The following is a 115,343-nucleotide window of genomic DNA, read 5'->3' as shown; positions in this document are numbered from 1 at the left end:
CTTAACTATATCCGTATGATATTAAATGAATCGCTGCGGTTGTGGCCGACGGCTCCAGGATTTGACGTTTATGCCAGAGAGGACACGATCCTTGGCGGGAAGTATCCCATCCCCAAGGGACAGAGTCTCAGTGTGCTATTGCCTCAGCTTCACCGCGATTCGGCTGCATGGGGAGAGGATGCAGAGCTTTTCCGGCCTGAGCGGTTTGAGGATATGGCCAAGGTTCCCCATCATGCTTACAAGCCTTTTGGGAATGGTGAACGCGCCTGCATCGGCATGCAGTTTGCCCTCTATGAAGCCACATTAGTACTGGGTATGGTACTAAAGCATTTCGACTTGATCGATTATGACAACTATACATTGGACGTTAAGCAGACTCTGACGTTGAAGCCCGGTGATTTCCGAATTCGAGTGGGGCACCGTCAGCACGTATCCACCATGGGAACCGCAGGGATAACAGGCGTGGTGGGAACAAAACCTGAGGCTTCTCCATCTAGTGCTGCGGATAAGGTTGTACCAAGCATAGTCGGAACGCCGAGCGGCAATGGATCGCTGCTTGTATTATATGGCTCAAATCTGGGTGCAGCGGAAAGCATTGCCCGTCAGATCAAGAGTACGGCCCTTGGTTACGGCATCCAAAGTGAAGCGGCACCACTTAATGAATGGAGTGGACGACTGCAGGGGCAAGGCATCGTCATTATTGTTACGGCTTCATACAATGGCAAGGCTCCTTACAATGCGTCGGCATTTGTAGAATGGCTGAAGGGGGCCGGAAATGATGAGGGGCAAGCTGCTCGGTATGCGGTATTAGGCTGCGGAGACCGGTCCTGGTCGGGAACGTACCAGAGCATTCCACGCTTTATAGATGAAAAGCTGGATGCCATCGGTGCCAAAAGACTTGTAGCCCGGGGTGAAGTTGATGCAGGGGGCGATATGGAACAGCAGGTCAAGGAGTGGATGGAAGAGATGTGGCCAGCGGTTACGGACGCGCTGGGAATACAGATAAATCATATTGAAACGGCAAATCCAAGTACGCTTCAGCTGCAATTTGTTGAGGGGCCGTCTCAAGTACCTTACGAGAAAACCTATCAAGCCGCCTATGCGACTGTCCAAAATAACCGGGAGCTGCAAGCCTCTGAAAGTGGACGAAGCACTCGCCATATCGAGCTTCTCCTTCCCGAAGGCATCAGCTATCACGAGGGTGATCACATCGGCGTGCTGCCTCTTAACCGGGATATAAATGTAGACCGCATTCTGAAGCGGTTTGGCATGGACGGCAGCGAAATGATTTGCTTAAGCACCGAAGGTTCACATCTGGCCCATCTGCCTCTTGATCGATCCGTTAATGTGCGTGAGTTGATTCAATCCTGTGTGGAAATTCAGGTGCCAGTTACTCGTGCTCAGCTGCAGGAGTTGGCTGTCCACACTGTCTGCCCGCCACATCGTCGTGAACTGGAGGCCATGATGGAGGATGAGCGCTACACCCCGTATATCTTAGGCAATCGAGTAACGATGCTGGAGTTGCTTGAACAATATGAAGCCTGCGAGCTTCCTTTTGTCAGGCTGCTGGAATTGCTGCCTCCGCTGAAGCCGAGGTATTACTCTATATCCAGTTCTCCGCTGCTCCATCCGAGAGAGGTTAGTATTACGGTAGGCGTCGTTAAGGATCAGGCATGGAACGGCAAAGGAGAGTATGCGGGGGTCGCCTCTACTTATTTGGCGGAACGTGCACCAGGCGACCGTGTTCTAATATTTGTACAGACGCCGGAATCTGGATTTAGACTGCCAGAAGAGGCAGCTGTTCCAATCATCATGATCGGGCCTGGAACGGGAGTTGCTCCGTTCAGAGGGTTTTTGCAGGCTAGATCTGTCCTAAAAAAGCAAGGGGTGGCGCTTGGAGAAGCCCATCTGTTCTATGGGTGCAGGAACGAAATGGATTTCTTGTATCGAGACGAGCTGATTCAGTACGAGCAGGAGGGTATTGTTAAGCTGCATACCGCTTTCTCGCGCGTGGCTAGCGAACCCAAAACCTATGTACAGGATTTACTGAAACAGGTGTCTTCATCACTGATGGAGCTTATGGATCAGGGCGGCAAAATCTATGTATGTGGTGATGGCAGCCAAATGGCTCCTGCTGTGGAAGAGACATTAAAGGCAGCTTATCAGGAAAGGCATGGAGCACAAGCAGGTGACCGTTGGCTCGAACAGCTAGAGAAGGACAGTCGGTATGTAAAGGATGTATGGGCTGGAAATTCCAAACCTACAGTAACTTAACATACGGCAGCATGATGTAAAGACAAATGAAAGCTAATGCCGAAACGTCATCCCTGGAGATCATACTATAGCATGTCATATCTCCGGGGATACATTTTAGCTGTGAAGAGGCGGTCATTAATAGGGGGATTCAATGGTGAAACAATCAATTGTAATCGCGGTTATGCTATAATTTCATGGTAATACCCTACTATTTGATTGGAATGGGAATCAATTATAGAATAATACTCTCCAAGGAGTGTAATAAGATGAGAACAGAAATGTCATCAATCAAGCAAACGAGGCTTAACTCCATTCTGGATGAAGCGACCAAGCTGCTTATTGAGAAGCCAAATGCGTCGATGAATGAAATTGCAGATTCGGCAGGAATCGGAATCGCTACGCTGCATCGATATGTGGAGAGCAGAGAGCAATTGATGATTTATTTGGGCCTGCGTGCAATCGAGGTTGTTAGTGAAACCATGCGCGGTATTCCACTGGATGAGGATAATTGTGAAAGCTACATCCCAATGCTCATTGAAGCGCTCATTCCGTTAGGGGACAAGCTGCACTTCATTGCCCACGATACAACCATTAATTATAACGAGGAAATTATTGGAGCAGATCAGAAGCTGAGGGAACCCGTGCTGCATGCCATCGGTTTGTTGCAGCAAAAAGGTTATTTTCGCCATGATGTAGACAAAAACTGGATTGTGAATGTCCTGTATTCACTCCTATTTCTGACGTGGCAGCAAGTCGTTAGCGGGGATATTGCCAGAAAATCCGCAGCGGCATTGGTCGTGGATACATTCTACCATGGTTTTAAAACCCCATGATGGTCACTAGAACAGCCAAGCACAGCAAAACGGCCCTCTGCGCCGTATTAGGGGGGGCGAGAGAGCCGCTTGCTCGTTCTATAATAAAGGTTATTGAACGTTTGCGTAGTAGTTCGAATAATTAAGCTGGCCGCTGCCATTTGTAATTTCGGTGCCGTATTCTATGCTGCTGACGTAGCGGGTTGTTGGGAAATAGCCTTTGCCAACGAGATAATCGGTAAAGTTTTTCACATTAATTGTGAAATGATCCGTCTGCGTTCGTTTGAGGAAGGAATAGACCCACCATTGATGCACCCCGTTGTTGGTAATTTCCCCGCGGTAAACGTCGTAGCCCTGTCCGCCTATGGAAACGTTGGAGGCAACAAGCCCGCCAATAGGGCCAACCCCGCTTGTCCAGCGGTTCCAAATCATAATTTCCTCCGTTGGCGTGCTGCTCCATGTCGCCGTTCCTGTGCTGTGCAGCCAAATAGCTATCGATTTTGTGAAGCGCTTTCATTTAGTATTTTAGCAATATATGGAGATAGGGAACACCCTGATAATTAGTGATTTAATCATACTATTTTTAGGGTAACTGTTAATATGAGGTATCCTTGAAAAAAGAAAATTTGAAGTTTCCTGGGCATTTTGCCCTAAAAACTAAAGTTTTCTCGCACGAAATCCGAAGTTAATTATAGGGTGGAATTCCTTGTTATTGGAAGGATGCGTGTGAAGATGAATAACAAGAACATTGTGCAATATTTTTATGAGCATCAATTTCTCCCGGCGCTGGACCAGAAAATGACTGCGATAGAAGAGGAGCTTCAGCGTCATCAGGAGCAGTGGATCGATCAGTTTCTGGAAACCTTCAAGCGTATATGCTTACGAATTAGGGAAATGCAGGACTCGGATCAAAAAGGCCCGATTTCGCTCATCCATTTTTGCTTGCTGCGCAGGTCGATGATGGATCATTCCTGTTATTTCATTGAAGCGTATTCGGAAAGATGGTATGAAAATTCGGCACCGCTGTTTGAGGAATATGATGCTGCTTGGCTATATCATTCGCTGCCGGCATTTATTCAGGAAATGACCGAATCGTACGAAGGATTTGGGGAATCCGCCAAGTCTACGGAATTTGAAGCGATGATGCAGAAAGCAGTGGGCTGTTATCATTTATTTGCGGTTGCCTTGCTGCGGGCAGCTATGCCGGAAGCTATTATGCTGGAGGAATATAAGTCCATTAAGCGAGAGCTCGCTTTGCGTATCAGCATTGGCGAATATACAGATCTGAGCGAGGATGTGCTGGTCGATTATCAAGGCTTGCAGGATGTAAAGGAAATTCGCAGGCGGCTGGAGGAGAGCAAGGCAAGCAGCATTGCTTATGGGTGCTACCGTAATCTGATGCTGCCCCAGGTGCGAGCGGAATCAAATGATTTGCGATATGCGGATTTCAGCGGAAGCCATTTGCAGGGAAGTCGTTTTCAGCGCTGTGATTTAATGGGTACAAGATGGAACGGCTGCCTGGCACCCGAGTCGGATTTTCGCTATTCGTCGCTGCCGGAAGCGGATTTTCGCCATGCCGATTTGCGCGGAGCCGTGTTTGATTATGTGAGCGGCCATGAACCGAGAGACCGCCTTAGAACGGGACTGATGGGTGTGCGCTTCGATCATGCCGATCTGGAAGGGGCGAGCTTCATCGGGGCGACCTTTGGCAGGACCAGCTTTGAAGGAGCAAACCTGCAGCATGCGTTATTTTCCCGTCAAATAAAAGACAGCTACAGCTTTTCAGCGGAACAGATTCATAGCATACGGTGGGTTGACTAAAGCGAGCACTGGAGGGAATTCATAAGCTAACAGAAATAACCAAAGTCTTGAGGCGCAGTGTTTGCGCTTCAAGGCTTTTTTTATGGATGGTCGAAAAGGCTCATTGGTCAGAGCTGCTGCTCTTGCCAGCTGGAATCAGCTTTGCTGCATAAGGCATAAAAAACTGTAGGATTACACCGCCCAGGCAGACGGTTAATAACGTTCCAATCCCTATGGGGCCATGAAATAGAAAGGCCATCAATAAGAAAAAGAGCTGGATCAACGTCCGGGAAAGCAGAATGCTCATGCCGCTCCTATCCCGAATGATGAGCATTAAGCGATCCATAGGAATCGGTGCAACCTTCGTTTGCAAATAACAGGCGATGCCTGCTCCAATGATAAGTAAGCCGAGTATCAGAAACAATAGCCTGCTTAGCCACATTTCAGGCTGAGTGAAGGCTTGCAGCACATAAAGCCACAGATCGATGCCGAGACCGGCAATAAAAGCGGTGAGCAAGCCTTTAAATTCGGGCCTTGTTTTGGAAAATATCGCATTGCTGCCGACCATGATAAGCGCAATAAGGATTTCCCAGCTGCCCACCGTAAGCCCGACCTGACCAGCCAGGCCAACGAGAAGCGCATCAAACGGCGATGCTCCAAAGCCCGATTCAATCGTAAGGGCGATGCCGAGAGACATCATTAAAATGCCAGTCGTATAAAAGAAATATTTCACAGTACCCCGTCTTTTCCAGAGCCCTCGGAAGCTAATGCTTTTACCATTAAAACATGCGGAATCCCGTCCTCCATGAATAGGTCCGAGACGGTTTGATAGCCCAGCTTATGATAAAAGCCCTCTGCTTGCTGCTGCCCATGCAATTTAAACCGTGTATAACCGAGCCCCTTCGCTATTTCCTCTAACGTATGAACGATTACTTTTCCCAGCCCAAATTTCCGATAAGCTGGCAAAAGACAGATGCGCTCAAGCTTAGCGAAACTGTCTACTGTTCTTAAACGTCCAGTTCCGACCGGTTTTTCGTTATAATAAACTAAAATATGCTGCACGCGATCCTTCAGCTCTTCATAATCGTCGAATTCATCATATTCATCCTGCAAGGGTGTGCCTTGCTCTTCGACGAAAACGAGCTGCCGGATATGCAAAGCAATGGTTAAATCAGCTTGCGTTTGTATCATGCTTGAATACAACTGCCTCAGTCCTTTTCTATATAGGTATAAGTGCTAGCTTTAAAGCTTTTTAATAGTATAAATGAATTCAATTTTGTTGTAAATGCAACAAAAAGAAAATGAGGGGCAGTGAGAACAATGAAAGACATTCTTCGTGAAATCGGCATGATTGCTCGGGCTTTGGATTCGATTAGCAATATTGAATTTAAACAATTTGATCTGACAAAAGGGCAGTATTTATATGTGGTGCGCATTTGTGAAAATCCGGGCATTATTCAGGAAAAGCTGGCTGAAATGATCAAGGTAGATCGAACGACTGCTGCCCGAGCTATCCAGAAGCTGGAGGAGCAAGGCTTGATCGAGAAAAAAGACGATGACAGCAATAAAAAAATCAAAAAACTGTTCCCGACGAAAAAAGGGGAAGCCGTTTATCCATTTCTAAAGCGAGAAGGCGAGCATTCCAATGCGGTTGCATTGTCCGGACTTTCGCCGGAGGAAGCGGATAATATGCATCAGCTTCTGCAGCGGGTGAGAAAAAATATTGAAGTGGATTGGGAGTTTGTGAAAAAGGGAAATAAACGCAAATATTAATGTGGCCTGTGGTCACCTTTCTTGGGCGTCAGGTGTTATAGAGAGTATACAAACCAAGAAGGAGGTGCTCACATCGCATCATAATCAATTGGAGGCATCGGAGCTGGAACGGCTGATCACCGCTGTTCAGGCAGGGGAGACGGAGCATTATGCTGCGGTCGTACAAGCTTTTCAGCAGCCGCTTTACCATTATTGCTGGCGGATGCTGGGGAGTCGGCAGGACGCAGAGGATGCGGTACAGGATATTTTTGTAAAAGCGTATGAGGCGATAGAGGGTTATGCACCCAAGGTGCATTTTTCGGCCTGGCTGTACCGCATTGCCTATCATCACTGTCTTAATTTGCTGCGAAGGCAGCGTCTGCAAAAGCAGTGGCTGCGTTTGTTTCGGCCAAGCGAAATGACAGCCGCAAGCGCGGAAGAGGAAATGGACAATCGGCTGTATACGCCAGCGCTTGCGGCGGCTCTTGCTAAATTGTCACTGGAGGAGCGTAATTTGCTTGTTTTACGAGTGTTTGAGGAGAAATCGTATGCGGAGCTTGGGGTGATTATGGGGAAAAATCCGGATGCGCTGAAAAAAAGAATGAGCCGCATTAAGCAAAGGATCAAACAGCAGCTGCTAGAGAAGGGGGAAGAGGCATGGAGCGAATCCGCTTCGATCATGAATACGACGATATAACGAACAGAGCCGCAGCAAATGGAAGGCTCCCAGCTATCAATGTGACTGAAGCTGTGATGGAGCGAATTTCACGGGGAGCTGCAGTGGACAGGAAGGGACGAGGGGCCTTCATGCGTCCTGTAATGAAGCGCACGACTGCTTTCAGCGGAGCGCTCATGCTGCTGCTCTTGCTATCGGTAAGTGCCTATGCGGCAAGCCAGTATATTGAAATTCGCAATGCGGCTGGCGAAATTAAGGTGCAGACAATCGATGCCATAACGCCGCAACAAGGCAGCGCAGAAAGGGCAGAGAACGAGGCGTACCATAACTATTTGTACAAGGCCCAAAACTTTGCCAAGCCTGGCGAGATGGTTGCTTTTTATGTAAAAGGGAAAGAAGATCGAGTACTGTACACCTATAAAGAAAAGCCGTTAGAAGCTTATACGGCCTTTGCGCAGGAGGCAAATCGGACGGGTGCGCAGCTGCTGCCCCAGAAGCTGAATGGCTACAGCTTTGTTTCCGGCAAAGTAGCTCCTTATCTGCCTTCTACCGATGCGGACAAGCAGACGGCGGCATATAAGCAAGTGCTGTCTGAGCTGAAGGAGCAGGCCGCTGCCGGAACAAACGGCCAGAAGCTGTTCATGAAGGCTGTGCCTTGGAGCAAGCCGGGTTCAGTCAGTGGCCTATATACGAAGGGGAAATATAAATCAGAGCTATCTAAATATTCACTGGCGGGCGGACAATTAAGCATAGCTCTCCCTTCCTATCACAATGCGGAGAAAATCAAAGTAGAAGGAACAGAAGTGATTTACAGCAAAGCAAGCATCAGTGAAAAATTCAGCTTTCATTATGTCCAGTGGTATGATGAGCGCGAGGACTCCATGTATATGCTTACAGATCGCGGGAATAAGACTTTAACGAAAGATGAGATGCTGGCGCTCGCTGGCGAATGGATTAAAGTGCTTAAATAGGCTCAGGTTTAGAAGCCGAACGTTTGCTTTAAATCAGCGGCCTCTGCTGGCAGGACGAGGACAATTTTAGACGGATCGGACGGAGCGTAGGTGACTTTAATGATTGTGCCTGGCTGCAGACGGGCTAGCATAGAATCCCTTATCTCCTTCGTCGTTGTTACTTGAAACGTATCCCCATCCGCCTTCGTTATCGCCAGATCCATCCGCAGCTTAAGCTTGTCGTTCGGCGTGCTGCCGAGCGGAGTGGCATCCAGCACTTTGGCATAGGCGTGTTCGCCGCTGCGCGATACTTCGAGCAGCTCGGCGGATACGTCTTGCTTGATTAGCTGCTCATTCATTTAGGCTTGAATATCCGAGGTGGCGACCTGACCTTCCCAGGCAAAAGCGACTTTGTTTCTGTCTTGCTGGGAGACAAGCAGGGGCACGACAGCCTCTGCTTTAAAATTGTCCAGCGACAACAAAGAAATGACTGCTTTCAGCTCGGTAGTATATTGCGCACCACCTTTTCTCGTTACTAGCAGCTTAAAGTGCAGCTGCGGCTGCTCATTTATATAAACGCCCGTTTGCATAGCGCTTGTTATAAGTCCTACGGCAGGTTCGCCGTCCTTTATTTTTTGCTGCTCCATTTTAAAATTGAATAATCTTGATAAAATAATTGGTTTTTCCGTTGACCATGACATGGTCTGCAATCCGGTGCCTGGTGGCTTATGGTGTCAGGAGCCCCATGTAAATCAGCTCGGAAGGATTGGCGGGGTTTTGGCCGAGCCCAATTTGATCGCCGGGGCGCGGAATTTGCAGCTTGGAGACGAGGGTTTCCATCGTTTTCTGATAGCTGCGTCCGTCTGATTCGGTGACATTAAGCGCAAGAATGACAATCGGATCGAAGTTAACGAGCTTGCCCGTATCTGTTATCGAAAGCACGGTCGCAGTTGCGGCAATAGGAATAGCGCCAGTAGACGCCATATGCGCCTGCTTTGCTTGATTCAAGCTTTGATTCATCATATCGCGATGCTCCTTAGGGACAAAACCTTTCATCATCATGCCGGTGAATCCCTTGTTAAGCTTCTTATCCGCATACTCCAAAGCCTCTTCTTTGCTTTTCTTCTTTCCGAATAAGTTAAACATAACAACACCTCGTTCTCATCGTATTTTGTAGCTTAATTTAAGTATGAGGCAGGCTGGAAATCCGTTCAATACAATCCGGCACATGTAAACAAATCTTAAAAAACGAAGCTTGAGCAGCGAAAATAGGTCGTTATTTTGTGCCGGAAGGGGCTTTATGCAAAAAAACAGCCGATTTCGGCGATTCAATGAGCCGCAGTACCGATTGTTTTGCGGCATTCGCTGTGGCTGCCGCCCTGTTTCGCCTATTTATTTCGCAATAAATAGACCAATTTGCGGTAATACAGCGCTGATTCCTTGTAGCGGCGACCGTCTTCGGAGGCCACAGCGAGCGTCTCATAAAGCGGCTCCAAACGCAACGTCTGCTGGGTCTGCTCGAAATAGGGCAGGCAGGATAAGGCCGCATCCATAAAAGCTTCCTTTTTATCGCTCGACAAGGCAAGCTGGCTTTCATAAAATACGGTAGTCATTTGCTGATCCTCCGTCAGCGAGTAGCTGGCAAGCAAGCTAAGTCCTTGCGAAAGCAGGCCCCAGTTTTTGGAGGTGAAGGCCACCTCGCAGCGATAGATCAGTAGAAGCGGAAGAAGCAGCTGCTTGGTCTCGTCCGTTTCCTGCTGCGCGAGCTCCTCAAAGCGGGATATTTCATCGGATGCTTTGTCCAGCTCCCCCTGAAGTGTCAGCATAATGATGCGATTATTCATAATGGACGGAAACAGGTCACCAGGGCTCGGCGTATAGACGAGATGGGCTTCAGCCATCGACAAAGCGAGCAGAGCCTCCTGATAAAGACCCATCGCAAAGCAATAGCCGCTGTAGGCAAGATGCTGGCTGGACAATCGATGATACAGCCGTTCGCTGTACACATGCTGCATCGTTTGCTCATAAATCGCTTTAGCCGATTCATATTGCTTGCTGTAAACAGAGGCTTCCATTAGAAAGTTTTGTACCGTTAACCAGAGTTCCGAGCCTTCTTCCACAAGTGCACTTAACCGCTTGCTATTGCTTAACGCTTCGAAATATTGATTTTTGGAGCGGTAATGCTGGATTTTATACAAAAATAGTGCCTTCTTGAGCGGAATAGGCAAGTTCGGGTCGTCGGCGCGTCCAAACTTCTCTAAATAATAATGAAGATAAGTGCGATGAATATAGTCATAAGCATCGCCGTCATTCATTTGCTGATAATAGATGGCTTTCATTAGTGCGGTAGTCAGCTCAATCGTTAATGCGTCATTTTTGTCATCGAGTTCATTGACATCCGTCTCAGTCAGCGTTGAAACCGGCTGCGACAGCCGGGCGAAAATCTCCTCAGCCCTTTCAAGCGTGGCTTCATCCTGCAAGGCGGCATGGATTAAATACTCAGAAGAGACGGCAAGGCGGCTGGCAATCAGCTCAGCTAAATCATCGGCAAACGGATACCGTTCCGCTAAAATATTTGCAAAATGCGCTTGCGTCACCAGCCCCTCGACCAATTCCTTGCGTGCTAAGCCGCGTTTTTTACATAGAAACTCAACCCGTTCTTTTAGCAAATTCATCCTCCTCAGGTTAATAATCTTTCATCTAGCCCTTCTGGTTGCATCATTTATCTTATAATAGTAACTTACCCCAAGCTCCAAGGGGAATAACCCGATGCTAACGACTAGAAGGAGGACAAAAATGCAGTTCAAAAAACGAATATTGGCTTCATGGATGGTGATGTCGCTTTTTATAGGCGCGGCCATTCCCTTCTCCAATGCTGTTATAGCGGACAAGGTTCCACAGATTGTACTCCGCAGCGATTTTGAAGACGGCAGCCTGCAGGGCTGGAAAGCCAGAATCGGACACGAGAAGCTTAGCCTCAGCAAGCAGGAGGCGAACACCGGCAGCGGGAGCATGCTGGTAGAGGGGCGAAAGCGTACCTATAATGGTCCCATGCTCGATATTAGGAAGCAGATGCTCCCTAATAAAGAATATGAAATATCGGCTTATATTAAGCTGAAGGAAAAGCCGGCCAAGGACATAACGATGCAATTAACCGTTTATAAAAATTCGGGAGCGGCAAGCTGGAGCCCGCTTAAGCACATGACAATCAAGAAGGAGGAGTGGCAGCAGTGGCATGAGCTCAAGGGAACGTTTCTTCATGGAGACACCCCATCCGAGCTGAAACTGTACCTGGAAACGCCTTACATAACGGATGATACGATCGATACGACAGCTTTTTATGTGGATGATGTATCGATAGCGGTTATCTCCGATATGGCGATAGAGGACAATATTCCGGCAATAAAGGAGGTTTATAAAGACGATTTTACAATTGGAGCGGCGGTATATCCGTGGCAAATGGAAGGCATCTACGGGGATTTGCTCAAAAAGCATTTTAACAGCTTAACCGCAACCTACGAGATGAAGCCAAAGTTTCTGGCGCCCAAGCAGGGGCAATATGCGTTTGCGGCAGCGGATCGTTACGTCCGCTTTGCCGAGGCGAATGATATGGTGGTGCGCGGCCATGCGCTCATCTGGCATACCGATGCGGCGGAATGGATGTATTGGGACAATAATGGCAAGCCGGCCAGCCGAACGCTAGCACTGCAGCGGATGAAGCAGTATATCGAGAAGGTCATGAAGCGCTACAAGGGCAAGGTATATGCGTGGGATGTCGTTAATGAGGCGATTGCGGATACAGGCGGCGATAAAAACGGGCTTCGCCAAACGTCGTGGTATAAAACGATCGGACCGGATTACATTGACAAAGCGTTTGAATTTGCGCGTGCTGCTGATCCATCGGCCAAGCTTTATTACAATGACTATGGGACGGAAACACCGCAAAAGCGGCAGCAAATTTATCAGCTGCTCAAGCGTCTTAAGAGCAAGGGACTTATTGATGGCGTAGGGCTGCAATCGCATTATAAGCTGGAGTCGCCATCGACGCAGGAAATCGAGAAAACGATCAAGCTGTATGCCGGACTCGGCTTGGACATTCAAATTACGGAGCTGGACATCGACACCCGGATCAGCTTCGGAACCGCAATGCCGGAGGCGATTGCCGTACAGCAGGCATACCGTTACAAGGAGCTGCTGGGGCTTTATAAAAAATACAGCAAATCGATCTCTTCTGTGACCTTCTGGGGGGTGCAGGATGAGAAGACGTACAACAATCAGGCGCTGCTATTCGATACGGAGCTGCAGGCTAAGCCAGCTTATTGGGGAGTCGCGGATTCGTCGCTTCTGCCGTCAGACCCGCAAAGCCGCACAGTTGCTTTAAGAGCTTCACCAAGAGTGCAGCAGTCAGTTGATCAAATATGGGATCAAGCGGTGTCCTCCCAGCTTACGCAGACAGGAAGCGAGAAGTCGAGCTTCAAAACGCTATGGGATGGGACAAATTTGTATGTACAGGTCATTGTAGCCGATAAAACAAGCGATGATGCTGATCAGGTGGAGCTGTATGTACAGGAGAATGGGCAGGAGGGCAGCGATAATGGAGCAGAAGTAAGACGGCTGAGCTTTCCTCGTCTGAATCATCAGAAGGGCAGTTATTCTTATGTAACCAGAGCGCTCTCCACCGGCTATATAGTAGAAACGGTCATTCCTTGGAAAGCGATCAAGGGGGCAAACGGACGGGAAATTGGGTTTGAAGTCAAAATCATAGATGGATCGTCCGGCGCAAGCGAGCCAATCTATTGGAACGACAGCGCTTGGCCGAGCGATTCGGTGAGCAAGCTGGGAGCGGTCTGGCTGGCTGATATGCCGAAATAAGGTTTGTTTGGCAATAGTGTGAGCTGCAGAGGGCGCTATTAACCGGCAGATAGACTGCCTCGAACACCCTTGCCTTGGCTTTTGAGCTTGGTGACGAGAGTTGGTCTGTAGCGTCTCAGGATAAAGCGGATGACAAAATAGCCAAGTAAAGAAAACACAATGCTGTTCACGATGGAGCCAATCAGAAAATTCATGCCCAGATGGCCGAAGGAAGCAAAATGCCCCGCCTTATGTGTAATCGGTGGCGCAACGGCATTGGCCGCATGGGCGGGATGATCGGCGGCTGGAGCCCCTACGAGGCGGTTCAGCCAAAATCCGACTTTGTAATTCAAATAAAACAGTCCCGGCCAAGTAAAAGAGCCAATCGTTGAAAAAATAACGCAGGCGGCCAGATTGCCGCGAAGCAGCCGAGTCAGCAGCAGGGAGATCGGCAGTCCGACGATAAAAGTCGGAAACCAGCAGTGCAGAAAGCCCAGTACGCTGCCAAGCGCAACGACATGGTCGCTTTTTTTTATACGGAGCAGGCGCAAGCAATAATATTTGAATTTCCGCAACATTTTTGTTCTCACGATGAACGGCTCCCAGCTTATATGATGAATGTATCATATCATATTCGCAGGGTGGAACAAAGGCTGCTACAGCTTGTGCCCACTGTGTTTTCGTCAAAAAGAGACAAAAAAGCACAGCAACGAAAAACAAGCCTCTGAATGCGCTGCAGCAGCGAGAACAGAGGCTTGTTTATACTATAAGAGTTTATAAGCTACACCCTTATAATCAGCTTTTATTTGTAATAGGACGTTGTAAGCGGAACGAATACAGCTCCGTCCTCTTTGGCATCGGCATAAACGTACAGCTGGTTGGCTCCGCCGATGTCTACTTCAACCGTGACGAGCCCATCGGCAACGTTAATTTCCGCCGTTTTCAAAATCGTATCGGTATCCGTGTCTTTCACCGTCAGCTTGCCGAGGTCCTGACCAACGGCTGCGATTTGAAGGTACAGCTTTTGGTACTTTTTCTTAGGCTCCAAAATGAATGAGCTTGAACGAGAGCTTTCTGCATTATCGAATAGGGCTTCCTTATAATCTTTGCCGTTATAGGTTGTTTGCGCAGCATCCTTCGTGCGGTACGTATTGGTGGTCAGGGAGCTTGAAATAGAAACGCCCTCTACTTTTTCGCCAAGCTGAATCAATTGCGATTTGCTGTCATAGTCAACCGCAACGCCAAGCGCGTCGGAAATCGATCTTACCGGAAGGTAGGTTGTGCCTTTATAGCTAATTGGAACAACAGTATTATTGCTGCCGTCCCGGAGCTGCACCGGCTTGCCATCTACCTTGAAAGAAATGTCTTTATTCAAATAAGCTTTAATTTCTTGAAGTTTTGTAGCTCCGTAAGCACCAGTTGCCATGCTTGCAACAATCGTTGTGCCAAGAATTACAGCTATCGTAAGCTTTTTCAAAATAGGCCACTCTCCTGTTCTGGTTTGGAAAATGATAGTTCGCATAACTGAAGCTTGGAAATGCTTACCCTATTATAGGTGCGCTGCAACAGAGGGACAAGCTTAATGGGACTATTTTCCTTTAAAAATAAGTCTCTAGAAATGGATTTGTTTTTGAAACGCGTTGCGTACATGCCACGTACAAGGAAGGAGAAATGTGGTTAATAGGAATAGAAACGGAACATGATAAGGAGGAGACAAATGTCAGGTGTTTGGATTCAGCATTCGGTTATTTTTAGTTTGAAGCATGCAGAGGGCTCGGATGAAGAGCAGCGTTTTCTGGAGGATGGACGTACGATTTTGAGTGCTATCCCGGTCGTTCGCGATTTTCAGGTGTATTTGCAGGTTAGCCCTAAAAACGATTATCGTTTTGGCTTCTCCATGGTATTCGAGAGCAACGAAGATTACGAAGCCTATAATGCGCATCCGCTGCATGTGAAGTTTGTCGAGGAGCGCTGGGTTACGGAAGTAGAGAAATTCCTGGAAATTGATTATCAGAAACACGTTACGGTCGTTTAGAAGGAGGAGACAACGTTGGAATTGCTGTTGGAATATGGCTGGGTATTAGTGGTCTTGGTTGTTCTGGAGGGTTTGCTGGCAGCAGATAATGCGCTTGTGCTAGCTGTAATGGTTAAACATCTTGATGAGAAAAGCCGGAAGAAGGCGCTGTTTTACGGGTTGTTCGGCGCATTTATTTTCCGTCTAGCCTCCTTGTTCGTTATCTCGCTGCTTGTGAATGTATGGCAAATTCAGGCACTCGGAGCGCTGTATCTCTTATTTATTTCAATAAGCAATATAATTAAGTTTTTACGAAGGTCTAAAGAGAGCGAAGAGGAAGAGGAGACTGAGGAGCAGAAGGAGAAGAAAAACTCCAAGGCTGGCTTCTGGTGGACTGTTCTGAAGGTCGAAATCGCCGACATCGCCTTTGCGATCGATTCCATTTTAGCAGCGGTAGCTTTGGCTGTCGCCCTGCCTCCAAGTGGTCTGAAGCCAATCGGCGGCATGGACGGCGGACAGTTTATCGTTATTTTCCTCGGCGGCTTTATCGGGCTTGTCATTATGCGTTTCGCGGCAAACTATTTCGTGAAGCTGTTGCATTCCCGTCCAGCGCTTGAGCTGACAGCATTCGTTATCGTGGGCTGGGTCGGCGTCAAGCTGGCTGTTCACACGATGGCGCATCCATCGATTCACTGGCTGTCGCATGATTTTGTAGAAGGCTCTTTATGGAAAGCGACCTTCTACATCGTACTCGTCCTGATCGCTGTAGTTGGTTGGTTCTTGTCGGGCCGCAGTAAAGTGGAAGGCGAGCATGGAGATGGTGCGGGCAAAGCCCCAAACCTGGATAAACATACGGGTTAAGCAAATAGAATGACCAAATAAAAGAACAAAGGGAGCCATCTACACAGCTAGTGCTGCGTGGGTGGCTCCTTTTTACTGACATAGATAGGGCATTAGGAGAAGGAAAAGCTAACGATTTCCTCCACCATCACGTATAAGGTGGTTGACGGAGCAGTCGTAATAACGAGATAGGAGGCAGTGTAATCGGTAAACTGTCCACTTACGCTGCTGCCAGCCGTCGTATTAACCGTTATGGGATTGCCTTTGTTCTCGCTGAGTACGGTGGAGAGAGGGCTTCCGGGAATAATATGCTTGGCCGTGGATTCGATAGCCATCAAGGGCCCCTCCTTTTTAAGGATATAAAAGAATATAGAAATTAAAAATGTGCGGCTTATAACTAGGCCTTTATTCCTCCGTGAAACGCGCCGTGCCTCAAAAAGGATAGCAAAGTCGTCTGTGCTCGTTAAACTGGATTTTCATGCACGTAAATAATGTTGACGAAGAAAATGCGCAGTTCATACAAAAAATTATCCTGCTCAAACGAAACGAGAATATAATCATTTCCAACCCGATTCAGCGTTCCGACGACTGCAAGCTGAAAATAGCCATTGGTCATCACGGACACCTCTTTGCCAATCAAGGGAATTAAATCACCCGAAAGCGTAGTAGCCATGAGCTCCTTTCCTCCTTTTCGGCTTTGCCGGGACGGGCCAAAACCGCTTCTGAAGCCATGGCCTCAGCTCAGGGCTTCTATATTCGTAATGTGGGCCAGCGGGATGATCATAACCGACTGGGCAGAAGTGGTGAAGCTTGCAAGCGTCTGCTCCAGACTAAGCACGGTTCCAGCAAAGCCTGTCGGCTGTCCGGCAGTCATGACGGTAATGAGTGTCCCGGCATCGAGGAAGCCGGTAAGTACAGCAAGCAGCTCGGTGAAATCGACATTTCCCGAGGTGCCGGGAGGGCCCTGGGGGCCGGCTGGCCCTGGCGCGCCGGCGGCTCCCGGCGCTCCTGCCGGGCCGGGGATGCCGGCTGGCCCGGCTTCGCCCTGCACGCCCGGCGGCCCTGGCTCGCCGGGCAGGCCCTGCGCGCCGGGAGCGCCAGCTGGCCCGGCGGCTCCGGCAGGGCCGGCAGGCCCCGCGATGCCGGCGGAGCCTGCAAGGCCGATTGTGCCCGGCGCGCCTTGCTCGCCGGGCACTCCAGGCTCGCCGCGTGCGCCCGGCGAGCCAGCTGCGCCTTGCGGTCCGGCTGGCCCGGACGCGCCGGCGATGCCTTGGGCCCCGGGTTCCCCCGGAGGCCCGGCAGGCCCGCGAAAGCCGCGCGAGCCGATGCAGCCGTAGGAAATACGCGGCTTAGGGGCTCCTTGAGACTGCGCTGGCGTAAAGCGATAAACCTTGCAATGCTTATGAAAACGTCGGCGGGCAGAGCAGCCGAAAGAAGGTCGAGCCAGCTTATGAAGCTTTTTACGCTTGCGTTTGCATATGGATGACTTGAGACGCAGTCTTTTTCTGATTTTACGACGCTTGCGGCGTTTAAGTGTAGGCGACGTCAGCTTGCTCCTGCGCGGAGGAGGCTTAAGAAAGGCAATCATGGCGTATCCTCCCATTTTTTATTTAAAATATAGGAAAGCATAATGTTATCCTTTTTCTATATTTCTCGGGCTGAAACGCGCCACGCCGCTAAAGGATTGCGACAGTCGTTTCACCTTACTATATATGTATCCGGTAACCAAGCAGATGGGACTAGGTAGCTCCCTATTTTTGCGCACAATTTGACAATTGCCTGTCATGGATTGCCGAGCGGGCGAGAAAGGCATATAATTAAAACGGCAAACATCGTACTTTTTCGTACAAATATGAACATTAGGGGAGGCTGTACCTGTGAAGAAAATCAAGGTGCTTCAACAAATTGTAGATGCTGGCGTTGTCGCTGTACTTCGCGCTGATTCGGCGGAGGAAGTTGTAGAAATGTCCCGCCATGCGATAAAAGGAGGTATTAAAGCGATTGAAATTACGCTGACCGTGCCGTTTGCGCTTCGGGCAATCGAGCAGCTCAGCAAGGAATATTCGGTGGATGCGGACCCGCAATCGGATCAATTTGCTATTATCGGAGTGGGAACGGTGCTTGATCCGGAATCGGCGCGCGCGGCGATTTTGAGCGGCGCGGAATTTGTCGTTTCCCCGGCACTTAACCCTGATACTATAAAGCTATGCCATCGTTATGCAATTCCGGTTATGCCAGGAACGATGACCGTCAATGAAATTCAGCATGCGCTGGAGCTAGGTGTTGATGTCGTGAAGCTGTTCCCTGGCAATCTGTACTCGCCAAGCGTTATTCCTTCGATTAAAGGACCTTTGCCGCAGGCAAATGTGATGCCGACCGGCGGCGTATCGTTGGATAACCTCGGCGAATGGGTAAAGGCGGGCGCGGTTGCTGTTGGCATTGGCTCCGATTTGACGAAGGAAGCTGTGAAAACAGGTGATTACTCCTTAATTGAAGCGAAGGCACGCGCTTATATCGAAGCTTACCGCAGCGCGAAGCGCTAAATTTCACCTCTCGCCACTGCTTTTTATGAAAGCGCATTAGCGAAAACCGGCGGAAAGCAGCCTCTGCAAGGCGAATGGGCAGCCATATGCAAGCAATTGAGGTGCTTTTGACGCATATGGATGGCGAAAGCTGTTTGCGTTTGATAAAGTAGGAGTAGGTTGTTCAAGATTTTGAAGGAGGCTACTTAAAAGATGGAATATCGGATTGAGAAGGACACAATGGGTGAAATTCAGGTTCCTGCGGACAAGCTGTGGGGCGCTCAAACGCAGCGCAGCTTGCAAAACTTCAAAATCAGCGGAGAGCGGATGCCGATTGAGGTCGTTCATGCCATGGCTATTATCAAAAAAGCTGCAGCAATCGCCAATGAAAAGCTCGGTGTGCTGGATGCGGAGAAATCTGCTGCTATCGGTGAAGCGGTAGATGAAATTTTGACAGGCCGCTGGGATGAGCATTTCCCGCTTGTCGTTTGGCAGACGGGCAGCGGTACACAAACGAATATGAACGTCAATGAGGTTGTAGCGTTTCGCGCCAACCAACTGCTTGAGGAGCGCGGCAGCGCCGTTCGCATTCATCCGAATGATGATGTCAACCGCTCCCAAAGCTCGAACGATACATTCCCGGCAGCGCTGCATATTGCTGGCGTAGTAGCGGTGGAGCAGCGCCTGATTCCGGCTATTGATGTGCTGGCAAGAACGCTCCAGGACAAGGCGGAGCGTTTCAACGATATTGTGAAAATCGGCCGTACGCATTTACAGGACGCAACTCCGATTACACTTGGCCAAGAGATTAGCGGCTGGTACGCAATGCTGACTAAAACGCGCAAAATGATCGTGCAAAGCGTTGACGAAATGCGCGAGCTGGCGCTTGGCGGCACAGCGGTAGGTACGGGCCTTAACGCGCATCCGGATTTCGCGGTGCAGGTAGCGGTGGAAGTAACGACACTTACAGGCAAAACGTTTATTACAGCGGAAAATAAATTCCACTCGCTGACAAGCCACGACCAAATCGTCTACACACACGGTGCGGTTAAAGCGCTGGCGGCTGATTTGATGAAGATCGCCAATGATGTTAGATGGCTGGCTAGCGGCCCGCGCTGCGGTATTGGTGAAATCTCGATTCCTGAAAATGAACCGGGCAGCTCCATTATGCCAGGTAAAGTAAATCCGACGCAAAGCGAAGCCATTACGATGGCGGTTTGCCAAGTAATCGGCAACGATGCGACGATTGCATTTGCGGCGAGCCAAGGCAATTTTGAGCTGAACGTGTTCAAACCGGTTATTATCTACAACTTCCTGCAATCCGTTGCTTTGATGGCGGACGGCATGATTTCCTTCAATGACAACTGTGCGGTTGGCATTGAGCCGAACGAAGCTGTAATCAAGCGTAATCTCGATCAATCGCTCATGCTCGTAACTGCGCTTAATCCGCATATTGGCTATGAGAATGCAGCGGCCATTGCGAAAAACGCGCATAAAAAAGGGCTGACGCTGAAAGAATCGGCGATTGCCAGCGGCCTCCTGACGTCCGAGCAGTTCGACGAGTTTGTGAAGCCGGAAGCGATGATCGGCAAACGCTAAGCGGAGTATTAGCGGTACTAGCTCTAGCTCCACTAACTTAGTTTGTTCTACAAGGAAATTCGAATAAGTATAGAAAAGAGCCTTTGGTGTCCTAAGAAATTCGGGATATCAGAGGTTCTTTTCTATTTTTATTATTGAACATATGTTTAATTTTGTGCCGAGCATATGATCAAATGAGTGGATCATTAGTGGAATGTTAAGATATTATATTCATTTTCACGGCTGAATGTTAAGACAATGTAAATTTAGATGACAATTAAAGATAGCTTAACAATATTTTTTTGTCAAAATGTTTACAATAGGTCTACTCTACTTTATATTAAATATTAAATAGAGATAAAAAGGTTTCTTTTTTTCATTGATTTATGTTTATATGAAATTTTGATAAGGAGTTGATCGATGAAAAATGCACAAAAAGTAAATTTGTTGTGGATTTTTCGCATGTTTACCCGGTTTATTGCACGAAATGACAACAAGATTCGACAAAATGATATTAATGTCATATATATGTGAGAGAAAAGAACTATGTATGGGATTATCCTAGGAAAAAAGGGGAGATTGTCTATGAGACGAAAGTTTCAGGCGTTCAAGCGGCCAGTCAGCCTATTTTTGGCTGCTATTTTGCTTGTAGGAACGATATTAGGTGGTTTTGGTGCACCTGTGCAAGCGGCCGTGAGCAATGACAACATTGTCATTTCACAAGTGTATGGGGGCGGCGGCAATGGTGGCGCGCCAATCAAACAGGACTTTATTGAATTATATAATCCAACGGATTCACCAATTTCCCTTGCGGGCTGGAGTGTGCAGTATGCTTCGGCTACAGGGGCCTTTACACCGAATACAAATGTACACAATTTTAGCGGTACGATTGCCGCTAAAGGCTATTTCCTTATTCAAGAGGCGGCGGGAACGAGCGCGACGGCTGCTAATCTGGAATCGCCAGATGCCATTGGTTCGCTGAATATGGGCGGTACCGCTGGTAAAGTTAGACTGCTTGATGCAAGCAGCGCAGTAGTGGATCTAGTTGCCTATGGTTCGACGGCGACTGGTGGAGAGGGTACGCCAACTGGAGACCTGGGTGCTACGTTAGCGGCTATCCGCAAGGCGCTGAATCCGGGTGATCGGGCGCTGGATACGGATAACAATAACGCTGACTTTACGGTAGCTGCACCAAGCCCTAGAAACTCTTCTTACGGCGCGGTTGCAAGCGTTTCGGCTAGTCCGGCGGGAGGCGAGGTTCCAGCAGGAACGTATGTAACCTTGTCTACAGCGACGGTTGGTTACAGCGTTTATTACAGCGTCTACAGCCCGGATGCACCGGTTGCTCCGGAAAATTTTGCGGCTTATGCTTCGCCTATCGAAGTTACAGCCCCAATGACGCTTCATGCGTATGTGAAAAATACAGAAGGCACAATGGCTGGCCTGACTGAATTCTCTTATACAATAGCAAACCTTACGCCCGTTGCGATTTCGGATGTACGCAGCGCAGCGGTAGGCTCGAAGGTTGTAACGCAAGGGACAGTTTCCCATCGCACAGAATCTGGCGGCAAAGTGAATTTGTTTGTTCAGGATGCCAATTCTGCAGTCGTTGTTAGAGGAACGGATTCAGGTGCACAGCCAGGGGATGACGTTGAAGTTTATGGTCAAACTTCGCTGTACAATGGCTTACTGCAGCTGGACACTGATCTGGTAACAGGCGGTTATGTCACGATTAATGGCCAAAGCGGGGTTCCTGGGCCGACCGTCATTACTTCGACGTCTTTCGGTACGAGTGACGCAGTGCGGAATCAATCCGAAGGCCGTTTGGTGCAAATCAATAATGTAACCATTAAGCGCGCGGCAAGCGGTGTATTCTTTGCAACGGATGCGGCCAGCAGCCAAGAGATCGCGATTTATTCCTCCGATACGGCATTCGCGCTGAACAAAACGTTTGAGCAAGTGACAGGTGTAATGACTTATTACACAGGTGTGGGCCTTGAGCTTGTTCCAAGAGGCTCATCCGACATTGTGGAGCGCAAGCTTTCCGTTACGTCAAGCCTACCTTCTGGCGGCATTGCGGCTGGTGGAACGGTAGAGCTTAGTACGCTAATGAATGGCGGAGTTATTCATTTTACGACGGATGGATCAACGCCGACATCTGCAAGCCCGGTATACAGCGCTCCAATAACAATTAATGCTGATACAACGATCAAAGCAATCGTAGTAGCGGGTGCTGAGACGAGCTCTGTATACACCTTCGAGTATACGGTGCTGCAAAATACAGACGGCATCAAAATTCATACGATTCAAGGCAAAACCCATCGTTCCATTTATGAAAATGTAGCGGTGACCAATGTGTCCGGTATCGTCACATCGATAAGCACTAACAGCTTCTACATGCAGGAGCCAGACAGCAGCATCGATAACGATCCTGCTACCTCAGAGGCGATTCAAGTGTATAAAGCGGCGCACGGCGCTCAAGTGGGAGATGTGGTAACGGTTGATGGTACGGTTGTAGAGTTTGGGACTAGCCCTGCTCTGACAGTCACGCAAATTACAGCGACAACCATTACGAAGGGCTTGCCTTCGCAGCCATTACCTTCGCCGATTGTACTCGGTACAAATGGACGTATCGTCCCGAACGTCATTGATACCGATAGCTTCGGAGCATTTAATCCCGATGGCGATGCGATTGATTTCTTCGAAAGCCTGGAAGGCATGCGCATCCAGTTGAATGATGCCCGCATTACTGGCCCTTATGCTAACTCGGTTACGCCAGTGACTTTCGATAATGGCGCTAACAATCCGATTAAAACCGATGCAGGCGGCATTGTGCTTACAGGTGATGGCACGCAGCCATTCGACAGCAGCCTGAATCCACAAAAATTGTATATCGCGGCAAAGCCGGCCGGTCAGGATATTAAAACAGGCGACCAATTTAATGCTCCGATTACTGGTGTTTTGAATTATACGAGCAATTTGTTCAAGCTCATTCCTGATGGCACGTTGCCAGCTATTACGTATTCATCGCGTGCACAAGGTGTTGCGACTACGGTTGCAGCAGCTGATAAGCTGACGATTGCTACGTTCAACGTAGAAAATTTCAGCAGCAGCCAGACGGCTAAAGCTGCAAAAATCGGCGGCATTATCGTGAACAACCTCAAGACTCCTGACATTATTGGTCTTATGGAGGTTCAAGATAATAATGGCGAAACAAACAACGGTGTAACGGATGCGAGCCAAAGCTTCCAAGCATTAATCGACGCTGTTGTTACTAAAGGCGGGCCAACCTATGCCTACACGGACATTGCTCCAGTAGACGGGCTGGATGGCGGAGCTCCGGGCGGAAATATCCGTGTAGGGTACTTGTATAACACAGCGCGGGTAACACTTGCGACTGGAACGAAAGGCGACTCAACAACTGCTGTACAGGTGAAAGGTGATGGCAGCCTGTCTGTGAATCCGGGCCGAATCAGCCCGACGGACGTTGCCTTTAATGCTTCGCGTAAGCCGCTTGCCGCAGAATTTAACTTCCAAGGCAAACGTGTTGTAGTTATCGCGAACCACTTTAATTCCAAAGGTGGAGACGGTCTTCCTTGGGGAACGATCCAGCCGGTTATCCGCAGCAGTGAAACACAGCGTGCTCTGCAAGCTGGAATTGTAAATTCCTTCGTATCGCAGCTTGTAGCTAGTGATCCGAATGTTAATGTAACGGTGTTAGGCGATCTGAATGACTTCCAGTTTTCGAAGACGCTTGATATTTTGAAGAAGGATGTTTTGACTAATCTTGTAGACGAAATGCCAGAAAAGGATCGTTACTCTTATATTTATGATGGCAACTCCCAGACGCTTGACCATATTTTGGTCAATGATGCTCTGACAGACTATTCGGCAATTGAAGTGGTACACGTCAATGCTGACTTTACGGATTCAATGGGACGCGTCAGCGACCATGATCCATTGCTTGCCCAGCTTGATCTTGGCAGCAAGCCCGTTGTCGGCAATGACAATTTCTCACTGCGTGTATTGCACACGAATGATACACATGCGCATCTGGATAACATGGCGCGCCGTGTAACGGCCATTAATAGCCTGCGCGACAACAACACGCTGCTGCTTGATGCAGGCGATGTGTTCTCGGGTACGCTCTATTTCAATCAATTCCATGGTCTTGCTGATCTGTGGTTCATGAACGATCTGAAATATGATGCGATGACATTCGGCAATCACGAGTTTGATAAGGATGCAGCGACGCTGGCAGCGTTCATTAGTGGGGCGAAATTCCCATTCGTTGCTGCGAATGTGAATTTTAGCGGTGAAGCAGAGCTTGGCAGTAAATTCGTTAATAGCATTCCACAAGTGGATGGCGCAGCGAATGATGCTAAAATCTACCCGGCTATCATCAAAGAGGTTGATGGCGAGCGGGTTGGTATTTTCGGCTTGACGACACCGGATACAGCATTGCTTGCATCCCCAGGCAACGTTGTATTTAACGAAGTGAAAGCAAGCGCAGAAGCGACAGTTGCACAGCTGGAGTCGCTCGGGATTAATAAAATTATCGCATTGTCCCACATCGGTTATACCGAGGATCAGAAGCTTGCGGCTGAGGTAGACGGCATTGACATTATTGTCGGGGGCCACTCACATACGCAATTAAATGAACCTTTTGTATACCGTAAAAATCTAAGTGCAGATCCAACGCTTATCGTTCAAACAGGCGAGTACGGTGTGAATTTGGGTCAACTGGATGTTAAATTCAATGCGGCAGGCAAGCTGACCTCATGGGATGGCAAGCTGGTGAATGTAGATCAGCAGGTTAACTCGCAATATGTTTTTGCGGCTGATCCAACTGCTGCAGCGAAAGTGGCAGAGTACAATGCTCCTTTGGCTGAGCTGAAGAAAACGGTAGTAGGCAAAACTGACGTAGCGTTAGACGGACTTCGCAAAAACGTGCGCAGACAGGAAACGAATCTTGGTAACCTGATTGCAGATGGCATGCTGGACAAGGTGAAAAATAGCCCATTGATCGATAAAGCAGGCATTGCCGGTTATGTGACGATTCAAAATGCAGGCGGAATTCGCGATTCGATTCCTGCGGGCGACATTACGCTGGGTCATTTGCTGACGGTTATGCCTTTCGGCAACAATCTGACAGCGCTGAAAATGACGGGACGTGAAATCATTGCGGCACTTGAAAATGGTGTCAGCGGCTCCACGCCAACGAGCGAGGAAGGCAGATTCCCGCAAGTGGCAGGCATGAAATTCTACTATGACATGACGAAGCAACCGGAGATTTACAACTCCGTACTAGGCCAAATTACTTCGCCGGGTGAGCGTATTCTCAAGGTTCAAGTGCTGAATGACAAAGGTAAATACGTTGACATCGATGAAGATGCTTATTATATCGTAGCAACCAACTCTTTCATGGCAAATGGCGGCGACTTCTACCTGTCCATGAAGGCGGCGAAGGATGCTGGACGCTTCTACGAGCTGAACTTTGTAGATTATGAAGTGTTCAACGAATACTTGAGCAAGGTAGGTACGGTAAACATTGGAGTAGAGGGCCGTATTACCGATGTGCAGAACGCATTCGATTTGCGTGTCCTTCATACGAACGATACCCATGCACACCTGGACAATGCGCCGCGTCGTATTAACGCAGCGACGAGTCTGAAGAGTGAGAAGGAAAATGCATTGCTGCTTGATGCTGGCGATGTATTCTCGGGTACGCTGTATTTCAATCAATTTAAAGGACTTGCCGATCTTTGGTTTATGAATGAAATGAAATATGATGCCATGACGTTCGGTAATCATGAGTTCGACAAGGATGCAGCGACGCTTGCGGCATTCATCAGAGGGGCAAACTTCCCATTTGTCAGCTCGAACGTTAATTTCAGCGGCGAAGCAGAGCTTGATGCTTTGTTCAATGATGATATTGTGTACTCCTCGTCTTCTGATGATAATAAGGCGGAAATTCACAAGGCAATTATTAAGCAATTTGGCGGTGAAGAGGTAGGTATCGTTGGATTAACAACACCAGATACTGCGCTGCTCGCTTCTCCGGGACAGGTAAGATTTGAGGATTATGTAGATAGCGCACGGGCAACAGTTGCGGCGCTTGAGCAGAAAGGCGTCAACAAAATCATCGTGCTGTCCCACTTGGGCTACGGCGAAGATCTTAAGCTGGCAGCAGCAGTTGATGGCATTGACATTATTGTCGGCGGTCACTCGCATACGCAGCTGAATGAGCCGACTGTTTATCAGAAGACGGCTGACGCAGCTTCTACCCTGATTGTACAAACGGGAGAATATGGCGTATATCTAGGCAAGCTGGATGCGATTTTTGACGCTCAAGGCGAGCTTGTAGTGTGGAATGGCGAGCTGGTTAACGTAGACGAGAAGATTGGCTCGAATTATAAGTTCAACGCTTATCCTGGACATACTGCGAAATTGGAAGAATTCAAAGCGCCAATCGCAGAGCTTCAGAAGACGGTTGTTGGCAAAACGGATGTTGCACTCGATGGTCTTCGTAAAAACGTGCGCAGACAGGAAACGAATCTTGGAAACCTGATCGCGGATGGCATGCTGGACAAGGTGAAAAATAGCCCATTAATCGACAAAGCGGGCATCGCCGGCTATGTGACGATTCAAAATGCAGGCGGAATCCGTGATTCCATCCCTGCTGGCGACATTACACTAGGCCATTTGCTGACGGTTATGCCATTTGGCAACAATCTGACGGCACTGAAAATGACAGGTGCAGAAATCACTGCTGCTCTTGAAAATGGCGTCAGCGGATCTACGCCGACGACGGAAGAAGGCAGATTCCCGCAAGTGGCGGGCATGCGTTATACTTTCGATTCCACGAAGAAGCCTGAAATCTACAACTCGGTTACGGGTGTTGTAACACAGCAGGGCGAGCGAATCGTAAAAGTAGAAGTGCTGAATGAGCAAGGCGAATATGTAGCGCTTGATCCAAATGCGTATTACATTGTAGCGACGAATTCCTTCATGGCAAATGGCGGCGACTTCTATCTGTCGATGAAAGCAGCGAAAGACGCTGGCCGCTTCTATGAACTGAATTTTGTAGACTATGAAGTGTTCAATGAATATTTGGCGAAAATCGGTACAGTAGATATCGGCATTCAAGGCAGAATTACCGATTTGCTAGGTTCCGGAAATCCGGGCACAGGAACTCCTGGGACGAGCAATCCAGGAACGAGTACTCCTAGCCCGAGCCCGACACCAACACCTTCAGTATCTCCGAGTCCAGATCCAAGCCCGACGCCAACTCCAGCTCAGCTGAAGGATGTAACGGGACACTGGGCAGAGCAGTCGATTAAGCAAGCGGTAGAGCAAGGGATTGTAAAAGGCTTCACAGACGGTACATTCCGCCCTGAAGCGAATGCGACTCGTGCAGAGTTTGTAACGATGGTTAGCCGTGCATTTAAGCTTGGAGATGCAACGTCAGTACCGAATTTCCGCGATGTGGATGAGATTCCGGTATGGGCACGCTCCTTCGTAGCGCAGCTGTCGGAAGCGGGACTCATTAGCGGTTATGCGGATAATACGTTCCGTCCAAGCAATCCATTGACCCGTATTGAAATGACGGCGATTATGGTACGTGCACTAGATATTCCAGTTGATCCGGCCGCAACGGTAGATTTTGCCGATGCGAGTGAAATTCCAGCTTGGGCAGTTCCTTATGTAGCTGCGGCAGCCAAAGCGGGCATTGTACAAGGGGCGAACAATAAGTTCAATCCAAATGCTAAGGCCACGAGGGCTGAGGTTGTCACCTTGCTGCTGAATGCAACGAAATACGCAGAAGCAAGCAAATAAGCAAAAGGCATTTAATGAAATAAGCGAGGCCGTCCCAAGGCAGTATTTACACTGCTTTGGGATGGCCTTTGTTTTGTTTTTGTTTTGTTTAAACAGCAGCTCCCGCAGCAATGAGTGCAATTTGTTCATTTAACCGGCCGCTGCATAAGCCGCCATGATAGCAAATTACATGCTGGATGGGGTAATCTGCAAGTGCTTTGAGAGAATGCAGCGCCATTTCATAATCGAGCGTGGCAGCAGGAATAGGAGGTGCTAGCTTGCTATTTTCTGCGATAAGCGCATCTCCGGCTATTAATGTTTGGCTCGCGTGATGGTACAAGCTGACATGTCCGGGTGTATGTCCCGGCGTATTAATAACGCTGATCCCGCCGCATATATCAAGCTTGTCGCCGCCCAGCAGCTGCGCTGTTACATTTGCGTGGGGCGGATGCTCCAGCATTTTTCGAAAAGCGGCGCGGAACGCAGCGGGTGTTTCCGGTGGAAACATTAGGTCTAGGCTCGCGAGCGCCTCATCGGTTATTTTAATCAGGCGTTTGCGTCCTTCAATGTAGGGCTTCTCGATGTCGCTGCTCCACACGCGTGGTGCTTGATTAGCTTGTTCGATAACGGCGGGCAGACTACCAATATGATCGATATCTTGATGGGTAAGTACGATGTCGGTTATGTGTTCGAGAAGAACGCCTTCTTGTGCCGCGGCCTCCTGAAGCAAAGGAAGCTGCCCGGGATGGGCAGTGTCTATAAGGATTTGGTGATTATGATCCCAAATAAGGGTAGGGTGAATCGTTGTGGATTTTCCCATAATGACGGCTGTAATCTCAAGCATGACAATGCCTTTTGCAAGCAGCATACGATCCCTCCGATGAACATCAGCTCAAATTGTGCTTGGCCAAGCATGTCTATCATAAGGGATAAATAAATTAGTGTAAACAATAAAATATTTTATTATAACACAAATAATTATTTTTGTCAATATACAAATGAGGTGGCTGCTAAGCGGGGTGGAGGGGCGTGGATTATGATATGATAGTTGGAAAGGGCGGCTTTTCCAAGCGATCTATTGCAGGAAAAGCTAGCTTGGCACAACTATCTCTGATGTAAAGTAGGTTATTGCGATGCATTTATTATCAGTCGAACATATTACGAAAAGCTACGGGGAAAAAATGCTGTTCGAGGACGTTACCTTCGGTCTCGAGGATGGCGACAAAATTGGTATTATCGGCGTCAATGGGACGGGCAAATCGACGTTCCTTAAAGTGATTGCCGGGCTTGAGCCAGCGGATGCAGGCAACATTTCCATTGGGAACCGTGTGAGTATTCGCATGCTGTCGCAGGACCCGGTGTTTACGCCGGGAGAAACGGCGCTTGAGCATGTGCTGGGTGGCGATTCGCCGCAGCAGCGTGCTGTGCGCGAGCATGTGGAGGCGCTTGAGGCACTTGAGCTTCATCCAAATGATGAGGCGCTCCAGCAAAGGCTGATCAAAGCGAACCAGCGGATGGATGAATTCGATGCTTGGACGCTGGAGAGTGAAGCGAAAATTGCGCTCGCAAAGCTTGGCATTCTTCATTTTGACGAGAAGGTCGAGACGTTTTCCGGTGGGCAGCGCAAGCGGGTAGCGATGGCGGCGGCACTGCTCCAGCCTTCGGATATTTTGATTTTGGATGAGCCGACGAACCATATTGACAATGATTCGGTCGCTTGGCTGGAAGGCATGCTGCAAAAGCGCAAAGGCGCGCTGCTTATGATTACCCATGACCGGTATTTCCTCGATCGGGTCAGCAATAGGGTTATTGAGCTGGACGGCGGACGTGCTTATTTCTATGAAGCGAACTATAGCCGTTTTCTAGAGCTTAAGCTGGAACGGGAAGAGCGTGAGGCTTCTACAGAGAACAAACGCAAAAACCTGCTGCGCAGCGAGCTGGCCTGGATCAGGCGCGGAGCCAAGGCGAGAACGACGAAGCAGAAGGCAAGAATTGATCGCTTCGAGGATTTGAAGGCGCAGGCACCTAAGCAAAGCGCGGGAAAAATGGATGTTTCGGTTGCTTCCACTCGCCTTGGACGTAAAATCGTCGAGCTGGAAAAGGTGACGAAGCGCTTTGGCGAGCGGACGCTCATTCGTGATTTCAGCTATATCGCCGTACCGGAGGATCGGGTGGGCATTATCGGACGCAATGGCAGCGGCAAGTCTACGCTGCTGAAGCTGATTGAGGGTAGGCTGGTGCCAGATGAAGGAACAGTTGAGCTGGGCCTCACCGTTAATCTCGGCTGGTTCTCGCAGGAGCATGAAGAGATGGACGAGTCGCTGCGCGTCATTGAATTTATCCGTGAAGGTGCGGAGCAGGTGAAAACGGCGGATGGCTCGCTCATTTCAGCAGGACAAATGCTGGAGCGGTTTTTGTTCCCTCCTGCGATGCAATGGAGCCCAATCGGCAAGCTGTCAGGCGGCGAGAAGCGCCGTCTCCAATTGCTTCGCGTGCTGATGAAGGCGCCGAACGTGCTGCTGCTCGATGAGCCGACGAATGATTTGGACATCTCGACCTTGGCCGTATTGGAAGATTATTTGGATGATTTTCCGGGCGTCGTATTTGTTGTATCTCATGACCGCTACTTTCTTGACCGGACGGTCGATAAAATTTTGTCCTTTGAGGATGGCGCCATTACGCAGCATACAGGCAACTATAGCGAATATCAGGAGTTTGTAGAAAAGCATGGCTCGGCGGCTGGTTCATCGTCAATGCCGGGAGGAGCGTCGGCGGGCGGAAATGCGAAGAATGCTGGGGCAGGCACGGCGGCAGCTGCTGGAAGCGGGAGTGCAGCGGGCGAATCGAATGCAAAAGCCGGAACGGGCGGCAGTAAAGAACGCGCGCTCAAAATGTCCTACAAGGATCAAAAGGATTTTGAGCAAATTGACGGCTGGATTGAGCAGGCTGAAAATGATATTGCGCACATTGTGCAGCGCATGGAGGAATCCGGCAGTGATTCGGTGCTGATTCAGCAGCTATCGGAGGAGCAGCAGCAGCTAGAAGAAAAGCTGGAGCAGCTTATGGAGCGCTGGACAGAGCTGAATGAGCTCGCTGAGCAAATTGCCGCTCAGAAGAAGGGTTAATGATAATGGGGCCTAGAAAACAGGAGAGGGAGATGGGGATGTTTTCAGAAGTACGCAACATTTATTGCATTGGACGGAATTATCGTTTGCATGCATTGGAGCTGGGCAATGAGGTGCCTGAATCGCCGATGGTATTTACGAAGCCAACTCATGCGCTTGTGCCGATGGATGGCAGTGTTGTGGAGCTGCCGGGTAATCAAGGCGAGGTTCATTTCGAGCTGGAGCTGGTGCTGCGGGTTGGTAGGACGCTTGAGCCGGGCATGGACCCTGACGCATGTATCGATGGCCTGGCGCTGGGACTTGATATGACGCTACGCGATGTGCAAAGCAAAATCAAAGCGAAAGGCCAGCCATGGCTTCCGGCTAAAGGCTTCAAAGGCTCCGCTCCCCTTGGCGCATGGCTGCCGTACCCTGGTTCAGAAGAGCTCAAGGTCCATGATTTTGGGCTGCTTCGCAATAATGAAGAAGTACAGCATGGCAATTCTGCCGATATGCTGTTTGATATTGGAACGCTGCTTCGGCACATTAACGACAACTACGGGCTTGGGCCAGGCGATCTCATTTTTACTGGAACGCCAGCAGGTGTTGCGGCTTTGCAGGATGGCGACAAGCTCTCGGCATTGTGGCAAGGCAAAGAAGTAGCTAGCTGTTCAATTAAGCTCGTATAATCGGATTCAAACAACCAAAAAGCCCTCAAACCCGCGCAGTTCGCAGAGTTTGAAGGCTTTTTTTGCGTCGCAGCCTTCCCTTGCGGGAGAGGCTGTGACAGCTGAATATGAGGTGCACCTATACGAGCGTGTGGCATGATTTTTTGCAAATTAAGCGTTAAAAGCTTTCAGCATCCATACATGCTTCTCAAGCGAGGTGTGGATCGCAAGCAGCATATCGGCTGTCGTCTCATCATTCGCTTCTTGGGCAATCGACATGCCAGCTTTCAGTTCTTCGATAATGGTCGAGAAGTCGGTGATGAGAGACTCAACCATAGCAGTAGCTGTTTCTTTGCCTGTAGCATCTTTGATGGAAGCTGTCTCCATATATTCTTTCAACGTTGCGACAGGCTTGCCTTCCAGTGCGAGCAGGCGCTCGGCCAGCTCATCGACATTCAAAGCGGCCTCTTCATAAAATTCTTGAAACTTCACGTGCAGGGTGAAAAATTGCGAGCCCTTCACGTACCAGTGGAAGTTATGCAATTTAATATAGAGGACACTCCAGTTAGCGATTTGTTTATTTAATACCTCATGTGTTTTTTTCATTATCGTTCATCCTTTCGTTTCCTGATTTTATGTTTCTTAAAGGGGAGTTTGCTAGACGTAAACTCAAAGGCTAACAAGCTAATTGATTAATTTATAATAATTACTTATTTATAATTATTACAAATAACAAGCATTTTGTCAAGCTCGCCTCGCTGCATTCATCCGATAACATACTATAAACGTCCGAGCTTTATTTTAAACAAGCTGTTAAACAGACAGTGTTATTTTATGCGTTTCATTGTCTTTTTAACCACAGGCGGTAACCGCCATAAGATATGGCGAAAAAAGCGGCGTATACGCCTGCGAATAATGCGAAGCTCGCCCAATCTTTAAACATATTTTGTCCCATATAAGCGAATAGCAGCATAAAAGGGATTTTGCCAAGAGCCGATGCGATGGCATACGGAATCAGCCGTACAGAAGTGACCGCAGGATAAATATTGACGACCATATGGGGAATGATCGGAATTAAACGCGCTGTCAAAATCGTTAGAAACGGCCGTTTTTCCATCGTCGCCTGAAGCTTATCCAGTTGGTTGAATTTATGGAGGAAGGCTTTTCCTTGCTCTAGGAAGAGATAGCGCGCCAGCAGAAATACGATGATGGCAGCAAGTGAAGCGGCCAGCCAGCTAATTAATGCCCCAAGCAGTGGACCGTACATAAAACCGAGCAGAGCAATCATGATCTTGAATGGAACGACGGGAACGAGCACGAGGAACAGAGCGACGAGAAAGACGATAAATACAGATGGGGTGTCATTTTGCAGCCAATCGAGCAGATTGTTTTTGTATATAAAAACGGTGACGAGCAATAAAGCATAAATAATGGCGGAAACCCATTTCAGCATAACTATCTCCTTTAGCATGTCCTTGGCGGTACTTCTTTAATCTTAGCTGTTGCATGCTGGTGGGTGCAACCAAGGATAGTGTGCAAACGCCAGTACTACGTAAACTTGGTACTAGCTGGATGCTGACCATTCGCTAAAATAGGAAAAAAAGCCCATGGGGCGAAAAAGGGGAAACAGTCGTTGAAAGAGAGAGAGTGGAGTACCATTATTTTAGCTGCGATACTTATTAGCTTTCCGATTATGTTCTTTACTTGGATCATCTATGCTATTGTGATGCTGTCAACAGGCTCGAAATTATATGGAGCATTAGTCATTGCGGCTTCTGCGCTTATAAGTATCTTTTATTTGCTAGCTTATATTGATGTCATAAAAGAAAAGGTTTTCTGGTCATTGTGCGGTTCAGCAATCTTAGTCATTGCAATATTCTTTGTGCTCGGATGGAGATATGAACAATACGTAGAGAAGTTGAAAATCGTCGATGATCAAGCGATAAATATGAGGGATTATGAACCCTTCCGAGAAGGAACGAAGGCGGTATCCCTACCAGAGCCGCCAACGCTCAAGATCCGCAGTAAGCTTCCACATCTGGATGGCTCAACCGCCCTATATCCGATGTATGCGGCATTCGTTCAGGCGGTATACAAGCAAAAAGAATATCCCTACTATGGGCAGGACAGCGAGGTTCAGGTGAACGGTACAGAGGATGCCTATAATCGCTTAATTAAAGGCGAGGCTGATATTATTTTTGCGCCTGCACCGTCCAAGGATCAGGAAACTCAGGCAAAAGCAGCGGGTGTGGAGCTTACGCTGACGCCGATTGGCTATGAGGCTTTTATCTTTTTCGTGAACAGCCGCAATGAGGTGCAGAACTTGACGCTGGAGCAGATTCAGGGCATTTATGCAGGAGAGCTCACGAACTGGAAGCAGTTTGGGGGCGAGGCTGAGAAAATTCGGCCGTTCCAGCGCCGAGAGAACAGCGGCAGCCAGACGATGCTGCAAAAAATCATGAAGGATAAGCAACTGATGGAGCCTGCGAAAGAAGATGTTAATTCCGGGATGGGCGATATCATTAAACAAACCGCAAACTACCGCAATTATAAAAATGCAATCGGCTTTTCGTTTCTTTTCTACGCCACCGAAATGGTGCACGAGCAGCAAATCCATTTGCTGAAAATAAACGGCGTGGAGGCGAACCGCGAGAACATTAGAAACGGGACCTATCCGCTTACGGCGCCGTTTTATGCGATTACCGCAGGCAGCGACAATCCCAAAGTACAGCCGTTTATTGACTGGATTTTATCGCCGCAGGGTCAATATTTGATTGAGAAAACAGGGTATACTCCGCTTCAATCTTAAGTTACAGAATATGCTCATTATATATTTAATCAATAGGAGAAATTGAAATCAGATGAGGCTTCCTGTATACATTGTATTCAAAAACTACAAAATATTCTTTTTTTTCTTGGATTAGCTCATGAACTATGCTAGGAATCGAAACAGTTGTTAATTTCCCGTTTTGATTTAATACAGTTATGGAATTCTCTGTGACTTCCGTAACTGTACTTGATTCTCCAACGGTAGTTCCAGAGATGTAATAAGAACATAGGAAGGATATAATTAATACAGAAATAACCAGTAGTAATATCTTTTTCATAGTTTTGAGTCTCCTTCAGAATTATGGTATGAAATAATTTCAACACTAAATGATTTTATAATGCATTGAAATCATATGTTTAACTTCTCTGCTTGTCTAATTAATGGATCATCTCGTTTAATTAGTGACACGCAAGTTGCTATGTGATTTGAGTACATTTTTTTTATGGTCATACCTACAATGGTATCTGCTTCTACTATAACTAAATTTGAATTTAAGCAATCTAAATAACCAGCTGCTGATGAATTTTCAGCGACTGGTTATTTTATTTTAGCAATGTTTTGGTCCTTATCTCACCTAGGTGCTGTAGTTATTCAGCCCTTCTTAACAGGAACATGCATCGAGGATTCGCGGACGATCAACCGATGCGGAATAATGGTGCTCGATTGGTGAATCGGCTCGTCTTGGATGAGACGGACAAGCTTCTGCGAGGCGGTGTAGCCAAGCTGATAAGTACCGATATCGGTGGAGCTGATCGGAGGCGTGGCAAGCTCTGAGAGAGCGATATTGTTAAAGCTGACAATGCAAATATCGTCTGGAACGGAATAGCCCAGTTCGGTAAGTCCGCGCAGTACGCCGAAGGCGACCACATCATCAATGACGATGAGCGCGGTAGGACGGTCAGGCATTTCCATGAGAAAAGACATTGCCCGAAACCCGCTTTCCTGCAAAAATTCGCCCTCAACAACCCATTCCGTATTCAGCTTCAGCCCAGCGTTAGCTAAAGCTTGGTGATACCCCTCCATTCGGTCGAAGGAAACGGTCAAATTGCGCGGTCCGCTAACAAAGCCAATTCGCTCATGGCCTTGCAAAATCAAATGCTGGGCCGCATCATAAGCCGCCTGCACATTATTGTTGTTGACCGTTAAAATATGCGGATTCGAATCGTCTGTACGTCCAATCAGCACGCTCGGAAATTGCTGCTCATTCAAATAATGAATGAGCGGATCTTTGACGCGTGCGGATAGAAGAATGACGCCATCAACCCGGCGTCCAAGGACGAGCCTTGATATCGTTTCGATTTCATCATGCTCGCCAGTAGCGGTTGTCAGCAGCATGTCATAACCGGCTCTAGTGGAATGTGTCAGTATGCCCCGCAGCAGCTCCCCAAAGAAAAAGTCCTGGAACAGCTCCTCCGCAGGCCTTGGCAGCATAATAGCAAGTGTATTCGTTGTTTTGGAGACAAGGCTTTTAGCCATCGCATTGGGATGGTAGCCCATTTCCGCCATAATGCGTTTTACTTTATCTGCGGTTTCTTTACTAATGCGGGGGTGTTTAGAGACGACCCTTGATACGGTCGAAGGAGATACCCCTGCCGCTTTTGCAATATCTTTTATCGTTACCATAGTCTAATCGGGCTCCTGTCACTTTAACTGTGCAATCGTTTGAACATTATAGTTACATGTTAATGCAAGCGCTACCGAAAAGTAAATACGCCTGAGATTTAAAAATGGAAAAATGATGAAATCATAAGAAAATGGAAGTAAAATGCAGTGATCAAGCGAAACAAACGGATAATTTCAGCATTTTGAGCTGTGCAAACGTTTTAACAAACCTTTGTCCATGTTGTATGATAAATCCAATAATCAAACGCTTACATCGCAATTAATGAACAGATTCAAGCTGATTATATCGATTGAAAGCGGCTTGAATGATTTTTGCACGATCATTTGTACAAACGTTTGCACAAACAGAGGGAAGCGTTTGGAGCATCTGTATCAGTAGGCGTGCAGCAAAGGCATCACATTATGGAGGGGGATTTTTAATGATGAAGAAATGGTTGGGAGTATTTATCGTCTGTGTACTCGTGTTTACTTTGGCAGCATGCGGCAATGCGGGTAATGGCAGCAATAACGTGAGTGCGCCGGAAGCTTCCTCTACACCTGCAGAGCCTGGGGGGAGCAACGCTGTCAATGAGGAGGAGGGCGAGCTGCTGCCGGAGGATGGAGCAAGTCTCATCATCTGGGAAGGCAAATCCCAGCGTGCGTTTGTAGAAGCTTTAGCGCAGGAGTTTACGGAGCAATACGGCGTTCCCGTCAAGCTGGAGGAGGTTGAAAATCCGGATCAGGTGACGAAGCTGACGACGGATGGGCCAGCGGGGCTGGGAGCGGACATTGTTGTATTCCCGCATGATCAGATCGGGCGGGCCGCTTCTGCCGGTCTCGTGCTGCCGAATGATTGGTTTGGGGAAGAAACGGCAGGCGAAAATGATCCCAATGCAGTAAGCGCGGTAACCTTTGAGGAGATCCTTTATGGCTATCCGCGTTCCGTCGAAACGTATGCGCTGCTTTACAACAAAAAACTCGTTCCAACAGCTCCAAAAACGTTCGACGAGGTCATCACATTTAGCAAAACGTTTAATGATCCGAAAAAAAATAAATATACGATTATGTGGGAGCTTCAGCAATTTTATTATGATTATGCCTTCCTTGCCACAACCGGCGGATATATGTTCGGCAGCAATAATACAGATAAAGAAGACATTGGCCTAAACAATGAAGGCGCTGTGGAGGGAGCCGAGTTCCTTGCTTCGCTGAAGGAAAGCCTGCTGCCGCTCAATACAGGCGATATTACATTTGATATTAAAAAGGGTCTGTTCATCGAAGGCTCCTTGGCGATGGATATTAACGGGCCATGGGCGCTTGCTGATTACAAAGCTGCCGGAATCGAGCTTGGCGTAGCGCCGCTGCCATCGATCAATGGAAATCCAACAACCTCGTTCTCGGGCGTCCAAGGCTATTATGTAAACGCATTTACGAAATATCCGAATGCATCGAAGCTGTTTGCGCGATTCCTGTCTACGAAAGAGTCCCAGCTTCGCAACTTTGAAATGAACGGTACGATTCCGGCAAATTTAGAAGCGGTCCAAGATCCTAAAATTCAAAATGATGAAATTACGAAAGCTTTTTATGAACAGTTTTCCCATTCTACGCCAATGCCAGCTATTCCGCAAATGGCTAGTGTATGGGGGCCGATAACAGCCGGCATCGCTGATATTTGGGACGGGGGAAAAGATGTGAAAGCTACTCTCGACAACTCGGTAGCACAAATTCAAGATGCCATTGCCAGCCAATAACACGTTAGCGACAGCTTATTTTCACCCGCTGGAGGAGCTGCAGCGGGTGAATTTTAGTCGGGAGGGAGCCGGAGCGCAATGAAGCAGCATCGCACAATTGCTGTACTATTATCGATCGTGCTGCAAGGTTTGGGACAAATTTATAACCGGCAGTGGTTAAAGGGCATTCTTTTTATGCTGCTTGAAGTGGTGGGGTTCATCTATATTGCACCACGTCTCGGTGGGGCGATCTGGGGCCTTGTTACTTTAGGCGAGAAGACGCAAAAATTTGTGAAGGTTGGCAAAGTGGCGCAAATGGTCAAGGGCGACCATTCGATTTTTTTAATATTGGACGGGTTAATTCTATTATTTCTCGTATTTGTGCTGCTGGGCGTGTATGTGTGGAATATCATGGATGCTTATCGCAATGGCAAGCTGCGGGATGAGAAGAAGCCTGTCAGAACGTTCAGGCAATCGTATGAGCATGCAGCGACCTTTTATTTTCCTTATTTTATGCTCGCGCTTCCGGCGCTGGGCGTGCTTTTTTTCACGATTATGCCTATCGTGTTTACGGTCATGCTCGCTTTTACAAACTATTCGGCTCCTGATCATATTCCGCCAGCGAAGCTTGTCGATTGGGTAGGGTTCAAGACGTTTACTGATCTTGTGAAAATGAAGTCATGGAGCCACACGTTTGTAGGCGTGCTGATCTGGACGATTATTTGGGCCGTCCTGGCGACGGTGACAACTTATTTTGGCGGAATTCTCGTTGCCCTGCTGATTGAGCAGAAGGGTATTCGCTTCAAGAAGCTGTGGCGCACGATTTTTATCATTCCGTATGCGATTCCGCAGCTCATTTCATTACTGGTCATGAAAAATTTATTTAATGGCCAATTCGGGCCGATTAATCAATATTTAGGCTACTTTGGACTCGGCGGCCTGCCGTGGCTCACCGATCCTTTCTGGGCCAAGGTGACGGTCATTACCGTCAATATGTGGATTGGCATACCAGTTAGCATGGTGCTTATACTTGGCATTTTGACCTCGATTCCCCGTGATTTATATGAGGCTGCTGATGTGGATGGAGCGTCGACGCTGCAAAAATTCCGCATTATTACGATGCCGTTTATTTTGTTTTCGACGATGCCGATCTTGATTATGCAGTTTGCAGGCAATATTAATAACTTTAATGTGATTTTCCTCCTGACGGGCGGCAATCCGGCGAAGGGCGATTACCAGTTTGCTGGTGCGACCGACCTGCTGATTACTTGGCTCTATAAACTGACGCTCGATAACAATAAATATAATGTGGCTTCGGCCGTTGGCATCATTATCTTTATGATTGTGGCTATTTTCTCGATCTGGAATTTCCGGCGCTCGAAATCGTTTAAAGAGGAGGATATGATCCAATGAGAAAATGGAAAAGCAATGCCCGTCTGACCCTGAGCTACGCGCTGCTGCTGTTGATTTCGGTGGTCGCGATCTATCCGGCACTGTGGGTCGTTCTGTCTTCGCTGCGCCCGGGAGGCTCGCTGTACAGTGAACATTTTTGGCCTAGGCAATTTACGCTCGTTCATTATGCGGAGCTATTTACCAGCAAGGCCTATCTATATGGCACGTGGTATTTGAATACGCTGAAAATTGCCGTCGTCACGATGATTTTATCGACGATACTCGTAACGCTCAGCATGTACGCCCTATCGCGGTTTCGCTTTCGCGGGCGCAAGACAGCCTTGACGGTTATGCTGGTGCTCGGGATGTTTCCGAGTTTTATGAGCCTGATTGCGATCTATATCATATTGCTGCAATTAAATTTGCTTGATACGCATATGGCGCTTATTCTGGTTTATTCGGCGGGGGCCGCGCTGGGCGGATTTATTGTAAAGGGCTTCTTTGACACGATTCCCCGCAGCTTGGATGAGGCGGCCAGAATAGACGGGGCCTCGCATTTGCAGGTGTTTGCGAAAATCATGCTGCCGTTGTCGAAGCCAATGCTCACCTACGTGGCGCTGACCTCGTTTACTGGCGTATGGGGCGATTTTATTTTCGCAAGGCTGGTGCTGCGTACGAAGGAAAACTGGACAGTGGCGGTGGGAATGTGGGATTTGGTCAATTCGCTGCAAAATAGCAATTTCACGATGTTCGCTGCTGGCTCTGTACTCATTGCGATACCGATTACGCTGCTATTCATCTTTCTCCAGCGTTTTCTCGTACAGGGGCTCACCTCTGGCGCATCGAAGGGGTGAGGCGATGTGGATAAGCGTTCATGGGTTAATGGGCGACAGCGTGCGCAAGGCTGGTTTAGCTGTTTTTGTTCTGCTGCTGCTGCTCGTTGCCGCTTGCAGCACCGATTCCAACTCCAACTCCAATTCCAGCTCCAGTTTCAGCTCTAGCGCGAGCGCCAGTCCCGATTCCGGTCCCAGTCTCAGCCCCAGCGCCAGTCCAGAAGTTGATAGCTATGAAGTGGATGAACAGCCCTCCACTGTCTATTATGAAATATTTGTGCGGTCGTTCTATGATACGAATGGCGATGGCATCGGCGATTTGAACGGCGTAACCGTAAAGCTGGATTATTTGCAGCAGCTTGGTATAGGCGGCATTTGGCTTATGCCCATTCAACCCTCCCCAAGCTATCATGGCTATGATGTGACGGACTATTATGCGATAAATCCCGATTATGGGACGCTGGAGGATTTGCATAGACTTCTGGCAGAGGCGCATAAGCGGGATATCAAAGTTATTATGGATTTGGTCGTAAACCATACAAGCACGGAGCATACGTGGTTTAAGCAGGCCACGGAGGATGCTGCAAGCCCTTATCGAAGCTGGTATCATTTTGCTGATAAGGATGAGAAGGTGCAGGAGGATGGGGCAGTTGGGGGCAAGTCTTGGCATGCTGCCGGTAGCAGTCGTTATTTGGGTGTTTTTTGGGAAGGGATGCCGGATTTGAATTTTGATGAGCCTGGCGTTAGAGAAGAGATGATCCAGATTGGGCGGTTTTGGCTGGAGCAGGGCCTAGATGGCTTTAGGCTCGATGCTGCCAAGCATATATATGGCGATTTTGCTTCTACAGTGAACAGTGATGCTGTGAAAAAGAACAACCAGCGCTGGTGGCAGCAATTTCGCAGCGGGCTTTCGGAGGTGAATCCGGGCGCTTTTCTCATTGGCGAGGTATGGGATTCAGTGACGGTTGTTGCGCCTTATCTGGAGGGGGCATTTGATTCGGCTTTCAACTTTGACTTGGCCGGGAAGCTGCTCCGTGCAGCAAGCTCCGAGAGCGACCCTGATGCTGCTTTTTCGCTGCAACGGGCCTATAAGCTGTACGGAGATGCTTCAGGAGGTGCGTTCACCGATGCTTCGTTTCTGAGCAACCATGATCAAAATCGTGTGATGTCGGTGTTGAATGGAAATGTGGCACATGCGAAGACAGCGGCTTCCTTGCTTCTGACACTGCCGGGCAATCCCTTCATCTATTATGGGGAAGAGATCGGAATGAAGGGCATGAAGCCGGATGAGCGTATTCGCGAGCCGATGCTTTGGCACTCCTCCATAGATGGCGGTAAAGGACAAACGACTTGGGAGGATGCCAGCTCCAATGCCGACCCGAGCTTGGTGTCTGTGGAAGCGCAGCTCAATGATGAGCAATCGCTGCTGGCCCATTATCAAATGCTGATCGGCTGGCGTAATGAGCTGCCCGCCCTGCGTGATGGCGGCATAGAGGAATATCGTCTTGATTCGCCGATAAGTCAGGTTAGCTCGTATGTAAGGGCAACTGCAAAGGAACGGGTGCTGGTGCTAATTAACTTGTCGAAGGAACAGCAGCTGGTTAAACTGCATGAGCAGGAGCCTTTCGGCTCTTTCAACAAGGTAATACGCGACAGCCATAAGGGTGTGGAGATGCAAGATGGGCTCATAAGTCTGCCGCCATATAGTGTGTTTATTGTAAAATGAGGCGACTGAACGGGCTGAGTTAAAGGTAGCCTCGCTTGAAACGTAACAGCGCTTGAAACGAAATGGTGAACAAGGAAAAGACAGGCGAGCATGCTGCCTGTCTTTTTCCTTGTTTAAAATATAATAACGGAGAAGCTTCACATTTAGAAGCTTCTTATAATTCACCCTCGAAACGGCTGCCGCCGAGCTTACGCCCGCTGCTATTACAGCTTTTGTTGCAGCAGCACCTCATAGCCATAAGCTGGCAGCTGTAAAGTAATGCTGCCGGACTTTGCATCATGTGCTTGTGGAAAATCGTGAAGCAGAGACAGCCATTCATAACGACGGATTACATCTTGGACGGTTTCTGTTGAGTTAACCAGTTCTACACTGCTTTCGTCTGCGCTTGCGGCAACCTCCCGCGAAGCCTCTCCAACCGCTGTATCTTCTACGCGAAAGCTCACCTCGGCCGGCTTGGCTCCGGCATTCATCGCAATAACGATTCGCTCATCGCCTGAACGGCGCTCATAAACGATGATGCGCCTTGTTTCATCGGCGTGGATGAAGCGTATGGTTGCGCTGCGAAGAGCAGCATGGCTGCGGCGCAGGGCAATCGCTTGCTTAAAGAAATCTAGCAGCACAGCGTTCTGTTCTTCTGGTTCCCACACCATGCATTTGCGGCATTCGGGATCGCCTCCGCCATTCAAACCGATTTCATCACCATAATAAATGCAGGGAACGCCGGGATAGGTCAGCTTGAACAGGGTAGCCAGCTTCATCGCGCCGAGCTCATCTCCGCAAACCGTCAATAGTCTTGGCGTATCGTGGCTGCCTAGCAAATTGAAGGCAGTTTCGGTTACCTGCTGCGGATAAGCAGCGAGCTGCGCTCCGAGGGCACTAGTGAAAGCGGAAGCGTCAATTTTCTGATAGGCGAAAAAGTCGAGCACAGCATTCGTAAACGGGTAATTCATGACGGCGTCAAATTGATCGCCCTGCAGCCACATCATTGAGTCATGCCAAATTTCACCGAGAATGTAGGCTTCGGGATTCGCTTTTTTCACAACGGCTCGGAACACGCGCCAAAACTGATGATCCACCTCATTGGCCACATCGAGCCGCCAGCCGTCGATTCCGATTTCCTCAATCCAGTAGCGGGCGGCCTTAAACAGGTATTCCTTAACATCGGGATGCTCGGTATTGAGCTTTGGCATCAGCGGCTCGAAGGCGAACGTTTCATAGGTGGGTATGCCGTCTACTACACGCAAAGGCCATTCCCGCACATGAAACCAATCAGCGTAAGGCGATGCCGCTCCGCGCTCAAGCGCATCCACGAATGGCGGAAATGTTCGTCCGGAATGATTGAAGACCGCATCAAGCAGCACGCGTATGCCCCGCTGATGGCACGCGTCCACCAGCTCTTTGAGCTTCTCATTCGTACCGAAATGCGCATCTACCTTCATATAATCCGCGGTATCGTATTTATGGTTAGTCGTAGCTTCAAATAAAGGATTGAAATAAATAGCGTTTATGCCAAGCTCGCCTAGGTAGTCCAGATGGTCAATGACCCCCTGAAGATCGCCTCCAAAAAAATTGCGTGGCGTCGGCTCGCCGCCCCAAGCTTCGGTAGCCTCGGGATTTAAATCGGCATCTCCGTTTGCGAACCGTTCGGGGAAAATTTGATAAAAAACGGCATCCTTCACCCATGCAGGAGGAGCAAATACGTCAACGGGATTAATAAACGGATAGTCAAAAAAGCTGTTCGAGTTTTCCGGCATCGTCCCATGAAAGCCCGACTCCGTCAAAATAAGCTGCTCCAAGCCGCTAGTCAGCTGGAAGGCGTATCGCTGCCTGCGAAACGGCGGGATTACCGCTGCTTCCCAATAATCAAACAAGGCGTCGGAGGATAGCAGCGACATCTCGATTAATTCTTTGGTTTCCTCCCAGGCATATTTGTCGCCAACGATGGCATGGACGTGGTCCATATCGTCTTTTTTGGTGCGCAGGCGGATATGCAGCGTTTTCCCGTCGTAGGCATACGCCCAGTTTTGCTTTGGCCGATGATAAATAGCTTCCAATAACATCATTCCACTCTCCTCAAGTTTAATGGCTTAAACGAGCAAGAAGAACGCAAAAAAAGGTACAACCCGCACCTTTTCAGCGAGGTTGTACCTTCTCCATAATCGATCAGCCTTTGATCGTAATGTGTTCGGTAGCATTGCCTTTATCTTCAGCTCTGATTATACACCGTGAAGGGAAATCATGCCATCATTTATTTAAGGGAAATGAGCTTAAGCATGGACCGAAGCCACATGAGCCTGGGCTTCTAGGAAACGCTCGGCGTCGAGCGCCGCCATACAGCCGCTGCCAGCAGCAGTAATCGCTTGGCGATACTGGCGATCCTGTACATCGCCGCAGGCGAAGACGCCTGGGATGTTCGTCTCGGCAGTTCCGGGCTTCACAATAATATAGCCTTGATCATCGGTGTCGATTTGACCGCCAAGGAAGCCCGTGTTCGGCGTATGCCCGATCGTAATGAATACACCGTCCGCCTCAATCAGCTCTTCCTCCCCGGTTTCATTGTTGCGCACTTTAAGGCCTTGAAGTCCTGTATCTCCGGCTGCTACCTCAAGCGGGGTGCGGTCGAGACTCCAGGAGATTTTGTCATTGTCGCGAGCGCGGTCCTGCATGATTTTCGAAGCGCGCAGCTCGGAGCGGCGGTTAACGACCGTTACTTCCGACGCGAAGCGAGTCAGGAACACCGATTCCTCCATAGCGGAGTCGCCGCCGCCGACAACGAGAATTTTTTTGCCCCGGAAAAAGAAACCATCGCAGGTTGCGCATGTGCTGACGCCGCGTCCGATGTTCTCCTGCTCGCCCGGAATACCTAGATATTTCGCCGAAGCACCGGTTGAAATAATGACCGATTCAGCCTGCAGCTCGCCGATTCCTTCCACATCGAGCGTATAAGGGCGTTTGCTGAAATCTACGCTTTTCACAGAGCCAGTGCGGAACGTAGCACCGAAGCGCTGTGCTTGCTTGCGCATATTGGACATCAGCTCGCTGCCGAGAATGCCGTCAGGGAAGCCGGGGAAATTTTCGATTTCGGTCGTCGTCGTCAGTTGGCCGCCTGGCTGCCAGCCTTCAATAACGAGCGGCTCCATGTTGGCGCGAGCCAAATAAATAGCAGCGGTTAGTCCCGCAGGTCCAGTACCGATAATAATTGTTTTATGCATAAATGATTGCCTCCATTCGATAGCCTCTGATAATAAATTCTAGTTTAAAATTATTACAATTAACGGGTACTGTCAAACATGTTCATCTTAAATTCATCTATATGTATTATGGTAGAGTAAAGTCGAACAAAAGGGGTGATCCGCATGCCAAAAATATTAGTCGTAGATGATGATCCAAACATTCGTGAGCTTGTCAGCATTTTGCTGCGCCGCGAAGGTTTTCAAATTATAGAAGCACAGGATGGACAGGATGCGCTAGAGCTGCTGGAGACGGTGCTGCCGGATTTGGCCGTTATTGACGTCATGATGCCGCGTATGGACGGCTGGACCTTATGCGAAACGCTGCGCGCCTCGTATGATATGCCGCTGCTGCTGCTGACCGCTAAAGGCGAAACGGCGAATAAAGTAAAAGGCTTCGGTCTTGGGGCCGATGATTATATGGTTAAGCCATTTGAGCCGCTGGAGCTTGCAGTACGCATTAAAGCTTTGCTCAAGCGCTACCGCATCGCGGCTTCACAGACCGTGGAGCTGGGGCAGCTGACGCTCAATTTGAGTGAATTTCATGTCACGATGGCTGGCAAGCGGATACTGCTGCCGCCTAAAGAGTTTGAGCTATTGTTCAAGCTGGCGAGCTACCCGGACAAAACGTTTTCAAGGGAACAGTTGATCGAGCAAATATGGGGCATGAACTATGAAGGGGATGAGCGGACGGTGGATGTGCATATCAAACGGCTGCGCGAGCGCTTTACCGAGGAAGAAGCGGGCATCCGGATCGTCACGATTCGCGGGCTCGGCTATCGAATGGAGGAGCTTGAATGATTCGCAGCCTGTATGTTCGCGTGACCTTGACGTTTCTGGTCATTGTGGTCATCAGCATGGGCATCGCTTATTGGATGGCGGATCAAATTTTCACAAGGGATTTAAGCGGACAATTTCCTAACCAGCTGGATCGCTCGATTGTACGAATGGAACAGCTGTATGCCGCTTCCTCGCCAAAGTCCTTGAGCATCTTCATTAAACAGGTTGCAGAAATGCAAAATATAGCGATTGTAGCCATAGGCCGTAGTGGAGAAGTCATTGAGGCGGGCAAGACCAGCGCGGAAATCACACAGCTTCTAACTCCAGAGGTGATTGAAAATGCTTTCGCCGGTCAACTGCAAATGCTGCCGAGCCAAGCTGAGGGCGAGACCAGCGGGCCATCCTCGCCACCAGCTTTAGGGCGCAAAGCTGTGCTTGGCGAAAGGGACTGGGCTATCTTCGTTCGGCCCGATCGCGTCCCGGAAATTCGCAGCTTCCAGCGCAATACCTACACCATATTGATCACGCTGCTTGTCGTTGGCTGCATTCTAATTCCGATTGCCGCCCGTTATTTGGTCAAGCCGCTCAAAATGATGACCGAAGCGACGAAGCGCATCGCCACCGGAGATTTCTCTGTGCAGCTGCCGGTGCAGCGCCGGGATGAGCTCGGCAATTTGGCGGACAGCATCAATCGCATGACATTAGGCTTGTCGCAGCTGGAGACGATGCGGCAGGATTTTGTATCCAATGTCTCCCACGAAATTCAATCGCCGCTGACATCTATCGGCGGCTTCGCCGAGGTGCTGCGCAGCGAGGAGCTGACCGATGAGGAGCGCAATCGATACGTCGGCATTATTAAGCAGGAGAGCAGCCGCTTGTCCCGGCTGAGCGAGAATTTGCTTAAGCTCGCTTCGCTGGATTCGAAGCAGCATCCCTTTGAGCCGCGAGCGATCAGGCTGGACCGCCAGCTGCGCGATGTCGTGCTTTCATGTGAGCCGCAGTGGATGGCGAAGCAGCTCACGGTTGAGCTGCTGATGGAGGAGACGGTCATCGTCGCGGACGAGGATCAGCTGAGTCAGGTTTGGAACAATCTGCTGGCGAACAGCATGAAGTTTACACCGGATAATGGGCACATCCACATTACGCTGTTTGAGGAAAATGGCTGTGCAACCGTGCGTATTGCCGATAACGGCAGCGGCATTTCCCCCGCTGATCAGGAGCGGGTATTCGAGCGCTTTTATAAAGCGGATGCGGCGCGTGACCGGGTGAAAGGCGGCAGCGGGCTAGGGCTGTCTATTGTGAAGAAAATCGTCGATATTCACGAAGGCTTGATTGAAATCGAATCCAGCGTCTTAGCAGGCAGAGGCAATGGGGCGCCATCCGGCACGACGATTCGGGTCATGCTGCCGCTTCGTTCGGCGCAGCTGCAAGCGGCTCAAGCTGGCAGCGATGAAAAAGACATGGACTAGCTGGAAACAGAAGCCAAGACAAGGTATGATGAGGAGAGCTTTACTCGAACAAAATGTGAAAGATGGAGGCGGCGACGTATGGGACAAAAGGTACGCAAGGCGATTATCCCTGCAGGCGGACTTGGCACAAGATTTTTGCCCGCAACGAAGGCGCAGCCTAAAGAAATGCTGCCGATTATAGATAAGCCAGCGATTCAATATATTGTGGAAGAAGCGGTGCAGTCGGGCATCGACAGCATCGTTATTGTGAGCGGCCGTCATAAACGGGCGATCGAGGACCATTTTGACAAGTCGGTTGAGCTTGAAGGAGAACTAGAGGAGCGCGGCAATGAGGAAATGCTCAAGGTTGTAAAAGAAATTTCGCAGCTGGCCGACATTTATTATGTTCGGCAGAAGGAGCCGCTCGGTCTCGGGCATGCGGTGCTGTGCGCGCAGCGTTTTATTGGTGACGAGCCATTCGCGGTGCTGCTCGGGGACGACATTCTGACGTCCGAGCCGCCATGCCTGAAGCAAATGATCGATCGTTATGAGCAGTATGCCTCCTCAGTCGTTGCTCTTATGGAAGTGCCATGGAATCAGACGCATAAGTATGGCATTGCCGATATTCGCGACGAAGCGGGACATATCCGTGAGCTGATCGAGAAGCCGTTGCCTGGACAAGCACCTTCGAATTGGGCTGTTGTGGGACGCTATGTGCTGGAGCCGGCTATTTTCGACCTTTTGTCTAAGGCGGAGCCGGGCAAAGCGGGGGAGATTCAATTAACGGACAGCCTGCAGCGGTTGAACGAGCTGTCGCCGATTATTGGGCATCGTTTTACAGGCAAGCGCCATGATGTAGGGGATAAGCTGGGCTTTGTTCAAGCGACGATTGATTTTGCGCTGGAGCGTGAAGATTTACGGGAGGACGTTCGGCGTTATGTGCTGGAGCGCCTTGCTGCCTATACACACAGCTAGTCTGCATGAGGCGTTTATGTATTTTTGTGTCAGATCAGTAAATTAATTTTCTGCTCATCTTTTTTTAAGGTTATTTTCATAAACCGGTTTTATAATTACACTACATTAAGTAGTTATAGCAAGGTGTGAGGCAGTCATGGGAACAAGTGACATTCAGACAAAAGGGCTGGAGCGGTTTTTTGGCCCGCTGGAGGCAAGGATTATGACCATCCTGTGGTCGCAGCCTGATAGCTACATCAAGGATGTGCAGCATAAGCTCGATCAGGACAAGCCGTTAAATTTCAACACCGTTATGACCGTCATGAATCGTCTTGTGGACAAGGGACTGCTGGTGAAGTCATCAGGAAAGCCATCGAAATATGCGCCTGTGCACACGCAAGAGCAATTTCTGAGCATTCAGTCTCGGGAGCTTCTTGAAGATCTTGGCCCGCTCGTCGTCAACTATATGTTCGATGCGATGGAAGAGGTTGATGAAGAGCTGCTGGACAAGCTTGAGCAAAAAATCAAATCACTTAAAGAGGGCAGACGCCATGAGCTGGAGTCTTAGGTCGAAATGGATGTTTGGCTTTTGCCTGATGCTGATTGGATTTACGCTGCTGCAAATGGGCATGTATGCGGCGCATACGCTGTTCGGCTGGGAGAAGGCTGCGTTTAATGTATTTGAATTATGCGAGAGCCTGATCAAGCGGTACAGCCTGCTGCTCCTTAGCTACATTATGAAGCTTGCTGTCTTTGGGACGTTCGTCCATCTGATGTACGTAACGGTGAAGCAGTGGCTTGGCGTACGGGCCGCAAACCGTAAAATGAGTGTTTTACAGCATGACAACTTATCGGATGAGCTGAATGCGCGTTATTTTGCAGGCAGCAAGGCGATCATGGTCGTATCACATCCAGAACCGATTGCGCTGACGCTTGGTTTTCTACGTCCCAAAATCATTTTATCCACTGGGCTTCTCAATCTGCTCGATAAGGAAGAGCTTGAGGCGGTCATCGAGCATGAGCACTTTCATTATCGCAATCGCGATCCGCTGATGATTTTGATATTGCAGGTAGGGGCAACGGTGCTGTGGTATATGCCGATTCTTCGCTGGGGAGTCGAGCAGTATAAAACAACCCGTGAGCTGTTAGCGGACCATTTCGCTTTGCAGCGGCGGGTGAGCGAGCATAGTCTTGGCAGCGCGCTGCTCAAGCTGGTGAAGTATAGCCGTGGAGAGCGCAGTGTCCGGACCTTTGTCCATGCTTCTTTCGCCGACCATTCGATTAATTATCGATTAATGAGGCTGCTCAATCCCGAGTCGCAGGAGCTAAGCATGCGCTGTCCGGTGCTGGCACTGGTATTATCGATACTGACCTTCGGATCGATCTCCGTCATGTATCTTTCTATTATGCTATAGAATTTGCAGCTTGATGCCCTTCTACAAATTCGAAATACAGGTTTTATGCGAAGCGCACAGATCCCTCAAGGGAAGGCGCGCTTCGCCTTTATATAACGTACAACACTACACAATGTAGTTTTAAAAACAAAGGAGGATTTTAAGATGAAGAAGAAAAATGTGGTTATAGGTGCTGTTGTTGCGGTGGTTTTGCTAGGTGGAGCAGGTGCATATGCGATGTATGATTCGTTTACGGGCAACAACAAGGAAATCCAAAGTGTCATTGGCACGGATTCGACAGCTACGAATAGTGCAGCAGGCACGAATAGCTCAGGTTCTGGTTCTACAAATAGTACAAGTGGTACGGAGACAGCTGCTGCTGGAGCTGTAGCAGATGTAAACGGGGCATGGACGATTGATTCCTCCTCCAATGTGTATTTCTCGGTTACGACTTCCCGTGAGACGGTGAACTTTGAAGTAAATGGCGTAACGGGAACATGGAATGTAGATACGGCGGATGCGGCAGCTAATGCGGCGGATGCGAGCCTGGATATGAACGTTCTCGATTCTGGCAATGGCCAGCGCGACGGACATGTGAAAGAAGCGGATTTTCTCGATGTGACCAACTTCCCAAGCTCCACATTCAAAGCTACAAAGTTTGAGGCGCTGCCAGCGGAAGTGAAGGACGGAGAAACGTTCCCGCTTATCATGACAGGTGACTTGACGATTAAAGGGATTACGAAGGAAGTTACCTTTACAGGACAAGCGGCATACAGCGGCGGTAAACTGAATGTGGAGAGCGAGACGGTCGTCACGTTTGAGGAGTTTGGCATGCAGAATCCGCATAATGTCGTGATGGATACTGAAAATAACGTTACCGTGCAGCTGCGCCTTACTCTATCGCAAAACGCCTAATATGCGATTGGCGAGCCGCTAATCAGTTTCTTTTTAAAGCAAGAGCAGGGCTTAGGCCTTGTTCTTGCTTTTTTTATGGAAGAAAGGGAAAATGCAGAAAGTGGTCAAGTCCATTATTGGGAATGATATGGAAATATGTACGTACAAGTTGGCGATATGCTATACTTATGCAAATAATAGGATTTTATAATTGAGGTGCAGTGCAAAATATGCAGCGTTCTCCTAAATATATGCAGTTGAAGCAAGAGATTACGAGCTGGATTGCAGCGGCGCAATTTCTCCCGCATGACCGGCTGCCATCGGAAAATGAAATCGGCAAGCAGTTTGGCATGAGCCGACAGACGGTTAGGCAAGCCCTTGGCGATTTAGAGAAAGAGGGCTGGCTTTATCGCGAGCAGGGCAAAGGCACCTTTGTCTCGGATCAAAGCGTGCATGAGCGCAGAAGCGTCTCGGCAGGATTGACCGTCGGATTAATTACGACACATATTTCCGATTACATATTTCCGACGATCGTTCGCGGTGTAGAATCCAGCTTGCGATCGAAGGGCGGAAGGCTGGTGCTTGCCAGCACGGACAATGAGAAGGAGAAAGAGCGGGAAAGCCTCGAGTCTATGCTGCGCGAGCCGCTCAGCGGACTAATCATTGAGCCTACGAGAAGCGCGGAGGGAAATCCGAACTTTAATTGTTTTTTGGCGCTGGATGCGCTGCAAATTCCTTATATTATGCTTAATGAACGCTATTCGGACGTAGATGCGCCATGCTTGAGGCTCGATGATGAGCTGGGCGGCTACTTGGCTGCCGAGCATTTGCTCGACCTTGGACATCGCCGTATAGCAGGCTTTTTCAAGACGGATGATTTCCAGGGCGTGCACCGCATGCGCGGTTTTCTGCGGGCTTGCCGTGAGCGCGGCATTGCTGTGCAGCCAGAGCATCTCGTACGCTATAGCACAGAGGAAAAGGCAACAAAACCGCAGCAGTCGCTTGATCTAATGCTCGGCCGGGCGCCTGAGCTTCGTCCTACCGCGGTCGTTTGCTATAACGATGAGCTGGCAGTTCGCATGCTGGATGTTGTGCGGCGACACGAGCTTCATGTCCCTGAGCATTTGTCTTTAATCGGTTTTGATGATGCGAATTTGGCGACGGCAACCGAAGTGAAGCTGACGACGATGGAGCATCCAAAGACGCGGCTGGGCGAAGATTCAGTCGACAAGCTGCTGCAGATGATTCAGCAGGGAGCTCCTTCCGGCCAAGTTCGGATGGCTGATACGGTGTATAAGCCGAAGCTGATTATTCGGGAGTCGACGGCGGAGCCTTTTTTCTGAAAAACAAGCTATGCACTTGTTCGTACAACTTATATTAGAGTTATGGCGCTTGTACGCAAGGAGACGTTTAAACCGATTCCGGCCCATGCAGCGGTGTATGATAAACTTTATGCAGAATACAAGCTGCTGCATGATTATTTTGGCCGCGGGGTGAACGATGTCATGAAAAGACTGAAGGAAATTAAGGAAGCAGCGCGCTAATTCAAAAGGAATGTTATGATAAGCTTATTAATTTTTTTAATTCCCATCATTTAAAAATGGAGATCATTTACTATTTCATATAGAATAGAGGCAAGGACGATTAAAGTTTGATTGCGTCAGGAGATGAGCACAGGTGCATTGCCAACATTGCGGAAATAAATATGAGCCTAGTGCCGTTTACTGTAGCAAATGCGGGAAACCGCTGCTTCAGGACGCGCAGGCAAATGAGCAGACGCAGGCCATTGTCATTCAAGAGCATGAATTATTCATTCGGGAGGCAAGTGCCTCATTAGTGCCAGAGCAAGCGCCAGTACGAAACAGAAGAAACCGTGCCGGGGCTGGGCGTAAGTTTATAATTGCGCTCGTGCCAGTTGTTGTGTTCATTACAACGTCTGCCGGGGTTTTTTCTTATTACATATATGAAAGCGATTTGAATGATCATGTTGCCGAATGGCATGAGCAAGCGAAGCAGAAAGCTTGGGGAGGCAAATATCACGAAGCGATGATCCAGCTTGAGAAAGCAGCGAAGGTGCGTCCAGCCTATGGTGCTCTTCAGGAGGATATGGATATTGTCAACGAGGCGGTTGCAATTGAAAATAAAATTAACAGCCTTGCCAGCGAGCTGGACAATGGAGCTTTGACGGAGGCTGGACCGCTAGTGAAGCAGCTGAATACGCTGCTTGCAGGCCGGGAAGAGCAGATTTTTTCTCCGCTGCGCGAGGCGTTTGCCGATTTAAATGTTAGAATGGTCGTTGTACAGGTGCAAAATGAGCTGGACCAGATTAACTCGCTGGATGCTTTGGCGGTGAAGCTTAATACCGTTAATGGTTTAGGCGGCGAAGAAGCGGTAGCTGTACGCAAGCAGATCGTGGACAAAATCGCGATTGTATGCCAACAGCAGACGAAGGAGCTGCTTCAGAAAAAAAGCTTCTCCGAGGCGATCGCCACCGTACAGAAGGGAATGGCTTATGCCCCGGAGGATACGAACTTGACGAAGCTGCTTGAAAGCATTCATGCGGAGAAGCAGGCTTTTGAGAAGGCGGAGCAGGAAAGAATTGAGCGTGCCATGCAGAAAGCGGCGGAAGAGGATTTGCTTAATCAGACGGCTGCCGTTGAAGTGGTTAAGGTTGATACAAGCTTTGATGAAACGGGCAGCTTCAAAATCCATGCCTTGCTCAAAAATGCGGCCACCCGGCCGATTTATTCCGTTGAAATCCAATATTCGGTACGCGGCAAGGATAAACAGATTTTGAAGAAGGGTACGTCTATCGCCATGCCTAACTATATAGAGCCTAACGAATCCTTTACTTTCGACGCAGCTGTGGAAGGCATTGAAGAGACCGATGCTACTGTCGTCATCGATCATGTCACATGGTATTTGGACTAGGAGAAGATATTCATGAGAAAAGGAACTTGGCTTAGCCTTATAATGTCCGTTGCTTTTCTGCTTTTCGGAGCGGGAGCGGTCGTATTTATCCGTTCCGAAATTCCCAAGCAGCTTAGTGGCAAGCCGCTGCTCGCCGTGTCAGAAACGCGCTCGGAGAAAACCGGCAAGCCGCTTAAAGACGTCATATATGAAACCCAGAAGCTGGTCGTCATGATTGAAAGCGGCAATGGCAAGCAGGGATCAGGCTTTTTATACAATAATCAAGGTGACTTGATCACCAATGCGCATGTCGTATCCGGCGTTCATAAGGTGAAAATCCACACGTCTGATGCAAGGGAGCTTGATGGCGAAGTCATTGGCATCAGCAAGGAGACGGATATCGCGGTCGTACGCGTCCCGGGACTGGTTGGCGAGAAGCCGCTTAAGATGGTTCGCAATAAAAAAGCGGAAATAGGCGATGAAGTGATGGCGATCGGCAGCCCGCTTGGTTTTCAGAATACAGTAACGACAGGCATCATTAGCGGCTTGGGCCGTAATTTTACAATCGAACCGTATTCGTATAAGGATTTGTATCAAATTTCTGCGCCCATTGCGCCAGGAAACAGCGGCGGCCCTCTGGTCAGAAGAGAGACAGGCGAAGTGCTCGGCATTAATTCAGCAGGGATTGAGCAAGGATCTATTGGGTTCAGCATTCCAATTGTAAATGTGCTGGCAACGGTGGAAGCATGGTCGACGAAGCCTATGGAGGTGCTCCCTGAGCAGGAGGGCACGAATAGCGCGGGCATGGAAAAGCAGGAAGCGACGATGAGTGAATATGCCAGCTACTTGGTTACTCATTTTTACGACAGCCTGAACAATGCCGATTATGTATATGCCTACTCCTTGCTGGGCGGCAGTTGGAAAGAGGGAACAAGCTATGACGAATTTCGGGAAGGCTATATGCCAACGCGCAATGTCGTTATCGACGATATGCATGTAACGGTCAACAACGATCAGCAAGCGACTGTGACGGCGATTATTTCAGTTGATGAGAGAGTAAGCGGCAAAAACAAGCTGAGCAAATATCAGGTGATTTACGAGGTTGGCTATGAGAACGACCAGCTCAAGCTGATAACCGGCAGAGGCAAGGTGATTGAGCAGGCCGCGCATGAGAAAGAGCAACATTAACGCTTATTGCAGAGAAAGCCAGCAAACCGAATAAGGGATGCTGGCTTTTTTGTATGGATACAAAATAAAATTCTCTGAATCCTATATGGAAAAATTAATGAAACGCTACAGCTGATTTTTACGAAAATGGGAAGGGGTGCAGCCGGTAAATTTCTTGAACTGCTGCACAAAATAGTCCGGGTCCGGATAGCCGACGCCAGCAGCGATGTCGGCTATTTTGCTGCTTGTAGTGGCGAGCAGCAGCTGCGCTTTATCCACCCGAATCTGATGGACGTAATCATTGAAGTAGATACCGGTTGATTTGCGGAACAATTGCCCGAGATAGAAGGGATGGAGAAACGTTTTGCCGGCAATTTCTTTCATCGTCACCTGCTCCTGATAATGTGAGGCCACATACTCTTTGACAAAAGCGATGGGATCATCCGAAGGCATTCCCGCATCCGGTAGCACAGCATCCGCCGAGCTGGCATTTGTGCTGGCCGAAGCTTTGAGCAGCCGTTGTTTCACCCGCAGCAGAGCACCAATCAACTGCTCCTCCTCCACAGGCTTCAAAATATAATCAACAGCACCGCAGATGAGGGCTGTCTTCACATATTCAAATTCATCATAGCCAGAAATGACGATAAAGCAGGTATCCATTCGACCCGTTACGTCCTTCATAAGTTCAAGTCCTGTAATGCCAGGCAGACGAATGTCGGTAATGACAAGTGCGGGCTGCTCGCGTTCAATCAATTCGAGCGCCTGCCGACCATTTTCCGCATCACCGCATAGATTAAAGCCATACTTCTCCCAATAAATAATTCTTTTCAGCCCTTCACGCATTCGCGGCTCATCTTCCACGATCAATGTTTTCAACATCGATGATTCTCCTTTCAACTACAGATTCATCCTTAGCGAAGGCGGCGGGAATTTGCAGCTCAATCGTTGTGCCTTCCCCATAACGGGAATCCAGACTAAAGCTGAACTCCTTCCCAAAATGCCACTTGAGCCGGTCATAAACATTTTTCAGTCCGACATGGTTGCCCTGCTGATGCTGCGCTCCTGCTTGCTCCAGACTTGCAAGTCTTTGCTGCAGCTTCTCTTCTTCCATTCCAATGCCATTGTCTGACACGCGAATGACAATGCGGGCGCTATGCAGCTTGGCTGATACGATAATATTGCCCGGCTGCTCGGAATGCTCAATGCCATGAATACAGGCATTTTCGACAAGCGGAAGGATGCTCATTTTCGGCAATTGCAGCTCAAGCACTTCTTCATCCATTTCCAGCTGGTAGGAGAGGCGATGGCCGAAGCGGAAATGCTGAATGTCCAGATAGTCAGTGACGAACGCCATCTCCTCTTGAAGCGGAATCATATCCTCGCCCCAGCTTAGCGATCTGCGGAAGCCGCGGCCGAGCAGCTTAATGACCGATGCCGTTTCCTCTTCGCCTTTAATGACGCAATTCATTCGAATGGCATCAAGCGTGTTAAACAAATAATGAGGGTTGATTTGGCTTAGCAGGGCATTAAACTGCGCCTGTCGACGATCCAGCTCTGCCACGTACACATCTTGGATGAGGCCGTTGATCTGCTGTGTCATGCGGTTAAATTCCTCGGTCAGCTGCCCGATTTCATCGGATGCCGGTTCAGTCCGCAGCACTTCAAAGCGCTGATTTTTCACCCGTTTAATACCGCCCAGCAGCATGCCCAGCCTCAGATTAAGCGATCTGGCAATAAGTAAAATAATAATGCTCGGAAATAGCAGATTCACACTGGTCAAGTAAATAATGAATTTTCGTGAATCAAATAGGCTTTGATTAACGACGTCATTAGGGTAGATACCTACCATCTCCCAGCCTTTCAGGTAATCGATGCCTTCAAACGGGCTGACGATGGTTGTTTTGTCCTGCGGAGAGCTGCCATGAATGAACGCTGGCGGCTCTGCCTCCGACGAGTAAATGACATGGCCCTGCGGATTCAATAAATAAATTTCACCGGGAAACGAATGATCAAATAATGTATTTTCCAAATAATGCGGCAAAATATCCACTCTGAGAATTTTATGATAGTTGGAATAGGCTTTGTAAAAATCAAGCTCGCGGATCACGCTCAAATACGGAGCGCCGCATTCTGCCGATTCTGTTCGTACGGTTGTTTCCCCGCTGGCTGTGAGCGTTGCCGATGCTGCCCCAGACTGCCTGCAAAGCGCGCTCGGCGTGTTCGTGTAAAGCAGCCATTTTCGGCTTCGCGCCTGGTCGGTAGTCGCTTGAAACCAGCCCTCCTGCTTCGTCTGCAAGTCAATGTATTGCAGGAGGCCTGCGTGAATCAGGCTGTCGTTGTCGGTAAACAAATACGCATTATAAAATTGCTTATTCAGTGGAACGAAGCGGTTAATCGAGTTGCTCAGCACCTCGCCATAAGCCGAAATGACTTCACTTTCGCTCGCATAAGTGCGATCCAGCGCGCTGTAGAGGATGCCGTCATTATAGATGACCGAGGAGAAGCTAATGACGCCCTCCAGCATTTTACGAAAGTTATCCTTGTTCCGCTCAAGCGATTGCCGAAGATCCTGGACCTTCTCTGTTCGGACATTGCCTGCGGTTATCGTATAGAAAAACGTATTCGTCAGCATGACCGGGATAAAAACAGCGGCAAAATATAAAAGCAACAGCTTGTTTCGCAGCCGGAAATCATTCCAGCGGAAGGGACGGAGGTTTTGCATCATTTTCATCGCTTGCTGCTCCTTTGACCAAAGGCTAACCGAATCATTTTGTTAGTATAATAGTGTCATTCAAAAGCTAATGAAGCGTTTTCATTAGTAAAATTAACACTTATTTGTTGAAATAGCTACCCTAAATATATAAAATATGGTAATTCTCCACCCCGTCGCCGGAGCAACGGCTGCAAATCTCGTTAGATTTGCAGGGTATGATGTTAAGGTTTTTCGGGTACCTGGGCAGCTACCTGTTTGATACAGTTAATTTATATTAAAGGGAGGGTGGCAACGATCTTGAGTAAAAATATAGCGCTTACATGGATCGCCGGGACGACTTTGGCCTTATCGATGATAGTGGGAGGATGCAGTACGGAGAGCACGAATACGGCTGCGGGCACAAGCAAAAATAACAGCTCCGGAGAGCTGACCACATTCAGCTATTTCATATTTGACCCCGGCGATAATGTACCTGAGCATACGAAAATCGGCGATATGATTGAGCAGAAGACAGGGGTGAGGATCAAATATGAACGTCTTGTCGGCGAGAAGGAGCAGAAGGTAGGCGTAATGATCGCCGGAGGCGATTACCCTGACCTCATCAATACGAGTGAGACGGTTAAATTCGAGGATGCGAACGCGCTCATTCCACTGGAGGATTTAATTGAGCAGCATGCCCCGAACATTAAACGCATTTATGGGCCATACTGGGAAAGGCTGAAAGCAGCGGATGGACATATTTATGCGCTGCCGCAGGTTGCACCTACGGGGACGCCGATTAAGGGCATCAGCGCAGCCTTTTGGATTCAGAAGGAAGTGCTTAAGGACGCAGGCTATCCGAAAATAACGACGTTCGATCAATACGTCGATGTATTGCGCGCTTATTATAAAAAATACCCGCAAATCGATGGTGCGGATACGATTCCTTTTGAAATTTTAACCTATGACAACCGCAATTTCACGTTGACGACCGCGATGCAATTTTTAGCCGGCGGGCCTAACGATTCACGGGCTATTGTTGACCCGGTGGCAAGCAAGCTGGCCTTCTACCAGACGGACGAAAACGTTACGAAGCGTTATTATGCGAAGCTGCAGGAAATGTACCGGGAAGGCATGATTGACAAGGAAGCTTTTGTGATGAACTATGAGCAGTATTTGGCTAAGCTGTCCAGTGGCCGGGTGCTGGGGATGTTTGACCAGAAGTGGCAGTTCCAGACGGCGCTTGATTCCTTGAAGCAGCAGGGCAAAGCAAATCGGATGTTTGTACCGCTCCAGCTCACCTTTGATGACAGTATTCAGCCGGATTATTTGGACGTGCCTTCGATGAACTACAATATGGGCTTCTCCATTACGATTAATGCGAAGGACCCTGTAGCTGCTATCAAATATGCCGATTACATGGCAAGTGAAGAAGGACAATTGCTGCGCAACTGGGGCGTGGCGGGCGAAGATTATACGGTCAGCGAAACCGGACGGTTTTATCGCAATCAGGAGCAGCGGGACTTTTTTGCCGACCCGAAAAATGGCTTGAAAACAACCGGAAACATCCTCTGGTACTGGCCGGGCTCGTCGGGGACGATGGCTGACGGCAACAGCTATCAGCAGTATCAGCAGCCGGAAGAAATTGCAGCCGGATACGATGAGATGGATTTGGAGCTGCTGAAGGCTTATGGCGTAACAACCTACGAGGAGCTGTTCGATGGCCCGAATCTAGACCGCAAATATTTCCCGCTCTGGAGCATCGAGCTAACTGAGAAAAACAAGGTGTTCAACCAGAAGCTTAACGATATTAATAAAAAATATCCGCCGCAAATGGTCGTTGCCCAAAATACCGACGACTTCGAAAAATATTGGAATGAATATGTCGCTGCGGTCGAGAAACTGGATATTCAAGGCTGGCTCGATGAGCTGACGACGAAGGTGAAGGACCGCCAAGAGAACTGGTAGGAAACACGCAGCAAGGAGGGAGAGGGAGCATGCCATGTCTGTAACGGTCGAGCGTGTGAAAGAGCATACCCAAATCCAGAAAAGGCCGAGCAAATGGAGCAAGCTGCGCAGTCAAAAGGCGCTAATGATCATGTCCATTCCTTTTCTGGTGTATGTCATTATTTTCGCCTACGTGCCGTTGTACGGGTGGATGATGGCTTTTCAGAATTATAAGCTTGGTTCTGTGATGGTTGAAAACGAATGGGTGGGCCTCGCCAACTTCAGAGAGCTGTTTCAGGATGAGAATTTCATCCGCGTCATTCGCAATACACTCGCGATGAGCCTCATCAATCTTGTGTTTGGGTTCGTCAGCTCGATTGGCCTTGCGCTTATGCTCAATGAAGTGCGCAAGGTGATGTTTAAGCGTGTCGTCCAGACGGTGAGCTACTTGCCGCATTTTCTATCTTGGGTTGTGGCCGCGAACCTGATTATGAACGTGCTCTCTATTGATGGGGCCGTCAACAAGCTGCTCGTGAGTCTTCATATTATTAAGGAGCCTATTATGTGGCTCTCCGAGCAGCATTATTTTTGGTGGATTATTGGCGCCTCCAACGTGTGGAAGGAAATCGGCTGGAGCGCGATTATTTATTTGGCCGCGATGACGACGATTGATCCTTCGCTTTACGAGGCGGCCAGCATCGACGGGGCGGGACGGTTTCGAAAAATAAGGCATATTACGCTGCCCGGCATTCGCGGAATTATTGTTATCCTGCTTATCATGAATATTGGACATATTTTGGATGCCGGCTTTGAACAGCAATATTTGCTGCAAACCCCAATGGTGGTGGACTTTTCCGAGACGATAGACATTTTCGTGTTGAAGTATGGCATTAATCTGTCGCGGTTCTCGTTTGCAACCGCTGCCGGCATTTTCAAAACAGTCATCAGCGTCGTGCTGCTGCTTGCCGCAAACCGAATGGCGAAGCGGATGGGTCAGGAGAGGCTGTTTTAGTTGAAGATGAAAGGAGCTTTTGCCGCCCTGCAGTGGACGGCAAAAGCCTGTTTTAGACTCATGCAAGATGACAGGGAACAGGAGGAAACGATGACAACGACGACACTTGGCAGGTCGAAGAGGTCTGTAGCTGACTTGCTTTTTGACATATGCAATACCGTGTTTCTGCTAGCGCTGCTTGTGCTTACGCTTTATCCGGTTTTGAATACGCTCGCGGTTTCGTTTAACCAGGCACAGGATACGGTTCGGGACAGCACCTTTCTGTGGCCGCGCGAGTTCACGACACTAAATTACAGCACGTTGTTTCAGGATGGGCTCATTTATCATGCCTTCTTCATTTCCGTGGCCCGGACGCTGCTCGGCACAGTAAGCAGCGTGTTTTGCACAGCGATGCTGGCCTATACGCTCAGCCGCAAGGAGTATATGCTGCGGGGGCCGATATCCTTCATCTTCATCTTTACGATGTATTTCAGTGGCGGCTTGATTCCAACCTACATGCTCATCAAAAATCTGCATTTGTACGGGACGTTTTGGGTTTACGTCATTCCGGGGCTTATAGGCGCGTTCAACCTTATTGTGATGCGATCCTTTATGGAGGGCCTGCCCGAGAGTCTGGTTGAATCAGCTCAAATAGATGGAGCGACGCATTTCTCCATATTTTTACGGATTATATTACCGCTCAGCCTGCCCGTCATTGCAACGATTGCCCTTTTCGTCGCAGTGGGACAATGGAATAGCTGGTTTGATACTTTTTTATATAACTCCTCGAATATTAACCTTAGCACGCTGCAATATGAATTGATGAAAAAGCTGCAATCCGCCAATATGAGCGTTGGAGGAACGGCGGAATCGGCTTTTGCCAGCAGCAAAAATATACAGGCAAATATCGTAACGCCAGCCTCCATCCGTGCAGCCATTACAGTCGTAGCCACCGTTCCGATTATTATCGTATATCCTTTTTTGCAAAAATACTTCGTTACCGGGCTGACGCTCGGCGGTGTTAAGGAATAAAGGAAGGCTTGTCCATTTGCTACAGCAGAAGCTGAAGGTGAACGGAAAGATGAAAAGAGCGAGCCTACGGAATTCGGTAGGCCCGCTCTTTTTAATTCAACTATATTAGGACTGCTGCGTTACGTCGGAAATATCAGCTAAATCTTCATCGCTCTGGCGGCCGGAAGGGGAGTAGATCAGCTCCAGAGCTACGGCGTCATTGCGCTGAAGCGGGAAGTTCAGCAGCGTGGAAGGTATAACTCTGCCATTCAGGCGGAGCAGATAGCTGATGTTGCCGCCAATTGGAATCCCGCTGATTGAGGTAATTTGTCCGTTGAAGCCAAAGCGGACAACTCCGGTCGCCAGCAGCGCCTGATAAATCGTCATGCCGATGCGATGGAACACTCGGTAAGCCTGCGTGACATTAGGGAACGTCCGTCCTCCGTTAATAACGACCGTTACCGTCCCTTGTGGCCCCGGCGGGAAAGGAATAGGTATCGGAATCGGGAATGGGAACGGGAACGGTGGAAATGGTCCCGGAGGGAATGGTCCTGGCCCCGGCGGGAACGGCCCTGGCCCCGGCGGGAACGGCCCTGGCCCCGGAGGGAACGGCCCTGGTCCCGGAGGGAACGGCCCTGGTCCCGGAGGGAACGGCCCTGGTCCTGGCGGGAACGGCCCTGGCCCCGGAGGAAACGGCCCTGGCCCCGGCGGGAACGGCCCTGGCCCCGGCGGGAACGGCCCTGGCCCCGGAGGGAACGGCCCTGGTCCTGGCGGGAACGGCCCTGGTCCTGGCGGGAACGGCCCTGGTCCTGGCGGGAACGGCCCTGGTCCTGGCGGGAACGGCCCTGGTCCTGGCGGGAACGGTCCCGGCCCTGGCGGGAATGGCCCTGGTCCCGGCCCTGGCGGGAATAATCCCGGGCCTCCAGGCATCAGCATGCGCGGGCCGCCGCAGCCGCAGTCTTGCCCTGCGCGGGAAGACGGAGATGGCGGGATATGAATCTGCACTTGCCCATTGGTGAAACCGTAAGTATCGTTCATGCGATAGGTCAGACTCCTTTGCACGTCGAGTTAGGCATTTAACTATCCTACTTCATGTTATGCGGCGAATGCCTATTCTTGTGCATGGTTTTACACGAAAGCTGGAAAACAAAAAAAAGCGGAGCCTCCGCATGGAGACTCCGCTTTAAACGGCAAGCCGTATTATTTAACTGCTGCTTCGTAACGTTTGCCAACTTCAGCCCAGTTTACAACGTTCCAGAACGCTGCAATGTAGTCAGGGCGTTTGTTTTGGTAGTTCAGGTAGTAAGCATGCTCCCAAACGTCCAGACCAAGAAGCGGCGTTTCGCCTTCCATGATCGGGCTGTCTTGGTTAGGCAGGCTGGAAACTTTCAGCTTGCCGTCTTTTGTCAGGGAAAGCCATGCCCAGCCGCTGCCGAAACGAGTAGCGCCAGCTTTTGCAAAGTCAGCTTTGAATGTATCGAAGCCGCCCAGCTCGCTTTCAATCGCAGCAGCTAGTGCGCCAGTTGGAGCGCCGCCAGCGTCAGGACCGATTGTTTCCCAGAACAGGCTGTGGTTAGCATGTCCACCGCCATTGTTGCGAACCGCTGTACGGATCGCTTCAGGTACGCTTGCCAGATCAGCAATCAAATCTTCAATAGATTTGCCTTGCAGCTCAGGAGCAGATTCCAAAGCAGCGTTCAGGTTTGTTACATAAGCATTGTGGTGACGGTCGTGATGGATTTCCATCGTCAGAGCGTCGATGTGGGGCTCAAGAGCGTTATTAGCATACGGAAGTGCTGGTAATTGATGTGCCATAATATAAACAGCCTCCTAAAATTAGAATATGTAAATTACTCTTCTTATTATCCCTTATCCGATCACATAAATCAACATTGATGTTTCAAAAGTCGGATTTTGATAGATAAGGTAGACCCCAATAGCATGACATTTAGATAAAGTAATTATGCATAAGCGGGAGAAAATCCAATCAAATGAACGAAAAAGGGTCAAAACTTTATGTAAGCGCTTAATTTAAAGCGTTTTCAGTCATAATTCGCTAAATTCTTAGATTTTTTTAAACAAATTTTAAAATTTTGTGAAGGAAAACGATAGAAGATGTAGTATAATGATTAAATTGCAGCACAATGACATGGTATAGAGGTGTGTATCGATAATGAATGTTCGTTCCTTCCAATTATCAGATTACAGGTTGCTAACAGCTCTTCTTGCGGATGTATTAACTGAAGAATGTTACGAGCAAACAATGGAAGCTTTTGCGCGTCAATTGTCATGGGATAGCGAGCTTGTTCTCGTCGCTCTCTATGAGTCGGAAGTTGTAGGTGTCATTATCGGTACGATTGATAATAACACGGGCTACTATTATCGTGTTGCGGTCCATGCGGACCATCAGCGTCAAGGAATTGGCAAAGCACTTATTGAGTCATTGCGCCTAAGATTCCAACAGCGCCAAGTAAAGAAAATTTTAATTACAGCTGATGAGCACAATGAAGCCGTTTTGCCGCTTTATGAATCGCTGGGCTATGTGTCCAAAGATTTTTTCCGCTCTTTTCAACAGCTAAGTATTATAGCAGGTTAGGACAAGCCTCAGGCTGTCCAATAACCGTTTGTAGGGCATATCTGCATCGCCATTGCTTTTGGCGGTGGGGTATGCTTTTCTATTTAAAATATAAGATTTTATAAGTTTTACACCTATAGATACGCTTATATTTCTCTGACTGAAACGCGCCGCGCCGCCAGAGGACGGAGGGCAGCCGTTTCACCTTATTAAGAGGGCTGTTTAAGCGCTGCGCTTAGCGCCTGCAAAGAGGAGAACAACATGGAACCCTATCAGCATTGCGTCATCAAGAGCTTCAAGCACGATGGAAGCATTCATCGCAGCTGGGAGCATAATTGGCTTATTCCGGCACCGCTGCTCCTTCCGCAGCATGCTGCACTTGGGTTTATGGTGACGATCAACTTTGAGACACCTATTGTGGAAGCCAGCGGCAAGGTTTGGATGAGCGAGGTGCCTGCGGTTTCTTTTTTTCTGCCCGGACAGTGGTATAATGTGGTTGCGCTGCTTGAGGAAGGCGGTATTCGCTATTACTGCAATCTCGCTTCTCCATTTGCTCGGCATGGCGCGCTGCTCACCTATATCGATTACGATTTGGATGTCATTCGTCTGCCGGATGGCAGCCGCCAAGTGGTGGACGAGGATGAATACGAGCTGCATAAAGCGAAGTACGACTATCCAGGAGATGTGCAGGAGCATGTGCTGTTTGGACTAGGCGAGCTTCTTTTGAAGATGGACGAGAATGCAATTCCTTTTAATGACGAAGTGATTATTGCTTATTATGAAGCATGGCGCACAAGCTTATAGGGCGGAGGCGGTTAAGGAATGGACAGATTTTCATTTGACGGCGGCGGCAGCAGCGAAGCTGAAGGACGGGAGCAGCTTGGGGCAGTTAAACGCGCAGGTTGGTCGAAGGAGCTTTGGGAATGGGTGAAAACCGTTGGCATATCGTTCATTATCGTAGCAGCGCTGCATCTGTTTGTGTTTAATCTTTCTACCGTAGAAGGACATTCCATGGAGCCAACCTTGCAGGAGAAGGAATGGCTGTTTGTAAATAAATTCGTATATTTGATCGGTGCGCCAAAAATCGGCGATGTCGTTATTTTGCAGGACCCCTCAGCGTTTGGCAAAGAGAAGGAGCTGCTCGTAAAACGCGTCGTCGGCTTGCCAGGAGACCGAATTGAAATTTCGGACAAGCATTTGTATCGCAATGGCGAGCTTGTGGACGAACCGTATATTGATACGGATATTGAGGATCTGGACATCATGCCGCTAACTGTCGAGGCAGGCAGTTATTATGTCATGGGCGACAACCGTCATGCGCGGGCGAGCAAGGACAGCCGAATGTTTGGAGCGGTTCCTCTTGCAGCGATTGAGGGCAAGGCGCAGTTTATCGTATGGCCTTACAAACAAATAAAGCCGTTATAGATTTAGATACAGCAAGCGCGTCAAACATCAGGCTGAAGCTTTTGGGAGGTGAAGGGATGGAGGAACGGGCGTATTACGCAGCATTGAAAAAAGAAATGAAAGCCGCCGCGCACAGCCTCGGCATCGACAAAATAGGCATCGCCTCTGCTGATCCGTTCATCACCTTGAAGCAGCGGCTTATTTCGCACCGGGAGCTTGGCTATGAGTCTGGATTCGAAGAGCCGGACCTTGACAAGCGTACCAATCCGGCGCTGTTGTTTGACCAGCCCCAATCGATTATTGCCATTGCGATCGCTTACCCATCCAAGCTCCATCAGCCTCCTAAATCGGAGCCGGGAGCCAGAAGGGGCATTTTGTCCCGCTCGGCTTGGGGAGAGGACTATCATAAGGTGCTGCGCAATAGGCTAGGGAGGCTTGAAGCTTGGCTTTTGGAACGCGTACCGGGCTTTCGCGCTGAAAGCATGGTCGATACTGGGGCTTTATCGGATCGGGCCGTTGCCGAGCGGGCGGGACTAGGCTGGAGCGCCAAAAATTGCTCGATATTGTCTGAGGATCTTGGCTCGTGGATTTACCTCGGGGAAATGATTACAAATTTGCCTCTGGAGCCGGATGAGTCAGTGACTGATGGCTGCGGCGAATGCACCAAATGCATTGACGCTTGTCCGACGGACGCGCTCGTTGGCCCTGGCCAGCTTAATTCGAGCCGCTGCATTTCATTTATTACGCAGACGAAAGGTTTTGTAGAAGACGGATATATGCGAAAAATTGGCAATCGTCTGTATGGCTGCGATACTTGCCAGACCGTATGTCCAGTAAATCGGGGCAAAAACTGGACGCATCAGCCCGAGCTGCAGCCCGATCATGAGCTGGTTAAGCCGCTGCTTACACCATTGCTGACGATTGGCAATAAAGAATTTCAACGCCTATATGCGAGCAGTTCTTCTGCTTGGCGGGGCAAAAAGCCGATTCAGCGCAATGCGGTTATTGCGCTGGGCAATTTTAAAGATCGGAGCGCAGTGCCGGATCTCATTCAAGTGCTGCGGCAGGATGTGCGCCCGGTTATGCGGGGAACCGCGGCATGGTCGCTGGGCCGCATTGGCGGCGCAGAGGCAGAGGAAGCGATCCAGCAGGCATTGCTGCAAGAAGCGGATGATGACGCACGGCGCTATATGGAGCAGGCATTGCTCTCACTAGCAGAAGGTGCTGATACGTTACCTCGTTGATCCAGCAGCTGCCTGCGCTTAGCGGCTGCTGGAATAGGGAAAACCGTTTGCGCTTCCAACGTTTGCGAATGTCAAGTTTACATGCTATTATAGGGGTCATTGTAGACAAGTTTAAGTCAGGAAAGGGTCAGGTGATTTGCTTTTTATGTGGAGTTACATTATTCCGATTGTGACATTAATCGTGGGGGCAGTCGGTGGATTTTTCATCGGCGTATTCTACTTGCGCAAACAGCTAGAGAAAATGCAGAGCGATCCAGAAATGATTCAAAAAATGGCAAAACAAATGGGCTATAATCTGAACAAGCAGCAGATGACGCGTGCCCAAAACATGATGAAAAACCAGAACCAGAATATGAACAAAAATCAGAAGATGCCGCGCAGATAACTGCATAAGCTTCTGATTAGCCGAAAGAGGGTGGTCCGCATGGCGGGAAAGAAAGATTACGTCAACTCTAAAGTCATTCAAAACCGGGAGCAGATCGAATTTCATGTGAAAGAAATTTTGAAGCTCGTGGGCGAGAATGTGGAAAGGGAAGGGCTGCTGGAGACGCCTGCACGCGTCACCCGCATGTATGAAGAAATTTTCGCAGGCTATGAGGTTGATCCGAGCGAGGTGCTAGGCGTTACGTTCGATGAACAGCATGAAGAGCTGGTTATTGTAAAAGATATTATCTATTACAGCCAGTGCGAGCATCATATGGCGCCATTTTTCGGCAAAGCACATATTGGTTATATTCCAAGCGGCAAAATTGCCGGCCTCAGCAAGCTCGCTCGCCTAGTAGAAGCTGTTACAAGGCGCTTGCAAGTGCAGGAGCGGATAACGAGCCAAATCGCAGATATTTTAGACAAGGAATTGCAGCCGCATGGCGTTATGGTCGTCGTTGAAGGCGAGCATTTGTGTATGTGCTCCCGCGGGGTGAAGAAGCCTGGCAGCATGACGGTGACGTCGGCTGTGCGCGGTGAGTTCCGTTCCAATCCGGCTTTGCGTTCCGAATTTTTAGCTTTGCTCAAGTCCTAATTTTTTCGTAGTCGTTTATTGTGTAAGGGAGACCGCTTCACAAGCTAGTGTGCATCACGCACCAGCTTGTGGAGCGGTCTTTTTTTAAATATAAGACTTTATAAGTTTCATCCTTATAAATGGACTTATATTTCACCTGCGAAACGGAAGCCTTGCCGCCAAAGGACGGCTTCAGCCGTTTACGCTTGTGTGTTAAGTATGACAAGCGGTGAGCTGAAATCGTCCCAAATGCTGAAACCATTTGAACTATTCTCCTCAAAAAAGGAAGGACTTAGGTAGGGGTTGTACGAAAAAAACGCCAAAAAAGTCATTAAAGTGACAGTAAAGAAGTCATTTAAAGGACTAGTGCCATCTGAAATCGATCCTATAAAATGGTAATAGACCCTCGTATTAGTTTATACAGTGGGGAGGGCGACGGAATAGAAGCAGAAGGGAGGATAGAACAAAGACAAGGCCAATACGAAGCACATGGCAGTGAAAATGATGAGAGGAGTTGTTGGTTTTGAGTAAAAACCGCAAAATGCGGATCAAATGGGTGCTCGTTCAGACACTTGCAATCGCACTGCTATTAGGCAGTTTGCCATTGCAGCCAGTCTCGAGCGTTCAGGCGGCAGGTAATTATAATTATGCAGAGGCATTACAGAAAGCGATTTATTTTTACGAAACTCAGCGTTCAGGAGCGCTTCCTGACACGAACCGTGTCGAATGGCGTGGCGATTCCGGTTTGCTCGACGGAGCTGATCATGGCGTCGATTTAACAGGCGGCTGGTATGATGCTGGGGACCATGTGAAATTTGGGCTTCCGATGGCTTTTTCAGCAACGATGCTGGCTTGGTCGGTTTATGAATATGAGGAAGGCTATGAGCAGGCTGGCCAATTGAACGAGATTTTGGATAATTTGAAATGGGCCACCGATTATTTTGTTAGAGCGCATACTGCGCCTAATGAGCTTTGGGGGCAGGTTGGAGGCGGCAACGCAGATCATGCTTGGTGGGGACCTGCGGAAGTGATGCAGATGGCTCGTCCTTCATTCAAAATCACGGAAACATGCCGTGGCTCGGACCTGGCAGGAGAGACGGCGGCGGCGCTCGCTTCCTCATCTATCGTGTTTAAAGCATCAGATCCGGCTTATTCCGCACTGTTGCTCCAGCATGCGAAAGAGCTATACAATTTTGCGGACACATACCGGGGCAAATATTCGGATTGTATTACCGATGTTGCTTCCTTCTACAATTCGTGGAGCGGTTATACAGATGAGCTAACCTGGGCAGCGACTTGGCTGTATATGGCAACAGAGGATAACACTTATTTGAATAAAGCTATTCAATCTGCTTATGACTGGGACACGGACAGCTCAAGCAACACTTGGGCTTACAAATGGACAATCGGCTGGGATGACAAACGTTATGGCGCCCAATTGCTCCTCGCCCGGATTACATCAGAGCTTGGGAGGCCTGAGGCCAGTGATTTTATCGCCTCGACTGAGCGCAATTTGAACTATTGGACCGTTGGAACAAACGGATCGCGAATTACGTATTCGCCGGGCGGCCTGGCATGGCTGGATTCATGGGGCTCCCTGCGTTATGCGGCGAATGCTTCTTTCCTTGCATTTGTATATTCCGATTTTGTAGCGGACCCAGTCAAAAAAGCGCGCTATAACGATTTTGCCGTTAGCCAGATTAAATATATGCTCGGTGACAATCCGCGTAACAGCAGCTACGTGGTCGGATATGGCGTCAACGCACCAGAGCACCCGCATCATCGTACGTCACACAGCTCGTGGACGGACAGCCTTAGCAATCCGACCTCGCACCGCCATACGCTTTATGGCGCATTGGTAGGCGGACCGAATGCATCGGATCAATACACCGATTCGATAAACGACTACGTCAGCAATGAGGTGGCGACGGATTACAACGCAGGCTTTACGGCTTCGCTTGCAAAAATGAACCTGCTGTACGGCGTAGGCCAGCAGCCGCTTGCGAACTTCCCTCCGGCCGAAACGAAGGCCGATGAAATGTTTGTGGAAGCGCAAGTGAACCAATCTAGCTCAAATTTTACTGAAATTAAAGCATTCATAAATAATCAATCGGCATGGCCTGCCCGCATGGGCGACAAATTGTCCTTCCGCTACTTCATTGATTTAAGTGAGGTATATGCGGCCGGCTACACCGCAGCTAACGTAAGTGTTGCTGCCAACTATAATCAAGGCGCAGCGGTTAGCTTGAAGCCATTTGACGAGGCAAACCATATTTATTATGTGCTGGCAGACTTTACAGGCACGAAAATCTACCCAGGCGGACAACCGCATTTCCGCAAGGAAATTCAGTTCCGTATTTCCGGTCCTCAAGGGGCATGGAACCCGGCTAATGATTATTCGTATGCAGGGCTTTCATCAAGCCAGACAGTAAAGACAGCTAAAATTCCGGTCTACGATGCTGGAGCGCTCGTGTTCGGTCAGACGCCGGATGGAGGCGGTGTAACACCGACGCCAACGCCTTCTGCTACACCAACGCCGACACCGACACCAACAACAACGCCGAGTCCTACACCGACACCGTCGACGACGCCAACACCAACACCAACAACGACGCCAAGTCCAACGCCGACTCTACAGCCGACGCCAACTCCGGCAGGCGGCCTGAAGGTGCAATACCGAGCAGCGGATACGAATGCAACGAACAATGCGATGATGCCGCAGTTTGAAATTTTCAACAACGGTTCAAGCGCTGTAGCTATGAATACGCTTAAGCTTCGCTATTACTTCACAGCTGATGGCACGCAGTCGCATCAGTTCTGGAGCGATTATGCCCAGATCGGCAGCAGCAATGTGCAGGCTGCTTTCGTGACAATGAGCTCGCAGGCCGCAACGGCAGATACGTATTTGGAGCTCAGCTTTACGACAGCTGCAGGCTCGATTAGCGCAGGTGGCAGCAGCGGTCAAATTCAAGGCCGTATTTCCAAAACAGACTGGTCGAATCTGAACGAGGCGAATGATTATTCATTCGATGCAACAAATACATCATTCGTCGATTGGAGCAAGGTGACGCTTTACCAGAATGGAACGCTCGTATGGGGAATCGAACCTTAGTATTAGTCGCTAGCCGTTATTCCAAATTGGGGAGGTAAAATCAAATGAAACCGATTTTCACATTGAAAGCTTCGAAAAAAGTGACGGGACTCGTCTTGTCTACAACGCTGCTCGTCACGCTGTCCACCGGACTTTGGGGATCTACTCCAAAAGTATCCGTGGCTGCTGCGGCGGCAGTCAGCATTGAGGAGTCGCGCTTCCTGCAAATGTACGACCAGATCAAAAATCCGTCGAACGGTTATTTTTCACCGGAAGGCATTCCTTATCACTCCATTGAGACGCTGATCAGCGAAGCGCCGGATTACGGTCATATGAGTACTTCCGAGGCTTACAGCTACTGGCTGTGGCTGGAGACACTGTATGGTCACTATACGCAGGACTGGAGCCATTTGGAAGCGGCCTGGGACAATATGGAGAAGTACATCATTCCGGTTAATGAAGGAGACGGCAAGGAAGAACAGCCGACAATGAGCTACTACAATCCGAATAGCCCAGCGACGTATGCGGATGAAAAGCCATTCCCGGATCAATATCCGGTGCAGCTTTCCGGCAAATATGCAGCGGGAAAAGACCCGCTTGATGCCGAGCTGAAAGCGACGTACGGCAACAACCAGACTTATTTGATGCATTGGCTGATTGACGTTGACAACTGGTATAATTATGGAAATCTTCTTAACCCAACACATACGTCTACTTACGTTAATACATTCCAGCGCGGCGAGCAGGAGTCGGTGTGGGAGGCGATCCCGCATCCTTCTCAGGACAATCACACCTTTGGCAAAACAGGCGAAGGCTTTATGTCCCTCTACACGAAGGAAAATCAGGCTCCTGCGAAGCAGTGGCGCTATACGAATGCGACGGATGCGGACGGCCGTGCTGTACAAGTGATGTACTGGGCGAAGGAGCTGGGCTATAACAATACGGCTTACTTGAATAAAGCGAAAAAGATGGGCGATTATCTCCGTTACGGCATGTACGATAAGTACTTCCAAAAAATTGGAAGCGCAAGCGGCGGTGCGCCAACTCCGGGAACGGGCAAGGATTCCAGCTCCTATTTGATGGCATGGTATACGTCGTGGGGTGGCGGCTTGGAGCAAGGCTCTGGAAATTGGGCTTGGCGTATCGGCGCAAGCCACGCGCATCAGGCCTACCAAAACCCGGTTGCCGCATATGCACTATCGTCCCAGGATGGCGGACTTATCCCAACGTCCGCGACGGCGCAGACGGACTGGAACGCATCGCTTAAACGCCAGCTCGAGTTTTATACATGGCTGCAATCGTCTGAAGGCGCAATGGGCGGCGGCGCAACGAACAGCTGGAATGGCCAATATTCCGCTTATCCGGCAGGCGTGAGCAAATTCTACGGCATGGCCTATGATGAGGCTCCGGTTTATCATGATCCGGATTCGAACACTTGGTTTGGCTTCCAAGTATGGCCGCTTGAGCGTGTAGCTGAGCTGTATTACATTTTGGCTGAAAATGGCGACCTTAGCTCGGAAAACTTCCAAATGGCTAAAACCGTCATCGAGAAGTGGGTGGATTGGACGCTGGATTATGTATTCGTCGATGAGCGTCCGGTAACTGATGCTGACGGCTACTATTTGAATGCGCAAGGCCAGCGTATACTGGGCGGCAGCAATGTGAACGTAGCGACTGTAGCTGCACCAGGCGAGTTCTGGATTCCTGGAGGCCAAGAGTGGAATGGCCAGCCGGACACATGGAATGGCTTCGGCTCCTATACAGGCAACCCGACCTACCATGCGACTACGATCAATCCGAGCCAGGACGTTGGCGCGCTCGGCACTTACGTTAAAGCACTTGCGTTCTTCGCAGCGGGTACGCAGGCTGAGACGGGAAGCCTGACTCCGCTTGGATCCGAAGCGAAGGAAATGGCTGCCAAGCTTCTTGACACGGCTTGGACCTACAACGATGGCGTTGGTATCGTCACAGAAGAGCAACGCGGAGATTACAACCGCTTCTTCACGAAGGAAATTTACTTCCCAAGCGGCTGGACGGGTACGTTTGGCCAAGGCAACGCGCTTCCAGGCAGCGGTGCAGTAGCCTCCGATCCAGCGAAAGGCGGCAATGGCGTCTATATCGGCTATGCTGATTTGCGTCCGCTGATCCAGCAGGATCCGCAATGGTCGTACTTGTCCAATCTGTACAACACGTCGTGGAACAATACGACGCAAACATGGGATAATGGCGTACCGACGTTTAAGTACCACCGTTTCTGGTCGCAGGTAGATATTGCAACAGCTTATGCTGAGTATGACCGTTTGCTGGGCACACCGGCAGCTCCAACCGTTCCTGGCGCTCCGGCGACACTGACAGGAACAGCTGGAAATGCACAGGCCAGCCTGAGCTGGAGCACGACGCCTGGCGCAACAAGCTATAATGTGAAGCGTGCTGCGACAACTGGCGGACCATACACGACGGTAGCGACTGCAGTTAGCGGCACAAGCTACAGCGATACGAGTGTCACGAATGGCACAACCTACTATTATGTGGTGAGTGCCGTCAATGCAGTAGGGGAATCCGTTAATTCGGCACAGGTGACGGTAACGCCTCAGGCACCGGGCTCGGTCGTACCTGGAGCATTCACCTTGACGGGAACCGCAGGCAATGCGTCAGCGGCACTTTCCTGGACAGCAGCAAGTGGAGCGGACTTCTATAATGTTGAGCGTTCCTCGGGAGGCGGCGTGTTTGCCCCTGTAGCAACTGGCCTGACAACAACGGCGTATACGGATGCTACTGCTGTGAATGGAACCATTTATACGTACCGAATTGTCGCTGAAAATGCTGCTGGCACAACGCTTTCCAATACGGTAGCCGTAACGCCTGTCGCGCCACCAGTTGGCGGCAATCTCAAGGTCCAGTATAGAGCGGCAGATACGAATGCAACGAACAATGCGATGATGGCGCACTTTAATATTTTGAACGATGGCACGACAGCTGTAGACTTGAGCACGCTGAAAATCCGCTACTACTTCACGGCGGATGGCACGCAGCAGCACAGCTTCTGGAGTGACTATGCACAAGTGGGCAGCAGCAATGTGCAGGCCTCCTTCGTGACAATGAGCTCGCCAACTGCAACAGCTGATACGTATGTGGAAATCAGCTTCACAGCTGCAGCAGGCTCCATTGCAGGGGGCGGAACGAGCGGCCAAATTCAGACGCGCGTCTCCAAAAATGATTGGTCCAACTTGAATGAGGCCAATGACTATTCCTTCGATGCGACTAAAACCTCGCTCGTCGATTGGAATAAAGTGACGCTTTACCAAAACGGCACGCTTGTATGGGGCATTGAGCCTTAGAAAATACAGCAGCGCCTAAGCAAGCTAACAGTTAGTATTAGGGGAAGAGGAGTCGTGCTGGGTGAATATGCCTTGCGCGGCCCTCTTTTTCTTTATGGGAAACCTCATCAGGAAGGGAGAAAATATTGTTTTAATATCCATAATTTGATAAGATTGAATTGGAAAACATCTGGAAGGAAGCGATGCATTCAAGCGATAGACGGCTTGTGCGAACCAGGCCGCTGAAATAAACATTTCAAAGCGCAAAGGAGGGTGTTAATTATGTATCGCCTTCTCGTGGTAGATGATGAAGCTTATGCTTTGAAAAGTATCATGGAGACGATAAATTGGAATTCGTTAGGAATAAGTGATGTGTATGGAGCGATGGATGTAGAGGAGGCGCGACTTATTTTTTGCACCCAGCGGATTGATGTGGTCATCTGCGATATTGAAATGCCGGGTGAAAATGGCCTGGAGCTGCTCGAATGGCTAAACCAGGAGCAATTTTCGGCCAGCGTCATTTTTGTTACGGGGCATGACCGCTTCGAATATGTTCAGGCGGCGCTGCGTGCAGGCTGCTTCGATTATATGCTTAAGCCTGTCAGACATGAGCTGCTGCTGGAAACGGTAGCTCGTTCGCTGCGCAAGCTGGAACAGGATCGGGAGCATAATTTGCTGAAACGGCGGATGGGCAAGTTTGAAAAGGTGCTGCGCCATCACAAGCAGGAGCTTGTCGAGCGCTTCTGGAACGATGTGCTTTATCCTACTGGGAAAATGCCTAATAATGAAGCGCTGCTTAGCCAGCTTTCATTGATGGAGCCGGATGCAGCAGATAGCGGCGAGTTTATGCTCGTGCTCGTCAGCATCTCCGGCTGGAAGGCGCGCTTTGGCATAAAGGATGAAGAAATTTTAGAGTATGCGGTTATGAACCGTGCAGAGGAAACCGTTTTGGAAAATTGGCCGGGCGCCGTTCTCAAGAGCCGCAATGGCGAGCTGTTTATCGTCGTCTACCATGCGCAGGAGCAGGGGAGAAGCATTGCCGAGCTGCGTAGAAGATGCTTGGGGCTGGTCGAAGATTGCGGGGTTTATTTTTACAGCCGTGTGAAATGCTATATCAGCTTGCCGGGAGCTCTCTGTACGCTCGGGAGTCACAGCGCCTCTTTGCTTAAACTGGAGCGGCAGTGCGCGGGCGATATGAAGGACGTATGGGTTGAGGGCGAGCAAGCGCATCAGATGCCGGAGCAGCTGCTTGGGCGCAAGGAGTGGCCGGCGGAAATTGCCTTGCTGCTGCAGAAGGGCCGCCATGCGGAGCTGTATCAGTCAGTCGATGAATGGTTCGCTTCCTATGACAGGGAATATCCACTTTCCAAAGAAGATTTGAAAGCGCTCTATTATCATTTGCTATCTTCGCTCTATCAATCATTTAATCAAAGCGGTATTTCAATCGGATATGTTATTGACGCGATCAGCGTTAAACGGGAGGGGAGTGCGCCGTGCACAAAGTCGCTTGCCCATTTGCGCTTGTGGACGAGGCAGGTCATTGAGATGGCGCTCGAGCATGCGGCGAGTCAGAAGGAAAGCGAGCCGACTGTCGTAGAGCAAATCGAGCAATATGTAAAGTCGCGAATGTCAGAGGAGGTCAGCCGGGAGGAAATCGCCTCGCTGCTGCATTTTAACCCTGCGTATTTATCCCGATTGTTCAAAAAGGAGACAGGCTCGTCTCTAACGGATTATATCGTAAGCCAGCGTATGGAATACGCGAAGAAGCTGCTAAGCGAATCGGATCTTAAGGTGAGCGATGTGGCCGAAATTACGGGCTATAGCAATTTTTCTTATTTTTCACGACTGTTTAAAAAGCAGGAAGGATATTCGCCGATTGAGTTTCGCAAACGCTACAAGGGTGAAGCGGGGATTTGAGGCGCGGTAACGGTTCATAGTAGAAGTTGTGAAAAAAATGCCCCGCTGCTGGAAAAGCTCCAGTGTGCGGGGCATTTGCTATGAGGCATGTCGCTTTGTTTAAGCACTTGCCGCTGTCGAATCAGCTTGAGCCGCGAGCACCTGCTGATTGACTTGGCTGAGGAATAGCGCAGCGCGCTGAATGTATTCGCTCGGATGCTCGCGGAATAGCATTTCATGCTGTCCCTGCTGCACGATCCATGAGCGGGACAATGGATTCGTCTGTTTGTCTGCAATATGCTCCGCCGTCGTATAGGGCGACTTCACATCCTGCGTGCCATGAATAATATAAATTGGAATATCGTAGCTCGTATTCATCATTTGCTCGGCGGGTACGGAATCGATGCCTACTCCTGTCCAGAGTGGAAGCAGCGCCCCGATCAAGGTTTCAGATGGAAAACGTGGCAAGCTGACCACCTGGCTGACATTGTTGAACAGCGAATCAGCGCTTGGCACGAACAGACTGTCAAGGATCATGCCGTTAATATCCTTGGATTGCAGCGCAGCTTGCAGTGCGGTTCCTGCCCCCATGGAGAAGCCCCATACGATCACTTCCTTGGAGCCCTGCTCCTTCACATATTGAACGGCGGCTAGCAATTGCTGGGATTCTTCCAAACCGCCGGTTGCTGCTGTTTTGTCAGCAGCAGAGGCGTAGCCATAATCAAAAAGCATAACATTATAATGAAGGCCATTAAGTAGCTTCGTTAAATCATACATCGGTACCCAGGTCTCTTCGCGGTTCGCGCCGTAGCCGTGGCTGAACACGATCGTGCGAGTAGCAGGCTCACTGTTTGAATCATCGCTGTAGGCAGGCACGTACCAGCCGCTGACGTTGGTTTTGCCGCTAATGCTCGGAATGAGCACATCCTCGTAATCAAGTCCGATTGCAGCCTTCGGATTGGAAGTAAGCGGTGCGACGTAGGGATAGGCGAGCATCCAAGCCACGTAGGCATGGAAGATAACGACAACGATCATGCAAAGAGCTAGCAGTGAGGCAATAAGAGCAACCAATGCGTGCAACCTCCTGGTTTTTGCGCTCGGGCGTGGCAGTTGGAGCTTATCCAGAGAAGGAAAGGGATGCAGTCCCTGGGGGAAGGCTCCCTCCATTGAAACAGATGTCATCATAGTTGTGCTCATACCCTTCTCCTCCTCTCGAACCATGTAAACGCTTCTCATTTCTAGTACTTTAATCGTATGCGGAGGGGGAGTGCCTGTCAATTGATGTCGACGTATTGTTAAGGTGTTGTAATGCTTTTGTAATCAAGCGAACTTTTCTTTACGATTAAGCCTTTCATGAGTTATACTGTGTGAGAATGAGTTTCACTTAATGAAACGAGGGAGGTGTGTCACATCATGGCGGAGGAAGGGAAATCAACCGTACGCGCAGTCGAACGAGCGCTGGATATTTTGTTATGTTTTACAGCGGGAAAGGATCTGGTTATGACGGAAATCGCCGAGCGGACAGGGCTCCATAAGAGCACGGTCCATCGGATGCTGGCCACCCTTGAAGATAAAGGCTTTATAGAGCGTGACCTGGTGACGGAGCGCTACCGACTGGGCATGCGGGTGTGGGAGCTGTCCGCACATTTATCCCGGACGGATGATCCAGCGGTCATTTGGCAGCCGGAGATGGAGCGCCTGCGCGATAAGCTGGGCGAGACCGTCAGCATTTACGTGCGCGATGGCTCGGAGCGGATTCGCATTCAGGCGGTGCAGAGCAATCAGCCCGTGCGCCGGGTGGCGCCAATCGGAGCGAGGCTGCCGCTTTACGCAGGGGCATCAAGCAAGGTACTGATCGCTTATGCCGATCCGCTCGTGCGGGAAGAGATTTTCGGCGATCCATCATGGCTGTTTACGATTGATCTGGATCAATATAAGATGCAGCTTGCGGACATTACGGAGCAGGGCTACGCGACGAGCTTTGAGGAGCGGGAGCCGGGTGCAGCCGCGTTTTCCGCTCCGATATTTGGTCGGGAGGGCAAGCTTGTCGCCGCCTTGTCCGTATCTGGTCCGGCAAGCCGCATGACGATGGAAAAAATGCGCTTAGCCGCACCTATTTTGCTGGAAGCATCCAAGCGGATGAGCACGATGATGAAATAGCGGTCAGCAAGGCAGCTGCATGCTTGTATGTTGAACGCATGAATAGAAAAGCAGCGCCCGCTTCACTTGAGAATAAGTGAAGCGGGCGCTGCTTTTTTATGCTGTTCGGATGTCGAAAGAAAATAAAGTGTTGGACTAATAACGTCCCATTAAGCTGGAGGGTAGTATAGTTTAATGGTCTAGGAAGGGTTGTAACCAATAAACAGCGAATAAAAGGTATCGAGGATCATAGCATCAACAGGTGTAAAATCATCAGAGTAAGACCTAAGAATTGTTCTTATATGTCATATGTTAGCTTAATTTCAACAAGGAGGAGAACTTCATAAAAACTATATCAAAGAAAAAACTCGTTTTTGCCCTAGTAGCTGTAGTGATTGTCCTAACAAGTATTTACGTCCTGATGCAACCCATAACAAAAATTAATATCAATAAGTTTTCCGAGTTTATGCTGACGTCATCGGTTTATTACAAAGACATGAAAGAACTTGATATTTCCAATATCAAGGAACATTACAGCGGCGTAACCGTCTCAGATGTTTCCAGCGCGAAAGTGTTCGTTAGCACAGATGGCACCGCCAGAGAATTTGCAATTATCGAAGCGAATAGCCCACAAAGTGCCGACAATATTCAAAGTGCGATAAGCTCCTATTACAATGAGCTTATGAACAAATATCAATCGGAAAATGCAGAAGAATATGAACGCCTGCGAGGATATTACATCCACAGAACAAGAAACTATGTAATTTTAACAATCAGCGACAGCACTGGAAGTGGCAATCAACTTGTTAAATCATATCTTGATAAAATCAATTATGATAAGAGAGCATGAATGCTCAACCTAAAAACATTGTACAAACGGGTAACGTTAGTTCAAAAACAGCGACAGTCTAGGACTTTATTTTCTCGTCCTTGGCTGTCGCTGTTTCAATTTGTAGGGGCAGTCTAACACATTATTTTCTGCTGACATCGGGAATAATAGGGGGAGGAGGGTTGTAAATGATGTATGTGGAAATTTTGATCCGGACCATTCTTGCAGTGGGACTACTGCTGCTCATTCCCCGCATTCTAGGCAAGCAGACTCTTTCGAATATGACGTTTAACGATTTTGTAACGAGCATTACGCTGGGCTCCCTGGCGGCGAACTTGGCGTTTAATGCCACCCTGAAGCCCTCCTACATCGTGCTGTCTCTGATTGTGATTACAGCTATGTCTTTTCTGCTTTCTCTGCTCGCTCTCAAAAGCCGAAAAATGCGCAGCTGGATCTCAGGCTCTCCCACCGTACTGATAGAAAACGGTAAAGTCATGGAAGCCAACATGCAGAAAATTCGCTATACGCTGGATTCGCTGAACCAAGCGCTAAGGGAAAGGGGCGTTTTCAATATCGAAGAGGTGGAGTATGCCTTGCTCGAAGACAATGGAAGAATCTCTATTTTGAAAAAGGATGCGTACCGGCTTGTCACGAAGCAGGATATGGGGCTGCCGCAGCTAGCGCAGGCTTTTCCCGTAGAGCTTATTATGGACGGCGCGGTGATGGAGGATAATCTGAAGCTGCACGGGCTGACCCGTGAGTGGCTGGAGCATGCGCTGAGGCAGAAGCATAAGGGGAAAACGCTGGCCGATGTGTTCTATGCGGTAAGAGGCACGCAGCAGCAGCTGGTCTTCGATTTCTATGAGGATGGTATTGAGCAGCCGCTGGATCAGGAGTAGCTAAGAGACTCGGGGCCAGACAGCGAATGGGGAGCAAGCTTTAGTCATTTGTCTGGGGAAAAGTGAAGCTTGAAATTGGATAAATTCCCCTAGCCCAAAAATAAAAAGCAGCGATTCTCCAATAACGGGAGAATTGCTGCTTTTCTTAATTTCTGTGAATCAAGCTGTAAGTTAGCTTATTACATGTTAGCAATCATTTGACGAAGCACGGTTTGCAGAATACCGCCATTACGGTAGTAGTCTACATCAACCATGGAGTCCAGACGAACGATAGCTTGGAAGTCAAATGCAGTGCCGTCTTCACGGGTTGCCGTTACAGTAACGGACTCGCCCGCTGTCACATTATTGGACAGTCCAGTAATATCGAACGTTTCACGGCCAGTAATACCAAGCGTTTTCCAGCCATGGCCTTCTTGGAATTGCAGTGGCAGTACGCCCATGCCGACCAAGTTGGAACGGTGAATACGCTCGAAGCTTTCCGCAATAACGGCTTTTACGCCGAGCAGGAAAGTACCTTTTGCCGCCCAGTCACGGGAGCTGCCTGTGCCGTATTCTTTACCAGCGATAACAACAAGGTTTTTGCCGGATTTTTGATACTTCATGGAAGCATCGTAGATCGACATTACTTCGTCAGTAGGCAGGTAAGTCGTTACGCCGCCCTCAGTGCCCGGAGCCACTTGGTTGCGGATACGGATGTTGGCGAATGTACCGCGCATCATGACTTCGTGATTACCACGACGCGAGCCGTACGAGTTGAAATCTTCTCTTTTTACGCCATTTTCGATCAAATATTCGCCGCCTGGGCTATCTGCTTTGATGTTGCCGGCAGGGGAGATATGGTCAGTTGTAACCGAGTCGCCCATAAGCGCAAGCACATTTGCAGAATGGATGTCGGCAATGTCGTTAAGCTCCGTACCAAGGTTTTCAAAGAACGGCGGATTTTGAATGTAAGTGGATTTTGGATCCCACTCGTAGCTTTCGCCTTCTGGTACGTCGATTGCATTCCAACGATCATTTTGTGTAAATACATTTTCATATTTATCACGGAACATTTGCGGATTAAGGGCAGCCGCAGTTGCTTCCTGAATTTCTTTCGAAGTTGGCCAAATGTCTTTCAGGTAAACCGGGTTGTTGTCTTTGTCATAGCCGATTGCATCTTTGGAAAGGTCAATGTTAACCGTTCCTGCAAGCGCATATGCAACAACAAGCGGAGGAGAAGCCAAGTAGTTCGCTTTCACCTGAGCATGAACACGGCCTTCAAAGTTACGGTTACCGGACAATACAGCCGCTACCGTCATGTCGTTGTCAGCAATAGCTTGGCCTACTTCATCAGGAAGCGGACCGGAGTTGCCGATACAAGTAGCGCAGCCGTAACCAGCCACGTGGAAACCAAGTGCTTCCAACGATTCCAGCAGGTTTGCTTTCTTCAAATATTCCGTAACGACGAGCGAGCCCGGCGTCAGGGAGCTTTTTACATAAGCAGGCTTGGTTAGTCCGAGAGCTACCGCTTTCTTCGCTACTAGGCCCGCACCCAGCATAACGCTTGGGTTAGAGGTGTTCGTACAGCTTGTGATAGCTGCAATAACAACCGCGCCAGTGCCCATTTTGCTTGCTTGGCCGTTCGGGTGCTTCACGTCAACGAACTCTTCGATCTTCTCATCCGTCATGCCGTATCCGCCTTTATCGATCGGCGTGCGGATGATGTTGTTGAACTCTTCTTTCATTGCTGTCAGCTCAACACGATCTTGAGGACGCTTAGGACCAGCAAGGGAAGGAACAACAGTCGACATATCAAGCTCAATCACATCGGAGAAGACAGGATCTGGCGTCTCATCTGTGCGGAACATGTCTTGTGCTTTGTAGTAAGCTTCAACCAGAGCGATCTGCTCTTCTGTACGGCCAGTTGCACGCATGAAGTTAAGCGTCTCGCTGTCGACTGGGAAGAAGCCCACAGTTGCGCCGTACTCTGGAGCCATGTTGGCAACTGTTGCACGGTCAGCAAGGCTGATGTTGGACAGGCCTGGACCGAAATACTCGACGAATTTGCCGACAACGCCTTTTTTACGAAGAATTTGCGTAACGGTCAGGGCAAGGTCAGTCGCCGTAGCGCCTTCTGCCAAGCTGCCTGTCAATTTGAAGCCGATAACTTCAGGTGTTACAAAATAAAGCGGTTGGCCCAGCATACCTGCTTCAGCCTCGATACCGCCAACGCCCCAGCCGACTACGCCAAGACCGTTGATCATGGTTGTATGGGAATCCGTACCAACGAGGGAATCTGGGAAAACAACCGTTTCGCCATCGATGACTTTTGTAGCAGCAACAGATGCAAGGTACTCGAGGTTAACTTGGTGAACGATACCTGTTCCCGGCGGTACAGCACGGAAGTTATCGAACGCCGTTTGTGCCCAGCGCAGGAAGCGGTAGCGCTCTTCATTGCGCTCAAATTCTACCTTTGTGTTGTATTCAAGCGCGTCCGCGTTGCCAAATGCATCAACCATGATCGAGTGGTCGATTACGAGGTCAACCGGAACGAGCGGATTGATTTTTTTAGGGTCGCCGCCTGCACGTTTAACCGTATCACGCATAGCTGCCAGATCGACTACGACGGGAACGCCAGTGAAATCCTGCAAAACGATACGAGCAGGAATAAACGGAATTTCTTTGTCCTCGCGTCCATCTGCCCATGTTGTCAGTTGTTTAACATGCTCAGGCGTAATAGCGCGGCCGTCGAATTGACGTACAGCAGCCTCGAGCAATACTTTGATGGAGTAAGGAAGCTTGGAAATTTTTCCAAGGCCTTGTTCTTCCAGGCCGGACAAACGGTAATACGCAAAGGATTTGCCGTTTACGTCAAGCGAGGTGCGAACGGAGTAATGATTTTGATGAGACATGGTTCAAGTTCCTCCTTAGATGGCTTTACTTTTGTAAAAGAAAAGGTAACATTCTTTAAAATATAGGAAGGTATATGATGTTTCCATACATTCTCTATATTTCTACGCGAAACGGTAGCATTGCCACCAAAGGATGGCTTCAACCGTTTACGCTCGGGATGTGTTTCGCTCTGTGAAACACGATTTCAAATTTGCTATGCCTCTAGTATATCGCTAAATAGGGGCTCTCGTAAAGTCCAATTGTACCCGCTTTCGCGAATATTGGCGCCCTTTTTAGGCATTTAGGCTGATGGACGAATGTAACATCTATCGGCATCGCTTGTTTTATCCTAATAATGGATTATTATGCGAGCTTTTGACATAGCTTCATGTTTGGTGAGATGTGAACATATAAATAAAAGGATTAGGCGCTCCGCACCCTTGCCTGGCGCCCGTCGCAGCACGTGCGGATTAAAAGCTTGCTTTTAGGAGGGAAAGCCAATGTCCTTGCGATCAGACAAACAAATGGCAAGCCGCCGTGCAGGCAAGCAGGAGCGGCAGCCGCTGCTGAACCTGTCCGCCTCTCAGAAGCGGCCCGCTCTGCGGCCCGCGCAGCAGCATGCTCAAGCGGGAACGACGAATGGAGGAGCGAGGCAGCACAAGCGGCAAAAGCCGGAGCCAGCCGCTGCTGAGCAACCGCGAATGGCTGCGTCTTCCATGACCTCGCTAATGCGTTCAGGCGATTCTCCGCCGCTTTCCGGAGAGGAAGCCCGGGGCTGGAAGCCTGCCGTGCATCAGTATGTAAGCCTGTATAATCAGGCGGAAACCGAGCAGCATGCGGCAGCGGTAGACGGCTTCGTCGCAGACAAGGAACATTGCGGCAGGCTTCGCGGACGACTGAATCGGCTGCGCGAGCGGGATTTGCTGCGCGGCGTCCTGCCCTCGCGCAGCGAGACGAAGGCGGAGCTTGTCAGGGTGCAGGAGTCTGGGGCCGAAGCATCCGTGCTCATTCGGCTGCATATTAAGCGGCAGATTGAGCATAGAGGAATGCATTATATTGAAGAACGGAAAGAAGTGGAGCGACTATGGCTGGCCGCTGCTGGCGAACGCTGGCATATCGTTCGCATTGAGCCGATCATTGCGGAACGGCGGCCACGCTTCGAGCTTTCTTTTCAGGATCAACAACTGGTTGGAGAGGAAGAGCAGCAGCTAGAAGAGGAGCAATTCCGGCTTCGCTCCGTGCCCTACTTAAATTATGACCTGTTTGCGGCCTTCCAACCCCAAGCCGTCCGCGCGCTGTATCGGCGCGATTTGGCCGCCGCTTACGCCGACCGTTGGTGGAATGAACCAAACCCTGCATATGAGGAGTTCGAGGTCAATTGCACGAACTACATCTCCCAGTCGGTCTTTGCAGGCAATGCTCCGATGAATTATACTGGTAACAGGGGCAGCGGCTGGTGGTATAAAGGCCGTAACGGAGGCAGGGAATGGTGGAGCTACAGCTGGTCGGTGTCAAATGCGCTGACAAACTATTTATCCACTCCCCGGCAGTCAGGTCTTCGGGCCAGAGTCGTTGACTCGGCTGAAGAGCTCCAGCTTGGCGATGTCATCACTTATGACTGGAACGGCGACAACCGTTTTCAGCACAGCACGATCGTAACAGCTTTCGATGCAGCGGGTATGCCGCTTGTTAATGCGAATACTGTGCCTAGCCGCCATCGCTACTGGGACTACCGTGATTCTTATGCCTGGACGGAACAGACCAGGTACCGTTTTTTTCATATTGAGGATCAATTATAAGTTATTATTTATTATTTTACCGGAGGATATGCGATGGGGACGAAAGTAAACGTAGCACTTGTATATGGAGGAAAATCAGGCGAGCATGAAGTTTCGCTGCAGACTGCGTTCGCAGTAATGGGAGAATTTGATTACGATAAATACGCAATTACCCCCTTCTATATTACTAAGCAGGGCGAGTGGAGAGTTGGCGGCAAGCTTGGAAGCAAGCCGCAAACCGCCAGCGAGCTGCGCCTTGCAGCAGGCGCTTCCGGAGCGGGCTTCCCGCTTGCTCCGCTGTTTGCCGGTTTAGATACATCAGTTGCAGCAGCAGCTGGAGCAACGGCTATTGATGTCGTATTCCCGCTCCTGCATGGCACATTTGGCGAGGATGGCACGATTCAAGGCTTGTTCGAAATGGCAAACATTCCGTATGTTGGCGCAGGCGTACTGGCATCAGCAGTAGGCATGGACAAGGTGACGATGAAAAAAGTATTTGCGCAGGAAGGGCTGCCGCAATGCGTGTTCCGTTACTTCAACCGTACGCAGTGGGAGAAGGATGCTGCCTTTTTTGTAATGGAATGTGAAGTAGCCCTCGGCTACCCATGCTTTGTTAAGCCAGCTAATCTGGGCTCCAGTGTCGGCATTTCCAAGGCGCGCAACCGCGAGGAGCTGATGGCGGCAGTCAATTATGCCTTCAAGTATGACCGTAAAGTGATCGTTGAGGAATTTGTCGATGCGAGAGAAATCGAAGTTGCGGTGCTTGGAAATGACGAGCCTAAAGCTTCTGTGCCGGGCGAGGTTATTGCTTCTAATGAATTTTACGACTATAAGGCAAAATATGTAGATGGCAAATCGGTCATGCAAATTCCAGCCGAGCTTTCGGAGGAAATTTCAGAGACGGTTCGGGATATGGCAATTCGCGCCTTTCTGTCCATTGATGGATCAGGCCTTTCCCGCGTAGATTTCTTCATGCGCAGGTCGGACGGTCAGCTGTTTATTAACGAGGTTAATACACTGCCGGGCTTTACGCCTTTCAGCATGTACCCGCTTATGTGGAGAGAAACAGGCATGCCTTACCGCGAGCTGCTGGATAAGTTGATTGAGCTGGCTCTAAGACGGCATGGCGAGAAGCAAAAAATCAATTTCGGAGCAAGCGAAGCGTAATAAAGCTTCAGGGGAATCACTCTAAAGAAAGGAGGGAGATCATGGGATTTTCAACCGAGTTTAATTCTGTATGCAAATTCAAGTCGGAGCAGGAGCTTCATGAATTGCTTGAATACGGCAAGGGCAAGATGGTAAAGAGCGGATTTCGCGTATACCCTACAGGCCAGAAGGTCATTGCGTATACGACGAACAATGAGGCTATTGCCATAGTCCGCATCCTCGCTTCGATCGCTGAAATTAATTTTCAAGGTGAAGAAGTGACTGAAGTGGAGATGGAGCTTGTGAGAAAGCTGACAGAGGAAGAGGCTAAAGTGCAGACTGCACTAGCTTACGAAATGTTTTTTGGCGAGCGTGAATAGCAGATGCTGGTTAGGTTCGGGTTCGTAGCCATGAGCATGCTGCTGGAAAACGCTTCGCCTTCGCGAACGATGACGTTTGCAAATTTTACGAAGCTTGCCGATCGTGAAGCGGCTCTGCGCAAGCTTGAGCGGATTGCTGAGGATAATTTGCGCAGCACACTGCGGATGCTGAAGCATGCCAAGGGGAGCGATATTCAGATGTATCGTTTCTCCTCTAAGCTGATCCCGCTGGCAACCCATCAGGGTGTAGCTGATTGGGATGCTTATCCGGCCCTGCGTGAAGCTTTTCGTGAAATTGGTGATTTTGTGCAAAAAAATCGGATGAGGGTTTCGTTTCACCCTGACCATTTTTGCGTATTCAGTACGCCTCGGCCCGAGGTGCTGGAAAGCTCTATACGGGACATGGAATATCATGTCCGCATGCTGGAGGAAATGGGACTGCCGGAGTCAGTCAAGTGCAACATACATATTGGCGGTGCATATGGCGATAAGATGGTCGCAGGAGCACGCTTTATTCGGCAGTTTCAGGCACTCCCGGAGCGCTATCGAAACCGCGTCACGCTGGAGAACGACGATAAGACGTTCAATGCAGTCGAGACGCTGGAGGCGGCTCAGGCTGTGCAAGTGCCGATGGTGCTTGACGTGCATCACCATCAGGTGAATGATGGCGGGGTTTCCTTGGACAAGCTGTGCAGCAGTCTGTGGCCGCAAATCGCCGAGACGTGGCGGCTTGAAGAACAGCGGCTGAATAGCGAAGCGGCTGCTGCGGCTGCTGGCAAGGACGATACGGACGAAATTAGCCTGCCGCCGAAAATCCATTTTTCCAGCCCGAAGGATGGGCCGAATCCACGCAGTCATGCTGATTATTTGAATGCGGACGATTTGCTGTTGTTTTTGCGGAAGGTGGCGGCGGTGACGCCGCAGCTTGACTGCATGCTCGAAGCGAAGCTCAAGGATAAGGCGCTGCTGGCGCTCATGGATGGCTTCCGCATGTTGGCGGATAGGGGCGAAGGCGTTCGGATCGTGGACGACGGCAGTATTGAAGTAACCGAGTTATAACCTTTACACAAGCATGCAGCACCGTCAGCTATCGTTGACGGTGCTCTTCTACTAGGAATGAAAAGTGACGGTGTAGGGGAACATGTAACGCATCATGATTGAACAGAAGGCGGTGACAGCGTGTTTGAATGGATTGCACTCGTATTATTAGGGATGGCAGCAGCGATGTTCGGAAGCATTGTCGGTCTGGGCGGTGGTATTATTATAGTGCCAGCCCTTATGTATTTGGGGCCTTCACTTATAGGAGCTCCAATCGACCATGGCACAGCGGTTGGCACCTCGCTTACGATGCTCATTGTAACAGCGCTTGCCTCGACGCTATCCTACGCAAAGCGCAAAATCGTCGATTATCGCAGCTCCTGGCTGCTGTTCACGACAAGCGGTCCGGCTGCCATGCTTGGAGCGGCTATGACAGGGCTTTTGAAAGGCGCCGCATTTAATTTGTCCTTCGGCATTTTTATGCTGCTTATATCTGCTTTATTGATCGTACGAAATTATTTGAAACCGGTTGCGCGGGAGTGGCCGGTACAGAGGACGATGGTGGATGCAGCTGGCGAGCAGCATACGTATGGCTATGCGATTTGGCCGATGCTTGTTATTGGGTTTGGTGTTGGCATCATTTCCGGATTGTTTGGCATTGGCGGGGGCTCATTGTTCGTTCCGCTAATGGTGCTGCTGTTCCGTTTTCCGCCGCATGCGGCAACCGCTACGTCGATGTTTGTCATTTTTTTATCGTCGATATTAGGCAGTGCCACGCATGTATGGCTGGGGGAGATCAACTGGTGGATTTTACTTGCCCTTATTCCGGGCGCATGGGTTGGCGGGAAGCTGGGAGCTTATATTGCTAACCGCATGAGCGGTAATGGGCTGCTATGGCTGCTGCGGGTTACCCTGCTCGTTCTGGCCTGCCAACTGGTCTATGAAGGCATTAGGCAGCTGTAGCTTTTTTTGAACTCTAGCAAAAAGACAGGAACGCATATTGATTTATGAGCGTAATAATAGATAATGTTAATAGTTAAACTTATAAAAGAGAGTTGGGTGATGCACCGTGAGTGATCAGCGTGAACCTTCAGTTGTAAGCGGCAAAAGCTTCACTGCGGTTGCGATCAATTGCGCGGCCAAAGCGGGCGAATGGATCAAGACGAAACTGGGGAATTATAATAGACTGGATACAAAATTCTCTTCGCATGATTTAGTAACAGAAGTAGATAAGGGCTCGGAGCAGCTTATTAAAAAGCTGGTTCTGACTCATTTTCCCCATCATTCTTTTTTGGGGGAAGAAGGGGTCGAGCCTGGACCTGAGGCTTCAGCTCAGGCACTTGCCGACAAGAGCGAGGCGGAATATTTATGGATTGTCGATCCGATTGATGGAACAACGAACTTCGTTCATGGTTTTCCTTTTTTCGTCGTATCGATTGCGCTTGCTTATAAAGGTGAAGTCATCGTTGGGGTTGTATATGACCCGATGAGGGACGAGCTGTTCCTTGCCGAGAAGGGGAAAGGCGCCTATGTATCCGGCAAGCGGATGCAGGTGTCGAAGGAAGAAACGCTCAGCAGTAGCTTGATCGCGACGGGCTTCCCGGCAGATCATCTTTATGCGCTGCCGCTGAATTTGAAAGGCATTCAGGCGCTTGCGCCGCAGGTACGCAATCTTCGCTCGTCAGGCTCGGCTGCGCTTCATATGGCTTATGTGGCAGCAGGCCGCCTTACAGGCTTCTGGGAAATCGGGCTGAACAGCTGGGATTTGGCAGCAGGCTCGCTGCTTGTACAGGAATCGGGCGGCATCGTCACAGATACGCAGGGCAAAGGCTACCATCTCGGCGTTCGAAATGTAGCGGCTTCGAATGGGCTGATGCATGAGCCGTTTTTGAAGGCATTGGCGGATGCCGAGGCAGTAAAGTAGCAGGGGATAGAGTGGACGTGCTTGATTAGTCGTCAGTTAAATTAATGAGCAGCAGCAAAGAAGCAGCCTACTGTAGGCTGCTTCTTTGCTGCTATGATAATGGTACTCTATGCAGTACCAATGGTTTAAGTGGGGTACGTGATCGCAGGCAAAGTGCATCGAGTGTACGATCGATCTTATTCCCCTTGTTTCTTAAGCGCAATAATTTCAGCTTCTGATAAACCGGAAGCCGCAGCAATAATGGAAATCTCAACGCCGAGTGCTAAAAGCTTCTGGGCAACTTCTAGCGCTTTTTTTTGCTCGCCTTGAAGGACTCCGCGTGCTTCTCCGAGTGCCTCTCCTTCAGCAAGCGCTCCCTCAATCATAGATGCCTCATCATGAAGGAATTTCTGCCTGTCTTCATATAATCTGCGAGCCTCAGCATCCTGGCTAAGAAACTCTAAGGTAGTCATGGCCTTCTTTAATACCGGTTCGTTCATTTTGATCTTCCTCCAATTGGCAATGATCCTCTCACGTCTAGAGCTCGAACCACTCCAGCATGCCGTCATATCGGTAAGCTTCTGTTTCCAGCTCCATCTGTTTCAACCAGCCTGCAGCAAGCTCGTTACGGATATGAAACAGACAATAAACATAAGTCTCACTATCGGTGATATCTTCGATTCCAATTGCTGTTTCTATCGACACCTGCAAGGCTAATGGCCAGAAGGTGTCATCCTGAAGCAGGGTGAAGCCATTATCATATCGCTCGATCCTGTATGGCTCCGATACATGAATGGCCCCAGCCAGACGCTTCACAAGCTCAGGAAGGATCGCAGGCTGCTTAGTCTTTATACCATATTCCCAGCCCATAACTTAACTCCTTTTGATTCAAAAGTAGAAAATAAAGCCGCCCTCTGTTCAGAGAGGCGACTTCATGATGCCAGCCATTCATCCCAAAAAGGACTGGCTGCTGCGTTATGCTATTTCCGCAACTGAATTTGCTGAATACGGTGCTGGGCATCCTTTTGCAGTATCAGCATAGCCCGCCGTTTCGTCGGCAAAATATTATCGTACAAATTGACGGCATTGATTTCCTTCCAGATCGTTGCTGCTGTCTCGACAGCTTCTTCATCCGTCAGGCTGGCATAGCGGTGGAAGTAGGAGTCCTTGTTCTTAAAAGCGGTATGCCGCAGCATCAAAAATCGTTCGACATACCAGCGCTCGATGAACGTTTCTGGCGCATCGACAAAAATCGAGAAGTCGAAAAAATCGCTTACAAAAGAGTGCGCTTCTTTACTGACCTGCAAAACGTTAATCCCTTCGACAATCAGCACATCCGGCTGTTCGACAAGCTGATATTGCCCGGGAATAATGTCATAGGTCAGATGAGAATAGATCGGCGCCTCTACACGGGGATTGCCCGATTTAATTTGCCCCATAAAATCCATCAGCGTCTTGACGGCATAGCTTTCGGGAAATCCTTTACGCTTCATCAGCCCGCGTTCCTCCAGTACCCTTTTGGGGTAGAGGAAGCCGTCTGTCGTAACGAGATCGACCTTGCGGCCACTCCCATGCATGGAAAGCAGCCGCTGCAGCAGCCGCGCTGTCGTGCTTTTGCCTACGGCTACACTGCCGGCTATGCCTAGTACAAACGGTACTTTAGGTGCCTCCATATGCAGAAAAGCAGCTGAAGCCTGCCTTAGCCGCTCAGCAGCTTCGATATGCAGGTTCAGCAGATGGGTAAGCGGCAAATAAATCGCCTCAACCTCCTCAAGCGACACTTGGTCATTGAGGCCTTTCAGTTCACCCAGTTCATCCTCCGTGAGTGGCAGAGGGGTATGATCACGGAGTGCCGACCAAGCGGCGCGGTCAAATTCCATATATGGGTTCATCAACATGTCCCTTTCTATTACAGAAGGCATTGGGCTGACCTCTCCTAAAGCTTGCTGAAAGCGTGCTCCGCCGCTTCAATGGTCGCATGAATATCTTCATCGGTATGGGCGATGGTCAGAAACCACGCTTCATATTTGGAAGGTGCCAAATTAATGCCCTGATCGAGCATTAGCTTAAAGAAGCGACCGAACAGCTCGCCGTCCGTATCCTGCGCTTCATCGTAATTCGTAACGGGATGATTGCAAAAATGGGCCGAAAATGATCCGCGAATTTGATTAATCGTGAGCGCAAAGCCATTTTTATCTGCTGCCGCTTTCAATCCTCCTGCCAGCTGCCCAGCAAGCCGATCCATACGCTCATAAATGGCAGGCGTCTTCAATACTTCCAGACAGGCGATACCTGCGGATATGGAGGCGGGGTTGCCGGCCATCGTTCCGGCCTGATAAGCAGGGCCGAGCGGTGCGACCTGCTCCATAATGCTGCGGCGTCCGCCATAAGCGCCGATCGGCAGCCCGCCGCCGATAATTTTGCCAAGCGCCGTAAGGTCCGGCTCAATGGCAGCTTGATCAGGGAAGGCAGCGAACGTTTGCGAGGAGCCGTAATGGAAGCGGAATGCGCTAATGACCTCATCATAAATAACAAGCGCTCCAGCCTCACGCGTCAAAGCGCACAGCTGCTCTAAATATCCTTCATGCGGCATTACCATGCCGAAATTGCCAACAATAGGCTCTACCATAACGGCTGCCGTCTCGTGGCCGAAGCGTTCAAGCGCCTGCTTCAAGGCCGGAATGTCGTTGAACGGCACCGTAATGACCTCTTGGGCAATGCTAATCGGTACGCCAGCGCTGTCCGGTATGCCAAGTGTTGAGGGACCTGAGCCTGCTGCTACGAGCACTAGATCTGAATGTCCATGGTAGCAGCCGGCGAATTTAATAATTTTGCTGCGTTTCGTGAACGCCCGTGCGACGCGAATGGTCGTCATCACCGCCTCGGTGCCGGAGTTGACGAAGCGCACTTTATCCATAGAGGGAATCGCGTCCTTCAGCATGCGTGCCAATTGAACCTCAAGCTCGGTCGGCGTACCATACAAAATGCCATTTTGCGCGGCTCGAACAATCGCTTCGGTAATATGCGGATGGGCATGTCCCGTAATAATGGGACCGTACGCCGCCAAATAATCGATATAGCGATTGTCGTCGACATCCCAGAAATAAGCGCCCTCGGCACGTTTCATAAATACGGGTGCACCGCCGCCAACACCTTTGAACGAACGGGAAGGGCTGTTGACGCCGCCTACAATATGCTCAAGCGCTTCGACATATAGCGCCTCGGAACGTGGTCTTTGAATCGTCATAACGATAATTCCCCCTTGAAAAATAGTGCAGCATCCCGCCTGGAAGGCGAGAGTGCCAGCCTAAATATGTAATATCAAAACGTCCTCATTCCACTTGGAATGAGGACGACAAACATCAATCTCAATCTGCTGTCTAAACAGCTCATTACTAGATTATCTTATGGGGATGGAGTGGCCGAAGCTCCAGCACTGCTGCTGGCATCTCCGCCGTCAGCGCCAGGTGATGCCTCAGGAGAAGCGAGCGTATCGTCGCTTTCCAGCAGCGTGTCCACATAGGCCTTAAGCTCATCCTCATTGCGTACGCCAAGCACCGAAGCGCCGCCAACCTCTTCATCAGCAATCATATCCATCGGCGGAACCTGTGCGGTTCCAGCGACATGGCTGTCAACTCCAAGCTGTCCGAGCTTGAGCATGTCTGTGGTCGTTAAATTCGTTTCAATATACGGAGAGACGCTCTCCAATATTTCTTTCATTTTAAGAATATTCCAGCCCGATTGCAGTTCCTTGGCAAGAGCCTGCAGAAATTTGCGTTGACGCTCGGTACGTGTGAAGTCGCTCATTGCATCATGGCGGAAGCGTACATATTGCAGCGCTTTGTCGCCATCCAGCAGCTGGACGCCCTTTTTTAAATCGATATCGTAACGGTTGCCGTCGGCATTGTCGGTATAACGCATATCCTTCTCGACATCGATCGTGATGCCGCCCATTGTATCAATTAAAGATTTAAAGCCTTCAAAATCCGTATAGACATAATACTGAATGTTGAGTCCCAGCAAGTCGCTGACCGTCTTCATTGCCAGCTCAGGCTTGCCTAGTGTGATGGCTGTATTAATACGTCCCCGTCCATGCCCTTCGATACTGACATAGGTATCGCGGAGTATAGATAACAGATGCGCTCTCTTCGTAGTTGGGTCTATAGAAAGAACGAGCATAGAGTCCGAACGCGGAATTTGACCTTCATCCAAGCCACGAGCGTCGCCGCCCAGCAGCAAAATGTTGACGCGCTCTGTTCCTTCCCATTTAGGTGCTTCGAGCCCCGTGTCCTCAAAATGGGAGAATCTTGATTCCTCTTTAGGTTTATTGAAATCCGACGTAGCATTATAAACGCCATAAATCCAGTAACCTGCATAAGCAATACCGATTCCCAGCAGAATAAGGACAATTGTCAGAATCCATTTCCACGTTTTTGATAGCTTAGCTTTCTTCGGCCGATTTTCCATTATGCTAGTAATGCCCCTTTCAAAATGTCACAGTACCCCGTCTTCCATTCATTCCCCTTGACTGCCATTGTAAAACGTTTCTCTAATAGCATTTACGTGCCCTGCCATCTGCTGTATGATTACATATTGTAAAATTATAATTCGGAAGGACATACGGAAGCAAGTTTTATCAAAATATAGGATAATGAAGTGTGATGACCGTGAATCATCGCTCTTTTTGCAAACCGGGGATTAGCATAATTTCCCGGGGAATGTCGACCGTATTAACGGAGAGGAGCTAGACGAACCAATGCTGGCAATAGATGTTAAGGATCTGCGCAAGCAGTTTAATGTGCAAAAAAACCGGGAAGGGCTGTCCGGGGCGCTGAAAGACCTGTTCAAACGCGAATATACGGAGGTTACAGCCGTAAAGGATATTTCTTTTCAAATCCCGCAAGGCGAAATCTGTGGCTATATCGGTGAAAATGGCGCAGGCAAATCGACAACCATTAAAATGCTGACGGGCATTTTAGTACCAACGTCCGGCGATTTGCGTGTCAACGGTTACGTTCCCTACAAGGACCGCGAAAAGTTTGTCGCTGAAATCGGAGTCGTCTTCGGACAGCGTTCGCAGCTATGGTGGGATATTGGGGTTATTGAGTCGTTTCAATTGCTGCGTAAAGTGTATCGTGTATCGGAGGCCGATTTCCGCAAGCGGCTGAACAATTTGATCGAGCGTCTTGAGCTTGGCGATTTGCTCAACCGTCCTGTCCGCAAGCTGAGCCTCGGACAGCGGATGCGCTGCGAGCTTGTCGCTTCGCTGCTGCATAATCCGTCGATTTTATTTTTGGATGAGCCGACGATTGGTCTTGATATTATCGTCAAAACAGAAATTCGCGAATTTCTGAAGGATTTGAACCGTGAGGAAGGAACGACGATCTTGCTCACGACTCATGATTTACAGGATATCGAGGCGTTATGCTCACGTGTCATTATGCTTGATGATGGTCGCATTATCTATGACGGCGGGCTGGAGGACTTGAAAAATCGCTGGAGCAAGGGGCGCGAAATTCACTTTGAGTTCAGTACGCAGACGAAGCTGTCGACGCTTCAAGCCTTGACTGGCGAGTTAGATGTAACTTGGAAAATGGACAATGATTTGACGGCAACGATGTGGCTGCCGCATGCGATCAATGTATCTGACGCCCTGTCCAAGGTTGTAGGCGGTGCGGCCATTCAAGATATTAAAATTGTGGAGACGAACACGGATGAAATCGTTCGTGAAATTTACCGCTCCGGCTCGGCTAGCACAGAATCAGAGCAGCAGGCAGCGCTTAAGGAGACGACGGTCTCATGATGGGCGCTTATCTGGATTTTATTCGCATCCGTTTTATTACGATGCTGGCATACCGCGTTAATTATTACAGTGGTATCGTTATTTATGCGATTAACATCGGGGCGTATTATTTTTTGTGGAAAGCAATTTTCGGGGAGCAGCAGGAGCTGGCGGGCTTTACCGTCGCCCAGATGACGACTTATGTCGCAGTATCGTGGATGGCGAGAGCGTTTTATTTTAACAATCTAGATCGTGAAATTGCGAATGACATTCGGGACGGCAGCGTCGCTACCCAAATGACCAGACCGTATTCCTATTTGCTCGTGAAAATGATGCAGGGCTTTGGCGAAGGCTTATTCCGCTTGCTGCTGTTCATGATTCCGGGCATGATTATCGTCTGCCTGATTTTTCCGGTGAAGCTGCCGACCGATCCCATGACGTGGATGATTTATTTAGTCATGCTGCTGTTCAGCTTTCTCATTAATTCACAAATCAACATTTTAACAGGGCTGTTTGCCTTCTTCGTTGAAAATAACGAGGGCATGATGCGGATGAAACGCGTAATGGTCGATTTATTTTCCGGCGTCGTCGTGCCGATTGCTTTTTTCCCGGGCTGGCTCGCAGCCATTATGAAATGGCTGCCGTTTCAGGCCATCACGTATTTGCCGAGCTCTGTTTTCACAGGCAGGACGCCGGGCAGCGAAATTGCTGGCGTGTTTGGCCTGCAAGTAGTATGGTTCGTCGTACTGCTTGTGCCAATCTGGTTCACATGGCGGGCGGCGCGCAAGCGTCTGTTCGTGCAAGGAGGTTAAGGCAGGCATGCTGTACGCACAATTATTTTGGGAATATATTAAAAACTACGCGAAGACGCGGCTGACCTACCGAATGGATTTTTGGATCGAGATCTTGTCCGATATGATGTTCCAGTTCATGAACCTGATCTTCATATTAATTGTTTTTCGTCATACCCCATCGCTGGGCGGCTGGTCCGAGGCAGAGGTAGTGTTCGTCTATGGGTTCTTTATGATTCCATATGGCATTTTCAGCACCTTTTTCAGCATCTGGAATTTCAGCGAGCGGTATATTGTCAAAGGGGAAATGGACCGGATTTTGACGCGTCCGGCACATAATTTGTTTCAGGTACTGCTCGAAAATGTCGATCCACCTTCCCTGATCGGCTCCGTCGTCGGCGCAATTATTATGTTCGTATGCTGGGGAGAGCTGGGATTGCCGTTCCATGTCATGGATATTGTGCTGCTGGCGGTATTCGTTATTGGAGCCGTACTGGTGTATGCGGGTATTTACACGGCCTTGTCGGCGATATCCTTCTACTCGGATGCTCCTACCGGCATCGTGCCGCTCATGTACAATATTCAAAACTACGGACGTTATCCGGTTAACATTTACAATAAAATGATTCGTTTCGTGCTGACCTGGCTGCTGCCTTTCGCATTTGTTGGTGTCATTCCCGCTTCGTATTTTCTCGAAAAGAAAGCGGATGACCTGTCGCAGCTCGCGCTGCTGACTCCAGTTGTGGGGCTTGTGTTCTTCACGCTCGGTCTGCTGCTGTGGAACCATGGCGTGAAGCGTTATCGCGGTGCAGGCTCGTAACGAATAGTTGTTTCAATGCGGCGAGGAACTATTCCTCGCCGTTTCAATGTAAGCCAACAGCGTTCAATACACGGGGTAATGTTTATAGTTTTACATACATATAAAAATGGGAATCGGAGGTTGAATACATGTCTACGATAGAAGTGGGACAAGCGGTGCCGGATTTTAAGCTTCCAGCATCGGATGGTACACAGGTGAGCCTAAGCGATTACTGGGGCAAAAAGGTTGTGCTTTATTTTTATCCGAAGGATAATACGCCGACCTGTACCGATCAGGCTTGTGATTTCCGCGATGCTTATCCAGGGATGGTTGACCGTGATTCGGTTGTCATTGGGATTAGTCCTGACAGCGTGAAGTCCCATGAGAAGTTTATTGCGAAGAAGGAGCTACCGTTTCTGCTGCTCGCGGATGAGGAGCATGAGGTATGCGAGCTGTTCGGCGTGTGGCAGCTTAAGAAGCTGTATGGCAAGGAGTATATGGGCGTCGTACGCTCGACCTTCCTTATTGACGCTGAAGGCAAGCTTGCGCGCGAATGGCGCAAGGTGAAGGTGAAAGGGCATGTGGAGCAGGTTGTGGAGGCTTTGAAGGAGCTTTAGGGAGTATGAAGGTGCAGTAGATAAAATTAGGGCATGCAGCAGGATTTTGATTCTAGCCGCATGCTTTTTTATTATGCAGATTTTTGGTCGTATTTAACTAATTAAAATCCAACTTTTGCCGATATATCTAATTAGACAGAAGAAAAGGAGATTGAGACATGAAGAAATGGTTACTTAGTTTTGTTTCTGCAATATTATGTTTTGTGTTAGTTATTCCGAGTACGTTCGCGGCAAACCTGAATGATGTTCTGTTAAACCCTGAAACGGGTTGGAAAAGGGTAGATCTAAAAACGAATACTCCAAATATTACTTATATAGGGAGTTGGGTATTAGATACAACTGCGCAAAATTACATGGGGAAAACTAGTGGCGATTCCATTGGAAGCAGCAAGGATTTAAAACTTAGATTTGATTTTACAGGAACCAAATTAAACATTCGTTCATGGTTGGTAAAAGGTGAATATAGCCTTATTATTGATGATGTTAATTTAGGTAAATTTAAAGGTGGCGGTGCGAAACAATATGGCGTCACCTATTTTAACGATAGTTTTTCAAATGGGAGACATTCTGTTGAGCTAACCGTTACTCAATCCGAAACATTTATTGATACGATCGATATAGCGGAAGATGGAGAAATCTTGCCATTTACAGGAGTGCAGGCTCCATTAAATCTGACAGCAGAATATTCAAAACCAGGAGTAGGGCTTCAATGGGATTTAGTAAGTAATGCTACCTATATTCTTAAAAGAAGTACTTCTATCGGTGGACCTTACACAACAATTGCAGAAAATCTGAGCAATCCTTCGTATACGGATGCTAACGTTCAGTACAATACAACTTATTACTATGTAGTGTTCGCTACAAAAGATGGCCGCATAAGTGCAAGCTCGAATGAAGCTTCCGTCAGCATACCCGTACCGTCGATGAGCCTTGATATTGAATCAAATGTCACACAGGTATCTTTATTCGACACGTTTGTTGTACAGGCGATTTTGAAAAATGCTTCTAATATTTATGCAGAAGATTTCAATATTCAGTATGACGATACTCGCTTTAAGCTTATTTCTGTTGAGCCCGTAGATTTGGTTAGTATTGCGTCAAATACGGAGATCAATAATAATACGCTTAGACTGATTACGGCTAGCAATGGCGCTGATAATGGTATTAATGGAAACGGTGTGCTTGTTAATTTGCATTTTAAAGCAATTGCCGTAGGATCGGGCAAGATTGATGCCTTAAAAGCTAGAGTAGCTGATAATGGCTACAATGAGATCACCTTGCCATTGGTTGATGTTGGTGAGACTACAATAGAGGTTACTCCAGTTGCGGATTTCTCTTTGAAGGATCTTGGAGCAGCATCGTATCAATTAAACAATGAGAAATCATTCCTAAGTGAATTGCTGATGAATTTTCTAGGTGCTATCGGTCTTGTGAGCCAAGTGGACTTGACTAAAATTGGCGAAGCATTGCTAAGCAGCCTTAGCTATGAGTTTAATCACTAGTCTATTCAATTAAGCGATGTAGTCATAAGCTTCACACAGGCGAAAAGTCCTGTGTGAAGCTTATTTTGTTGTAGTACCTTTTTCACATTAGATGTGTTCACCTAACGCTAAACTATATCTGCTCAACAGTGGACGCTACATTTTCCCATTTGCTGCGTCTATAATAGAGGAAGGTTAGTTGAACGGATTACAGAAATGGTTAACGTATAGAATTAGGTGTAAGTGTAGGCGAATGAGAAAAAGGAGTTGGCAGGGAATGACAGGCATAAAAGGAAAGAAGATAGCAGGTTGGTTGAATCGGCATACAGTGGCGCGCAGTGCACTGATCGGAATCGCTGCCGTAACAGCGTTTGCTGGTGCTGGCGGTGCGGCGGCGGCGGCGGCTCAAACTAGCAGCAAGATAGAGACGGTGCAGCCAGCAAGCAGCAAGGCGATTGCAGTCGAGGTGAATGGCAAGGCGGTGGCATGGAACGTGCAGCCGCTTATTAAGGACGGCAATACATTCGTGCCGCTTCGTGAAGCAGGCAAGGCAGCTGCGGGCAATATCGAATGGGATGGGAAGACGCAAACGGCAACGATTAAAGTTAACGGAGACGTAATTGTGCATAAGGCGGGAACGTCGGTAGTAACGGTGGACGGGCTGCTTATGAACATGTCCGCTCCTTCCCTGAATATAAAAGGAACGCTCATGCTTCCGCTTCGGTCCGTAACAGATGCGCTCAAAGCATCGCTGCAGCTGTCACAGACGAAGGAACTGCTGACGATCCGGATTCAGACGGATGCAGTAACGAAGTATAGCAAAGCGGATGCTGCTATTGACGCCTATTTGAAGGGCGAAGCCTTCTCGGGCATGGCGCTTGTAGCGAAAGACGGCGAGGTGCTGCTGCGCAAAGGCTATGGCTTTTCTGGAACAAATAAATTGAATCGTCCAGACGCGAAGTCGCGTATCGCTTCCATTACAAAATCATTTACAGCTGCATCCATCATGCAATTGGTCGAGCAAGGGAAGCTGAGCCTAAACGATCCAGTGTCCAAATTCGTAACAGGTATCCCGCGCGGTGATGACATAACCATTCATATGCTGCTTTCGCATACGTCAGGGCTTCCATCTGAGTTTACACGAAGTGGCGACGTCACCATTGAGCAGACGATTGCGGAGCTTCGGACGAAGCAGTTGAAATATGAGCCGGGCACGACTTATTTATATAGCAATAACGGTTATGTGCTGCTAGCTTATGTACTGGAGCAATTGTCTGGCGAAAGCTATGCCGACTATGTAAGCAAGCATTTTCTTACTCCGCTGGGCATGAAAAATTCAGGGACGGCTACGCCTGCAACCCCGACCATTCAGGGCTATATTTTGCAAAAAAATAAGGAGTGGGCCGCAGCTCCTTATTATGTGTCGCAGTCGGGTACGGGAACGCTTTATTCGACCGTCGATGATTTGCTCAAATGGGATACGGCGCTTCGGGCAGGCAAGGTCGTAAGCGAGCAGTCGCTTGAAGCGATGTATACGCCGCATTCGGATAAAAATTACGGCTACGGCTGGATTGCGCTGAGCCTGAATGGCGAGAAGGGCGTCTTCCATAATGGCAGCGGCAGCGGCTATGCGACGGGCATGCTGCGTAATTTGGATAGCGGCATGACGGTTATTTTGCTCGGCAACCATGCGGGCATGGATATGACAAAGCTGCTGCAGCAGGTGCATAAACTGGCTTCTGAACAATAATTTAAATATCTGGATGGTCGCTGCTTGCTGTAGCATTGTCTGTTTAGCGAGGACGGCCATCCAAATTCATTGAGTCGTGAAAATTTTGAAACCGCGCTAATTTCCCCTAGGCATAAAATGAAAAGATTGGCTTAATCCCTCGAGTATGAATACATATAATCCCAAACTAACTCTCAATGATGTTAACTATTTCATAGCGGAAAACCTAGCCCGATGGTGCTAATTGAATGGTTCAAAACAACCATTTTTGTCCAATATTTTGAAAGAACGGCGTGTACTATGGTATTATACAAGAAAATAAGAACATATGATCTGTTTTTTGCGAAAGGGAGACCACAATGATGGATATGATTAAGCCGCCGGCTGAAATGCTATTTGAAGCAGAGCTGCGGGCGCTGCGTGAAGAGGATAATGGAAAACGTCCGCCCGAATGGCTGCTGTCTCCGGCCTATGTGCGCGACTTTATAATTGGCAGAGATAAACCTGCTATCGTGGACGGCAAAGAAGTCGCGATTACCCGCAAATTTTATGGAAACGATGTGCTGATCGAACGAGCTGTTGTCACCTTGGCAGGCAATCGGGGGCTAATGCTCGTTGGAGATCCGGGTACAGCGAAGACGATGCTCAGCGAGCTGTTGTCAGCGGCCATATCGGGGACGAGCTTGAATACAATTCAGGGAACAGCCGGGACGACGGAGGATATGATCAAATACTCTTGGAATTACGCGATGCTGCTGGACAAAGGCCCATCCGAGGCTGCGCTTGTGCCAGCACCTTTATATAACGGAATGAAGCAGGGCATTATGACCCGCTTTGAAGAGATTACCCGCTGCCCAGCGGAAGCGCAGGACAGCTTGATTAGCATTTTGAGCGACAAGGTGATGAATATCCCTGAGCTGGACGGCGGCGTATTGTTTGCAAAGCCCGGCTTCAACGTCATTGCAACGGCGAATATTCGCGACAAAGGCGTCAACGAAATGAGCGGTGCCTTGAAGCGCCGATTCAACTTCGAGACGATCAAGCCTGTCAGCAGCATGAAGATGGAAGCGAAAATTATTGAAAATGGGGCCCGCAGCCTGCTTATGCATAGCGGCGTTGACGCCGAAATTGACCTGAATGTAGTCGAGCTGTTGGCGACGACATTTATGGAGCTGCGCTCCGGCATTACGCGCGAAGGCTACAAAATCGACATCCCCGCAGCCTCCATGAGCACAGCAGAAGCGGTTTCTGTCTATGTTCAAAGCGCGATGACCTCCTATTATTATGAAAATAAATCGATTTCGCTTGATCGGCTCGTGCAAAATATGCTCGGAACGATTGCCAAGGAAAATGAGAAGGATTTGTCCATCCTGAAAACCTACTTCTCCAAGGTCGTCAAAGAACGCTCCAAGGAAGATGTGATATGGAAGGACTACTATGAGGAAAGAAAATGGATTGGTTAACGGGCGAGGCTGATAAGAATCTGCCGTCCCTATTTGATCAGCAGGTGTTTAATCTGAACAGCGGCACCGTTTATTTTCCCATTCGCCATCATAGTCCAGCTTGTTCCTTTCATCTGCTTAAGGTAATTAAGCAATATAGGCCTAGTATTATTTTGATCGAAGGGCCAGCGAGCGGAACTCCGCTCATTCCGGTGCTTGCGGATGAGGCGACGGAGACGCCCGTCAGTCTGTATTGTACTTATGAGGACGAGCAAGGCGGAAGATCGGCTTGCTATTATCCGCTTCTGAGCTACTCCCCGGAGTATGTGGGCATGAAAGAAGCGGCACGTCTCGGCATACCGGCGGCGTTTATCGATCTGGACTACAGTCACGAAGCTAGAGCGGAAGCCGAGAAGCAGGAGAAGTCCATACAGGATGAAACGCTGCTAGCCGGCTCCGATTTTATTAATCGTTTATGCCGTAAAATGAACTGCCGCAGCTTTGATGAGCTGTGGGAAAAGCTGTTCGAAATCGAAGGGCAAGCAGCAACGACAGAAGCTTTTATGCAAAATGTTTTTACTTACTGTGCATTATCCCGCATGTGCTATTCGAAGGAACAGCTTCGCGTTTCTGGCGATTTGGCGAGAGAGGCTTATATGAAAGAACGTATTAAGCAGGCTGCGTCTGAGCATGATCGTGTCCTTGTCATTACAGGCGGATTTCACACGTACGGCCTGCTTGAAGCTCCTCAATCAGACGGGCCAGCGCTCAAGGTGCAGCAGAAGGATCAGCAGCTTAACAGCGGCGAAGCTATTCATCAGCAGCTGTATCCGATGGTCTATACGTTCGAAGAAGCGGACCGCTTGAATGGATATGCGAGCGGGATGCCTTATGTGAACTATTATGAGCTTATTTGGAATAAGCTCCTGCACAATAAAGCAGAGCCCTATAACCAGACAGCGCTCGCCTTGTTATCCGAGCTGATGCGCAAGCTTCGCAAAGGTCATGAAGAGGTATCGACGAGTGACGCTATTGAGGCGTACAGCATGATCCAAGGGCTCGCCGTGCTACGTGGCAAACGAGAAGGCGGAGTATACGAGCTTCTGGATGCCGCGCTCTCCTCCTTCGTGAAAGGGGAGCGGACGCTGGCAACGGACAAGCCGCTTGAAGAGCTGGGCTTGCTTCTGACTGGGGACAAAATCGGCATCGTGGCTCCCAATTCGTTTAGGGTGCCGATTGTGGAGGATTTTAAAAATCGCTGCTCCGCGTCAGGGCTTCACATTAAGACGACCGGCAAGCACAAGAAGGTGCTTGATTTGTACGCCAAGGCAGAGCATCGTCTGCTTAGCCAATTGCTGCAATGCGCGAGCTTCCTTGTTCCGGATTTTGCAGTCCGGGAGTCTGGGCCGGATTGGGTTGCCTATCGGCATATGAATCTCGTTCGTGAAACTTGGGTCTACGCGTATTCATCCCGCATTGAGGCGAGATTAATCGAAAACTCGCTTTATGGAGGAACGATCAAGGAGGCAGCAGCACGCAAAATCGGGGAACGGATACAGGAGCTTCCCGATCATCATAGCGGCGAAATCGCGAATGCGCTGCTGCAGGCTCTACTTATGGGCTTGCAGGATACAGCGAGGCGATTATATGAACAGGTGCAGGCCGCTTTGCGCAAAGACGGTAATTTTCTGTCGTTGTGCCAAACGCTTACGGTATTAAATCGTTTGCGCCAGCATGGCAGACTGCTGGGACTTGCAGCAGACGAACAGCTGCCGCTGCTCGTAGCAGAGGCTTATAACAACGCGGTAGATAAGCTGCTGGGGCTTGCAGCCATCCATTCGGATGAGCATCCAGCGATTATACAAGGGCTTAAGCTGCTGGCTATGCTGGCGGAGTCGTCTGAAGCGCATTTTCAGAATGCTACATTCAGAGGACATTTGAGCGAGCTGTTGTCGGACCGGAAGCTGTCCCCGCAACTGGAGGGCGTGGTGATCGCTATATTAGCAGGGCTTGGAGACAGAACGCGTGAAGAGATGGTTGAGCGTGCAAGAAGCTACGTTCGCGGAACGCCTGATCAGGCCAAGCAGACGGCGAAATATTTGCAAGGGATGTTTGCAATCGCGCGCGATGCTTTTTTATATGATGATCAACTGCTCGGCGAATTGAATTATTTAATCGAAGAGCTTCCTCCTGATGATTTTATTGCGATGGTGCCGGAGCTGCGGCTCGCGTTCACCTATTTTACGCCAATGGAGACATCCTTGATTGCAGAGCGAGTCGCTACACTGCATCAAGCAGAGCCGGGAGAGCTGGAGCGTCCGCCTATCGATGAGCAGACGCTTATACAGGCCAAAGCGCTGGATGAAGCCATTCGGAAGGAGTTTGCCGCATGGAAGCTAATATGAACTGGCAGGATGAACAAAGTGAACACAAGCATGAGCATGGGGATATGGCACAAGTCACAAGTGCTCCCGCCGCTTCAAGCGGCCGCACGTCGGCTGAGGCTTTGAATCGGTGGCGGCTCATCCTCGGCGAGGCTGCCGAGGAAGGCTTATGCGAAGCCGAAGGCTACTCGCCTGAACATTTTTCATATACGGAAATGGATGAACTGCTTGCCTATTTGTATGATCGCGAATATGGCGAGGAGCAGGGCTACAGGAAAACAGGCGGGCGGGGTGCCTCAGAGCTTACCGTTCCCAAGTGGCTGCATAAGGTGCGGGAGCTGTTTCCGAAGCAGACGGTTGAAATATTGGAGAAGCAGGCGCTCGACCGTTATGGGCTGACCGAGCTGCTGACGGATAAGAAGCTGCTTCAATCGCTTGAGCCTAACATGAATCTGCTCAAGAACATCTTGCAATTCAAAGGTCGGATGAAGGGCGATGTGTTAAGAAGCGCTAAGGAAATCGTTCGTGCGGTAGTGGAGGTTCTGCGTCAGAAGCTCGAATCACAGGCGAAAGCGAGTATACTTGGCAAACGCAGCCGTTACGCGAGCAGCTCTGTGAAGTCACTGCGCAATTTGAATTTTAAGAAAACCATTTCTAGAAATTTGAAAAATTATGACCGCAAAAATGGCAGGTTTGTGATCGACCACCTATATTTTGACGGCAATGTGCAGCCGCATAACAAATGGAACATTATTATTGGCGTGGATGAGAGCGGGAGCATGCTGGACTCGGTCATTTACAGCTCGGTTATGGCGAGTATTTTTTACAAGCTGAATGCACTGCGTACGCACTTATTTATTTTTGATACCCAGGTCGTTGATCTAACGAGCAGGCTGGAGGACCCCGTTGATCTGCTGATGAATGTTCAGTTGGGCGGCGGCACGCATATTGCCAAAGCGCTGCGCTATGGCGAGACATTGATTGAAAACCCTGGCAAAACGATTTACATTTTGGTCAGCGATCTGGAGGAAGGTTATCCGATTCAGCATATGTATAAGGCTTGCAAGGATATTGTGGACGCAGGCTGCAAGCTGCTGGTGCTGACTGCACTCGATTTTAACGGGGACTCTGTTTATAACAAGCATGCGGCGCAGACGCTCACCAATATGGGTGCGCATGTCGCGGCAATTACACCAAATGAGCTGGCCGACTGGATCGGCGATATTATAATTTAATTATTGGGAGGACTCGGAAAATGATAACGGAAAATCGCGAAGTTGAAGCCTTAGTTGAAAAGTTTGGAGAAGCACTCTCGCAGGAGTATTCGAAGAACACAGACCGCAGCGCAATCATTATCGATTATGTGATGGGCAAAGAGGAGCAATTTCCGGATTTGCTGCCTGATTCGATGCAATATGCCTATCGTTCGATGGATCTGTTTGAGAAGCTTGCGAAGAAGGATGACGGCGATGTGTTTTTTCGTGCGGGTGCGCTCATGCTGCGAATGGGACTGAACGCTAGCCGAAGCTATTATTGGCAGGGATATAGCCTTAATATCTGCATGGGCCCCGAGCATTATGCTCTAGGACTGGCGGGAAAAAGCAAAGCGGGAAGCCAGCGCTTGCAAGCACTGCTGCCACGAATGGAGAGAATACATAAATTTGCCGGGGATAAGGCGATTATGGATGAGCTGAAAAGCAGGGTTGGCAAATGCAATTTTGGCAAAAAGGATGCTGGAGATACAGGCATTATTATTAATACGCTGCTGCTTCTAAAGCTGTACTCCCTGCTTGATGATTCGTCGACTCATCAATTTAACAGCCAAAGACTCGCGAGTGAGTTTCCGGAAATATTGCAAGCGGTATTGGCCGAAAATTCGGAGCAGCTTCGCGAGCTATTGAATGCTGCGGTGAAGCCGATCATCGCGTTCCCGTTCAAAGCAAAGGAAAACTATTCCGTTCGGGAGCTGAGTGTAGATTTTATAACAGGCCAACGAGAAAAAGCGCTTGCGGCTCACTATCCTGATCTCCAAGCACAGGAGAACGAAGAAGTTTCCCGCCTCCAATTTAATCGGACATTGACCCAGATTCATAGCGCTTTGTTATATGTCATTAACGTTAAAGGCGGCAAGCAGCTGTTTCTGGACGCGCCGGGGGATGTAGGCTTAGCGCTGCTTGATGCAGTCAGAACGCTGCATGAAGTATATCCGCTTGAGGTCCGCCAGCATTTGCTTGCCCTCGACAGACGCGCCAAAAAGCCGGACGAGCTGCTGGAGGGCATCGTTCCTTTCCAGGAGCCTTATGAGTTAATTGAACGTCTTAGTGGAGAGCTGAATAGCTATATGGTGCCGTGGAGCGCGCTGCAAAGCTATGTGCTTAGTGTGCCGGATCAAGCTTTGCGTGCTTATGAAATTTTACGTTCGGCGTATTACAAAGCTTATTTGCATAAGGTTCTCACAGATGGCGGGATCGCATTGCCGGATGAAGCTGGCACACTTACGCATGCCGTATTCGCCGTATTGAGGGGACAATCGGATGGAGGACGTCATGGCCTGTTTCTCGCCCGTTATTTGGAAGGGGAAACCTCCTTCGAGGATTACTGGAAGGATGAAACGAATCGCTCGTTGTTTGACCCAAGGAACCGGGACAGCAAACGCAAAAGCCTGCTTGTAGCTGTAAGCTTCTTGCCTCCCGAATCGCCTTATACTAGGCGGCTGGCCATTTTGATTTCTCGACCGGAATGCGATGCGCTGACTCTCGTGTCGGAAATGTACCATTCCAATTCGTTTAGCGGACAAAAGCTGCTGGAGCTTTATGGGGAAGATCCTGAGGTGAGCCGTGAGCGCCTGCTTTCGGGCTTGCTGATGCTTAATGGCATGAGAGATTATTACTACCGTTCGATGCCGCAATCCGAATATCGGTCGATTATTAGGAATAATTTGACGGATTCATTGAAGCAGTATAAAAATTTACCTACAGATTCCCGGCTGACAGTGCTCGAAATTGCTTTTGAGGATCGCGATGCGTTGACCCTTGAACAGCTGACGGAAGCGATCCGTGCGGGGCTGCTGGATTCGTCGAAGAAGGCAAGCGGAGCTGCGCTGGCTGAATTCAGCCGAGTGCCGGATAAAACGCTGTATTTAACCCTTTATCGCACCGAGAAAAAAGCAGCGATTAAAGAGCTGGTGCTGGACGCCCTGCGCAGCGTTCAGGGGTGCAAGGACGCTTACGAGCAATTGCTGTCAACGGAAAAAGGAGAAGACTGGCGCACGCTCATTCAAATTTTGCTGGATACGGCCGATTTAAGCCCTGCTCATGCGCATGCAGCGCTTGCAGAGCAAGCGGATGCCAAAAAAACAGCCCGCCTCAGCTGGCTGTCTGTGAACGATTTGCCTGCATTAATGGATTTGGAGGGGAAGCAGGTAGATGACCGAATCAAGTCGTATTTAATGCTTCAATCGATGGATCATACGACGGCTCCGAATGAGCGCTTGAACGAGCTGCGTTCTTATGTAAACAGCGAGTCACTTTCAAATTTCGCAGCGGAGCTCATTCAGCTGTGGATTCAAAGCGAAGCGCCTGCGAAGGAAAAATGGGTGCTGTATGTAGGCGCATTGTTCGGTGACCGGAGGCTTATACAAATTTTAGCTCCGCAAATTAAGGAATGGACGGAAAACAGCCGCGGCGCAATGGCGGCGGAAGCGGTCAAGGCTTTATCTTATTTAAGCGAGCCTGCCGCATTAATGGCCATTGACAAGATCAAGCGAACCGTCAAAAACCGCCAGGTGAAGGGCGCGGCTGAAGAGGCGCTGCAGCTGGCAGCGGAAAATCAAGGACTTACACCAGAGCAGCTCGAAGACCGCTTGGTCACGTCGCTTGGCTTTGATGATAAGGGCGCTCAGCTATTCAGCTATGGCGAGCGTACCTTCCAGGTGAAGGTGAACCGGAGTCTGGAGGTTATCGTCATCAATGAAGAAACGGGCAAACCGCTCAAAAGCTTGCCTGCGCCTGGGCAAAAGGATGATGCGGAGCTGGCTGCGAAAGCGAAGACCAACTTCAATTTGCTCAAAAAAGATTTGAAAACGATGGTGGCAATCCAAGCGCAGCGGCTGGAAGAGTCGCTGTCCAAGCAGCGATTATGGACCGCCGAAGAATGGACGGCGCTGTTCGTGGGCAATATCGTCATGCAGAAGTTTGCTGTTGGCCTCATCTGGGGCGTATATGAGCAAGGTGAACTCTCGGATACGTTCCGTTATATGGAGGACGGCACCTTTAACACGGTAGATGAAGACGAATACGAGCTCGCTGAGGGTGCGAAAGTCGGCTTGATTCATCCGCTTGAACTGGATCAGGAAACGCTTGAGGGCTGGAAATCACAGCTGGACGATTATGAGATTAAGCAGCCATTTGAGCAGTTGAATCGCCAAATCCATCTGGTGGCAGAAGAAAGTCAGCAAAGCACGGTATACGAGGATTTGCCAGGCTCAGAGTTTTCGCCTACAGCGTTCCCTAAGGCGCTTGAGAAATTTGGCTGGTACAAAGGCCATGCTCAGGATGGAGGCTATTATACTGAGCTGTACAAGGACTATGGCGATTGGCTTGCTGAGCTGCGTTTTAGCGGGACTAGCATCACCTATTACGAAGGATTGGAAGACATTACACTGGAGCAGCTGCAATTCCATGCGAATGGAAAAGGCCAATATAGCTATTACAGTGATATTCCGGCTCTAGCTTTGGGCAAAATTCCAGGTCGTGTATTCAGTGAAACGATCTATGATATTTTGCGGGCATCAGGACGCTAGCATGTCAGCCGCCGCATTTGAAACAAGCTTTAAGCAGTTTGCCAAGCTATGTACCGAGGATTATTTGGTTCGGCATTCGAATAAAGGCTTATATAATCGGGCGTTAAAGGATATCGGCAAAGGCATTGACGTCAAATATGCTTGGGGAGAAGCAGCCGTCAGCTGTGAGTTAAATGATGGAACGATCTGCACACTGGGAAATACGCTGACAAATTGGAAATGTACATGTCCATCAGAAAGCTTATGCAAGCATGTGCTGATTGCCATATTGTTTTACGAACAGCAGCAGCCGTCTTCTTCTTCCGAAGAGAATGAAGAGGGAGTAGGCAGCGAAGCTCAGCTGGATGGGGACGCTGACCGCTTCAATTGGCTGCTGGCGGCAGAGCTTTCTCCGCTCATTAAACCGTTTAATGTTTCCCTTGTGGAGGAAGTGCTGTTTCGGCTGCGCTACCCGGAAGAGCTGGAAGTGGCAGAAAATGCGCTTCTTACGATCTGTCTCAAGCTTCAAGGAGCTGAGGTTTCGTTCACCGAGGAAGCAAATCCGGCTAAGGCGCTTTGCAAAATAAAGGAGAGGGCAGGCGAGCTGTTAAAGCTGGAAGCCTTGCTGCGTTACCGCGCTTTAAAGGGGCTGGATGATCAGGAAGCACTGCGCGGCAAAGTGTATAAGGTCTCTTTTTCGCTAGATACCGTAAGGGAATGCAAAGAGCTGCTGACTGCGATGCTGCGGACGGGACTTGCCCGTCTGCCCCAGTCGTATATGGCACAGCTGGAAACGCTCGCTGTCACAGCACGCAGTGGCCAGCTGCCGGACGTAGAGCGCGGCTTGCGCGGCATTCAGGGCGAGCTTGAGCTGTTTTTCAACCGGCATGTGCGATTTTCCATGCAAGAGCTGCTGGATCGCGTCACCAAGCTGTATCTTGCTTTGGAGCTGCTCGAACGGGAGACGCTTCCTGCTGCTCAGAAGGAGCGGCTTATCGGGGCTTTTCGCAGCAAATATTATGCGCTGCCCAAGCTGCGCCTGTACGGTCTCGGCGCCGATCCGTGGGAGACGCGTTCAGGCTATAGAGGCATCACCTATTATATGTACGGGCTCGATGATCAGCAGGTATACACCTATAGTGACGCACGCGCAGTGTATTATGAAGGCAGTGATTTTTCATTTGCCAAGCATTATGCCGGCTACTCGCCTTGGCTTGCGAGCTTGACGATGCGCCAGTTTGCGGGAGAAGAGCTGGTGTTCGAGCACATTAAAGTGAACGAGGAGCGCAGGATATCCTCAGGCGAGGGAGCGAGCCTTACGCTTGTTGCAAGGCAACCCATTAACGAAATTAATGTGGGGCAGCTCACCTCAGATTTGCCAGCTTTACGGCAGGCTGGAGTGGGGCAGCCGACATTATTTTCAGACGTAAAGGAACAGCTTGTCTTAATTAAGCTGGCGCGAATCACAGGGAATCGGTTCGATAAAAGCTCGCAGAGCCTCTTACTCGAAGTAGAGGATGAAGCAGGCGAGCAGTTGGAGCTGGTTCTTCCTTATCAAGCGGATTGGGAAAAAACCGTCAAACGTTTGGAAGCTGGTTACGGCGCTGCATCGCTGGAACAGTTTTATGCATTTGTGCGCATAGAGGGCGGTCAGGCTTATCCGATCAGTTTCTTGCATAACACGAAGTTGATCAGCTTAAAGCTGGATATGTAGGGCAAATAAGCAATTGGAAAAAGGAGCGGCGGGAATGGCTTTAGAGCAGGTTTACGATGGATTGCAGCGGCTGCGCAGCTGGTTTGAGGAGCTGCTGCTTCGTGGGACCGCGCAGCTTGCCTTGAAGGATATCGAATGGCTGGAGCGGGAGGCGGAGGAAGCTGCCCGCTTGCAAATGGACTTTCTGTCTACGCTGCTCAAGCAAGTAGCCAGCGAAGGGCGCAAAATGGTACTGGGAGGCGGGGAGGAGCAGCAATTGCTTTTTCATAGCTCCCGTCTTTATCAGTATGTTCAGCTTGCTGAGCAGAAGTAACAAGCCTCCTTGTATTAGGAAGGCTATCAGCTTGTTAGCTGGAGCCTCTTCCAGCATGCCAAAAGAAGGAACCGGACACTGCGGCGCTGCGCAGGTCGGTTCCTTCTCTTTTTTTGGGAATATGAATGTATTATAGCTTATTCTGCAAGCGGAATGAGTATGGTGAATTCTGGGTACGGAGCATAAGGATCACGCCCCATCGGATAAAATTCCAAATGCGTCAAGCCATCCGAAAGCGGCCTATGTCCGTTTTGTTTGATCCAGTTATACACGTATTTGTAGGAAGCTTCTATGTTTTCGTTCGCGTGATGATCGTATGTGGCATAGGTCAGACTGGGAATAGAAAGACTGTACATGCCTTCGGGCACACAGCCTACTGCCTCAGCCTGAACGGCCGCATAATGAGTAAAGCCTGTGTTTGTCGTGTGAAAAGAAAGCCCGAGCAGCTTATCGCGCTCCCGCACATGGTTGATTTCGGTTACACGCTGCTGCAATTGCTTCTGAATGTCTTTGATTCCGCCTGCTGCTGCTTCGGCAAAGGTACCTTCCCATTGTAGTCCTACGACGTGAAAAGCTTCGCGCTCTGTAAGAACTACCTCCTTCAAAACGTTCATTCTAATCCCTCCTGTGCTGGACTATTTGCCTTTCGAGCGTAAACGGCTGTCGCCATCCTTTGGCGGCAAAGCTTCCGTTTCGCGTAGAAATATAGAGAAAGTAGTACGAAATCATATACTTTCCTATATTTCGAGCGTAAACGGCTGTCGCCATCCTTTGGCGGCAAAGCTTCCGTTTCGCGTAGAAATATAGAGAAAGTAGTACGAAATCATATACTTTCCTATATTTCGAGCGTAAACGGCTGTCACCATCCTTTGGCGGCAAAACTTCCGTTTCGCGTAGAAATATAGAGAAAGTATGAACAAATCATATCTTTCCTATATTTCAAGCAAAAATGGTACGTGAAACGCTTTCAATTTCCTAAACCGCTGCACGTCCACTGCCGTCTTGTTATCCTGTTCAGCCGTTTAGAGACTATTCTATTATTTCTCTATAAGCGGGGGATTTCCTTTTGCATTTATGGGAAAATTTAAGAGGTTTTGTGTCATCTAAATGGCAGCTGAAAAAGCTAGAATCGCTGCCGCGCAAGGGATAAGAAGCGGAAAATTCAATCTTTCCCCTTTGAAACAGGTCTAAATGGAGAGAAGCATGGCGAGAATAAATACTAGAGAAGACTTTATTGTTAAAAATAAAAGCATTTATAAGTTACACACTTATAATGGCTTATATTTCACCCGCGAAACGGTAGCTTAGCCGCCAGAGGACGGCTTCAGCCGTTTACGCTTGAGAGGAAGGCAGGTTGTCTAATGATGATTCATTCAAAATATCAATCTACCGCTCGGCAAGAGGAGACGGATGTGTGGCAGGAGCTGCCGCAGGTGCTTATTCATCGCATGCTTCAGCGTGTGGAAGGCGTTTTGCTAGGCAAGAGAGAATTGGTCAGGCAAATGTTCACCGCGCTGCTGGCGGGTGGGCATGTGCTGCTCGAGGATAAGCCGGGAGTCGGCAAAACCGTGTTAGCAGAAGCCTGTGCCCGTGTCATTGGCGGGGAGTTCAAGCGCATTCAGTTCACATCGGACATGCTGCCGTCGGATGTGCTCGGCGGAGCGGTATGGGATGCGGCTCGAGGCGAGCTGAAGTATGTAGCAGGCCCGATCATGGGCAATGTCGTGCTGGCGGATGAAATCAACCGTGCTTCTCCCCGTACCCAGTCTGCATTGCTTGAAGCGATGGAGGAACGGCGGATTACGGTGGATGGAGAGACAAGGGCGCTCCCGTCGCCGTTTATGCTGATTGCTACGCAAAATCCGCTGCGTTTTGAAGGGACGAGCCGGCTGCCGGAGGCACAGCTGGACCGTTTTATGATGCGGCTGTCTATTGGGTATCCCGAGCCGCAGTTTGAGAAGCAATTGCTGGAGCAATATGCTGATGGGCAGCGGCAGGAGCCTCATAAAATCAGGCCCGTGCTTATGCCGGAGGAATGGCTGCGGATGCAGCGGGAAGTGCGCTTGGCCCATGTGCATCCTGGCCTGATTGAATATATGGTGCAAGTGGCAGACGCTTCGCGGAAAATGCCTGAGCTGTCGCTTGCGATGAGCCCGCGTGCCGGCAGGGACTGGCTGAGAGCAGCGCAGGCCTCAGCTTATTTGGAAGGCAGAGGTTATGTGCTTCCAGATGATTTGCTGGCGACAGGCGAAGCGGTGCTGACGCATCGGCTGGAGGTTTATCCAGGAGCGCCGGGGCGGATGACAGCAGCGAAGCTTGCACGGCAACTGCTGCACACTACACCGCTTCCAGCTGCCGTGCTGCCGCAGGCTGCAGGAGGGCGGCGCTAATGGCGGTTTCCAGTGTGGATCACGAGGCAGTGAAGATCGGGCAAGGAGATGCTGGGGAAGGGCTAGCGAAAGCGGCGAGTAATGAGCAAGCGGCAGAAGAGGAGCATGAGCTCGGACCGCAAAGGCTGGGCCGGACGCGGTGGGGAGTATGGGTGGTTCTGCTAGCGGGCTGGTGTGCGGCCCTTGCGGCTGTTTTTCAGCGGGGGTTGGCAGTGGAGTGGTTTATGCTCGCCGTGCTTGGCTGCATCATGCTGCTTAGCGCCGGACTGCCTTGGCTCGCTATACAGGGCCTAAAGGTGAGCCGCCAGCTTGACGAAGACAAAATTCGCGATGGGGGAGAGGTTGGGGTGCAGCTCATGCTGGGCCGAGCTTATCCTATTCCCTTCGTTTGGCTGGCGCTTGAAGATACGATGGTCAATGGGAGTACAGCAAAGCAGGAGAGAGTCTCCTACCGCTATGCGGCTCAGCTTCTTTTTGAAACGGGACTGGCGCTTAGTTATAGGGCGCAGCTTATTCGGCGCGGGGAGCATAGCTTTGAGGCGGTTACCGTGACGGTAAGCGATTATTTAGGATTAACGGCTGTGAGCCGAACGTTTGCTTGCCGCAGCGGGCTGCTTGCGGTGCCTGCGCTGCCAGAGGCTGTAGCGGCTCCGGGTGCGGCGGCGCTTCGGGGCAGCGGCTTGGCGGCTGTTATTAGGCTGGACCCGGGCAAGATGGATGCTCAGGAGGCGGGCTCAGGGCGTGAGCCGTCTGAACATCAGCATGCGGGCAAACAGGCAGGAATTGGCCCAGAGATGCGGCCGTACCGGGAAGGGGATTCGCTGCGCCATGTCAATTGGAGGGTAGCTGCGCGTGGACGCGGGCTGCATACGAAGGAGCATGGCACAGCGCTTCATCGACCATTGGTGCTCATGGCGATCGACAACACGGAAAGCGCCTATGACAGCGACGAAAGGTTTTTTGATGCCTGCGCCGGTTGGGCTGCCGGTGTGCTGGAGCAGGATCATAGGGCGGGAAACCGGGTGCAGCTCATTGCTGGTCAGGCGTTCAATGACGATGGCGCGGCGGGAGCATGGGCAGGCGTGAAAGCGGCATCGATACGACCATCAGCATCGGCACAGCCAGATCGCGGCGCTGGAATGTTTTCGGGAGCGGAAGTGGATGAGCGGCAGGAGGGGGAGGCCAGAAGCTCAGTGAACGCGGAGCTAAATACATGGCTGGAAACGGATGCACCTGGGAACAGCAGCACAACTGAAAGTATGCAAGCGGTGCTGGAGCAGCTTGCACGGCTGAAGCTGGTGCAAAATGGCCGGTTTGTGACAAGGGTAAGCGGGGAGCTGGACCAAATGTCTAGAGGCGGCATATTGCGCTGCTTCACCGCCGATTGGCGCAATAGCGCTAGCTGGGGGCAGTTGGCCTCCCGAGCAGCGGAGCAGGGCTGCCAAGTGCTGCTGTATATGCTGATTAAGCAAAGCACGCCTACCTTTGCAATGCGTGAGCAGCAGAAATGGCTGGAGAGCTTCGGTGTCCGCACCTATTGGCTGACATATCCGGAGCGGATGAACGAACAGCCGCAGCTAACGAAGGGAAGGATTCGTTATGGCGATATTTAATGCGCAGGGGGAGCCGACATTCGGCTACCGCATATGGACGAGCTTGCTGCTGTTTGGCCTGCTTGCCGAGTGGATGCTTCCATGGTCGGAGGCTGGCAGCCGTTATTATATTGATGTGGCTCAGCCTCTAATTTTATTTGTAGGCTGTATTGCTATAGCGGGCTTGCTGCGCGCGCCCTGGTATATCATGCTTGTCGTTTATGCGGCCATTGGCATTACAAGCATGATGCGTCTGTATAAAGGCCCGAATGCGGGTCCAATAGAGTGGGCATCTGGTTTTGCCAGCCGCTTTGCTGAGGAAGTGGGTGGACTTTTCGGGATGGGAGCAGCAGCATGGGGCATGTCAACAGAGCTGCAGGCACTGCTGCTGTTTACCGGCTTCGCACTGCTCGTGCCCGCGCTGCAGGCTTTAATTTGGCTGCGCCAGCTAGGGCTGGCTTTGGCGGGCATAACGGCAGGGTATTTGATTTTGCTGCATGCATGGCTTGGCATAGATGTGCTGAATGCGCTGCTGCGCGTGACGGTGGAGGGCATGCTGCTTGGGGCGATAGTCATGTTCGCACGGATGAGAAGGCTGCAGGGGGAAGAGAGCCGGGAGGAAGCGCAGACAGCAACTTATCGCTGGTCGACTTCCGCTTTCGTTGTTGTGGGGTTGTGTCTGGGCGCCGGACTTCTGCTTTCCGGAGGGAAATCCGCTGCAAATAGCCCCGCAGCTTGGACGGAGCCACTAACCGCAAGGCTGGAGCAGTATGTGCTTGGTCTGGAGCACGGCAATCCGAAGGCTGCGCTTGCTTCGGCAGATGCAAGCGGCAGCTACGCTTCCACGGGC

The 115,343-nt window shown here is 49.6% G+C and carries 94 protein-coding genes and 2 pseudogenes (2 of these 96 cut by a window edge); 65 read left to right on the top strand and 31 right to left on the bottom strand.

Annotated features, from left to right (window positions below; genetic code table 11):
• Together AC50YG_RS08325 and AC50YG_RS08320 are read left to right on the top strand one after the other, a co-directional pair.
• Window positions 1-2,274, top strand: partial view of a bifunctional cytochrome P450/NADPH--P450 reductase gene (locus AC50YG_RS08325; protein ID WP_494826044.1) — the 3' portion only. 939 nt of this gene lie to the left of the window's left edge; 2,274 of the gene's 3,213 nt are visible here — the last part of the coding sequence; the start codon falls outside the window, past its left edge; it ends in the stop codon at window positions 2,272-2,274.
• A gap of 248 nt (window positions 2,275-2,522) precedes the next feature.
• Complete coding sequence (locus AC50YG_RS08320) at window positions 2,523-3,089, top strand: TetR/AcrR family transcriptional regulator (RefSeq protein WP_494826043.1); 567 nt, start codon at window positions 2,523-2,525, stop codon at window positions 3,087-3,089.
• Between the two features lie 90 nt (window positions 3,090-3,179).
• On the opposite strand, the gene AC50YG_RS08315 is transcribed toward AC50YG_RS08320, so the two are convergent.
• Window positions 3,180-3,557 (bottom strand): GH12 family glycosyl hydrolase domain-containing protein, encoded by a 378-nt coding sequence (locus AC50YG_RS08315; protein ID WP_494826369.1) that lies wholly within the window; start codon window positions 3,555-3,557, stop codon window positions 3,180-3,182.
• Between the two features lie 243 nt (window positions 3,558-3,800).
• Between AC50YG_RS08315 and AC50YG_RS08310 the strand changes: the two genes are divergently transcribed.
• A complete protein-coding gene (locus AC50YG_RS08310; protein WP_494826042.1) occupies window positions 3,801-4,889 on the top strand; it encodes a pentapeptide repeat-containing protein in 1,089 nt (362 codons plus the stop codon).
• Window positions 4,890-4,989: 100 nt separating this feature from the next.
• Here the strand turns inward: AC50YG_RS08310 and AC50YG_RS08305 are convergent, their stop codons facing one another.
• Both AC50YG_RS08305 and AC50YG_RS08300 read right to left on the bottom strand, forming a co-directional pair.
• On the bottom strand, window positions 4,990-5,601 hold the full coding sequence (locus tag AC50YG_RS08305) for a YczE/YyaS/YitT family protein (RefSeq protein ID WP_494826041.1): 612 nt from the start codon (window positions 5,599-5,601) through the stop codon (window positions 4,990-4,992).
• Window positions 5,598-6,059 carry a GNAT family N-acetyltransferase gene (locus AC50YG_RS08300; RefSeq protein WP_494826039.1) on the bottom strand — a complete coding sequence of 154 codons (462 nt, stop codon included), beginning with the start codon at window positions 6,057-6,059 and terminating at the stop codon, window positions 5,598-5,600. The genes AC50YG_RS08305 and AC50YG_RS08300 overlap by 4 nt, the downstream gene beginning before the upstream one ends.
• A 129-nt stretch (window positions 6,060-6,188) precedes the next feature.
• Here AC50YG_RS08300 and AC50YG_RS08295 point away from each other — a divergent pair, with 129 nt between their 5' ends.
• The 3 genes from AC50YG_RS08295 (at window position 6,189) to AC50YG_RS08285 (ending at window position 8,267) form a co-directional block, all read left to right on the top strand.
• On the top strand, window positions 6,189-6,641 hold the full coding sequence (locus AC50YG_RS08295; protein WP_494826038.1) for a MarR family winged helix-turn-helix transcriptional regulator: 453 nt from the start codon (window positions 6,189-6,191) through the stop codon (window positions 6,639-6,641).
• 64 nt (window positions 6,642-6,705) lie between these two features.
• Window positions 6,706-7,317 (top strand): RNA polymerase sigma factor, encoded by a 612-nt coding sequence (locus AC50YG_RS08290; protein ID WP_494826036.1) that lies wholly within the window; start codon window positions 6,706-6,708, stop codon window positions 7,315-7,317.
• Window positions 7,278-8,267, top strand: coding sequence for a hypothetical protein (locus tag AC50YG_RS08285; protein WP_494826035.1), 990 nt, complete (start codon window positions 7,278-7,280; stop codon window positions 8,265-8,267). The genes AC50YG_RS08290 and AC50YG_RS08285 overlap by 40 nt, the downstream gene beginning before the upstream one ends.
• An 8-nt stretch (window positions 8,268-8,275) precedes the next feature.
• On the opposite strand, the gene AC50YG_RS08280 is transcribed toward AC50YG_RS08285, so the two are convergent.
• The 4 genes from AC50YG_RS08280 to AC50YG_RS08265 all read right to left on the bottom strand — a co-directional run bounded on the left by AC50YG_RS08280 (window position 8,276) and on the right by AC50YG_RS08265 (window position 10,921).
• On the bottom strand, window positions 8,276-8,605 hold the full coding sequence (locus AC50YG_RS08280; protein ID WP_494826034.1) for a hypothetical protein: 330 nt from the start codon (window positions 8,603-8,605) through the stop codon (window positions 8,276-8,278).
• Window positions 8,606-8,947: a hypothetical protein gene (locus tag AC50YG_RS08275; RefSeq protein WP_494826032.1), complete on the bottom strand. Its 342-nt coding sequence runs from the start codon at window positions 8,945-8,947 to the stop codon at window positions 8,606-8,608. It lies immediately after the preceding gene.
• 25 nt (window positions 8,948-8,972) lie between these two features.
• The gene (locus tag AC50YG_RS08270) at window positions 8,973-9,392 is read right to left on the bottom strand and encodes a hypothetical protein (RefSeq protein WP_473756741.1); all 420 of its coding nucleotides are present in this window, start codon (window positions 9,390-9,392) and stop codon (window positions 8,973-8,975) included.
• 242 nt (window positions 9,393-9,634) lie between these two features.
• Window positions 9,635-10,921, bottom strand: a complete 1,287-nt coding sequence (locus AC50YG_RS08265) for an XRE family transcriptional regulator (protein WP_494826030.1) — start codon at window positions 10,919-10,921, stop codon at window positions 9,635-9,637.
• Window positions 10,922-11,042: 121 nt separating this feature from the next.
• Here AC50YG_RS08265 and AC50YG_RS08260 point away from each other — a divergent pair, with 121 nt between their 5' ends.
• Window positions 11,043-13,118: an endo-1,4-beta-xylanase gene (locus AC50YG_RS08260; protein WP_494826028.1), complete on the top strand. Its 2,076-nt coding sequence runs from the start codon at window positions 11,043-11,045 to the stop codon at window positions 13,116-13,118.
• Between the two features lie 38 nt (window positions 13,119-13,156).
• Here AC50YG_RS08260 and AC50YG_RS08255 read toward each other — a convergent pair whose 3' ends face one another.
• Together AC50YG_RS08255 and AC50YG_RS08250 are read right to left on the bottom strand one after the other, a co-directional pair.
• Window positions 13,157-13,687 (bottom strand): DUF2062 domain-containing protein, encoded by a 531-nt coding sequence (locus AC50YG_RS08255; RefSeq protein WP_473756735.1) that lies wholly within the window; start codon window positions 13,685-13,687, stop codon window positions 13,157-13,159.
• Between the two features lie 212 nt (window positions 13,688-13,899).
• Window positions 13,900-14,574, bottom strand: coding sequence for a stalk domain-containing protein (locus AC50YG_RS08250; RefSeq protein WP_494826026.1), 675 nt, complete (start codon window positions 14,572-14,574; stop codon window positions 13,900-13,902).
• A 240-nt stretch (window positions 14,575-14,814) separates the two neighbouring features.
• Between AC50YG_RS08250 and AC50YG_RS08245 the strand changes: the two genes are divergently transcribed.
• Together AC50YG_RS08245 and AC50YG_RS08240 are read left to right on the top strand one after the other, a co-directional pair.
• Window positions 14,815-15,132 (top strand): Dabb family protein, encoded by a 318-nt coding sequence (locus AC50YG_RS08245; RefSeq protein WP_473756730.1) that lies wholly within the window; start codon window positions 14,815-14,817, stop codon window positions 15,130-15,132.
• Between the two features lie 15 nt (window positions 15,133-15,147).
• Complete coding sequence (locus AC50YG_RS08240) at window positions 15,148-15,972, top strand: TerC family protein (RefSeq protein WP_341280955.1); 825 nt, start codon at window positions 15,148-15,150, stop codon at window positions 15,970-15,972.
• A gap of 92 nt (window positions 15,973-16,064) precedes the next feature.
• Here AC50YG_RS08240 and AC50YG_RS08235 read toward each other — a convergent pair whose 3' ends face one another.
• The 3 genes from AC50YG_RS08235 to AC50YG_RS08225 form a co-directional block, all read right to left on the bottom strand.
• The gene (locus AC50YG_RS08235) at window positions 16,065-16,286 is read right to left on the bottom strand and encodes a DUF2642 domain-containing protein (protein WP_341280956.1); all 222 of its coding nucleotides are present in this window, start codon (window positions 16,284-16,286) and stop codon (window positions 16,065-16,067) included.
• Between the two features lie 128 nt (window positions 16,287-16,414).
• Window positions 16,415-16,624, bottom strand: a complete 210-nt coding sequence (locus AC50YG_RS08230; RefSeq protein WP_341280957.1) for a hypothetical protein — start codon at window positions 16,622-16,624, stop codon at window positions 16,415-16,417.
• A 63-nt stretch (window positions 16,625-16,687) separates the two neighbouring features.
• Window positions 16,688-17,539, bottom strand: coding sequence for a collagen-like triple helix repeat-containing protein (locus AC50YG_RS08225; RefSeq protein WP_494826023.1), 852 nt, complete (start codon window positions 17,537-17,539; stop codon window positions 16,688-16,690).
• Window positions 17,540-17,828: 289 nt separating this feature from the next.
• Between AC50YG_RS08225 and AC50YG_RS08220 the strand changes: the two genes are divergently transcribed.
• The 3 genes from AC50YG_RS08220 (at window position 17,829) to AC50YG_RS08210 (ending at window position 27,890) form a co-directional block, all read left to right on the top strand.
• Window positions 17,829-18,494 (top strand): bifunctional 2-keto-4-hydroxyglutarate aldolase/2-keto-3-deoxy-6-phosphogluconate aldolase, encoded by a 666-nt coding sequence (locus AC50YG_RS08220; RefSeq protein WP_341280959.1) that lies wholly within the window; start codon window positions 17,829-17,831, stop codon window positions 18,492-18,494.
• A 192-nt stretch (window positions 18,495-18,686) separates the two neighbouring features.
• Complete coding sequence (fumC, locus tag AC50YG_RS08215) at window positions 18,687-20,072, top strand: class II fumarate hydratase (protein ID WP_494826022.1); 1,386 nt, start codon at window positions 18,687-18,689, stop codon at window positions 20,070-20,072.
• Window positions 20,073-20,636: 564 nt separating this feature from the next.
• Entirely contained in the window at window positions 20,637-27,890 is a 7,254-nt protein-coding gene (locus AC50YG_RS08210) for a 5'-nucleotidase C-terminal domain-containing protein (protein WP_494826021.1), read from the top strand.
• A gap of 88 nt (window positions 27,891-27,978) precedes the next feature.
• Here the strand turns inward: AC50YG_RS08210 and AC50YG_RS08205 are convergent, their stop codons facing one another.
• Window positions 27,979-28,737 (bottom strand): MBL fold metallo-hydrolase, encoded by a 759-nt coding sequence (locus AC50YG_RS08205; protein WP_494826020.1) that lies wholly within the window; start codon window positions 28,735-28,737, stop codon window positions 27,979-27,981.
• 265 nt (window positions 28,738-29,002) lie between these two features.
• Here AC50YG_RS08205 and AC50YG_RS08200 point away from each other — a divergent pair, with 265 nt between their 5' ends.
• Window positions 29,003-30,994 (top strand): ABC-F family ATP-binding cassette domain-containing protein, encoded by a 1,992-nt coding sequence (locus AC50YG_RS08200; protein WP_494826019.1) that lies wholly within the window; start codon window positions 29,003-29,005, stop codon window positions 30,992-30,994.
• A 38-nt stretch (window positions 30,995-31,032) separates the two neighbouring features.
• On the top strand, window positions 31,033-31,662 hold the full coding sequence (locus AC50YG_RS08195; protein ID WP_494826368.1) for a fumarylacetoacetate hydrolase family protein: 630 nt from the start codon (window positions 31,033-31,035) through the stop codon (window positions 31,660-31,662).
• Between the two features lie 150 nt (window positions 31,663-31,812).
• Here AC50YG_RS08195 and AC50YG_RS08190 read toward each other — a convergent pair whose 3' ends face one another.
• Together AC50YG_RS08190 and AC50YG_RS08185 are read right to left on the bottom strand one after the other, a co-directional pair.
• Window positions 31,813-32,247, bottom strand: a complete 435-nt coding sequence (locus AC50YG_RS08190; RefSeq protein ID WP_445933790.1) for a Dps family protein — start codon at window positions 32,245-32,247, stop codon at window positions 31,813-31,815.
• 235 nt (window positions 32,248-32,482) lie between these two features.
• Entirely contained in the window at window positions 32,483-33,094 is a 612-nt protein-coding gene (locus AC50YG_RS08185) for a TVP38/TMEM64 family protein (protein WP_494826018.1), read from the bottom strand.
• 180 nt (window positions 33,095-33,274) lie between these two features.
• On the opposite strand from AC50YG_RS08185, the gene AC50YG_RS08180 reads away from it, so the two are divergent.
• Entirely contained in the window at window positions 33,275-34,450 is a 1,176-nt protein-coding gene (locus tag AC50YG_RS08180; RefSeq protein ID WP_494826017.1) for a substrate-binding domain-containing protein, read from the top strand.
• Between the two features lie 25 nt (window positions 34,451-34,475).
• Here the strand turns inward: AC50YG_RS08180 and AC50YG_RS08175 are convergent, their stop codons facing one another.
• A complete protein-coding gene (locus AC50YG_RS08175) occupies window positions 34,476-34,748 on the bottom strand; it encodes a hypothetical protein (protein ID WP_494826016.1) in 273 nt (90 codons plus the stop codon).
• Between the two features lie 314 nt (window positions 34,749-35,062).
• Complete coding sequence (locus AC50YG_RS08170) at window positions 35,063-36,094, bottom strand: LacI family DNA-binding transcriptional regulator (protein WP_473756715.1); 1,032 nt, start codon at window positions 36,092-36,094, stop codon at window positions 35,063-35,065.
• A gap of 419 nt (window positions 36,095-36,513) precedes the next feature.
• Between AC50YG_RS08170 and AC50YG_RS08165 the strand changes: the two genes are divergently transcribed.
• From AC50YG_RS08165 to AC50YG_RS08150, 4 genes are all read left to right on the top strand, one after another.
• Entirely contained in the window at window positions 36,514-37,824 is a 1,311-nt protein-coding gene (locus AC50YG_RS08165) for a sugar ABC transporter substrate-binding protein (RefSeq protein WP_494826014.1), read from the top strand.
• Window positions 37,825-37,902: 78 nt separating this feature from the next.
• Window positions 37,903-39,216, top strand: coding sequence for a carbohydrate ABC transporter permease (locus AC50YG_RS08160; RefSeq protein WP_494826013.1), 1,314 nt, complete (start codon window positions 37,903-37,905; stop codon window positions 39,214-39,216).
• The gene (locus AC50YG_RS08155) at window positions 39,213-40,049 is read left to right on the top strand and encodes a sugar ABC transporter permease (RefSeq protein ID WP_494826012.1); all 837 of its coding nucleotides are present in this window, start codon (window positions 39,213-39,215) and stop codon (window positions 40,047-40,049) included. Before AC50YG_RS08160 ends, AC50YG_RS08155 begins: the two co-directional genes overlap by 4 nt.
• Window positions 40,050-40,053: 4 nt before the next feature.
• On the top strand, window positions 40,054-41,754 hold the full coding sequence (locus AC50YG_RS08150) for an alpha-amylase family glycosyl hydrolase (RefSeq protein WP_494826011.1): 1,701 nt from the start codon (window positions 40,054-40,056) through the stop codon (window positions 41,752-41,754).
• Between the two features lie 203 nt (window positions 41,755-41,957).
• Here AC50YG_RS08150 and AC50YG_RS08145 read toward each other — a convergent pair whose 3' ends face one another.
• Together AC50YG_RS08145 and trxB are read right to left on the bottom strand one after the other, a co-directional pair.
• Entirely contained in the window at window positions 41,958-43,814 is a 1,857-nt protein-coding gene (locus AC50YG_RS08145; protein WP_494826367.1) for an alpha-glycosidase, read from the bottom strand.
• A 207-nt stretch (window positions 43,815-44,021) separates the two neighbouring features.
• Window positions 44,022-44,966, bottom strand: coding sequence for a thioredoxin-disulfide reductase (gene trxB / locus AC50YG_RS08140; protein ID WP_341280972.1), 945 nt, complete (start codon window positions 44,964-44,966; stop codon window positions 44,022-44,024).
• A 144-nt stretch (window positions 44,967-45,110) separates the two neighbouring features.
• Between trxB and AC50YG_RS08135 the strand changes: the two genes are divergently transcribed.
• The 10 genes and pseudogenes from AC50YG_RS08135 to AC50YG_RS08090 all read left to right on the top strand — a co-directional run bounded on the left by AC50YG_RS08135 (window position 45,111) and on the right by AC50YG_RS08090 (window position 54,552).
• A complete protein-coding gene (locus tag AC50YG_RS08135; protein ID WP_341280973.1) occupies window positions 45,111-45,785 on the top strand; it encodes a response regulator transcription factor in 675 nt (224 codons plus the stop codon).
• Window positions 45,782-47,233 carry a sensor histidine kinase gene (locus AC50YG_RS08130; protein ID WP_494826010.1) on the top strand — a complete coding sequence of 484 codons (1,452 nt, stop codon included), beginning with the start codon at window positions 45,782-45,784 and terminating at the stop codon, window positions 47,231-47,233. Before AC50YG_RS08135 ends, AC50YG_RS08130 begins: the two co-directional genes overlap by 4 nt.
• Before the next feature lie 78 nt (window positions 47,234-47,311).
• The gene (galU, locus tag AC50YG_RS08125) at window positions 47,312-48,187 is read left to right on the top strand and encodes a UTP--glucose-1-phosphate uridylyltransferase GalU (protein WP_494826009.1); all 876 of its coding nucleotides are present in this window, start codon (window positions 47,312-47,314) and stop codon (window positions 48,185-48,187) included.
• 136 nt (window positions 48,188-48,323) lie between these two features.
• Window positions 48,324-48,734 carry a BlaI/MecI/CopY family transcriptional regulator gene (locus AC50YG_RS08120; protein WP_341280976.1) on the top strand — a complete coding sequence of 137 codons (411 nt, stop codon included), beginning with the start codon at window positions 48,324-48,326 and terminating at the stop codon, window positions 48,732-48,734.
• Entirely contained in the window at window positions 48,718-49,581 is an 864-nt protein-coding gene (locus tag AC50YG_RS08115) for a M56 family metallopeptidase (RefSeq protein ID WP_473756698.1), read from the top strand. Before AC50YG_RS08120 ends, AC50YG_RS08115 begins: the two co-directional genes overlap by 17 nt.
• A gap of 144 nt (window positions 49,582-49,725) precedes the next feature.
• Window positions 49,726-50,475: a YceI family protein gene (locus AC50YG_RS08110; protein ID WP_494826008.1), complete on the top strand. Its 750-nt coding sequence runs from the start codon at window positions 49,726-49,728 to the stop codon at window positions 50,473-50,475.
• A gap of 209 nt (window positions 50,476-50,684) precedes the next feature.
• Window positions 50,685-51,797: a GntR family transcriptional regulator gene (locus tag AC50YG_RS08105; protein ID WP_494826006.1), complete on the top strand. Its 1,113-nt coding sequence runs from the start codon at window positions 50,685-50,687 to the stop codon at window positions 51,795-51,797.
• 42 nt (window positions 51,798-51,839) lie between these two features.
• Window positions 51,840-51,998, top strand: a pseudogene (locus AC50YG_RS08100) (FGGY-family carbohydrate kinase); the annotation flags it as partial.
• Between the two features lie 133 nt (window positions 51,999-52,131).
• Window positions 52,132-53,385 carry a zinc ribbon domain-containing protein gene (locus AC50YG_RS08095; protein WP_494826004.1) on the top strand — a complete coding sequence of 418 codons (1,254 nt, stop codon included), beginning with the start codon at window positions 52,132-52,134 and terminating at the stop codon, window positions 53,383-53,385.
• Between the two features lie 12 nt (window positions 53,386-53,397).
• Window positions 53,398-54,552: a S1C family serine protease gene (locus AC50YG_RS08090; RefSeq protein WP_473756690.1), complete on the top strand. Its 1,155-nt coding sequence runs from the start codon at window positions 53,398-53,400 to the stop codon at window positions 54,550-54,552.
• Between the two features lie 105 nt (window positions 54,553-54,657).
• On the opposite strand, the gene AC50YG_RS08085 is transcribed toward AC50YG_RS08090, so the two are convergent.
• Both AC50YG_RS08085 and AC50YG_RS08080 read right to left on the bottom strand, forming a co-directional pair.
• Window positions 54,658-55,410, bottom strand: coding sequence for a response regulator transcription factor (locus AC50YG_RS08085; protein WP_473756688.1), 753 nt, complete (start codon window positions 55,408-55,410; stop codon window positions 54,658-54,660).
• A complete protein-coding gene (locus AC50YG_RS08080) occupies window positions 55,382-57,262 on the bottom strand; it encodes a sensor histidine kinase (protein ID WP_494826001.1) in 1,881 nt (626 codons plus the stop codon). Before AC50YG_RS08080 ends, AC50YG_RS08085 begins: the two co-directional genes overlap by 29 nt.
• 279 nt (window positions 57,263-57,541) lie before the next feature.
• Between AC50YG_RS08080 and AC50YG_RS08075 the strand changes: the two genes are divergently transcribed.
• The 3 genes from AC50YG_RS08075 (at window position 57,542) to AC50YG_RS08065 (ending at window position 61,193) form a co-directional block, all read left to right on the top strand.
• Entirely contained in the window at window positions 57,542-59,191 is a 1,650-nt protein-coding gene (locus AC50YG_RS08075) for an extracellular solute-binding protein (protein ID WP_494826000.1), read from the top strand.
• Between the two features lie 34 nt (window positions 59,192-59,225).
• Window positions 59,226-60,182 (top strand): ABC transporter permease, encoded by a 957-nt coding sequence (locus AC50YG_RS08070; protein WP_494825999.1) that lies wholly within the window; start codon window positions 59,226-59,228, stop codon window positions 60,180-60,182.
• A 90-nt stretch (window positions 60,183-60,272) separates the two neighbouring features.
• Window positions 60,273-61,193 (top strand): carbohydrate ABC transporter permease, encoded by a 921-nt coding sequence (locus AC50YG_RS08065; protein WP_473756813.1) that lies wholly within the window; start codon window positions 60,273-60,275, stop codon window positions 61,191-61,193.
• A gap of 105 nt (window positions 61,194-61,298) precedes the next feature.
• Here AC50YG_RS08065 and AC50YG_RS08060 read toward each other — a convergent pair whose 3' ends face one another.
• The gene (locus AC50YG_RS08060; RefSeq protein ID WP_494825998.1) at window positions 61,299-62,210 is read right to left on the bottom strand and encodes a hypothetical protein; all 912 of its coding nucleotides are present in this window, start codon (window positions 62,208-62,210) and stop codon (window positions 61,299-61,301) included.
• Window positions 62,211-62,372: 162 nt separating this feature from the next.
• Window positions 62,373-62,987 carry a superoxide dismutase gene (locus AC50YG_RS08055; RefSeq protein WP_341280987.1) on the bottom strand — a complete coding sequence of 205 codons (615 nt, stop codon included), beginning with the start codon at window positions 62,985-62,987 and terminating at the stop codon, window positions 62,373-62,375.
• Between the two features lie 358 nt (window positions 62,988-63,345).
• On the opposite strand from AC50YG_RS08055, the gene AC50YG_RS08050 reads away from it, so the two are divergent.
• From AC50YG_RS08050 to AC50YG_RS08010, 9 genes are all read left to right on the top strand, one after another.
• The gene (locus tag AC50YG_RS08050; protein ID WP_046232160.1) at window positions 63,346-63,768 is read left to right on the top strand and encodes a GNAT family N-acetyltransferase; all 423 of its coding nucleotides are present in this window, start codon (window positions 63,346-63,348) and stop codon (window positions 63,766-63,768) included.
• Between the two features lie 240 nt (window positions 63,769-64,008).
• Window positions 64,009-64,551: a DUF402 domain-containing protein gene (locus AC50YG_RS08045; protein WP_494825997.1), complete on the top strand. Its 543-nt coding sequence runs from the start codon at window positions 64,009-64,011 to the stop codon at window positions 64,549-64,551.
• Between the two features lie 18 nt (window positions 64,552-64,569).
• A complete protein-coding gene (lepB, locus tag AC50YG_RS08040) occupies window positions 64,570-65,172 on the top strand; it encodes a signal peptidase I (RefSeq protein WP_494825996.1) in 603 nt (200 codons plus the stop codon).
• A gap of 56 nt (window positions 65,173-65,228) precedes the next feature.
• A complete protein-coding gene (gene queG, locus AC50YG_RS08035) occupies window positions 65,229-66,395 on the top strand; it encodes a tRNA epoxyqueuosine(34) reductase QueG (protein ID WP_494825995.1) in 1,167 nt (388 codons plus the stop codon).
• A 145-nt stretch (window positions 66,396-66,540) separates the two neighbouring features.
• A complete protein-coding gene (locus tag AC50YG_RS08030; RefSeq protein WP_046232156.1) occupies window positions 66,541-66,780 on the top strand; it encodes a YneF family protein in 240 nt (79 codons plus the stop codon).
• Between the two features lie 39 nt (window positions 66,781-66,819).
• Window positions 66,820-67,413: a GTP cyclohydrolase I FolE gene (folE, locus tag AC50YG_RS08025; RefSeq protein ID WP_056030885.1), complete on the top strand. Its 594-nt coding sequence runs from the start codon at window positions 66,820-66,822 to the stop codon at window positions 67,411-67,413.
• A gap of 520 nt (window positions 67,414-67,933) precedes the next feature.
• On the top strand, window positions 67,934-70,504 hold the full coding sequence (locus AC50YG_RS08020) for a glycoside hydrolase family 9 protein (RefSeq protein ID WP_494826366.1): 2,571 nt from the start codon (window positions 67,934-67,936) through the stop codon (window positions 70,502-70,504).
• Between the two features lie 44 nt (window positions 70,505-70,548).
• Complete coding sequence (locus tag AC50YG_RS08015) at window positions 70,549-73,821, top strand: glycoside hydrolase family 48 protein (protein ID WP_494825994.1); 3,273 nt, start codon at window positions 70,549-70,551, stop codon at window positions 73,819-73,821.
• Between the two features lie 261 nt (window positions 73,822-74,082).
• Window positions 74,083-75,717 (top strand): response regulator transcription factor, encoded by a 1,635-nt coding sequence (locus AC50YG_RS08010; protein WP_494825992.1) that lies wholly within the window; start codon window positions 74,083-74,085, stop codon window positions 75,715-75,717.
• Window positions 75,718-75,816: 99 nt separating this feature from the next.
• On the opposite strand, the gene AC50YG_RS08005 is transcribed toward AC50YG_RS08010, so the two are convergent.
• Entirely contained in the window at window positions 75,817-76,767 is a 951-nt protein-coding gene (locus AC50YG_RS08005) for an alpha/beta hydrolase (RefSeq protein WP_494825990.1), read from the bottom strand.
• A 342-nt stretch (window positions 76,768-77,109) separates the two neighbouring features.
• On the opposite strand from AC50YG_RS08005, the gene AC50YG_RS08000 reads away from it, so the two are divergent.
• The 3 genes from AC50YG_RS08000 (at window position 77,110) to AC50YG_RS07990 (ending at window position 79,563) form a co-directional block, all read left to right on the top strand.
• A complete protein-coding gene (locus AC50YG_RS08000) occupies window positions 77,110-77,856 on the top strand; it encodes an IclR family transcriptional regulator (RefSeq protein ID WP_494825988.1) in 747 nt (248 codons plus the stop codon).
• A 475-nt stretch (window positions 77,857-78,331) separates the two neighbouring features.
• Window positions 78,332-78,685 (top strand): DUF4358 domain-containing protein, encoded by a 354-nt coding sequence (locus AC50YG_RS07995; RefSeq protein ID WP_494825986.1) that lies wholly within the window; start codon window positions 78,332-78,334, stop codon window positions 78,683-78,685.
• A 167-nt stretch (window positions 78,686-78,852) separates the two neighbouring features.
• Complete coding sequence (locus tag AC50YG_RS07990) at window positions 78,853-79,563, top strand: DUF421 domain-containing protein (RefSeq protein WP_494825984.1); 711 nt, start codon at window positions 78,853-78,855, stop codon at window positions 79,561-79,563.
• Between the two features lie 179 nt (window positions 79,564-79,742).
• Here the strand turns inward: AC50YG_RS07990 and acnA are convergent, their stop codons facing one another.
• The gene (gene acnA / locus AC50YG_RS07985) at window positions 79,743-82,454 is read right to left on the bottom strand and encodes an aconitate hydratase AcnA (RefSeq protein WP_494825982.1); all 2,712 of its coding nucleotides are present in this window, start codon (window positions 82,452-82,454) and stop codon (window positions 79,743-79,745) included.
• Between the two features lie 480 nt (window positions 82,455-82,934).
• On the opposite strand from acnA, the gene AC50YG_RS07980 reads away from it, so the two are divergent.
• The 6 genes from AC50YG_RS07980 to AC50YG_RS07955 all read left to right on the top strand — a co-directional run bounded on the left by AC50YG_RS07980 (window position 82,935) and on the right by AC50YG_RS07955 (window position 88,700).
• Window positions 82,935-84,233: an amidase domain-containing protein gene (locus AC50YG_RS07980; RefSeq protein WP_494825980.1), complete on the top strand. Its 1,299-nt coding sequence runs from the start codon at window positions 82,935-82,937 to the stop codon at window positions 84,231-84,233.
• A 33-nt stretch (window positions 84,234-84,266) separates the two neighbouring features.
• Window positions 84,267-85,379, top strand: a complete 1,113-nt coding sequence (locus AC50YG_RS07975; RefSeq protein ID WP_494825978.1) for a D-alanine--D-alanine ligase — start codon at window positions 84,267-84,269, stop codon at window positions 85,377-85,379.
• A 41-nt stretch (window positions 85,380-85,420) separates the two neighbouring features.
• Window positions 85,421-85,738 (top strand): hypothetical protein, encoded by a 318-nt coding sequence (locus tag AC50YG_RS07970; RefSeq protein ID WP_046232147.1) that lies wholly within the window; start codon window positions 85,421-85,423, stop codon window positions 85,736-85,738.
• Between the two features lie 3 nt (window positions 85,739-85,741).
• Window positions 85,742-86,797 carry a UV DNA damage repair endonuclease UvsE gene (gene uvsE / locus AC50YG_RS07965; protein WP_494825975.1) on the top strand — a complete coding sequence of 352 codons (1,056 nt, stop codon included), beginning with the start codon at window positions 85,742-85,744 and terminating at the stop codon, window positions 86,795-86,797.
• A 120-nt stretch (window positions 86,798-86,917) separates the two neighbouring features.
• Window positions 86,918-87,739, top strand: coding sequence for a sulfite exporter TauE/SafE family protein (locus AC50YG_RS07960; RefSeq protein WP_494825974.1), 822 nt, complete (start codon window positions 86,918-86,920; stop codon window positions 87,737-87,739).
• Between the two features lie 106 nt (window positions 87,740-87,845).
• Window positions 87,846-88,700 carry an inositol monophosphatase family protein gene (locus AC50YG_RS07955; RefSeq protein ID WP_473756648.1) on the top strand — a complete coding sequence of 285 codons (855 nt, stop codon included), beginning with the start codon at window positions 87,846-87,848 and terminating at the stop codon, window positions 88,698-88,700.
• A 176-nt stretch (window positions 88,701-88,876) separates the two neighbouring features.
• On the opposite strand, the pseudogene AC50YG_RS07950 reads toward AC50YG_RS07955, so the two are convergent.
• From AC50YG_RS07950 to AC50YG_RS07930, 5 genes and pseudogenes are all read right to left on the bottom strand, one after another.
• Window positions 88,877-89,200, bottom strand: a pseudogene (locus tag AC50YG_RS07950) (Rpn family recombination-promoting nuclease/putative transposase); the annotation flags it as partial.
• Window positions 89,201-89,216: 16 nt separating this feature from the next.
• The gene (locus AC50YG_RS07945; protein ID WP_494825972.1) at window positions 89,217-89,549 is read right to left on the bottom strand and encodes a hypothetical protein; all 333 of its coding nucleotides are present in this window, start codon (window positions 89,547-89,549) and stop codon (window positions 89,217-89,219) included.
• Window positions 89,550-89,659: 110 nt separating this feature from the next.
• Window positions 89,660-90,601 (bottom strand): type I pantothenate kinase, encoded by a 942-nt coding sequence (gene coaA, locus AC50YG_RS07940; protein WP_494825970.1) that lies wholly within the window; start codon window positions 90,599-90,601, stop codon window positions 89,660-89,662.
• 14 nt (window positions 90,602-90,615) lie between these two features.
• Window positions 90,616-91,926, bottom strand: coding sequence for a glutamate-1-semialdehyde 2,1-aminomutase (locus tag AC50YG_RS07935; protein WP_494825968.1), 1,311 nt, complete (start codon window positions 91,924-91,926; stop codon window positions 90,616-90,618).
• 158 nt (window positions 91,927-92,084) lie between these two features.
• Window positions 92,085-93,146 carry an LCP family protein gene (locus tag AC50YG_RS07930; protein WP_494825966.1) on the bottom strand — a complete coding sequence of 354 codons (1,062 nt, stop codon included), beginning with the start codon at window positions 93,144-93,146 and terminating at the stop codon, window positions 92,085-92,087.
• A 289-nt stretch (window positions 93,147-93,435) separates the two neighbouring features.
• Between AC50YG_RS07930 and AC50YG_RS07925 the strand changes: the two genes are divergently transcribed.
• The 12 genes from AC50YG_RS07925 to AC50YG_RS07870 all read left to right on the top strand — a co-directional run bounded on the left by AC50YG_RS07925 (window position 93,436) and on the right by AC50YG_RS07870 (window position 110,511).
• The gene (locus AC50YG_RS07925; RefSeq protein WP_473756639.1) at window positions 93,436-94,482 is read left to right on the top strand and encodes an ABC transporter ATP-binding protein; all 1,047 of its coding nucleotides are present in this window, start codon (window positions 93,436-93,438) and stop codon (window positions 94,480-94,482) included.
• Window positions 94,479-95,273: an ABC transporter permease gene (locus AC50YG_RS07920; RefSeq protein ID WP_341281009.1), complete on the top strand. Its 795-nt coding sequence runs from the start codon at window positions 94,479-94,481 to the stop codon at window positions 95,271-95,273. The genes AC50YG_RS07925 and AC50YG_RS07920 overlap by 4 nt, the downstream gene beginning before the upstream one ends.
• 7 nt (window positions 95,274-95,280) lie before the next feature.
• Entirely contained in the window at window positions 95,281-96,072 is a 792-nt protein-coding gene (locus AC50YG_RS07915) for an ABC transporter permease (protein WP_046232135.1), read from the top strand.
• A 128-nt stretch (window positions 96,073-96,200) separates the two neighbouring features.
• Window positions 96,201-96,668 carry a thioredoxin-dependent thiol peroxidase gene (bcp, locus tag AC50YG_RS07910; protein ID WP_494825963.1) on the top strand — a complete coding sequence of 156 codons (468 nt, stop codon included), beginning with the start codon at window positions 96,201-96,203 and terminating at the stop codon, window positions 96,666-96,668.
• A 158-nt stretch (window positions 96,669-96,826) separates the two neighbouring features.
• On the top strand, window positions 96,827-98,170 hold the full coding sequence (locus tag AC50YG_RS07905; RefSeq protein ID WP_494825961.1) for a cohesin domain-containing protein: 1,344 nt from the start codon (window positions 96,827-96,829) through the stop codon (window positions 98,168-98,170).
• A 256-nt stretch (window positions 98,171-98,426) separates the two neighbouring features.
• On the top strand, window positions 98,427-99,899 hold the full coding sequence (locus AC50YG_RS07900; protein ID WP_494825959.1) for a serine hydrolase domain-containing protein: 1,473 nt from the start codon (window positions 98,427-98,429) through the stop codon (window positions 99,897-99,899).
• Window positions 99,900-100,240: 341 nt separating this feature from the next.
• Window positions 100,241-101,341 (top strand): ATP-binding protein, encoded by a 1,101-nt coding sequence (locus tag AC50YG_RS07895; RefSeq protein ID WP_494826365.1) that lies wholly within the window; start codon window positions 100,241-100,243, stop codon window positions 101,339-101,341.
• Window positions 101,329-103,725: a DUF5682 family protein gene (locus tag AC50YG_RS07890; RefSeq protein ID WP_494825957.1), complete on the top strand. Its 2,397-nt coding sequence runs from the start codon at window positions 101,329-101,331 to the stop codon at window positions 103,723-103,725. Before AC50YG_RS07895 ends, AC50YG_RS07890 begins: the two co-directional genes overlap by 13 nt.
• A 44-nt stretch (window positions 103,726-103,769) precedes the next feature.
• Window positions 103,770-104,939 carry a VWA domain-containing protein gene (locus AC50YG_RS07885; protein ID WP_494826363.1) on the top strand — a complete coding sequence of 390 codons (1,170 nt, stop codon included), beginning with the start codon at window positions 103,770-103,772 and terminating at the stop codon, window positions 104,937-104,939.
• A gap of 20 nt (window positions 104,940-104,959) precedes the next feature.
• Entirely contained in the window at window positions 104,960-108,505 is a 3,546-nt protein-coding gene (locus tag AC50YG_RS07880; RefSeq protein ID WP_494825955.1) for a DUF4132 domain-containing protein, read from the top strand.
• A 1-nt stretch (window position 108,506) separates the two neighbouring features.
• Window positions 108,507-110,198, top strand: a complete 1,692-nt coding sequence (locus AC50YG_RS07875) for a hypothetical protein (RefSeq protein WP_494825953.1) — start codon at window positions 108,507-108,509, stop codon at window positions 110,196-110,198.
• Between the two features lie 34 nt (window positions 110,199-110,232).
• Window positions 110,233-110,511 carry a hypothetical protein gene (locus tag AC50YG_RS07870; protein ID WP_494825952.1) on the top strand — a complete coding sequence of 93 codons (279 nt, stop codon included), beginning with the start codon at window positions 110,233-110,235 and terminating at the stop codon, window positions 110,509-110,511.
• A gap of 137 nt (window positions 110,512-110,648) precedes the next feature.
• Here the strand turns inward: AC50YG_RS07870 and AC50YG_RS07865 are convergent, their stop codons facing one another.
• A complete protein-coding gene (locus AC50YG_RS07865; RefSeq protein ID WP_473756629.1) occupies window positions 110,649-111,125 on the bottom strand; it encodes a GyrI-like domain-containing protein in 477 nt (158 codons plus the stop codon).
• 747 nt (window positions 111,126-111,872) lie between these two features.
• Here AC50YG_RS07865 and AC50YG_RS07860 point away from each other — a divergent pair.
• The 3 genes in view from AC50YG_RS07860 to AC50YG_RS07850 are tightly spaced (each overlapping or abutting the next) and all read left to right on the top strand, a layout consistent with a single transcriptional unit that may run on beyond the window.
• Window positions 111,873-112,901, top strand: a complete 1,029-nt coding sequence (locus tag AC50YG_RS07860) for an AAA family ATPase (RefSeq protein WP_473756627.1) — start codon at window positions 111,873-111,875, stop codon at window positions 112,899-112,901.
• Entirely contained in the window at window positions 112,901-114,514 is a 1,614-nt protein-coding gene (locus tag AC50YG_RS07855; RefSeq protein ID WP_494825949.1) for a DUF58 domain-containing protein, read from the top strand. The genes AC50YG_RS07860 and AC50YG_RS07855 overlap by 1 nt, the downstream gene beginning before the upstream one ends.
• On the top strand, window positions 114,501-115,343 hold the 5' end (the start) of the coding sequence (locus tag AC50YG_RS07850) for a transglutaminase-like domain-containing protein (RefSeq protein WP_494825947.1). The gene runs 1,911 nt beyond the window's last position; only the first 843 of its 2,754 coding nucleotides appear in the window; it begins with the start codon at window positions 114,501-114,503; its stop codon lies beyond the right edge, outside the window. The genes AC50YG_RS07855 and AC50YG_RS07850 overlap by 14 nt, the downstream gene beginning before the upstream one ends.

It is taken from the genome of Paenibacillus sp. J31R34 (assembly GCF_059383715.1).
This window is presented reverse-complemented; position numbering and strand designations above follow the sequence as displayed.

Bases quoted from the DNA above. Each gene is read 5' to 3' on its own strand.
- AC50YG_RS08320 (WP_494826043.1), top strand. From the start codon at position 2,523: ATGAGAACAGAAATGTCATCAATCAAGCAAACGAGGCTTAACTCCATT.
- AC50YG_RS08310 (WP_494826042.1), top strand. From the start codon at position 3,801: ATGAATAACAAGAACATTGTGCAATATTTTTATGAGCATCAATTTCTC.
- AC50YG_RS08300 (WP_494826039.1), bottom strand. From the start codon at position 6,059: ATGATACAAACGCAAGCTGATTTAACCATTGCTTTGCATATCCGGCAG.
- AC50YG_RS08295 (WP_494826038.1), top strand. From the start codon at position 6,189: ATGAAAGACATTCTTCGTGAAATCGGCATGATTGCTCGGGCTTTGGAT.
- AC50YG_RS08285 (WP_494826035.1), top strand. From the start codon at position 7,278: ATGGAGCGAATCCGCTTCGATCATGAATACGACGATATAACGAACAGA.
- AC50YG_RS08280 (WP_494826034.1), bottom strand. From the start codon at position 8,605: ATGAATGAGCAGCTAATCAAGCAAGACGTATCCGCCGAGCTGCTCGAA.
- AC50YG_RS08275 (WP_494826032.1), bottom strand. From the start codon at position 8,947: ATGTCATGGTCAACGGAAAAACCAATTATTTTATCAAGATTATTCAAT.
- AC50YG_RS08270 (WP_473756741.1), bottom strand. From the start codon at position 9,392: ATGTTTAACTTATTCGGAAAGAAGAAAAGCAAAGAAGAGGCTTTGGAG.
- AC50YG_RS08265 (WP_494826030.1), bottom strand. From the start codon at position 10,921: ATGAATTTGCTAAAAGAACGGGTTGAGTTTCTATGTAAAAAACGCGGC.
- AC50YG_RS08260 (WP_494826028.1), top strand. From the start codon at position 11,043: ATGCAGTTCAAAAAACGAATATTGGCTTCATGGATGGTGATGTCGCTT.
- AC50YG_RS08245 (WP_473756730.1), top strand. From the start codon at position 14,815: ATGTCAGGTGTTTGGATTCAGCATTCGGTTATTTTTAGTTTGAAGCAT.
- AC50YG_RS08235 (WP_341280956.1), bottom strand. From the start codon at position 16,286: ATGGCTATCGAATCCACGGCCAAGCATATTATTCCCGGAAGCCCTCTC.
- AC50YG_RS08230 (WP_341280957.1), bottom strand. From the start codon at position 16,624: ATGGCTACTACGCTTTCGGGTGATTTAATTCCCTTGATTGGCAAAGAG.
- AC50YG_RS08225 (WP_494826023.1), bottom strand. From the start codon at position 17,539: ATGATTGCCTTTCTTAAGCCTCCTCCGCGCAGGAGCAAGCTGACGTCG.
- fumC (WP_494826022.1), top strand. From the start codon at position 18,687: ATGGAATATCGGATTGAGAAGGACACAATGGGTGAAATTCAGGTTCCT.
- AC50YG_RS08210 (WP_494826021.1), top strand. From the start codon at position 20,637: ATGAGACGAAAGTTTCAGGCGTTCAAGCGGCCAGTCAGCCTATTTTTG.
- AC50YG_RS08205 (WP_494826020.1), bottom strand. From the start codon at position 28,737: ATGCTGCTTGCAAAAGGCATTGTCATGCTTGAGATTACAGCCGTCATT.
- AC50YG_RS08200 (WP_494826019.1), top strand. From the start codon at position 29,003: ATGCATTTATTATCAGTCGAACATATTACGAAAAGCTACGGGGAAAAA.
- AC50YG_RS08195 (WP_494826368.1), top strand. From the start codon at position 31,033: ATGTTTTCAGAAGTACGCAACATTTATTGCATTGGACGGAATTATCGT.
- AC50YG_RS08190 (WP_445933790.1), bottom strand. From the start codon at position 32,247: ATGAAAAAAACACATGAGGTATTAAATAAACAAATCGCTAACTGGAGT.
- AC50YG_RS08185 (WP_494826018.1), bottom strand. From the start codon at position 33,094: ATGCTGAAATGGGTTTCCGCCATTATTTATGCTTTATTGCTCGTCACC.
- AC50YG_RS08175 (WP_494826016.1), bottom strand. From the start codon at position 34,748: ATGAAAAAGATATTACTACTGGTTATTTCTGTATTAATTATATCCTTC.
- AC50YG_RS08170 (WP_473756715.1), bottom strand. From the start codon at position 36,094: ATGGTAACGATAAAAGATATTGCAAAAGCGGCAGGGGTATCTCCTTCG.
- AC50YG_RS08165 (WP_494826014.1), top strand. From the start codon at position 36,514: ATGATGAAGAAATGGTTGGGAGTATTTATCGTCTGTGTACTCGTGTTT.
- AC50YG_RS08160 (WP_494826013.1), top strand. From the start codon at position 37,903: ATGAAGCAGCATCGCACAATTGCTGTACTATTATCGATCGTGCTGCAA.
- AC50YG_RS08155 (WP_494826012.1), top strand. From the start codon at position 39,213: ATGAGAAAATGGAAAAGCAATGCCCGTCTGACCCTGAGCTACGCGCTG.
- AC50YG_RS08150 (WP_494826011.1), top strand. From the start codon at position 40,054: ATGTGGATAAGCGTTCATGGGTTAATGGGCGACAGCGTGCGCAAGGCT.
- AC50YG_RS08145 (WP_494826367.1), bottom strand. From the start codon at position 43,814: ATGTTATTGGAAGCTATTTATCATCGGCCAAAGCAAAACTGGGCGTAT.
- trxB (WP_341280972.1), bottom strand. From the start codon at position 44,966: ATGCATAAAACAATTATTATCGGTACTGGACCTGCGGGACTAACCGCT.
- AC50YG_RS08135 (WP_341280973.1), top strand. From the start codon at position 45,111: ATGCCAAAAATATTAGTCGTAGATGATGATCCAAACATTCGTGAGCTT.
- AC50YG_RS08130 (WP_494826010.1), top strand. From the start codon at position 45,782: ATGATTCGCAGCCTGTATGTTCGCGTGACCTTGACGTTTCTGGTCATT.
- galU (WP_494826009.1), top strand. From the start codon at position 47,312: ATGGGACAAAAGGTACGCAAGGCGATTATCCCTGCAGGCGGACTTGGC.
- AC50YG_RS08120 (WP_341280976.1), top strand. From the start codon at position 48,324: ATGGGAACAAGTGACATTCAGACAAAAGGGCTGGAGCGGTTTTTTGGC.
- AC50YG_RS08115 (WP_473756698.1), top strand. From the start codon at position 48,718: ATGAGCTGGAGTCTTAGGTCGAAATGGATGTTTGGCTTTTGCCTGATG.
- AC50YG_RS08110 (WP_494826008.1), top strand. From the start codon at position 49,726: ATGAAGAAGAAAAATGTGGTTATAGGTGCTGTTGTTGCGGTGGTTTTG.
- AC50YG_RS08105 (WP_494826006.1), top strand. From the start codon at position 50,685: ATGCAGCGTTCTCCTAAATATATGCAGTTGAAGCAAGAGATTACGAGC.
- AC50YG_RS08090 (WP_473756690.1), top strand. From the start codon at position 53,398: ATGAGAAAAGGAACTTGGCTTAGCCTTATAATGTCCGTTGCTTTTCTG.
- AC50YG_RS08085 (WP_473756688.1), bottom strand. From the start codon at position 55,410: ATGTTGAAAACATTGATCGTGGAAGATGAGCCGCGAATGCGTGAAGGG.
- AC50YG_RS08080 (WP_494826001.1), bottom strand. From the start codon at position 57,262: ATGAAAATGATGCAAAACCTCCGTCCCTTCCGCTGGAATGATTTCCGG.
- AC50YG_RS08070 (WP_494825999.1), top strand. From the start codon at position 59,226: ATGTCTGTAACGGTCGAGCGTGTGAAAGAGCATACCCAAATCCAGAAA.
- AC50YG_RS08065 (WP_473756813.1), top strand. From the start codon at position 60,273: ATGACAACGACGACACTTGGCAGGTCGAAGAGGTCTGTAGCTGACTTG.
- AC50YG_RS08060 (WP_494825998.1), bottom strand. From the start codon at position 62,210: ATGAACGATACTTACGGTTTCACCAATGGGCAAGTGCAGATTCATATC.
- AC50YG_RS08055 (WP_341280987.1), bottom strand. From the start codon at position 62,987: ATGGCACATCAATTACCAGCACTTCCGTATGCTAATAACGCTCTTGAG.
- AC50YG_RS08050 (WP_046232160.1), top strand. From the start codon at position 63,346: ATGAATGTTCGTTCCTTCCAATTATCAGATTACAGGTTGCTAACAGCT.
- AC50YG_RS08045 (WP_494825997.1), top strand. From the start codon at position 64,009: ATGGAACCCTATCAGCATTGCGTCATCAAGAGCTTCAAGCACGATGGA.
- lepB (WP_494825996.1), top strand. From the start codon at position 64,570: ATGGACAGATTTTCATTTGACGGCGGCGGCAGCAGCGAAGCTGAAGGA.
- queG (WP_494825995.1), top strand. From the start codon at position 65,229: ATGGAGGAACGGGCGTATTACGCAGCATTGAAAAAAGAAATGAAAGCC.
- AC50YG_RS08030 (WP_046232156.1), top strand. From the start codon at position 66,541: ATGTGGAGTTACATTATTCCGATTGTGACATTAATCGTGGGGGCAGTC.
- folE (WP_056030885.1), top strand. From the start codon at position 66,820: ATGGCGGGAAAGAAAGATTACGTCAACTCTAAAGTCATTCAAAACCGG.
- AC50YG_RS08020 (WP_494826366.1), top strand. From the start codon at position 67,934: ATGCGGATCAAATGGGTGCTCGTTCAGACACTTGCAATCGCACTGCTA.
- AC50YG_RS08015 (WP_494825994.1), top strand. From the start codon at position 70,549: ATGAAACCGATTTTCACATTGAAAGCTTCGAAAAAAGTGACGGGACTC.
- AC50YG_RS08010 (WP_494825992.1), top strand. From the start codon at position 74,083: ATGTATCGCCTTCTCGTGGTAGATGATGAAGCTTATGCTTTGAAAAGT.
- AC50YG_RS08000 (WP_494825988.1), top strand. From the start codon at position 77,110: ATGGCGGAGGAAGGGAAATCAACCGTACGCGCAGTCGAACGAGCGCTG.
- AC50YG_RS07995 (WP_494825986.1), top strand. From the start codon at position 78,332: ATGAAAGAACTTGATATTTCCAATATCAAGGAACATTACAGCGGCGTA.
- AC50YG_RS07990 (WP_494825984.1), top strand. From the start codon at position 78,853: ATGATGTATGTGGAAATTTTGATCCGGACCATTCTTGCAGTGGGACTA.
- acnA (WP_494825982.1), bottom strand. From the start codon at position 82,454: ATGTCTCATCAAAATCATTACTCCGTTCGCACCTCGCTTGACGTAAAC.
- AC50YG_RS07980 (WP_494825980.1), top strand. From the start codon at position 82,935: ATGTCCTTGCGATCAGACAAACAAATGGCAAGCCGCCGTGCAGGCAAG.
- AC50YG_RS07975 (WP_494825978.1), top strand. From the start codon at position 84,267: ATGGGGACGAAAGTAAACGTAGCACTTGTATATGGAGGAAAATCAGGC.
- AC50YG_RS07970 (WP_046232147.1), top strand. From the start codon at position 85,421: ATGGGATTTTCAACCGAGTTTAATTCTGTATGCAAATTCAAGTCGGAG.
- uvsE (WP_494825975.1), top strand. From the start codon at position 85,742: ATGCTGGTTAGGTTCGGGTTCGTAGCCATGAGCATGCTGCTGGAAAAC.
- AC50YG_RS07945 (WP_494825972.1), bottom strand. From the start codon at position 89,549: ATGGGCTGGGAATATGGTATAAAGACTAAGCAGCCTGCGATCCTTCCT.
- coaA (WP_494825970.1), bottom strand. From the start codon at position 90,601: ATGCCTTCTGTAATAGAAAGGGACATGTTGATGAACCCATATATGGAA.
- AC50YG_RS07935 (WP_494825968.1), bottom strand. From the start codon at position 91,926: ATGACGATTCAAAGACCACGTTCCGAGGCGCTATATGTCGAAGCGCTT.
- AC50YG_RS07930 (WP_494825966.1), bottom strand. From the start codon at position 93,146: ATGGAAAATCGGCCGAAGAAAGCTAAGCTATCAAAAACGTGGAAATGG.
- AC50YG_RS07925 (WP_473756639.1), top strand. From the start codon at position 93,436: ATGCTGGCAATAGATGTTAAGGATCTGCGCAAGCAGTTTAATGTGCAA.
- AC50YG_RS07920 (WP_341281009.1), top strand. From the start codon at position 94,479: ATGATGGGCGCTTATCTGGATTTTATTCGCATCCGTTTTATTACGATG.
- AC50YG_RS07915 (WP_046232135.1), top strand. From the start codon at position 95,281: ATGCTGTACGCACAATTATTTTGGGAATATATTAAAAACTACGCGAAG.
- bcp (WP_494825963.1), top strand. From the start codon at position 96,201: ATGTCTACGATAGAAGTGGGACAAGCGGTGCCGGATTTTAAGCTTCCA.
- AC50YG_RS07905 (WP_494825961.1), top strand. From the start codon at position 96,827: ATGAAGAAATGGTTACTTAGTTTTGTTTCTGCAATATTATGTTTTGTG.
- AC50YG_RS07900 (WP_494825959.1), top strand. From the start codon at position 98,427: ATGACAGGCATAAAAGGAAAGAAGATAGCAGGTTGGTTGAATCGGCAT.
- AC50YG_RS07895 (WP_494826365.1), top strand. From the start codon at position 100,241: ATGGATATGATTAAGCCGCCGGCTGAAATGCTATTTGAAGCAGAGCTG.
- AC50YG_RS07890 (WP_494825957.1), top strand. From the start codon at position 101,329: ATGGATTGGTTAACGGGCGAGGCTGATAAGAATCTGCCGTCCCTATTT.
- AC50YG_RS07885 (WP_494826363.1), top strand. From the start codon at position 103,770: ATGGCACAAGTCACAAGTGCTCCCGCCGCTTCAAGCGGCCGCACGTCG.
- AC50YG_RS07880 (WP_494825955.1), top strand. From the start codon at position 104,960: ATGATAACGGAAAATCGCGAAGTTGAAGCCTTAGTTGAAAAGTTTGGA.
- AC50YG_RS07875 (WP_494825953.1), top strand. From the start codon at position 108,507: ATGTCAGCCGCCGCATTTGAAACAAGCTTTAAGCAGTTTGCCAAGCTA.
- AC50YG_RS07870 (WP_494825952.1), top strand. From the start codon at position 110,233: ATGGCTTTAGAGCAGGTTTACGATGGATTGCAGCGGCTGCGCAGCTGG.
- AC50YG_RS07865 (WP_473756629.1), bottom strand. From the start codon at position 111,125: ATGAACGTTTTGAAGGAGGTAGTTCTTACAGAGCGCGAAGCTTTTCAC.
- AC50YG_RS07860 (WP_473756627.1), top strand. From the start codon at position 111,873: ATGATGATTCATTCAAAATATCAATCTACCGCTCGGCAAGAGGAGACG.
- AC50YG_RS07855 (WP_494825949.1), top strand. From the start codon at position 112,901: ATGGCGGTTTCCAGTGTGGATCACGAGGCAGTGAAGATCGGGCAAGGA.